The sequence below is a fragment of the Bibersteinia trehalosi USDA-ARS-USMARC-188 genome (assembly GCF_000521725.1).
Classification (GTDB): Bacteria; Pseudomonadota; Gammaproteobacteria; order Enterobacterales; family Pasteurellaceae; genus Bibersteinia; species Bibersteinia trehalosi.
In genome coordinates, this window is record NZ_CP006954.1 from 57672 (window position 1) to 173014 (window position 115343).

115 protein-coding genes, 3 tRNA genes and 3 pseudogenes (2 of these 121 cut by a window edge) are annotated in these 115343 nt (G+C 42.1%); 76 read left to right on the forward strand and 45 right to left on the reverse strand.

The features are described from left to right. The 26 genes and pseudogenes from rpoC to F542_RS00390 form a co-directional block, all read left to right on the forward strand. Positions 1 to 2495, forward strand: the 3' portion of a protein-coding gene (gene rpoC, locus F542_RS00270) for a DNA-directed RNA polymerase subunit beta' (RefSeq protein WP_015433607.1). Its footprint begins 1783 nt before the window's first position; 2495 of the gene's 4278 nt are visible here — the last part of the coding sequence; its start codon lies beyond the left edge, outside the window; it ends in the stop codon at positions 2493 to 2495. 258 nt (positions 2496 to 2753) lie between these two features. Next, the gene (locus F542_RS10990) at positions 2754 to 2924 is read left to right on the forward strand and encodes a hypothetical protein (protein ID WP_155800252.1); all 171 of its coding nucleotides are present in this window, start codon (positions 2754 to 2756) and stop codon (positions 2922 to 2924) included. Positions 2925 to 2927: 3 nt separating this feature from the next. After that, positions 2928 to 3659, forward strand: coding sequence for a ThiF family adenylyltransferase (locus F542_RS00275; RefSeq protein ID WP_015433606.1), 732 nt, complete (start codon positions 2928 to 2930; stop codon positions 3657 to 3659). Then, on the forward strand, positions 3659 to 4042 hold the full coding sequence (locus F542_RS00280) for a hypothetical protein (protein ID WP_025266662.1): 384 nt from the start codon (positions 3659 to 3661) through the stop codon (positions 4040 to 4042). Before F542_RS00275 ends, F542_RS00280 begins: the two co-directional genes overlap by 1 nt. A 61-nt stretch (positions 4043 to 4103) precedes the next feature. Then, on the forward strand, positions 4104 to 5195 hold the full coding sequence (locus F542_RS00285) for an MFS transporter (RefSeq protein WP_235118801.1): 1092 nt from the start codon (positions 4104 to 4106) through the stop codon (positions 5193 to 5195). 54 nt (positions 5196 to 5249) lie between these two features. Beyond that, positions 5250 to 5855: pseudogene (locus tag F542_RS00290) on the forward strand (hypothetical protein); the annotation flags it as partial. Between the two features lie 131 nt (positions 5856 to 5986). After that, a complete protein-coding gene (locus tag F542_RS00295) occupies positions 5987 to 6442 on the forward strand; it encodes a hypothetical protein (RefSeq protein ID WP_038445656.1) in 456 nt (151 codons plus the stop codon). Positions 6443 to 6450: 8 nt separating this feature from the next. After that, positions 6451 to 7668 carry a beta-ketoacyl-ACP synthase gene (locus tag F542_RS00300; protein WP_015433602.1) on the forward strand — a complete coding sequence of 406 codons (1218 nt, stop codon included), beginning with the start codon at positions 6451 to 6453 and terminating at the stop codon, positions 7666 to 7668. Further along, positions 7661 to 8104, forward strand: a complete 444-nt coding sequence (locus F542_RS00305) for an ApeP family dehydratase (protein ID WP_015433601.1) — start codon at positions 7661 to 7663, stop codon at positions 8102 to 8104. Before F542_RS00300 ends, F542_RS00305 begins: the two co-directional genes overlap by 8 nt. 11 nt (positions 8105 to 8115) lie before the next feature. Beyond that, complete coding sequence (fabG, locus tag F542_RS00310; RefSeq protein WP_006251925.1) at positions 8116 to 8844, forward strand: 3-oxoacyl-ACP reductase FabG; 729 nt, start codon at positions 8116 to 8118, stop codon at positions 8842 to 8844. 62 nt (positions 8845 to 8906) lie between these two features. After that, entirely contained in the window at positions 8907 to 10148 is a 1242-nt protein-coding gene (locus F542_RS00315; protein WP_015433600.1) for a beta-ketoacyl-ACP synthase, read from the forward strand. Between the two features lie 188 nt (positions 10149 to 10336). After that, a complete protein-coding gene (locus F542_RS00320; protein ID WP_015433599.1) occupies positions 10337 to 10840 on the forward strand; it encodes a DUF4410 domain-containing protein in 504 nt (167 codons plus the stop codon). Then, positions 10837 to 11589: a beta-ketoacyl synthase chain length factor gene (locus tag F542_RS00325; RefSeq protein ID WP_144084223.1), complete on the forward strand. Its 753-nt coding sequence runs from the start codon at positions 10837 to 10839 to the stop codon at positions 11587 to 11589. The genes F542_RS00320 and F542_RS00325 overlap by 4 nt, the downstream gene beginning before the upstream one ends. Further along, on the forward strand, positions 11574 to 12335 hold the full coding sequence (locus tag F542_RS00330) for a lysophospholipid acyltransferase family protein (RefSeq protein WP_015433597.1): 762 nt from the start codon (positions 11574 to 11576) through the stop codon (positions 12333 to 12335). The genes F542_RS00325 and F542_RS00330 overlap by 16 nt, the downstream gene beginning before the upstream one ends. Before the next feature lie 2 nt (positions 12336 to 12337). After that, positions 12338 to 12598, forward strand: a complete 261-nt coding sequence (locus F542_RS00335; RefSeq protein WP_015433596.1) for a phosphopantetheine-binding protein — start codon at positions 12338 to 12340, stop codon at positions 12596 to 12598. A gap of 1 nt (position 12599) precedes the next feature. After that, a complete protein-coding gene (locus F542_RS00340; RefSeq protein WP_015433595.1) occupies positions 12600 to 12845 on the forward strand; it encodes an acyl carrier protein in 246 nt (81 codons plus the stop codon). Positions 12846 to 13103: 258 nt separating this feature from the next. Continuing rightward, a complete protein-coding gene (locus F542_RS00345) occupies positions 13104 to 14603 on the forward strand; it encodes an ApeI family dehydratase (protein ID WP_025266666.1) in 1500 nt (499 codons plus the stop codon). 302 nt (positions 14604 to 14905) lie between these two features. Next, the gene (locus F542_RS00350) at positions 14906 to 15460 is read left to right on the forward strand and encodes a COG4648 family protein (protein WP_015433593.1); all 555 of its coding nucleotides are present in this window, start codon (positions 14906 to 14908) and stop codon (positions 15458 to 15460) included. Positions 15461 to 15464: 4 nt separating this feature from the next. Beyond that, positions 15465 to 16670 (forward strand): AMP-binding protein, encoded by a 1206-nt coding sequence (locus F542_RS00355; RefSeq protein WP_015433592.1) that lies wholly within the window; start codon positions 15465 to 15467, stop codon positions 16668 to 16670. Positions 16671 to 16752: 82 nt separating this feature from the next. After that, positions 16753 to 17475, forward strand: a complete 723-nt coding sequence (locus F542_RS00360) for a glycosyltransferase family 2 protein (RefSeq protein ID WP_025266667.1) — start codon at positions 16753 to 16755, stop codon at positions 17473 to 17475. After that, positions 17472 to 18398, forward strand: coding sequence for an LpxL/LpxP family acyltransferase (locus F542_RS00365; protein ID WP_015433590.1), 927 nt, complete (start codon positions 17472 to 17474; stop codon positions 18396 to 18398). Before F542_RS00360 ends, F542_RS00365 begins: the two co-directional genes overlap by 4 nt. Positions 18399 to 18410: 12 nt before the next feature. Beyond that, entirely contained in the window at positions 18411 to 18836 is a 426-nt protein-coding gene (locus F542_RS00370) for a hypothetical protein (protein ID WP_015433589.1), read from the forward strand. A gap of 84 nt (positions 18837 to 18920) precedes the next feature. After that, positions 18921 to 19361 (forward strand): acyl-CoA thioesterase, encoded by a 441-nt coding sequence (locus tag F542_RS00375; RefSeq protein WP_025266668.1) that lies wholly within the window; start codon positions 18921 to 18923, stop codon positions 19359 to 19361. A gap of 76 nt (positions 19362 to 19437) precedes the next feature. Next, a complete protein-coding gene (locus F542_RS00380; RefSeq protein ID WP_015433587.1) occupies positions 19438 to 20028 on the forward strand; it encodes a LolA family protein in 591 nt (196 codons plus the stop codon). After that, entirely contained in the window at positions 20028 to 22385 is a 2358-nt protein-coding gene (locus F542_RS00385) for an MMPL family transporter (protein WP_015433586.1), read from the forward strand. The genes F542_RS00380 and F542_RS00385 overlap by 1 nt, the downstream gene beginning before the upstream one ends. Positions 22386 to 22512: 127 nt before the next feature. Beyond that, positions 22513 to 23748, forward strand: coding sequence for an NAD(P)/FAD-dependent oxidoreductase (locus tag F542_RS00390; protein WP_015433585.1), 1236 nt, complete (start codon positions 22513 to 22515; stop codon positions 23746 to 23748). A 31-nt stretch (positions 23749 to 23779) separates the two neighbouring features. Here F542_RS00390 and F542_RS00395 read toward each other — a convergent pair whose 3' ends face one another. From F542_RS00395 to ppa, 12 genes and pseudogenes are all read right to left on the reverse strand, one after another. Beyond that, positions 23780 to 24109: an AzlD domain-containing protein gene (locus tag F542_RS00395; RefSeq protein WP_015433584.1), complete on the reverse strand. Its 330-nt coding sequence runs from the start codon at positions 24107 to 24109 to the stop codon at positions 23780 to 23782. After that, positions 24096 to 24797: an AzlC family ABC transporter permease gene (locus F542_RS00400; RefSeq protein ID WP_015433583.1), complete on the reverse strand. Its 702-nt coding sequence runs from the start codon at positions 24795 to 24797 to the stop codon at positions 24096 to 24098. Before F542_RS00400 ends, F542_RS00395 begins: the two co-directional genes overlap by 14 nt. A 194-nt stretch (positions 24798 to 24991) precedes the next feature. Beyond that, positions 24992 to 25241, reverse strand: a pseudogene (locus F542_RS10840) (IS1595 family transposase); the annotation flags it as partial. A gap of 130 nt (positions 25242 to 25371) precedes the next feature. Continuing rightward, complete coding sequence (locus F542_RS00405; protein ID WP_042365477.1) at positions 25372 to 26463, reverse strand: response regulator; 1092 nt, start codon at positions 26461 to 26463, stop codon at positions 25372 to 25374. After that, positions 26456 to 28624: a sensor histidine kinase gene (locus tag F542_RS00410; protein WP_015433581.1), complete on the reverse strand. Its 2169-nt coding sequence runs from the start codon at positions 28622 to 28624 to the stop codon at positions 26456 to 26458. Before F542_RS00410 ends, F542_RS00405 begins: the two co-directional genes overlap by 8 nt. Then, the gene (locus tag F542_RS00415; protein ID WP_015433580.1) at positions 28621 to 29883 is read right to left on the reverse strand and encodes a DNA cytosine methyltransferase; all 1263 of its coding nucleotides are present in this window, start codon (positions 29881 to 29883) and stop codon (positions 28621 to 28623) included. Before F542_RS00415 ends, F542_RS00410 begins: the two co-directional genes overlap by 4 nt. A gap of 379 nt (positions 29884 to 30262) precedes the next feature. Beyond that, positions 30263 to 30489, reverse strand: a pseudogene (locus F542_RS11085) (IS3 family transposase); the annotation flags it as partial. A gap of 126 nt (positions 30490 to 30615) precedes the next feature. Continuing rightward, complete coding sequence (qseC, locus tag F542_RS00420) at positions 30616 to 32046, reverse strand: quorum sensing histidine kinase QseC (RefSeq protein WP_025266670.1); 1431 nt, start codon at positions 32044 to 32046, stop codon at positions 30616 to 30618. Then, positions 32033 to 32707 carry a response regulator gene (locus F542_RS00425; protein WP_015433577.1) on the reverse strand — a complete coding sequence of 225 codons (675 nt, stop codon included), beginning with the start codon at positions 32705 to 32707 and terminating at the stop codon, positions 32033 to 32035. Before F542_RS00425 ends, qseC begins: the two co-directional genes overlap by 14 nt. A 75-nt stretch (positions 32708 to 32782) precedes the next feature. After that, complete coding sequence (locus F542_RS00430; protein WP_025266671.1) at positions 32783 to 33148, reverse strand: YgiW/YdeI family stress tolerance OB fold protein; 366 nt, start codon at positions 33146 to 33148, stop codon at positions 32783 to 32785. 219 nt (positions 33149 to 33367) lie between these two features. Beyond that, a complete protein-coding gene (locus tag F542_RS00435; protein WP_015433574.1) occupies positions 33368 to 34132 on the reverse strand; it encodes a M48 family metallopeptidase in 765 nt (254 codons plus the stop codon). Positions 34133 to 34192: 60 nt separating this feature from the next. After that, positions 34193 to 34720, reverse strand: coding sequence for an inorganic diphosphatase (gene ppa, locus F542_RS00440; RefSeq protein WP_015433573.1), 528 nt, complete (start codon positions 34718 to 34720; stop codon positions 34193 to 34195). A gap of 232 nt (positions 34721 to 34952) precedes the next feature. Here ppa and ilvC point away from each other — a divergent pair, with 232 nt between their 5' ends. From ilvC to F542_RS00455, 3 genes are all read left to right on the forward strand, one after another. Beyond that, positions 34953 to 36434, forward strand: a complete 1482-nt coding sequence (ilvC, locus tag F542_RS00445) for a ketol-acid reductoisomerase (protein WP_015433571.1) — start codon at positions 34953 to 34955, stop codon at positions 36432 to 36434. Between the two features lie 224 nt (positions 36435 to 36658). Continuing rightward, positions 36659 to 39418, forward strand: a complete 2760-nt coding sequence (locus tag F542_RS10730; RefSeq protein ID WP_025266672.1) for an autotransporter outer membrane beta-barrel domain-containing protein — start codon at positions 36659 to 36661, stop codon at positions 39416 to 39418. Between the two features lie 161 nt (positions 39419 to 39579). Beyond that, the gene (locus F542_RS00455; protein WP_015433568.1) at positions 39580 to 40209 is read left to right on the forward strand and encodes a glutathione S-transferase N-terminal domain-containing protein; all 630 of its coding nucleotides are present in this window, start codon (positions 39580 to 39582) and stop codon (positions 40207 to 40209) included. 199 nt (positions 40210 to 40408) lie between these two features. Here F542_RS00455 and gntR read toward each other — a convergent pair whose 3' ends face one another. Then, complete coding sequence (gene gntR / locus F542_RS00460) at positions 40409 to 41407, reverse strand: gluconate operon transcriptional repressor GntR (RefSeq protein WP_015433567.1); 999 nt, start codon at positions 41405 to 41407, stop codon at positions 40409 to 40411. A gap of 18 nt (positions 41408 to 41425) precedes the next feature. Further along, a tRNA-Sec gene (locus F542_RS10985) sits at positions 41426 to 41520 on the reverse strand. A gap of 66 nt (positions 41521 to 41586) precedes the next feature. Between F542_RS10985 and selA the strand changes: the two genes are divergently transcribed. Both selA and pdxH read left to right on the forward strand, forming a co-directional pair. Next, on the forward strand, positions 41587 to 42966 hold the full coding sequence (gene selA, locus F542_RS00465; protein ID WP_025266673.1) for an L-seryl-tRNA(Sec) selenium transferase: 1380 nt from the start codon (positions 41587 to 41589) through the stop codon (positions 42964 to 42966). A gap of 60 nt (positions 42967 to 43026) precedes the next feature. Continuing rightward, the gene (gene pdxH, locus F542_RS00470) at positions 43027 to 43659 is read left to right on the forward strand and encodes a pyridoxamine 5'-phosphate oxidase (protein WP_015433565.1); all 633 of its coding nucleotides are present in this window, start codon (positions 43027 to 43029) and stop codon (positions 43657 to 43659) included. A 49-nt stretch (positions 43660 to 43708) separates the two neighbouring features. Here the strand turns inward: pdxH and fumC are convergent, their stop codons facing one another. Further along, on the reverse strand, positions 43709 to 45103 hold the full coding sequence (gene fumC / locus F542_RS00475; protein WP_015433564.1) for a class II fumarate hydratase: 1395 nt from the start codon (positions 45101 to 45103) through the stop codon (positions 43709 to 43711). Positions 45104 to 45215: 112 nt separating this feature from the next. Then, the gene (gene dprA / locus F542_RS00480; RefSeq protein ID WP_025266674.1) at positions 45216 to 46331 is read right to left on the reverse strand and encodes a DNA-processing protein DprA; all 1116 of its coding nucleotides are present in this window, start codon (positions 46329 to 46331) and stop codon (positions 45216 to 45218) included. A 120-nt stretch (positions 46332 to 46451) separates the two neighbouring features. Here dprA and def point away from each other — a divergent pair, with 120 nt between their 5' ends. Then, positions 46452 to 46964: a peptide deformylase gene (gene def, locus F542_RS00485; RefSeq protein WP_025266675.1), complete on the forward strand. Its 513-nt coding sequence runs from the start codon at positions 46452 to 46454 to the stop codon at positions 46962 to 46964. 40 nt (positions 46965 to 47004) lie between these two features. Here the strand turns inward: def and crp are convergent, their stop codons facing one another. From crp to F542_RS00525, 8 genes are all read right to left on the reverse strand, one after another. After that, positions 47005 to 47679, reverse strand: coding sequence for a cAMP-activated global transcriptional regulator CRP (gene crp / locus F542_RS00490; protein WP_025266676.1), 675 nt, complete (start codon positions 47677 to 47679; stop codon positions 47005 to 47007). A gap of 85 nt (positions 47680 to 47764) precedes the next feature. Next, a complete protein-coding gene (ccmI, locus tag F542_RS00495) occupies positions 47765 to 48658 on the reverse strand; it encodes a c-type cytochrome biogenesis protein CcmI (protein ID WP_025266677.1) in 894 nt (297 codons plus the stop codon). 1 nt (position 48659) lies between these two features. Then, on the reverse strand, positions 48660 to 49121 hold the full coding sequence (locus F542_RS00500; protein WP_038443040.1) for a cytochrome c-type biogenesis protein: 462 nt from the start codon (positions 49119 to 49121) through the stop codon (positions 48660 to 48662). 1 nt (position 49122) lies between these two features. Then, entirely contained in the window at positions 49123 to 49668 is a 546-nt protein-coding gene (locus tag F542_RS00505) for a DsbE family thiol:disulfide interchange protein (RefSeq protein ID WP_025266679.1), read from the reverse strand. Between the two features lie 74 nt (positions 49669 to 49742). After that, the gene (locus tag F542_RS00510) at positions 49743 to 50048 is read right to left on the reverse strand and encodes a DUF5389 family protein (protein ID WP_407636809.1); all 306 of its coding nucleotides are present in this window, start codon (positions 50046 to 50048) and stop codon (positions 49743 to 49745) included. 2 nt (positions 50049 to 50050) lie between these two features. Further along, positions 50051 to 50944: a site-specific tyrosine recombinase XerD gene (gene xerD / locus F542_RS00515; RefSeq protein ID WP_015433555.1), complete on the reverse strand. Its 894-nt coding sequence runs from the start codon at positions 50942 to 50944 to the stop codon at positions 50051 to 50053. A 120-nt stretch (positions 50945 to 51064) separates the two neighbouring features. Then, positions 51065 to 51610 (reverse strand): NADPH-dependent FMN reductase, encoded by a 546-nt coding sequence (locus tag F542_RS00520; protein ID WP_015433554.1) that lies wholly within the window; start codon positions 51608 to 51610, stop codon positions 51065 to 51067. Between the two features lie 67 nt (positions 51611 to 51677). Further along, the gene (locus F542_RS00525; protein ID WP_025266681.1) at positions 51678 to 52367 is read right to left on the reverse strand and encodes a pirin family protein; all 690 of its coding nucleotides are present in this window, start codon (positions 52365 to 52367) and stop codon (positions 51678 to 51680) included. Between the two features lie 102 nt (positions 52368 to 52469). Here F542_RS00525 and F542_RS00530 point away from each other — a divergent pair, with 102 nt between their 5' ends. Next, positions 52470 to 53342, forward strand: a complete 873-nt coding sequence (locus F542_RS00530; protein WP_025266682.1) for a LysR family transcriptional regulator — start codon at positions 52470 to 52472, stop codon at positions 53340 to 53342. A 10-nt stretch (positions 53343 to 53352) separates the two neighbouring features. On the opposite strand, the gene murI is transcribed toward F542_RS00530, so the two are convergent. From murI to udp, 4 genes are all read right to left on the reverse strand, one after another. Beyond that, positions 53353 to 54141 carry a glutamate racemase gene (gene murI, locus F542_RS00535; RefSeq protein WP_015433551.1) on the reverse strand — a complete coding sequence of 263 codons (789 nt, stop codon included), beginning with the start codon at positions 54139 to 54141 and terminating at the stop codon, positions 53353 to 53355. Beyond that, entirely contained in the window at positions 54116 to 54616 is a 501-nt protein-coding gene (locus tag F542_RS00540) for a chorismate--pyruvate lyase family protein (protein ID WP_025266683.1), read from the reverse strand. The genes murI and F542_RS00540 overlap by 26 nt, the downstream gene beginning before the upstream one ends. Positions 54617 to 54619: 3 nt before the next feature. Further along, positions 54620 to 55213 (reverse strand): SGNH/GDSL hydrolase family protein, encoded by a 594-nt coding sequence (locus tag F542_RS00545; RefSeq protein ID WP_025266684.1) that lies wholly within the window; start codon positions 55211 to 55213, stop codon positions 54620 to 54622. A 113-nt stretch (positions 55214 to 55326) separates the two neighbouring features. Beyond that, on the reverse strand, positions 55327 to 56088 hold the full coding sequence (gene udp, locus F542_RS00550; protein WP_025266685.1) for a uridine phosphorylase: 762 nt from the start codon (positions 56086 to 56088) through the stop codon (positions 55327 to 55329). A 178-nt stretch (positions 56089 to 56266) separates the two neighbouring features. Here udp and F542_RS00555 point away from each other — a divergent pair, with 178 nt between their 5' ends. Further along, on the forward strand, positions 56267 to 58549 hold the full coding sequence (locus tag F542_RS00555; protein WP_025266686.1) for a TonB-dependent receptor domain-containing protein: 2283 nt from the start codon (positions 56267 to 56269) through the stop codon (positions 58547 to 58549). Positions 58550 to 58620: 71 nt separating this feature from the next. Here the strand turns inward: F542_RS00555 and F542_RS00560 are convergent, their stop codons facing one another. From F542_RS00560 to F542_RS00585, 6 genes are all read right to left on the reverse strand, one after another. Next, complete coding sequence (locus tag F542_RS00560) at positions 58621 to 59475, reverse strand: MBL fold metallo-hydrolase (RefSeq protein ID WP_025266687.1); 855 nt, start codon at positions 59473 to 59475, stop codon at positions 58621 to 58623. A 160-nt stretch (positions 59476 to 59635) separates the two neighbouring features. Continuing rightward, positions 59636 to 62584 carry a type I restriction endonuclease subunit R gene (locus F542_RS00565; RefSeq protein ID WP_025266688.1) on the reverse strand — a complete coding sequence of 983 codons (2949 nt, stop codon included), beginning with the start codon at positions 62582 to 62584 and terminating at the stop codon, positions 59636 to 59638. Positions 62585 to 62712: 128 nt separating this feature from the next. Then, positions 62713 to 64158, reverse strand: coding sequence for an RNA-binding domain-containing protein (locus tag F542_RS00570; RefSeq protein WP_038445888.1), 1446 nt, complete (start codon positions 64156 to 64158; stop codon positions 62713 to 62715). Positions 64159 to 64267: 109 nt separating this feature from the next. Next, positions 64268 to 65563 (reverse strand): restriction endonuclease subunit S, encoded by a 1296-nt coding sequence (locus tag F542_RS00575; protein ID WP_015433542.1) that lies wholly within the window; start codon positions 65561 to 65563, stop codon positions 64268 to 64270. 37 nt (positions 65564 to 65600) lie between these two features. Continuing rightward, positions 65601 to 66725 carry a Fic family protein gene (locus F542_RS00580; RefSeq protein WP_025266689.1) on the reverse strand — a complete coding sequence of 375 codons (1125 nt, stop codon included), beginning with the start codon at positions 66723 to 66725 and terminating at the stop codon, positions 65601 to 65603. A gap of 186 nt (positions 66726 to 66911) precedes the next feature. Continuing rightward, positions 66912 to 69242 carry a type I restriction-modification system subunit M gene (locus tag F542_RS00585; RefSeq protein WP_025266690.1) on the reverse strand — a complete coding sequence of 777 codons (2331 nt, stop codon included), beginning with the start codon at positions 69240 to 69242 and terminating at the stop codon, positions 66912 to 66914. Between the two features lie 70 nt (positions 69243 to 69312). On the opposite strand from F542_RS00585, the gene F542_RS00590 reads away from it, so the two are divergent. Both F542_RS00590 and F542_RS00595 read left to right on the forward strand, forming a co-directional pair. Next, positions 69313 to 70260 carry a GlxA family transcriptional regulator gene (locus F542_RS00590; RefSeq protein ID WP_025266691.1) on the forward strand — a complete coding sequence of 316 codons (948 nt, stop codon included), beginning with the start codon at positions 69313 to 69315 and terminating at the stop codon, positions 70258 to 70260. Positions 70261 to 70329: 69 nt separating this feature from the next. After that, on the forward strand, positions 70330 to 71367 hold the full coding sequence (locus F542_RS00595; protein ID WP_025266692.1) for an LLM class flavin-dependent oxidoreductase: 1038 nt from the start codon (positions 70330 to 70332) through the stop codon (positions 71365 to 71367). 97 nt (positions 71368 to 71464) lie between these two features. On the opposite strand, the gene menH is transcribed toward F542_RS00595, so the two are convergent. From menH to tpx, 7 genes are all read right to left on the reverse strand, one after another. Next, on the reverse strand, positions 71465 to 72223 hold the full coding sequence (menH, locus tag F542_RS00600) for a 2-succinyl-6-hydroxy-2,4-cyclohexadiene-1-carboxylate synthase (protein ID WP_015433536.1): 759 nt from the start codon (positions 72221 to 72223) through the stop codon (positions 71465 to 71467). Beyond that, a complete protein-coding gene (gene menD, locus F542_RS00605) occupies positions 72223 to 73932 on the reverse strand; it encodes a 2-succinyl-5-enolpyruvyl-6-hydroxy-3-cyclohexene-1-carboxylic-acid synthase (protein ID WP_015433535.1) in 1710 nt (569 codons plus the stop codon). The genes menH and menD overlap by 1 nt, the downstream gene beginning before the upstream one ends. A gap of 91 nt (positions 73933 to 74023) precedes the next feature. Further along, complete coding sequence (gene hemL, locus F542_RS00610; protein ID WP_015433534.1) at positions 74024 to 75307, reverse strand: glutamate-1-semialdehyde 2,1-aminomutase; 1284 nt, start codon at positions 75305 to 75307, stop codon at positions 74024 to 74026. Positions 75308 to 75391: 84 nt separating this feature from the next. After that, positions 75392 to 76186, reverse strand: coding sequence for a prolipoprotein diacylglyceryl transferase (gene lgt, locus F542_RS00615; protein ID WP_015433533.1), 795 nt, complete (start codon positions 76184 to 76186; stop codon positions 75392 to 75394). Between the two features lie 8 nt (positions 76187 to 76194). Then, positions 76195 to 76983 (reverse strand): sulfite exporter TauE/SafE family protein, encoded by a 789-nt coding sequence (locus F542_RS00620; RefSeq protein ID WP_015433532.1) that lies wholly within the window; start codon positions 76981 to 76983, stop codon positions 76195 to 76197. Then, the gene (gene rppH / locus F542_RS00625) at positions 76980 to 77573 is read right to left on the reverse strand and encodes an RNA pyrophosphohydrolase (protein ID WP_015433531.1); all 594 of its coding nucleotides are present in this window, start codon (positions 77571 to 77573) and stop codon (positions 76980 to 76982) included. The genes F542_RS00620 and rppH overlap by 4 nt, the downstream gene beginning before the upstream one ends. Before the next feature lie 533 nt (positions 77574 to 78106). Beyond that, positions 78107 to 78607, reverse strand: a complete 501-nt coding sequence (tpx, locus tag F542_RS00630) for a thiol peroxidase (protein WP_015433530.1) — start codon at positions 78605 to 78607, stop codon at positions 78107 to 78109. 199 nt (positions 78608 to 78806) lie between these two features. Here tpx and F542_RS00635 point away from each other — a divergent pair, with 199 nt between their 5' ends. From F542_RS00635 to F542_RS00680, 10 genes are all read left to right on the forward strand, one after another. Then, positions 78807 to 79529, forward strand: coding sequence for a 1-acylglycerol-3-phosphate O-acyltransferase (locus F542_RS00635; RefSeq protein WP_015433529.1), 723 nt, complete (start codon positions 78807 to 78809; stop codon positions 79527 to 79529). A gap of 1 nt (position 79530) precedes the next feature. Then, complete coding sequence (locus F542_RS00640) at positions 79531 to 80934, forward strand: multicopper oxidase domain-containing protein (protein ID WP_015433528.1); 1404 nt, start codon at positions 79531 to 79533, stop codon at positions 80932 to 80934. Between the two features lie 184 nt (positions 80935 to 81118). After that, positions 81119 to 82072 (forward strand): acetyl-CoA carboxylase carboxyl transferase subunit alpha, encoded by a 954-nt coding sequence (accA, locus tag F542_RS00645; RefSeq protein ID WP_015433527.1) that lies wholly within the window; start codon positions 81119 to 81121, stop codon positions 82070 to 82072. Positions 82073 to 82157: 85 nt separating this feature from the next. Beyond that, on the forward strand, positions 82158 to 82880 hold the full coding sequence (locus F542_RS00650) for a DUF4850 domain-containing protein (RefSeq protein ID WP_025266693.1): 723 nt from the start codon (positions 82158 to 82160) through the stop codon (positions 82878 to 82880). Positions 82881 to 82895: 15 nt separating this feature from the next. After that, entirely contained in the window at positions 82896 to 83759 is an 864-nt protein-coding gene (pdxY, locus tag F542_RS00655; protein ID WP_015433525.1) for a pyridoxal kinase PdxY, read from the forward strand. A gap of 155 nt (positions 83760 to 83914) precedes the next feature. Then, a complete protein-coding gene (mrcB, locus tag F542_RS00660) occupies positions 83915 to 86311 on the forward strand; it encodes a penicillin-binding protein 1B (protein WP_025266694.1) in 2397 nt (798 codons plus the stop codon). Positions 86312 to 86690: 379 nt separating this feature from the next. After that, on the forward strand, positions 86691 to 88466 hold the full coding sequence (locus F542_RS00665; RefSeq protein WP_025266695.1) for an AMP-dependent synthetase/ligase: 1776 nt from the start codon (positions 86691 to 86693) through the stop codon (positions 88464 to 88466). Between the two features lie 145 nt (positions 88467 to 88611). Beyond that, positions 88612 to 89328 (forward strand): amino acid ABC transporter permease, encoded by a 717-nt coding sequence (locus tag F542_RS00670; protein WP_015433522.1) that lies wholly within the window; start codon positions 88612 to 88614, stop codon positions 89326 to 89328. A gap of 75 nt (positions 89329 to 89403) precedes the next feature. Then, entirely contained in the window at positions 89404 to 90153 is a 750-nt protein-coding gene (locus F542_RS00675; protein ID WP_015433521.1) for an amino acid ABC transporter ATP-binding protein, read from the forward strand. A 13-nt stretch (positions 90154 to 90166) separates the two neighbouring features. After that, a complete protein-coding gene (locus tag F542_RS00680; RefSeq protein ID WP_025266696.1) occupies positions 90167 to 90736 on the forward strand; it encodes a DUF5358 domain-containing protein in 570 nt (189 codons plus the stop codon). A gap of 81 nt (positions 90737 to 90817) precedes the next feature. On the opposite strand, the gene mscL is transcribed toward F542_RS00680, so the two are convergent. Both mscL and hemG read right to left on the reverse strand, forming a co-directional pair. Next, the gene (mscL, locus tag F542_RS00685) at positions 90818 to 91216 is read right to left on the reverse strand and encodes a large-conductance mechanosensitive channel protein MscL (protein WP_015433519.1); all 399 of its coding nucleotides are present in this window, start codon (positions 91214 to 91216) and stop codon (positions 90818 to 90820) included. Between the two features lie 107 nt (positions 91217 to 91323). Next, positions 91324 to 91842: a menaquinone-dependent protoporphyrinogen IX dehydrogenase gene (gene hemG, locus F542_RS00690; protein ID WP_015433518.1), complete on the reverse strand. Its 519-nt coding sequence runs from the start codon at positions 91840 to 91842 to the stop codon at positions 91324 to 91326. 97 nt (positions 91843 to 91939) lie between these two features. Between hemG and ubiE the strand changes: the two genes are divergently transcribed. Genes ubiE through ubiB form a run of 3 tightly spaced genes read left to right on the forward strand, consistent with a single transcriptional unit; the run spans position 91940 to position 94928 of the window. Next, positions 91940 to 92692, forward strand: a complete 753-nt coding sequence (ubiE, locus tag F542_RS00695) for a bifunctional demethylmenaquinone methyltransferase/2-methoxy-6-polyprenyl-1,4-benzoquinol methylase UbiE (RefSeq protein ID WP_015433517.1) — start codon at positions 91940 to 91942, stop codon at positions 92690 to 92692. Next, positions 92692 to 93318 (forward strand): ubiquinone biosynthesis accessory factor UbiJ, encoded by a 627-nt coding sequence (locus tag F542_RS00700; RefSeq protein ID WP_015433516.1) that lies wholly within the window; start codon positions 92692 to 92694, stop codon positions 93316 to 93318. Before ubiE ends, F542_RS00700 begins: the two co-directional genes overlap by 1 nt. Continuing rightward, on the forward strand, positions 93318 to 94928 hold the full coding sequence (ubiB, locus tag F542_RS00705; protein ID WP_015433515.1) for a ubiquinone biosynthesis regulatory protein kinase UbiB: 1611 nt from the start codon (positions 93318 to 93320) through the stop codon (positions 94926 to 94928). Before F542_RS00700 ends, ubiB begins: the two co-directional genes overlap by 1 nt. A 33-nt stretch (positions 94929 to 94961) precedes the next feature. On the opposite strand, the gene F542_RS00710 is transcribed toward ubiB, so the two are convergent. Beyond that, a complete protein-coding gene (locus F542_RS00710) occupies positions 94962 to 95831 on the reverse strand; it encodes a hypothetical protein (RefSeq protein ID WP_015433514.1) in 870 nt (289 codons plus the stop codon). Between the two features lie 50 nt (positions 95832 to 95881). Then, positions 95882 to 96052, reverse strand: coding sequence for a hypothetical protein (locus F542_RS11035; protein WP_015433513.1), 171 nt, complete (start codon positions 96050 to 96052; stop codon positions 95882 to 95884). A gap of 132 nt (positions 96053 to 96184) precedes the next feature. Here F542_RS11035 and F542_RS00715 point away from each other — a divergent pair, with 132 nt between their 5' ends. The 27 genes from F542_RS00715 to mfd all read left to right on the forward strand — a co-directional run. After that, positions 96185 to 96553, forward strand: a complete 369-nt coding sequence (locus tag F542_RS00715) for a helix-turn-helix domain-containing protein (RefSeq protein WP_015433512.1) — start codon at positions 96185 to 96187, stop codon at positions 96551 to 96553. A gap of 134 nt (positions 96554 to 96687) precedes the next feature. Then, positions 96688 to 96912: a Sec-independent protein translocase subunit TatA gene (gene tatA / locus F542_RS00720; RefSeq protein WP_015433511.1), complete on the forward strand. Its 225-nt coding sequence runs from the start codon at positions 96688 to 96690 to the stop codon at positions 96910 to 96912. A gap of 3 nt (positions 96913 to 96915) precedes the next feature. Further along, positions 96916 to 97488: a Sec-independent protein translocase protein TatB gene (tatB, locus tag F542_RS00725; RefSeq protein WP_015433510.1), complete on the forward strand. Its 573-nt coding sequence runs from the start codon at positions 96916 to 96918 to the stop codon at positions 97486 to 97488. Further along, positions 97478 to 98221, forward strand: a complete 744-nt coding sequence (tatC, locus tag F542_RS00730; RefSeq protein WP_015433509.1) for a twin-arginine translocase subunit TatC — start codon at positions 97478 to 97480, stop codon at positions 98219 to 98221. Before tatB ends, tatC begins: the two co-directional genes overlap by 11 nt. Positions 98222 to 98265: 44 nt before the next feature. Beyond that, positions 98266 to 99234, forward strand: a complete 969-nt coding sequence (gene rfaC, locus F542_RS00735; RefSeq protein ID WP_015433508.1) for a lipopolysaccharide heptosyltransferase RfaC — start codon at positions 98266 to 98268, stop codon at positions 99232 to 99234. Positions 99235 to 99316: 82 nt separating this feature from the next. Then, positions 99317 to 99392 (forward strand) — tRNA-Gly (locus tag F542_RS00740). A 4-nt stretch (positions 99393 to 99396) separates the two neighbouring features. After that, a tRNA-Leu gene (locus F542_RS00745) sits at positions 99397 to 99483 on the forward strand. A gap of 148 nt (positions 99484 to 99631) precedes the next feature. Further along, positions 99632 to 99913: a DNA-directed RNA polymerase subunit omega gene (gene rpoZ, locus F542_RS00750; RefSeq protein ID WP_015433507.1), complete on the forward strand. Its 282-nt coding sequence runs from the start codon at positions 99632 to 99634 to the stop codon at positions 99911 to 99913. An 85-nt stretch (positions 99914 to 99998) separates the two neighbouring features. Continuing rightward, the gene (locus F542_RS00755; protein ID WP_015433506.1) at positions 99999 to 101885 is read left to right on the forward strand and encodes a RelA/SpoT family protein; all 1887 of its coding nucleotides are present in this window, start codon (positions 99999 to 100001) and stop codon (positions 101883 to 101885) included. A gap of 101 nt (positions 101886 to 101986) precedes the next feature. Then, a complete protein-coding gene (gene msrP / locus F542_RS00760) occupies positions 101987 to 102928 on the forward strand; it encodes a protein-methionine-sulfoxide reductase catalytic subunit MsrP (RefSeq protein WP_015433505.1) in 942 nt (313 codons plus the stop codon). Beyond that, a complete protein-coding gene (locus F542_RS00765) occupies positions 102928 to 103503 on the forward strand; it encodes a protein-methionine-sulfoxide reductase heme-binding subunit MsrQ (RefSeq protein WP_015433504.1) in 576 nt (191 codons plus the stop codon). The genes msrP and F542_RS00765 overlap by 1 nt, the downstream gene beginning before the upstream one ends. 152 nt (positions 103504 to 103655) lie before the next feature. Next, positions 103656 to 105737: an ATP-dependent DNA helicase RecG gene (gene recG, locus F542_RS00770; protein ID WP_015433503.1), complete on the forward strand. Its 2082-nt coding sequence runs from the start codon at positions 103656 to 103658 to the stop codon at positions 105735 to 105737. Positions 105738 to 106045: 308 nt separating this feature from the next. After that, positions 106046 to 106357 carry a 30S ribosomal protein S10 gene (gene rpsJ / locus F542_RS00775; protein WP_001181005.1) on the forward strand — a complete coding sequence of 104 codons (312 nt, stop codon included), beginning with the start codon at positions 106046 to 106048 and terminating at the stop codon, positions 106355 to 106357. A 16-nt stretch (positions 106358 to 106373) separates the two neighbouring features. Beyond that, a complete protein-coding gene (gene rplC, locus F542_RS00780; RefSeq protein ID WP_015433502.1) occupies positions 106374 to 107000 on the forward strand; it encodes a 50S ribosomal protein L3 in 627 nt (208 codons plus the stop codon). 15 nt (positions 107001 to 107015) lie between these two features. Next, complete coding sequence (gene rplD / locus F542_RS00785; protein ID WP_015433501.1) at positions 107016 to 107618, forward strand: 50S ribosomal protein L4; 603 nt, start codon at positions 107016 to 107018, stop codon at positions 107616 to 107618. After that, positions 107618 to 107920, forward strand: coding sequence for a 50S ribosomal protein L23 (gene rplW / locus F542_RS00790; RefSeq protein ID WP_172635305.1), 303 nt, complete (start codon positions 107618 to 107620; stop codon positions 107918 to 107920). Before rplD ends, rplW begins: the two co-directional genes overlap by 1 nt. A gap of 18 nt (positions 107921 to 107938) precedes the next feature. After that, positions 107939 to 108760, forward strand: coding sequence for a 50S ribosomal protein L2 (gene rplB / locus F542_RS00795; protein WP_006249360.1), 822 nt, complete (start codon positions 107939 to 107941; stop codon positions 108758 to 108760). Between the two features lie 30 nt (positions 108761 to 108790). Next, a complete protein-coding gene (gene rpsS, locus F542_RS00800) occupies positions 108791 to 109066 on the forward strand; it encodes a 30S ribosomal protein S19 (protein WP_005539416.1) in 276 nt (91 codons plus the stop codon). A gap of 10 nt (positions 109067 to 109076) precedes the next feature. Continuing rightward, positions 109077 to 109409: a 50S ribosomal protein L22 gene (gene rplV, locus F542_RS00805; protein ID WP_005599292.1), complete on the forward strand. Its 333-nt coding sequence runs from the start codon at positions 109077 to 109079 to the stop codon at positions 109407 to 109409. Positions 109410 to 109431: 22 nt separating this feature from the next. Continuing rightward, on the forward strand, positions 109432 to 110136 hold the full coding sequence (gene rpsC, locus F542_RS00810; protein ID WP_015433499.1) for a 30S ribosomal protein S3: 705 nt from the start codon (positions 109432 to 109434) through the stop codon (positions 110134 to 110136). Between the two features lie 13 nt (positions 110137 to 110149). Next, complete coding sequence (rplP, locus tag F542_RS00815; protein WP_015433498.1) at positions 110150 to 110560, forward strand: 50S ribosomal protein L16; 411 nt, start codon at positions 110150 to 110152, stop codon at positions 110558 to 110560. Next, entirely contained in the window at positions 110560 to 110751 is a 192-nt protein-coding gene (gene rpmC, locus F542_RS00820; protein WP_015433497.1) for a 50S ribosomal protein L29, read from the forward strand. The genes rplP and rpmC overlap by 1 nt, the downstream gene beginning before the upstream one ends. Then, on the forward strand, positions 110751 to 111005 hold the full coding sequence (gene rpsQ, locus F542_RS00825) for a 30S ribosomal protein S17 (protein WP_015433496.1): 255 nt from the start codon (positions 110751 to 110753) through the stop codon (positions 111003 to 111005). The genes rpmC and rpsQ overlap by 1 nt, the downstream gene beginning before the upstream one ends. A 156-nt stretch (positions 111006 to 111161) precedes the next feature. After that, entirely contained in the window at positions 111162 to 112514 is a 1353-nt protein-coding gene (gene dnaA, locus F542_RS00830; RefSeq protein ID WP_025266697.1) for a chromosomal replication initiator protein DnaA, read from the forward strand. 10 nt (positions 112515 to 112524) lie between these two features. Then, on the forward strand, positions 112525 to 113628 hold the full coding sequence (gene dnaN / locus F542_RS00835; RefSeq protein WP_015433494.1) for a DNA polymerase III subunit beta: 1104 nt from the start codon (positions 112525 to 112527) through the stop codon (positions 113626 to 113628). A 127-nt stretch (positions 113629 to 113755) separates the two neighbouring features. Then, positions 113756 to 114835: a DNA replication/repair protein RecF gene (recF, locus tag F542_RS00840; protein WP_025266698.1), complete on the forward strand. Its 1080-nt coding sequence runs from the start codon at positions 113756 to 113758 to the stop codon at positions 114833 to 114835. A gap of 63 nt (positions 114836 to 114898) precedes the next feature. Continuing rightward, positions 114899 to 115343: the 5' portion of a transcription-repair coupling factor gene (gene mfd, locus F542_RS00845; RefSeq protein WP_025266699.1), read on the forward strand. 3038 nt of this gene lie beyond the right edge of the window; 445 of the gene's 3483 nt are visible here — the first part of the coding sequence; the start codon lies at positions 114899 to 114901; its stop codon lies beyond the right edge, outside the window.

The window sequence follows — 115343 nt, forward strand, 5'->3', positions numbered from 1 at the left end:
AAACTTTAGGTAAAAAAGCGATCTCGAAACTGATCAACGAAAGCTATCGCCGTTTAGGTTTGAAAGAGTCAGTTGTTTTTGCAGACCAAATTATGTACACCGGTTTTGCTTATGCAGCCCGTTCTGGTTCATCGGTAGGTATTGATGATATGGTGATCCCAGAGCAAAAATACTCAATTATCGAAGCAGCAGAAGCAGAAGTTGCTGAAATTCAAGAACAGTTTAACGCAGGTCTTGTAACCGCAGGTGAGCGTTATAACAAAGTGATCGATATTTGGGCGGCTGCGAACGAACGTGTAGCAAAAGCGATGATGGAAAACCTTTCAACGGAAGAAGTAATCAACCGTGAAGGTAACCCTGAAAAACAAGCCTCATTTAACAGCATCTTTATGATGGCAGATTCTGGTGCGCGTGGTTCTGCGGCACAGATTCGTCAGCTTGCTGGTATGCGTGGTTTGATGGCACGTCCAGATGGTTCGATTATCGAAACGCCAATCACCGCGAACTTCCGTGAAGGCTTAAACGTATTACAGTACTTTATTTCAACCCATGGTGCGCGTAAAGGTCTTGCGGATACCGCATTAAAAACAGCGAACTCTGGTTACTTAACTCGTCGTCTAGTGGATGTAGCACAAGACTTGGTAATCGTTGAAGACGACTGTGGCACCGAGGAAGGTATCGTCATGACACCACATATTGAAGGTGGCGATGAGAAAGTACCATTACGTGAGCTTGTATTAGGTCGTGTGGTTGCAGAAGATGTATTAAAACCGGGTTCAGACGAAGTTTTAATTGCACGTAATACACTAATCGATGAAAAATTGTGTGATGTGATCGACCAAAACTCTGTCGATAGCATCAAAGTACGCTCAGTAGTAACCTGTAACACAGACTTTGGTGTGTGTGCGAAATGTTACGGTCGTGACTTAGCTCGTGGTCACTTGATTAACCAAGGTGAAGCGGTTGGTGTTATCGCAGCACAATCTATCGGTGAACCGGGTACACAGCTAACGATGCGTACGTTCCACATCGGTGGTGCGGCATCTGCAGCAGCTAAAGAATCTAGCGTTCAAGTGAAAAATGCGGGTACAATTAAATTAGCCAATGCGAAATTTGTAACTAACAAAGATGGCAAGATTGTGCTTACTTCACGTAATACTGAATTAACCGTGATCGACAGCTTTGGTCGTACCAAAGAGAACTATAAAGTGCCTTACGGTGCTGTATTAAGCAAAAACGATGGTGCAGAAGTTACCGCTGGTGAAGTGGTCGCAAACTGGGATCCACATACCATGCCGATCATCTCGGAAGTATCTGGTTTCATCAAATTTGCAGACATCGTGGACGGCTTAACTGTTACTCGTCAAACCGATGAATTAACAGGTTTATCTTCTATCGTGGTACAAGATGCGGGTGAGCGTCCAACCGCAGGTAAAGATTTACGTCCAGCGTTAAAATTAGTGGATGCACAAGGTAATGACATTCTGCACAACGATACTCCAGTACAATATATCCTTCCGGGTAAAGCGATTGTAAGCTTGAACGAAGGTGCGGAAGTGTCTGTGGGTGAAGCGTTAGCACGTATTCCACAAGAAAGTACAGGTACGAAAGATATTACCGGTGGTCTTCCACGCGTTGCAGACTTATTCGAAGCTCGCAAACCGAAAGAGCCAGCCATCTTGGCGGAAATCTCAGGTATCGTATCATTTGGTAAAGAAACCAAAGGAAAACGCCGCTTAGTGATTACCCCAGCAGAAGGCGAAGCACATGAAGAGATGATTCCAAAATGGCGTCAGCTCAACGTATTTGAAGGTGAGATGGTTCAACGTGGTGATGTGATCTCTGATGGTGCAGAGACACCACATGACATCTTACGTTTACGTGGCGTTCACGCTGTAACTGACTACATCGTAAACGAAGTGCAAGAAGTTTACCGCTTACAAGGGGTAAAAATTAACGACAAGCACATCGAAGTGATCGTCCGTCAAATGTTGCGTAAAGCGATCATCACTAATGCTTACGACTCTGAGTTCCTCGAAGGCGAACAAGTTGAAGTTGCACGAGTGAAAATCGTTAACCGCAAACGCGAAGCGGAAGGCAAACCGCTGGTAGAATTTGAACGTGAACTACTTGGTATTACCAAAGCATCACTTGCAACAGAAAGCTTTATTTCTGCGGCATCGTTCCAAGAGACTACTCGCGTGCTTACCGAAGCAGCAGTTGCAGGTAAACGTGATGAATTGCGTGGCTTAAAAGAGAACGTTATCGTTGGTCGCTTAATCCCAGCAGGTACAGGTTTTGCCTACCACAAGGAACGTGCAAAACGCCGTGCAGCGGGTGAAGAGTTCAGCTTGAATATCGAAGCAGCGACGCCAGTTTCTTCTTTTGCAAGTGCAGAAGACATTGAAGCGGAAACTCAAAGCTTTGTCGCTGATGATGCAACTAGCAGCCTCGCCGCATTGTTAAATGCAGGTATGGATGAAGTAGAAGAGTAGATAATTACTCATTAATAAGACTAGCCCTCTAGTAGACATACTAGAGGGCTATTTTTTTGTAATCAACAGTGAGTTGTACTTTCTCTTACATGCTTAGCTTGTAATTTTCATAGTTTTTCTTGATTCATTATGTTGTTTCATTTGAGTGCCCTCATAGTTAGTTTTTAATCTCTACCATTATTGCTAATGATAACCACTTGTGTTAAGTTGGCGTTGTGTCTGTACTATAGAATATATGTTATGTCAAGGAGATTTCCTATGGAGAATAGATATAAATTAAAATCTGATGCAATGGTACATCATTTAGATGGGGTAACTAAGATAACACTAGGTACTCTTTGTGTTGATATCGAAGATGAAAATATGCACTATTTTTTTATTTTAGAAAAGAGAATATGGTATAAGCATGATTTGGAAATCTCATTGTAGGATATGCTTGTTGAGTATAATTTAATTATTCGAGAATATAATAATTATTATATTGATACTAGATTTGAGAAGAATATTATTTTATTTGAGTCTTTGATGGAATTTAGTTATATAAAAACCCCTATTGATATTCAAGAGAATATTTTTAATAAAAGAATATTGTTATTGGGGGTTGGTGGTGTTGTTTTGGATAACTTATTGAGAATAGGGGGACGGAACTTTATAGTTTTGGATTGCGATTATGTTGATTGTACAAATCTTAATCGCCAATTATTTTTTTCAGAAGCTGATATTGGAATAAAAAAAGTTGATGTTGTTAAGTATAAAAATAAAGATGTTAATATTATACCTAGGGATGTGTATTTGAATACAATAGAGCAGTTAAATGATATATGTATGGAGTATAGACCTGATTTTATCGTGAATGCTTTAGATACTCCAGCGAATATAGAGGAAATAGTCTTTAATGTTTCAAGATTGTTTAATATACCTAGTATTAGCTGTGGAGTTGGTATTAATAGTGGTTTTTGGGGGCCTATTTATCCAAACTCAGAATTACATCATATAGGTCATAGAATTAGTAATGCTGTTGTATCTGGTTCGATATCAACTACAAATATGATTATAGCAAGTCTAATGTGTAATGATATATTGTTATATTGGGTGAACCCCAATAATAATCTCTTTAAAAGAAAGATAATTAATTTTCATAGTAATTATTGTGAGGTCATTTAATGAGTAATATTAATATTATTTTAGATTCTGAGTTTGCAGAGTGTTTTCCCTTTTTATGCAAGGATTTTTCATCAAGAGTTATACTTTCTACTATGTATGAACCATTATTTAATAAGGTGAATGGAGAATACAATAGTTATTATATTAAGAAGTATTCCTTGCGTGATGGATATCTTGAGCTAGTATTTTTTAATGATCTAAGATGGTCTAATAGTGATTATCTTACATCTACAGATGTATATAATACATTACTATATCAGATAAGAAATAAGATAATTTTTTCCTGTTACTTAGACTTTATATCTGGTGTTTCTGATTATTTGTATAACGATGGTGACGAGTCTTTAATAAATATTATAGATGTGAAAAATGAAAATAAGTAATCTTAAAAAGATAATGGTTTTTGGTTTTCTAGGAAATTTTTTCTTTGAAAGGAGTATTTGGATGATCTTTTTACAAGCAAAAGGATTGTCTATGTATGAAATTTCCATTTTACAGATGGCTCTAAATATCACTATGTTTTTGTTTGAAGTTCCTTCAGGGATTTTGTCAGATAAGTTTGGAAGAAAACCTCCTGCTTTTTTAGGTATATCTTTTTCGATCATATATCTTATTGGAATGTTGTATTTAAATGAGTTTTTTTATCTAGTTATCGTATTTATAGTATATGGTATAGGGATATCTTTGCTATCTGGAGTAGATCAATCTCTTATTTATGAGCAATTAGATTATTATGGTAAACAAGAAATATACCATAAAACAATAGGTTTTTATAATGCAATATCAATTGCTGCCCTAGCTGTGAGTGCATTAGTGGGAGGTTGGCTTGCTGAAAATAAATATTGGGAGCTTATTTTCTATTTTGGTGTGCTTTTCCAATTAATGTCATTACTATTTCTATATTTTATTAAGGATTTCTATAAACTACTACCCCATAATAATAAAGCGAAAAAGTCATTCTTTGGGATAGGTATTTTAAGAGTGGATGGGAAGGTGCTTTTTATTATCTGTATACTTGGTATATTTCAAGGGGTTTTTTCTTCTGTTGTCTTATATTATCAGAAAGTTTTAGATTATGCTGGAGTTTCAATTTTTTATATTTCTATTCTCTATTCATTATCTTTTGTTTTTAGCTCTTTTTCTTCAGTTATGTCTGGGTTTGTTTCAGAGAAGATAGGAGAGGTAAAAGCTGTTTTATTATTTTCACTTTTATTGTTGTTCTCTTTTTTTTTATCTCTATCTTTAAATATAGGTTTGCTTATTGTAACGTTTTTTGTTGTATTGATTTGCTATGAGATTATTGATACATCATTAGGTGTAATTCTAAATCATATGCTTACACCAGAGATAAGAGGAACATATCTTTCAATAACAAATTCATTATGTGCATTCGTAATGACAGCCTCATTTATGATTATTGGAATTTTATCTAGATATTTTGAATTTTCTAGTTTGATCTTTTCGTATGGTATTATTACTATATTGTTATACCTGTCAGTATTTTTTATCTATAAGAAGAAAATAGTGTTTTCTTAATAAAGATATTTTATAGAAAGTAAGCTACTTTGTGTTGTTGCTTTGTGAGGATGAAATTTCTTCGAAGCTCGTAAACCGAAAGAGCCAGCTATCTTAGCGGAAATCTCAGGTATCGTATCATTTGGTAAAGAAACCAAAGGAAAACGCCGCTTGGTGATCACTCCAGCAGAAGGCGAAGCACATGAAGAGATGATTCCAAAATGGCGTCAGCTCAACGTATTTGAAGGTGAGATGGTTCAACGTGGTGATGTGATCTCTGATGGTGCAGAGACACCACATGACATCTTACGTTTACGTGGCGTTCACGCTGTAACTGACTACATCGTAAACGAGGTGCAAGAAGTTTACCGCTTACAAGGGGTAAAAATTAACGACAAGCGCATCGAAGTGATCGTCCGTCAAATGTTGTGTGGCTTAAAAGAGAACGTCATCGTAGGTCGCTTAATCCCAGCAGGTACAGGCTTTGCCTACCACAAAGAGCGAGCAAAACGCCGTGCAGCGGGTGAAGAGTTCAGCTTGAATATCGAAGCAGCGACGCCAGTTTCTTCTTTTGCAAGTGCAGAAGACATTGAAGCGGAAACTCAAAGCTTTGTCGCTGATGATGCAACTAGCAGCCTAGCCGCATTGTTAAATGCAGGTATGGATGAAGTAGAAGAGTAATCATTGACTGACAAAATCTAGGGGCGTATGCCATACGCCCTAATAGAAAAGCCCTGAATGGTTTAGCTGTTCAGGGCTTTTTTCGCAATATCAAATTACGCTATACTAGCTTAAAAAATGTGGCGGTTAATATGATGCGGAGATATATCTTTTTGGCAATTTTTAGCGGTTTCTTGACCGCTTGTCTGACTTTACCAGAACCTGTACAACTTCCCTCGCAAGTTGAGTCTATAAAGTCATTTAAAATTGAGCAACAAACGCCAAAATATCAAACTTCCTTACTTATTGTGCAATTTGAATCACAACATTGGCGTTGGATACTGACCGATCCATTAGGTAGTCCATTAGCTCGGCTCATTTTAACCCCGAAAGGTTGGCAAAATGATGGATTTGTAATGCCAAATTCTCAAGCAAAAGCGTTGTTTACCGCACTCGCAGTTGCTCTTAATCCAAATACTCCCCCTTTTAAGCTAGATGAAAAATGGGCAATAGCAAAACCAGAAAAGAATGCATCGTATTTTTTGATCGGTTTGCCTGATAATACATGGTGGAAAGTGGAAGAGTTAAGTGAAACAGCAATAAATTAGGAAATGAAATGATGCTATATCTCTCTCTGCCAGCAATAACAACTTCGCTAGGTGATGGTATAAATGCACATATTGATATATTACTCAATAATGCAAGCTCGCCTTTATCATTAACAAATAATCCCTTTTCTGAGCATCAAATTTCAAGTGAAGCTAAAATGTTGGGCGAGATTCGCACGGTTTTACGCGAATTTCCAGCAGATTTATCAGCGGTACATCGCAGCCGTAATAACCAATTACTTTGGCATGCCCTTGCAGAAATTGAGCCGAAAATTACCGCTTGTATCGAGCAATTCGGGCGTGAGCGGATTGCGGTGATCATCGGCACGTCCACTACCGGCGCCGATGAAAATATTCCCGTTTTCAAAGCCGGTGTGCAGGGCGATTATGCCACCGAGCAGTTTAATCAACAGCAAATTCTCTTCTCTGCGCCGTCCGACTTTGTTGCCGAAGTGTATGGCTTAACGGGGCTGAGTTATGGCATTTCCACTGCTTGCACTTCTGGGGCAAGGGCGTTAATTTCTGCTGCCCGTTTACTGAAAGCCGGCTTGTGCGATGCGGTGATTTGCGGCGGTGTGGATACCCTTTCGCCTTTAACTATCAGCGGATTTAGCTCGCTGGAAGTGCTATCAAACCAACAAACCAACCCATTTTCCGCTAACCGTAACGGTATTAACATCGGCGAAGGCGCAGCGGTGTTTGTGATGAGCCGTGAACCGTTGGACGAACATCGCATTCAGTTACTGGGTTATGCTTCCAGCTCGGACGCTTACCATATGTCCTCGCCTCACCCCGAAGGGGAAGGGGCGATTTCCGCTTTCCAAAATGCTCTACACAATGCCAACTTAGACGCAGCCGACATCGGCTGGATCAACCTGCACGGCACAGGGACGCTTCACAACGATCAAATGGAAAGCCTCGCTGTTGCAAAAATCTTCGGTAATCAGACCGCTTGCACCACCACCAAACCCTACACAGGGCATACGCTCGGGGCTGCCGGTGCGGTGGAAGCGGCGATTTTGTGGGGAATGCTCAGTCGCCAACACAACCCGGCCGGCAAGCTCCCTGCGCAATTATGGGATAAACAAGCGGACGAAAACCTACCGAACCTTGCGATCACCGATGAACAGAGCCATTGGGCAGCAGGCAGACGGATTGGCGCAAGCAGCTCTTTTGCCTTTGGCGGCAACAACAGCGTGCTGATTTTGGGAGAAAGCGATGCATAAATTCACCTTCCCTATCGAACAAATTGCACCATTGGTTCCGCATAGTGGCAATATGATCCTACTCGACCGCATTACCGCATTCGGCGAGGATTTTCTGACCGCTGAAGCCAACATTCGCCCTGATAATCCGCTGATCAAACACGGCAAACTTGCCACCTACGCCGGCATTGAAATTATGGCTCAAGGCGTGGCTGCGTGGGCTGGGTGTATTGCCACACAAGCCGGCGAACCGGTTCGCTTAGGCTATCTGCTCGGTACTCGCAAACTGCACCTCCACCGCCAAGAAATCCCGATTGGCTCACAGCTACAAATTCAGATCAAAATGTCTATTCAAGATGCCACCGGCTTCGGCGTATTCGACTGCCAACTGATCGATTTAGCCGACAACCAAGTGCTTTTAGAAGGGGCGCTGAATGTGTTTAGTCCAAAAGAATAAGGAAACAAGAGATGAATAATACAGTTCTCATCACCGGCTCGAGCCGTGGTATCGGTAAAGCGATTGCTTTAACCCTTGCACAACAAGGGTTTGATATTGTGGTGCATTGCCGTTCTCGTGTGGAAGAGGCGGAAGCGGTGGCACAAGCGGTCAGAAATCTCGGAAAAAATGCCAGAGTGTTACAGTTTGATGTGGCGGATCGTGAAAAAGTGCGGTCGATTTTAGAGGCAGATGTGGAACAACACGGTGCCTATTACGGTGTGGTGCTAAATGCAGGGCTTACCCGTGATAACGCCTTTCCTGCTTTAACCGATGAGGATTGGGACAGCGTGTTGCGTACCAATTTAGACGGTTTTTATAACGTCCTGCACCCGATTATGATGCCGATGATCCGCCGCCGTAAAGCAGGCAGGATTGTCTGTATCACCTCGGTTTCCGGCTTGATCGGCAACCGTGGGCAGGTCAATTACAGCGCTTCAAAAGCCGGCATTATTGGTGCGGCAAAAGCACTCGCCATCGAGCTTGCCAAACGTAAAATCACGGTAAACTGCGTCGCGCCCGGCTTGATTGATACCGATATTCTGGACGAAAACGTCCCAATCGAAGAAATTCTCAAAATGATCCCCGCAGGACGAATGGGCGATCCTGATGAAGTGGCACACGCCGTTGCATTTTTAATGGATGAAAAAGCCGCTTACATCACACGCCAAGTCATCGCCGTTAATGGTGGGTTGTGTTAACTTTAGGATAATAATTCGTAGGGGCGGATCCAGTACCCGCCCGAAGCCAAAAAGAGATAAATATGAAACGAGTCGTCATCACTGGCATTGGTGCGGTTACCGCTTTTGGTAAAGAGTGGATGGAAGTGAAAGCAGCCTTCCAACGCAAGCAAAATGCCGTTCAACATAAAGCGGAGTGGGTTGAACGTTACCCAGAATTAGAGGCACAATTAGGGGCGGAAATTCACGGCTATCAACCGCCGAAACATTGGAACCGCAAGCAGCTGCGCAGCCTTGGGCGAGTGTCGCAATTTGTGGTGGAGGCCAGCGAGCGGGCTTTAGCACAGGCCGGTTTGCTGGACGAAAACGGCGTGATTTTCGACTGGCTAAAAGACGGGCGAATGGGTGTGGCGTGTGGCTCGTCCACTGGCTCTACCAATGATATCAAAGATGCTGCCGAATTACTGATGACCGGCAAATCAGACGGCTTCAATGCCAACACCTATGTGCGAATGATGCCTCACACCACCGCTGCCAATATTGGCATTTTCTTCGGGCTGACAGGGCGGATTATCCCTACCTCCAGCGCTTGCTCCTCGGGCAGCCAAGGTATCGGCTACGCTTACGAAGCCATTAAATACGGTATGATCCCGATGATGCTTGCCGGCGGTGGCGAAGAATTTTGTGCCTCCGAAGTCTATGTATTCGACAGCCTCTACGCGGCCAGCCGCCGCAACGACAACCCAAAAGGCACGCCACGCCCCTATGACAAAGACCGAGACGGCTTAGTGATCGGCGAGGGAGCGGGGATGTTTGTGTTAGAAGAGCTGGAACACGCGTTGGCACGAGGGGCAAACATTATCGCCGAAGTGGTGGGCTATGGTGCAAACAGTGACGGTTCCCACGTCACCCGCCCACAAGCCACCACAATGCAACGCTGTATGGAACTCGCCCTCAAAGATGCCGGTATTCCACCGAACCAAGTCGGCTATGTAAACGGACACGGCACGGCCACCGAGCAGGGCGACATTGCCGAAACTCAAGCCACCGCAGCGGTGTTCGGCAAAATTCCGCTCAGCTCGCAAAAAAGCTACTTAGGGCATACACTCGGTGCCTGTGGTGCGTTGGAAAGTTGGTTCAGCATTGAAATGATGCGAGACGGCTGGTTCGCCCCAACACTGAATTTAGAAAATGTCGATGAACGCTGTGGCGACTTGGACTACCTTCAAGGTGACGGACGGGAAATCCACACCGATTATGTGATGAACAACAATTTCGCCTTTGGTGGTGTGAATACCTCGCTGATTTTTAAACGGTGGAAATAGTAAGGGGCGTTTACTCGCTTCGCTCACACTTTGTGCCGTTGCTTTACAACGTTCAAATTACCGAGTTCAATATTTAAGTCAGTAAGTTGTCCCGCTTTTGGGGGATAGATCACTCTTCCCCAAATATTAGAAAAGCTTATCGCATTCGTGTAAAATAAGTTAAATTTTATCTATTCATTGGAACAACAATGAAAAAACTTTTATCACTCTTTATTTTAGGATTATCACTTATCTTAACAGGTTGTAGCTCTCTTAAGACCGAAAACAACTTAGAAAGAAACCCTGAAACTAAATATGCTTCATTTAAAGTGGTGAATACGACTTCGGAGCATTCTATTGATCCTAAAGTCGCTAACCTTTTTGGTGCAGAACTTCGCGCACAGTTGAGTAAATTTGGCTATAAAGAAGGCGATGATGTAACGATCAGTTATAGCGTTGATGCTTTTGATCAAGGTAACCGCGCGCTTCGAATGTTTGTTGGCTTTGGTGTAGGGAAAGGCACAATGGAGTTTTCTGCGGCATTAAAAGATAAATCGGGCAAATCGCTTGGCAATATTTCGACTGAATCTGCACTAAAAATGGGATTTTTTGGCGGAAGTTTGGATAATTTAATCCGTAAAAATGCTATTGCTGTTGCAACTCGTATTCATAAAGCAAAAATTTTTCAAAAAGCGGAACAAGCTAAAGAGTGATGAACCCAATCTGCACCTTCTCTTTCAATATTTCAGCATGGAACGTGGTTGCCAATAAAGCCTTGTCGGTTGAAGATTGGCAACAGGGCGAGGCGTTTTGGCAGGCAAATGCCGAGCGTTGGGAAACGGTTTCGCCGAAATTGGCATTTCTGCCGCCGCTCAAACGCCGCCGTTTAAGCGATGCGGCTCGCCTTTTCTTTGAAAGTGCGTGGGAATTAACGGCAGAGGGCGAAAATCTGCCGGTGGTGTATGCCTCACAAAACAGCGAAATCAATCGCAGTTTTGCCCTGTGGGAAAGCCTATTGAAAGAGGGCGATGTGTCGCCGACTTCATTTAGCCTGTCGGTGCATAATGCGCTGGTGGGGCAGTGGTCGGAAATGCGTCGGGTGAAAGCGGAGACCACTGCGATTGCCGCACAACAGGATAATTTGGAAACTGCCCTGCTGGAAGCCTATTTGTTGCTCAATGATGGGCATCAGAAAGTGCTGGTCGTGGTGGCGGAAGATCCGCTGGCGAAAGCGTATAACGCCGAGCCGGTTTATCGCCAACCCTTTGCTTATGCTTTGGCATTAGTGGTGGAGCAAGGCAGTCAGTATCAGCTTGAACTGCACTCACAAGCGGTCGAAAACAGCGAAAAAGTTACAAATGGGGATAATGCCCTGATCTTTGTGCAACAACAGCACTTGGGCAACCGAGCGTGGCAAACCTCGGCAAGCCGTGGAGGTGTGTGGCGATGGGTGAAAAACTAAACTGGCTGAAACGCTTTGTCGCCACGCTGTTTGGTTTTGTGATTTTCGGCGTGGTGGGGGTGCTGTTTATCCCGCTACTTTATCCTTACGCCAAAAATTACCCGCATAACCCGCTCGCCACCCAGCTTAAAGGGCGCAAAATCGTCAGCCGAACCTGGTACTATTTTGTGCGTTATCTGCAATGGAGTGGGGTGCTGGAAGTGCATTATCACGGCTTTGAAAAACTCGGCAGAGCAGGGCAATTGGTGCTTGCCAATCACCCTTCACTACTGGATGTGGTGCTGATTTTCAGCCAAGAACACCGTTTTAACTGCATTGTAAAGCAAGATTTAATGCAAAATCCGGCAATGGTTAGCCCGATTAAAGCCTGCGGTTTTGTGCCGAACACCGAAAGTGAAGAGCTACTTGAGATCAGCCACCAAATCTTACAAACCCAGCCGTTACTGCTGTTCCCCGAAGGCACGAGAACCAAAGATGATGGCGTGGTGCGATTGCACCGTGGGGCGGTCTCTATCGGGCTACGCAGTGCGAAAGTGATTACCCCGATTGTGATTCAACTGCAACATCGTGCCTTGAAAAAAGGGCAGCCGTGGTATGACATCGCCAAGCACAAAATGATTTACACGCTCAGGGTGGGCGAGGATATCGATCCGCAAACCTATTTGGCAGAAAAGACGTTGCCGATTGCCTCACGCCGCCTGAATGCAGATTTGGAAACCTATTTTAATACCTACTCGAAGGAATAAAAATGCAATTAGAACAACAACTTAAACAACTGATTATTGATAGTCTTGCCCTTGAAGATATTAGCATTGATGACATTGAAACCGATGCGCCGCTGTTTGGTGATGACGGCTTAGGTTTAGATTCTGTTGATGCGCTGGAACTTGGCTTGGCGGTGCAAAAAACCTTCGGCTTAAAGCTCGACAGCGAAAACCAAAATCTGCGTAGCCACTTTGAAAGCGTGGCAACACTGGCAGCCTTTATTCGTAGCCAACAGGGGGCATAAAATGACCGAACAAGAGATTCAGAAAATCTTAACCGAAGCGTTGGTGAATTTGTTTGAAATTGACGAGAGCAAAATCACGCCCGAAACGCATCTCTACCAAGATTTAGAAATCGACAGCATTGATGCGATTGACTTAATCGACCACATCAAACGCCAAACCGGTTACAAACTGCAAGCGGACGATTTCCGCAACGTACGCACCGTGGCTGATGTGATTGAGGCGGTGAAGAAAATTTCTGCACAGTAATATAGTAGGGTGCGTTTACCAACGCACCGCAATGAAAAATAGTGTGTGCCTAACGCACTATAATGAGCAGGGCAAGCGCATATGTTGTTTATTTAGTGTACGATCAAATTCCCCTCTTTTTCAAAGAGGGGAGTTTGTTCTTTATAAGACAAACATGATATAACTGATTGATTTTTAATGAAAACATATTTCGTAAAATACGATCTTGCCCTGCTATAACGAAAAATGGTGCTGTCGCAAACGCACCCTACAATGATGATGAAACTACCTTATTCCCCAACCGATTTAATTGCCACCCACCCCAACTGGGCGTTCGCCGATTTTGAACGCCACGCTCTGCAACTCTCGGCACACTTGCAAGTTGAACAAATTCGTTCGATTGCTCTTTGGTTTGAGGACGGTGCAAAACTGGCTTGTACCCTGCTTGCCTGTTGGCACGCCGGTGTCAAAACCCTGTTTCCGCCGAATGACGCGCCGGAAAGCCGTGAATGGGTGGAAGCCAATGCCGATATTTGGCTTACCGACACCACGCTTTCGCACCCGCAAGCGGTACAATTTGCCGATTTTTCTGCCAGAGCGATGTTGCAAAAAAATGTCGAAAATCGACCGCTTGTTTCTCGCCAAAATCAGACCGCACTTTTAATGAAAACCTCCGGCAGCAGTGGTGAGGCGAAAACCATCGAGAAAACCGCCGAAGAGCTGTGGCTCAGTGCCGAAGTGCTGGCAAATGCACTGCCTTTTGCGCAGGGAAATCAGATTACCGCCATCACCAGCGTCAGCGCCCAGCACATTTACGGCTTAACGGTGCAGATTATGATGTCGCTAGTGCAAGGCTGGATCATCGGGCGTAAACAGCAATTCTTTCCAGAAAATTTACAGGCGGAAAGCGCCGCAACCTGTCAAAGTGTGCTGATTAGCAGTCCGGCAATGTTGAGCCGAATGGCTTGGCAGCAGCTTGACTTTCCTCAATTGGTCGGCGTGATTTCCTCCGATGGTGCATTGGATACCCAGCTTTTCGAGCAGATCCGCTACTGCCTCAACAAGCCTGTGATGGAAGTTTACCCAAATGGTTTTGAACTACTTGGGCGGATTGACCGTATTGTCAAAATCGGCGACAAACGCACCTCATTGGTAGGGGTGGAAACGGCGTTAAATCAGCACCCTTGGCTGAACGATTGCTATATTGCCCAACACCCAAGCGAGCCTCGTCTGGCGGCGTGGGTGGAGCTGAATGACGAAGGCATTACCGCTTTTCGGGAACAAGGGCGCAAGGCGGTGATTGAGGCATTGCGGCGTTTCCTGAGTGCCAGCCAAGAAAGCTCGGCGGTTCCCTGTTTTTGGCGGTTTACCGACCATCTGCCACGCAACAGCCAATCGAAAATCAGCTGTGTGGAATTTGAGAAAATCTGTCTGCACTTTGCCACGGACCCGATTTGGCTCTTAGAAAGCGTGGAAGCGGATTGGCAGATTTTTCACGGCAAAGTCCCGCTTGATCTTGCCTATTTCGGCGGACATTTCGCTAATTTTCCGCTCGTTCCCGGCGTAGTGGAAATGCAGTGGGTGATGGATAAAATCCACAGCTACTTCGGCGAAGAGAAAGCCGTGGCACGCTTTGATAACCTCAAATTCCAAAAATTCCTCCGCCCGAACGACGAGCTGGAACTCCGCCTCAAATGGGAAGAAAGCAAAAACCGAATGGCATTCCAACTCAAAACCGGCGGCGAAATGTGCGGCAGCGGGTTAGTGGTGTTATTATAAAAAACAAAACCGCCGTGAAAGGCGGTTTATGTTATAATCACTGACGGTTGGTCGGGTGTTGTAGTTAACCCGACTGGTACTCGGGTTAGCCACATCTCCCAAATCTTACTGACTTAAGGAGGTGATGATGAATGCGATTTTGGAAAATTTTTACGATTATCCTAATCATTTCAATGCTAGCTGGTGATACCCCTATCGTTAGATAGCAACCCAACCAAGGGTAAGTCCGAAAGGGCTTGCCCTTTCTTGGATTCATTGTATGTTTTTTATATGTTTTTTGCAAGCCAATAAATTTAGGAAGAATGAAACGTCAATTCTCATTTCTGATTACTTCATTTCTTTTCATTACTAGCCTCGCCTACCCCCTAATTTGGCTGTGGCAGGGGCAGGATAGCCCGATATTAAGCTATCTGCCGTTTCTACTTGCGCTCTGTTGGGGGGCGAAAGCGGGGATGCAAGCGGTTGGTTTGCAGCGATTTTTTGCTATTTTTATGGCGCTTATTTTGCTGATGGTTGGGCTTAGTCGAAGTCTTGAAACAATGTATTGGTATCCGATTATCATCAACGGCATTATGCTGGCGATGTTTGGCGGCAGTTTGTGGCAAAATCAAACCATAATTGAACGTCTCGCCCGTTTGCAAGATCCGAATTTGCCTGAAGAAGGCGTGCGTTACACCCGAAAAGTCACCCAACTTTGGTGTGGCGTGTTTATGCTGAATATAGCGATTTCAACCCTGCTTATCGCTGCCGAACAATTTGCGTGGTGGGCGATTTACACCGGCGTGATTGCCTATGTCATTATGGGCGTGGTGATGGGGGGCGAATGGTTGTACCGAAAAATGGTGATACAACGATAACACGATGAAATTTTCCGATTATTTAACCGAACATAATATCCAATCCGTTGGGCTGTGGCTGGAAGACAGTCGCCGGTTCGCCCAAGTGTTGCTTCACTGTTTACACGCCAACGTGCGGTTGCTTTTGCCGCCGAATTTATTGGCGGAAAATCGGGCGTGGCTGGACGAAAACGCCGATCTGTTTATTTGTGATGATAATCTTGCCGAGGTTGGCGATTTGCAAGAAATCGAGCAAATCCTACCGCTTGTGGATAAACAGAGCGAAAGTGAGATTTGGCTGAAAACCTCGGGCAGTAGTGGTGAAGCAAAAATTATCCGCAAAACCGCGGCACAAATGTGGTGTGAGGCGACCGCACTTTCGCATGTGTTACCACTCGAAAAAGGTGAGGCGGTGCAACTGCTCGGCAGTGTCAGCACGCAGCACCTATACGGTTTAACCTTCCGCATCTTCTTGGCATTGGAAATGGGCTGGCAACTGAGCGGGGCAGCGTTGCAATACCCCGAATTTCTGATTGCCGAAACCCGCCGTCAAAAAGCAGTCTGGATCAGCAGTCCGGCACTGCTGATGAACCTCCATCTGGCTAACCCTGAATTTGCTACGCTCCCCCTTGCCGGTATTATCTCCTCCGGCGGGGCATTGCCGGCACAGACCGCTTCGGCACTGCGTCATACCCTTGCTTGCCCGATTATTGAAATCTATGGCAGCACCGAAACCGGTGTGATTGCGCACCGCACCCAAGCAGGCAATTGGCAGCCAATGCCACAAAGTCGGCTTGGCTTAAATGCAGACGGAGCCTTGTGGGTAGAAAGTCCGTGGTTGGCACAGCGTGAACAGACCGCCGACAGCGTGCAGTTTGCTGACGACGGTTTTGAACTGCTCGGGCGGATTGATCGCATCGTCAAATTGGGCGACAAGCGAGTGTCATTGGCAAAAATTGAGCAAGATTTACTGAAACACCCTTGGGTGAGCGATTGCTATCTCGGCTTACACCCCGAACATCAACGCCCTGTGGCATGGGTTGCCCTCAACTCAGCAGGGCTAGCAGCACAGCGGAAAAGTCTGATCGCCGTATTGAGAAAGCACTTGCTCCCAACCCAAGAAAAATTCTCCCTTCCCCGCTACTGGCGTTTTTGCGACAAACTGCCAAGAAACAGCCAATCGAAAATCAGCCGAGCGGATTTTGAGAGGGTATGTTTGGAAAAAGTATGATAAAACATAGAATGTGTATTTAACGATATAATACAAGAGAAGAGATTGAAAAATTAAAAGCACTATTTAGGAAACAAGAACAATGAACTTCACGCCCACCGCCGTCATTCCCCACTACAACCATTCCGCTACGATCGGCAAGGTGGTGGCAGAACTGCTTGCGCTTGATTTGCCGGTATTGATTGTCGATGACGGCTCATCAAGCGAGCATCAAGCGGTGCTGAAAACGCTGGAAAGTGACAAAGTGCGGTTGGTTTTTCGTGAGAAAAACGGTGGCAAAGGGGCGGCGGTGAAAACTGGTTTAACAAAAGCCTTTGAACTGGGATTTAGTCACGCTGTGCAGGTGGATGCAGACGGTCAGCACAACTTGGCAGACGTGGTTGAAATGCTTGCAAAATCTCGGGCAAATCCGACCGCTTGCATTTGCGGTAAACCGATTTATGGCGAGGACGCACCGCTTGCACGGCTTTATGGGCGGAAAATCACCAACTTTTGGCTGGTGGTAAACACTCACTCTACCCAAATTGTGGACGGAATGTGTGGTTTCCGCCTCTATCCGCTTGCCGAAGTCATGCCGATTTTACACAGCGAACCACTGGGCGACAGAATGGATTTCGACATTGAAATTCTCGTTCACTGCCACTGGCGTAAAATTCCACTGGTTTGGGTGGACACGCCGGTGAAATATGAAGCCGGCGGTGTTTCACACTTTCGAGGCTGGGCGGATAATTGGCTCATCAGCAAAATGCATGCACGGCTGTTTTTCGAGATGTTGAGGCGCTGGCTTATGGGGAAAATGCGATGAAATCAACCCACTGGGCAAAACAAGCAGAGCGTGGCTCGCCGTTTTTTCTGCGTTTAACCACCTTTATTGTGAAGCACTTTCCGCTGGGAGGCATTCGTTTTGTTACCTTTTGGGTGGTGCTTTATTTTTACCTTACCTCAAAAAAAGCCCGCACGCATATTGCCGAATATCACACTCATCTACAGGCGACTTTTCCTCATCTTAGACTTCCGAAACAGGCGGTTTTTCGTCAGTTTCTTGCCTTTGGTGAGGCAATAACCGACCGTTTTGCCGTGTGGCAACGTAAAATTTGCTATACAGATTTAGTGGTGGATGATGCAGATAATCTCCATGCAGAAATGGGCAATCCTAAAGGGAGAGGGCAGATTTTAGTTTGTTCCCATTTTGGCAATATGGAAATTTGCCGAGCATTGGTGGGCAGTGGTCATCTCCCGCATTTTAAGCTAAATGTGTTGGTGCATAGTCGTAATGCAGAGGTGTTTAATCAAGCCTTGACAAAAGCTGGTGCGAGTGAGCTTTCGCTGATTCAAGTGGACGAGTTGGACGCACAAAAAATGTTGGAATTAAGCGAACGGATTGAACGAGGCGAGTGGATTGCCTTGGCTGCCGACCGTGTTCCGCTACGGGGGGATAAAACCCAAGCGGTTAGATTTCTCGGAAAATCTGCAAACTTCCCCGAAGGGGCGTGGTTGCTGGCAAGTCTGCTAAAAGCGGAACTCAACACGGTTTTTTGCTTAAAAGAGAATGGAAAATACCGCTTGCAGTTGCGTAAATTCAGCCCACCGATTAGCGGACGAGGCACAGTTCGTCAGCAGAACATTCAACAAGCCATGCAAAACTATGCCAAACTGCTTGAAAAAGCGTGTGCGAAAAATCCGCTTTTGTGGTTTAATTTCTATGATTTTTGGCATCAACAATCTTAATAAGGAGAACTTATGAAATTTATTAGACTAGCTGCTATTGCGGCTGTAGTTGTGGCGATCTCTGCTTGTGCTCCTCGCAATGATACTCAATATTATTCTATTCAAGAAGTACTTAACTCGTCAAAAGCGAAAGAAGTTTTAGATCCAAATATCAAACTCTATTTTGGTACACCAGCACCAGGGGAGGTAGTTAGAGCTGGTGCAACCACTAGTCAGCGCACCAACGCTTTAAACAAAACAGATGCTGAAGCTTGTAACTGGGTCTTTTTATCTGCAGTAAAAAGAATGCAAGAAGGCGCTAGACGAGCTGGCGTTACTAAAGTTGGCAATATTGTGAGCAACTACAATCACAAAGAATTTAGTAGCACAACACAATTTGAATGCCATGCCGGCCGCACTATGGCAGGTGTTGCATTAAAAGGTGACATTACTAAATAATTCCTAAGGTGCATTTGTTAATGCACCTTATTCTTTCATTTTATTAAAACAGCGCATTGGTAAACATACCCTACTATTATGCGAATAAAAAAACACATTTACGCCCAACATAGCAGTGAATATGAAATCCCGTTTTTTGATGTGGATTCGATGGAAATTATGTGGCATGGGCATTATGTCAAATATCTGGAAATGGCTCGCTGTGCCTTTTTGGAGCAAATTCATTACACCTATGACGTGATGAAAGCTCACGGTTACGGCTATCCGATTGTGCAACTGAATTTAAAATATGTTCGCCCTGCGCTGTTTCGCCAAAAAATTCGGGTGGATGTGGCGTTGGTGGAATATGAAAGCTCTATTCGCTTTGATTACACCATTGTCGATCTAGCCACCGGTAAGAAATTAACCACCGGCAGCACCACGCAAGTAGCAGTGGAAATCGCCAGCCAAGAGATGCAGTTCCAAACCCCACCGTCTTGGCGAAGTGCGGTGGAAAATTATCAGGGTTTTGTGCCGTTAATTTAATCATCGTAGGGGTGGGTCTTGTACCCGCCCGAATTACCAATGAAGCAATGGGCGGAGACCCCGCCCCCGACAGAATATGAAAAAATTGATCTTTTTGCTGATTTTCAGCCTATTTTCACCGCTTGTTGTGGCATTTTCGCAACAAGATTTAGTTTTACAACTCCAAAAGCCAAGCAATTTGCAAGGGCAGTTTAGCCAGCAACGGTTTTTAAACGGGCTAACCAAGCCGATGACGACACAGGGTGATTTTGTGTTGCTGAAAAATCAGGGCTTACTGTGGCAGATGAAAAAGCCGTTTGAAAACCAACTGCGTGTGAAAGCAGATGGCATTAGCCAGTGGAACGGCAGCCAGTGGGTAAGCAGCCAGCAACTCGGGCAGTCGGAACAGATTAAGCTGTTTTTAGGGCTGTTATCGGGCGATGTGGCGGCACTTTCTTCACAATTTGATCTGCAACTGAACGGCACTGAAAAAGCGTGGCAACTCAGCCTTGTGCCGAACACTTTGCTGATGAAACAGATTTTTGACAATATTGAAATCCGAGGCGATCTGGTCGTGAAAAGCATCGAAATTCGGGAAAAACAGGGGGATCGCACCTTGATCCGTTTCGAGCAAATTCAGCAAGATCAGCCGTTATCAGCATTTGCCCAATCTGCGTTGCAAAAATAATGAAAAAACTGACCGCTTGCCGTTGGCTTTATGCCCTGTTTTTATTGGGCGTGTTGATTGTCTTTGGCGTACAGTTGCGCCAAGGCGGTTGGCTTCAAACCGAACTGCAAGCATTACTCCCCGAAAGCCATTGGTCGGCAGCACAACAACAAGCCGACCGTCACCAAGAGGCGCAACTTAACCGCCAATTCATCGCCCTTGTCGGGCATTCTGAGGCACAATCCGCTTTTCAACTTACCGCTGAATTAGGCGAAAAATGGCAAAAGAGCGGTCATTTTTCGGTGGTAAATTGGCGGATCGAGCCTAATCTGCCCAGCCTTCGCCTGCAATTACAGCAACTGCGTGTAGCAACCTTGCCGGAAACCGTGCGAGCAGAGCTACTCAACCAACCAACCCGCTATTTTCAAGCCTATGCCGAACAACTGGCGAACCCTTTCCAACAACAAAATCTGTTACCGCTGAACCAAGATTGGCTTGGCTTTGGGCGTTTTGCATTGAGCGCCGCACAGGGCTTGTCTTCGCTTAAATGGCATTCGGAAAACGGAATGCTTTATCAAGAAAGCGATGCGCCAAACGAAAAAATGACGTGGGTTGCCATTCACGCCGAATTAGCTCAGGCGGATTTGATTAGCCCCTCGCTGGCGTTGTTAAATCTGGTTGAAGAGAGCAAGCAACAAATTCAAGCTCAACACGGCAAATTGCTCGCCACCGGCACTTCACTGTTTGCGGCTCACGCCAAACAGCAAGCGGAAACGGAAAGTGTGCTGATGAGCAGTCTTGGCGTTGGCTTTACTTTGCTGCTCCTGCTGGGTGTTTTCCGCTCGTTGCGAGTGCTATGGCTGTTCTTGCCGATTGCGGTGGGAATGTTGTGTGGCGTAACGGCAACGGTGCTGGGCTTTGGGCATATTCATATTTTAACCTTGGTTATCGGCACCAGCCTGATTGGGGTGTTAATCGATTTTCCGCTCCACTGGCTGAGTGGCGCACTTTCCAACCCAAATTGGCAGCCACAACAGGCAATGAACCGCCTGCGGTTTAGCTTTTTGATTAGCCTGCTGGTGACGTTGCTGGGCTATCTGCTGTTGGGTTTCACGCCCTTAACGGTGCTAAAACAGACCGCACTTTTCTCTGCGGTGGCGTTGGTGACGGCAATGTTGGCAACAGTGTTGTTTTTGCCGATGTTATTTCAACGGCATAAACAGGCTCAGGTTCTAAATGTAGGGGCGTACTGCGTACGCTCGTTCAAAACATTATTGACGTTCATCGGTTGGAATAAACATTGTGACGGGCGTACGCAGTACGCCCCTACATTCTCTCGTTGGTCTGCATTAGGCTATGTGATATTGGGCATATTCACCATAAGTGGCTTAGCCCAAACCCACTGGCAAGACGATATTCGCCATTGGGTTGCGTTGCCGGAAAATTTGCTTGCCGATGCACAACAAATCAGCCGTATCACCCAAACCGATCTCGGTAGTCAGTATTTTTTAGTAACCGCCGAAAATGATGATAATTTGCTCAATAAAGAGCGAAATTTGACACAACAACTGCTTTTATTACAGCAACAAGGCAAAATTCACTCGTTTCAGGCATTGAGCCAGTGGATAATGTCACCACAACAACAAAAGGCGTTTACGCAACAACTGGTAAGGCAAATTCAGCCTGAGGATTATGCGGTTTTAAGCGAAATCGGCATTGAGCCGGCTCATATTCAACAGGCGATTGAAGCATTTGCCCAAGAAAAACCGATTTCCTTGAAAAGTGCGTTGCAGACCGAACTCGGACAGGCTTGGCGTTCGCTCTATTTGGGCGAGTTGGCACAGGGGCAAGTGGCGAGCGTGGTGAAAATCAGCGGTTTGCAAAATGTTGCGGAGATGACACCGCTTGCAAACGGCATTGATATTTTTTGGCAAGACAAACGTGCCTACCTCAACCAAGCCTTTGAACAGAGCCGCAACCAAGCGGCGTGGCTGAAAGTGGTCTCTTTCGGGCTGGCTGGCTTGCTGCTAGGCTATTTCTTTGGGCTACGCCACACTGCTCGAATGTTGCTTGTGCCGTTCGGGGCGATTTTGGCAACCATGGCACTGTTCGGCTGGCTGGGGCTGTCGATTAGCCTGTTTGCGATGTTTGGCTTGTTGCTGGTTTCGGCAATCAGCATTGATTACACCGCCTATATGCAAACTGCCGAAGAGCCTCTGGCGGTAAAACGGATTGCGGTATTGCTTGCCGCCACTACCACGCTGATTTCATTTTTGCTGCTCAGCCAGAGCCATACACCAGCAGTGGCAAGTTTCGGTTTAAGTGTTAGCCTCGGTATCGTATTTAGTGTGATCTTTACCTTTAAAATTTTTAATTAGGGTCGTTTACTCGCTTGGCTGGCACTTCGTACCTGCGCTCAAATACAATCATTTGTGCTAACGCACCATCAAATAAAATGGATTATGTTTAGCGGTGCTTTAAAACGCACCCAACGGAGAAAAGAGTATGCAACAATTTGATGTCGTGATTATTGGCGCCGGCCCATCAGGTTCGGTGTCTGCCTCGCTGTTGAAAAAACAGGGCTTTTCAGTGTGCGTGTTGGAAAAACAGCATTTCCCACGTTTTGTGATTGGTGAGAGCCTGCTACCACACTGTATGGAAATTTTAGAGGATGCGGGGTTGGTCGAGGCGGTTCACGCTGAACCGAGTTTCCAATTCAAAAACGGGGCGGCTTTCACTTGGGGGAATCGTTACACCTATTTTGATTTTACCGATAAATTTACCGCCGGGCCGGGAACGACTTATCAAGTCCGCCGTGGGATTTTCGATAAAATTTTGATCGATGAAACCGCCAAAAAAGGCGTGGAAGTGCGGTTCGGGCATGAGGTGTTAGCCTTGGATAATTCGGGTGATCTGGCGGTGATTTCGGCTCGTACCGAAGCCGGTGAAGCCTATCAAATTCAAGCCAAATTTGTGTTAGATGCCAGTGGTTACGGGCGTGTATTGCCTCGCTTAATGCAGTTGGATACACCGTCTCACCTGCCGGCACGTTTGGCACATTTTACCCATATTGACGACAACATTACCGCCGAAGACTTCGACCGTAATAAAATTCTGATTACCACGCACCCAAGCCATCGAGATGTGTGGCTATGGTTAATTCCATTTGCGGACAACCGTTGTTCTATCGGCGTGGTCGGCTTGCCTGATGTGCTGGAAGGCGACAGCGAAACCGTGTTGAAAAAATTTGCCCTCGAATGTCCAATGCTCAACCGCATTCTTGCCAATGCCAATTGGAACAACGAATTTCCGTTCCGTAACATTCAAGGCTACTCGGCAAATGTAAAATCCCTGCACGGTAAACATTTTGCCCTGCTGGGCAATGCCGCCGAGTTTTTAGATCCGGTGTTCTCCTCCGGTGTGACGATTGCGCTACACTCGGCACAACTTGCTGCCCGTCTTGTTACTCAACAGCTCAACGGACAAGCGGTCGATTGGGAGCAGGAATTTACCAAACCGCTGATGGTGGGGGTAAACGCCTTCCGTACCTATGTAAACGGCTGGTATGACTGCGCATTCCAAGATGTGATCTACGCCCGCAATCCGCAACCGGAAATCCGCCAAATGATTTCCTCAATCCTTGCAGGTTATGCTTGGGACGAAAACAACCCGTTTGTGGCGAAATCTGAATCTCGTTTAGCCGCACTTGCTGAAATTTGTGGTTTGGCAACGCAGGATTAATTTTCCAGCCGCTTAGTGCTACGTATATTGCTTATGCCCCGAATACCCACAGTATGCCATTTAAACTTGCAATGCCTAGTGCGACACTGAGCAGGGTGTTTTTAAACCATTTGTAGCTGAGTATTACGCAAATAAGCGCGAGTAGTTGGGCGTAGAGAAGGGGCATGTCGCTGTTATTGTGAGGGATAGTTAAACTTGTCAGTACCAGCAGCAACATGATCACAAGCGGTAAGGTTTTATTTAATTTCTGCAAAATTGGGTGAGCAAGTACCTTTTTCGGTAGAAATTCGGGGATAAAACGGCAGAGTTGAGTGCCAAGAATGAGTGCCGCAAACATGGCAAGAATATCAGTGGTCGGCATTGTTTTTCTCTTTATGATTTAATGATTGTGGCAATAAGGAGACGATAATAATTGCGAGCAAAATCGCGACGAGTAAGACACTGGTGTCGGTAATTTGGCGAGCAAGTAGAAAGCCAATAAGTGCAATGGCAATCGGTTTCCACTGCTTTTGGCTGTTGTATTGTTCAAAAGCGAGAATGGTAAATAGGCAGGGGAGAGCGAAGTCTAAATTTGGAATGTAATTCGCCACGCTGTCTCCAAGCACAACCCCAACGATGGTGGCAAAGGTCCAGTACGACATGCCTAAAATGCTGGTTTTGAACATCAAGGCTTGGCGTTTTTCTGCCGAGAATGTTGAGAGTAGCGCAAAGTTTTCATCAGTAAGATAACTTAATGTGAAAATCCGTTTGAGTTTTTCTTTAGGCAATGCATCATGCATATTTAGCGTATAGAAAATAAAACGTAGGCTCATGAGTAATGTGCTGAGAAAAACCGAGAGTACACCCGCACCAGAAGCAAAAAAAGGAATGGCAGCATATTGAGCTGTACCGGAGAAAACGGTAAAGCACATTGCGATAGTAAACCATGCCGGCATACCGGCATTGGTGGCGAGCATACCGTAAGCTACTCCGGCAGCAAAGTAGCCCATGAAAATTGGGCTGGTTAGCCGGAAGGCATTTTTCCAACTATTTTCAGTATTTAAAGACATTGGCAAATAAAGTCAGGAAAAAGCGGTATTATCCGCTTTTTTCAGAAAATTGCGAGTGTGGCAAGCAGTAAATTTTGTACTAAATTTTACAAAATTTATTGCTGTTCTTTATAGATATAACAGTAGTTGGTAATGAATATATTTATGTATTCTTACCAATTTTTTTATTTAAAAAAACAAGAGGCTGTATTAGATTAGCCCCAAATATCACACCATTTACGACATATTTTTTAACAGCTCTTTGATTGTGTCAAAATTAAACTGAAATTCATGTTCTTTCAAGAATAACGGAAAGTTTTTTCGGTTAATTCCATTGTATTTCCGGAGCGTTTGTTTAGCTTAACTTCAAAAGGTTTTAATGCAGTTAATATGATTTTGTTTTACTTCAAACAATCCAGAATGATTGATTCGTTCGTGATGAAATTTGCTCACTTCAAGTGCATCTAGAAATGCCACTTTAATTACTCATTTTCTACTAGAATCTCTCAATAGCACTCCATTGGATATTGCCAATAATTCCTCTTAATTCTGGACATATTGAAAGATCGCTGTTCCGGAGAATGGACATCCATATTCAGTTTCCTGTAACTGTTGTTATATCAATATCCGGCTGTCCCTGTCTGGCATAGTAGGATGAAGATCTTGAAATCATATCTTTCAAAAACGGGGATGAAATTTGTATTTGGGGGGATTCAAACAAATTATCAACATCTGCTTCTGTGTATGTAGAAACTCTACGGAAGTTAATTACTCCGCCAGGGTAAAAGTCAGTTTCAGGTAACCAGTGATAATATAGTGATTTATTATTTCTATAAATTTTTTCTAAGTCTTTTCTATTACTCTTAGAAAGACTACTCCAATCGAAATCCGGATAAATATCTCTTATAGATTGTATTTCAACTAAAAGAGCGTGATCCGTATTGCAGCCACCATTACTTCGTTCCGCCAAATCACAGGCCGGATTCATTACGATGTAATACTGATCCGACCCCTTTTTCTTAAGAATGCAACCGGTATTAATTCGATCATTTATTGGAGGTAATATGTACATTTCTTCCGGATAGCACTGGCTGACATCATTATCCAAATACTGAAGCAGGTGATTTATCGCATATCTTAACAGTGCTTTTTCTGTCCTAGCCGGATCAGACTCAGCATATTTAATCCAGCCTCTCTGTTCAGAAAGACTATTAGTCAAAGCTGGCAGGAGATTATTAGTGAATATAGTCGTAAGTGTTTGTTCAATTACGCCTCTTCCCCCCATAATTCTGGTTAGTCCAGTATGATAAATATTCCGGAATTTTTCTATAATTTGACAGTATTGAATATCCCCTTTATTGCATATAGCAATTAGTGGAAAATCATTACGCTCAGCAACACTCGGAGTTCCAGTCATAATTACAACAGGGATACGATTAAAATTTTCCTTGATTTTACGGATAACCTGATTACCTTCATCTGTTCCTGTGTCAGTAAGCTTCATATCAATAATTACACCGTCAAAGTCTGATGTTTTCAATTGTTTTTCAGCTTCCTCAACTGTCCCGCAAATTTTAAGGATAATCTTAAATTCGCTATTGTCTTCATTAAAATCATCTACTGCATTTTTGCATACTTGCTGATCATCTTTATTATCTTCAACTAAAAGTAATTTCATATCATCCATTATCTATATCCTTGTTCTGTAATCTGAAATAAGCCCCAGTATCCGACTGTAACGCACTCAGTTTCAGACCATTACGTTCTGCTGCTTCCCCCGCAATAGCTAATCCAATGCCGGTTCCCGATGGTTTGGTGCTGAATTGCGGTTCAAAAATCACTTCGTCTTCAATAAAAACAGGATCAATTCCGGGGCCGGTATCGCGAAAATCAATATAAAGCAGTCTGTTATTATCCGATTCTATATTTACTGTGATTTTCCGGTTATTCGGAGGAGATTTTTCTTTCAGCCAGAATACACTGTTATCAATCAAATTAGTGAAAATAGCCTGAATATCCTGTTGCCAAGTCAAAAAGGTTAAGTCATCGTTCCCGTTTACTTCAACCTGAATTTGATTATCCTTTATATCCTGACGGAAAATATCAAAACATTGTTGAACTTCCTGTCTGATTTTTAATTCTTTGGGTGAAGCCTTTCTGCCCGAAGCTAAAGGATCCAGCCTTTTGAACAGTTCGGAAAAAGCAGCGGCATTTGATTCAACTCCTTTGGCAATAGCTGCTATCTCATCAATATTCTTTTTATCTCCGGTTTCCAGTAATTTTTTCTGAAATCTGCCGATACGGGGTACCTCATTACGGAAGTAATTCAGTGGTCTTCGGCCTTCATGCACAACAACAGTGATAATTTTACCTAATGTAGCCTGCCCTTGATAAGTTGCGACTGCTCGACGTATTTCTTCGGCTGTTTTTTCCTTATTTTTTTCTTCGTAGGTGATTAATGCAATAACTTCATTTGCTGCCTGCTCTTTCATTCCCTGATTAATCAGTTGGTTCCGTATTTCTTTTTTCAGACTGTCCATGGAAAAGAGTTTTTCCAGTTCCTTTTCCACTTTAAGTGCAGGTTTACTCAAGCCTGTCTTTCTTCTGTAACTGAAACGGCGTTCTTCCAGCCTGTTTATCACTTCTTTTGTAATTTCTTTTAATTGTTCATAAGCTGAATTTTCCTGCAGACCATCACGGGCACTTTTTTCAATCAGGTTAGACTGTTCTTCAGACTGAATCAACACATAGCCAATAACCTGATTACTGCCGATCCGCATGGAAGGATTTTGGACACGCTGTTCATTGAGCTTGAGCCAGTCAAACTCAGGATCGCCAAGAGGACGTATTCTGAAACCGTTACGGTAAACACCTATACCGTTGGAAGCGTCAAGTAATTTACGAGCTTGGAGCTTGCCGACATAATTACCGGATTCATCTTTTAATCCTCTCTGAATTAAAGTTTCGATTGAGGCTGGTTCACGATCATAAACCCTTATATCAAAAAACAAATCTCCGCATCCGGTGGCTTTTCCAAGACTGACAGAAATATCTTCCTCTATAGTGTTTTTAGCTTTTTGAGTGGAATATACCAGTTTACCTTTCCCGTCAGATGTAATTTTTCCTGAAATTTTATAGTCGAACAGTTCAAAAATCGGGTAAGGTTCAACAATTTCATTGATATTAATTTCATCCGAGAAACCAGATATATTCAACTTGATCTCAAATGTTTTATTTTTCTCGTTAACAATATTCTCAGAAGGGACTGGAGTAATCAGTTTTTTTAATTCAAACCGGAGTTTATCAAATTGTTTTTTATTCCATTCTTCGTAATTTGACTGGGCTCCGGTTATGGTAAGCATTGTCCCCGGAGGCTCATCTGAATACTGATTTTCCACTAGAATTTCAACATCATCCAGATATTCTGAATTTTCAAAATTGTCCCATTGCACAAAAACGGTTGTTTTCACACCGCATACATCAACTGTTTCAAGCAAAAGATCTACCCCCAGTACCGAGGCAGCATAACGTCCAATACCTTTTCTTCCCTGCATAATTCGTCCGCCGGGACTTGTTTTTCGTTCCAGCTTATCTTTAGTAGAAGGAACCATCCATTTATTTATAACAGTATCATGAGACATGCCATGACCATGATCTTTTATGGTGATAACATATCCTTTGAGATCAGTTTTAGCAGTGAAATTTATTTCCACATCAGGAGAATCTGCGTCATACGCATTTTTTACCAACTCCACAACTGCGGCATAATTGTCCTGTATGAGATCTCGGCCAATGGTCAGCAGATGGCGACCTGCCGGTCTTATTTTATATATTCCGTTGTTATTCATATCCATTTTTCCCTAAGTTTTTCAGCAATTTTTCTAGCTAATAATACAGGAACAGCATTGCCTATCTGCCGAAAGGCTGCGGCACGGCTGTTTTTTTCGGTGACACCTTCAAAATAATAGTCGTCAGGAAAAGTTTGTAATCGAGCCGCTTCTCTTGGTGTAATTGAGCGGTTTTGTTGTAAATCTGGATGAATATAATAATGGCCGTCTTTCGATAAATGTGCTAATACAGTATGGGCTGCAGGCAAATCGGAGGCAACCACTTTAAACCGGTCAACAAATGCGGTACGGTTATTATGAGTCTTTAAATATTCCGGAAGATCATTGTATTCCAAACGCTTTTTTTCTTTCTGCCAGAGTTCAACCACTCTTCGGTAGATTTCCAGATCCCGTGTATTATTCGGGCGAGCTGCGTGCCAGGTTACTGGTAGCCGGTTATTTTTAATCCCTGCCTCATACAGCCACTTTCCCAGATATTCTTTTACTTCACATCCGCGGACACTTCCTTCTCCGGCCTGAAGAGCCGGCAAATCGGTAAATATTTCACTGACCAGTATTTCAGGATTCCAATAGTCCGGTTCCGGATAAAAATTACTTTCAGAATCTCTGGAACCAACCAGAATAATTCTTTTTCTGGACTGCAACACTCCATAATCACTGGCATTCAATACTCGGTATTCGACAGCATACCCTGCCTCCTTAAACAGTCTGCACATTTCAGTAAAATATAATCTACCACTGCTGTCTTTTGCAGAAAGAAGACCGGTTACATTTTCAAAAATAAAGAATCTGGGTTGGTAACGTTTAAGGAACTCAACATAAAAAACATAAAGATAATTTCGTTTGTCGCCAACCATTTTATTCGCATCGCACGCTCTTCCGACTAAAGAATAAGCCTGACAAGGAGGGCCTCCGACAATCAAATCAAGTGTTTGTTCTCCCAGTAAATTATCAATAGTTAAGAAAATATCAGCTAAGGATTCTTCGGATATTTCCCTGTTAATTACCGAGTTCATAATTTTATCCGGTACAGTTGCATACAGATTATCCCTGTCTATTTTTCCTGTCAGATAATCTTCGTAGATATTTTCCTGTTTATTTGAATTTAACCAATGATATGCAGCTCGGGTGCGAAGAGTAAAACAAGCTGCTTTATCAGATTCTATATGGGCAACAGCCTCAAAACCAGCCTGAATAAACCCTTCTGATAAGCCCCCGGCTCCTGCAAATAAATCAAGAAAGAGTAATTTTTTTGACATAAAAACCTATTCTTTATTCTTAGTATTGTCGGTAGAACAACAATTTTCATTTAAGTAATAATATTTTGCATTAACAAGTTAAAGGCTTGTATAAGAGCTTTCAAAGAAAATATTATAAATAACTCCCTCGATTATACTAGCAATATAGCCGAATATACATATTTTAATTGTTGCGTCCATCCGCTACGATTCATACTTTCTTTATTTAGTAGTTCTGCTATTCCTTAGAGCATCCTAGGTTAAACAGAATATGATTTAACCAACTGTTTTATATTTCAAGTATACTATCTAGATACTAAGTCACTATGTTAGTGAAAGAGGGTTTATCAGCAGTCTGAACCTTACCTATTGGCAAGGTGTTTGTATTTTATTCAGTAAATTTAACCGCTTGTATCACGGATAAGTTGAATTCAGGAGAGTAACTCCGTTTTTTGCCTAAGACAGCTAACCCATTGATGCCATTGTGATTATATTGCTTAACCTAACCTTCTAACGTCGTTTAGCAAGTTCGCAAACTAAAAATGCCGACGGGTCAGAGAGCTGTTTTACCGTGTTGAAGATAAATTTGATGGCTTGTTGTTTGAAAGATGGGCTATATTTAGTCATAAAAAATCTGCACCTTAATCAGTTGGTTATTTAGTCCAACTTTTAGGGTGCAGATCAAAAGTAGTTTTTAATTTTTCAAAAAGGTAGCTTAACGCCCTGTAATATAAGGTTTTAAACCACTTTTTATTAACTATTTTTCCTATATGCCTCTTTATAGCAGACGGTTACTTTTAACCCTTTTTTACCTTTGAGCTCGAAGCCATTGCTGAGCATAATTTTGTAGTGATGTAACTCCGCTATACGGTATGCAATGGAAAGCCCTAAACCACTACCTTTTTCATTCTGTCCTGCTGGGCGATAAAAACGTTGCCCTAGTTTCATAAGATCACTTTCTTCTACTCCGCCACCATTATCTTCAATAATGATGCAATCGTTATCAAGTGTGACGCGAATTTGTGAGCCTTCAGAACAATATTTTATCGCGTTTTCCAGCAAATTACGTAACATTAAAGAAAGTAACAATGGTTGTCCTTGCCGTACAAGCGGTGCAGTTTTGGTGAAAAATTGCAAATCAATATGGCGTTTTTCTGCTTGGAAGTAGAGTTCAGCAATGAGTGATGGGATAAGTTTTTCCCAGTCAATTGGCTCTAAATCTTCAAGTTGTTGTAAGTTATCTAAGCGCGAAAGTGTCAGCAGCTGTTCCACAAGTTGTGTTGCGCGATCAATACTTTTTGTGAGGTTATTTAATGCTTTTTCGCGTAATTCATGATCTTCACCGGCAATTTGTGCAATTTCTGTTTGAATTTTAAGTGCAGCAAGCGGGCTACGCAGTTCATGAGCTGCATCGGAGGTAAAACGCCGCTCTCTTAATAACATAGCGGAAGTACGATCGAAAAATTGGTTTAAGCTATTTACTAATGGTGCAATTTCTTGTGGTACTTCCGTAGTAATTGGCTGACTATTTTCAGGCGTTCGGCGGCGTACTTCATCGCTTACTTGTCGCAAGCTTTTGAGTTCATAGTTAATTACCCATACGATTAAAATCAGTAGAAGTGGCAGGCTGACAAACCACACCCACATTTGTCCAATGACCATATCTTCGATTAAGTCATCGCGATAGTCGATTTCTTGACCAACCGCAATCATTAGATTGCCATCTACAACAGGCAGCCAGAAGATTTGCCATGGATCATCATCACCGTCTGTGAGATAGTCGCGTGAGAAGTTGTTGGGTTTGGGTGCAAAGGGGAAAAATTCGCCATTGCTGCCATCGTGCAATAACATTTCACCGTGGCGATTAAAGACGGCGAAAGCGAGGGCATCGTCATCAAAGCCCACTTTTTTGAAATGTCTTTTTAAGAATCCTCTGCCGGCAATTTCTTTACGAAATTCACGGCGCAGCTCCTTTGGCGGGCGGCGTTCGATAAGTAGTGAATGTAGATTGGAAGAGGCGAGTCGCTGTGCAAATAAAATTTGTTGGGTATCAAACATTTTATCCACTTCTTTGCGTACCTGAAACCAAGCAACGGTGGTAGAGAGTAGCCAAATAAATAATGAGGCAACACAGATAACTAAGATGAGTCGAAAGCGTAAGCTCCGGTTTTTAAACAGGCTCATGTTTGGTTTTCCCCAGCGTGTAACCAACACCGTGTACCGTACGGATAAATTGTTTGCCCAGTTTTTGGCGTAGGTTATGAATATGGACTTCTAATGCATTAGAACTGACTTCATCATCCCAAGTATAGAGTTTTTCTTCAATAGCTGAGCGGGTTAAAACTCGTTCTTTATTGCGCATAAACAACTCAAGCAAATTATATTCTCGGGTAGTTAGCGCAATTTCATTTTCGTTTAAAAAGACTTTACGCTGATTTGGGTCAAATTTAACGGCTTCATGTTGCAATATAGGGTTGCTTTGCCCATAACGACGGCGAATAAGTGCTTGTAAGCGAGCCACAACTTCGGCAAGCGCAAAAGGTTTACAGAGATAATCGTCTGCGCCGCGTTGTAAGCCGGCAATGCGTTCATCCAGTGTGTCGCGTGCGGTTAAAATTAATACAGGGACATCGTTATTTGCTTTACGCCATAAATTAAGGATTGCTAGTCCATCCATTTGTGGTAGGGTGAGATCTAAAACTACCGCATCATAAGCTGTTGTATTAACAGCTTGCGCACCTGTTTTGCCATCCTGAAACCAATCGACACTAAAGCCAGATTTAGTTAAACCCAGTTTTAAACCTTCACCAATCAGGTTGTCATCCTCAATTAATAAAATTCGCATAAGCTTATCCCTTTATTAAGCAAGCGGTTGAATTTGGCGGAAATTTTACAAAATTCAACCGCTTGCAATATAAGATTAATGTTTTTGGATACGGTAAACATCAACCGTATTGGTTTTAAAGCTCTCTTTATCTATTTTACCAAAGATAGTAATAGTATCATTTGGTGTGATATTTTGACCTTGCCATGCTTCATCTTCTACTTCAATTTTGATTTCTCCTGTTGCATCGCGGAAGATAAACTCATCGCCATCTACTTGGCGGATAATTTTTCCAGTTAATTGAATTGGCATATCATCTTGATTAGCTTTAAGTGCTTGTGCAACAGTTGCTGAGTTGCCTGTGCCAGCATTAAAACCGCCTGTTTGATGACCCGCATCAAAACCGGCAAAAGCAACCGAAGAGAGTGTGAGGAGTGTTGCGAGTGAAAGTAATTTTCTCATTGAGTCCATTCCTTTTTTAAGTCAATAAAAGTGTAAAAATAACATTGCTAGGGTCTGTCAATAATGCAAAGGCTTCCTTGCCTGCGCTATTTTTGGATGATAACGCTGTTTACTTTGAATTATCAACAGCCCTAAAATTATTAAAGCATTGAAAGCTTAAGAGAAACTTAATCAGAATATCTCTCTCTCTTGATATTTATATTCTCTCAAGGCAATAAGCTATTTTTTATTCGCTTGATATACTTTCATTGCTTCAGGCACTAGGCGTGCTAAATTTGCTTGACGCGCTTCATTCGATGGGTGAGTTGAGAAAATGGAACTACCTCCACCGGTTGCTTGGCTCATTTTTTTCCATAAATTTGGTGCATATTCTGGGTTATAGCCTGCTTTTGCCATTAAGGTTAAGCCAACTTCATCTGCTTCCGTTTCTTGGCTGCGGGAGAAGGGCTTATTTACACCAAGATCGGCGATGGTACCAACTAAATCAATGCCACCATAATTGGTTTGAATACCCATTGCTTGTAATCCGATACTGCCAACGGTTGCGGCAATACCTGTTACCGCACTTACGGTACGGTCTGACTTACCATGTTCTTGTAGTGCATGAGCCATTTCATGCCCCATTACAACAGCAATTTCATCATTATTTAAATTCAGTTTTTCCACCAATCCTGTGTAAAACGCCATTTTACCGCCTGGCATTGCCCATGCATTTAATTCACTCGATTTTAAAACGGTAATTTCCCAATTAAAGGGTACACCGGTTTTATTTTCGCGCTCTGCATGAGGTTTCATCGTATTAAATACGGAATAAATGCGTTTCGCAGTTTGTGAGCTGGTATCAATCACACCTTGGGCAGCGGCTTGTTGTTTTACTCGTGCATAGCTACTGGCGGCCTCTTGATTAATGCCTTCTGTGGTTACACAGGCACTTAAAGCACCCGTGACAAACAGAGTACTGGCAACTTTAGTCCATTTTTTCATTATCTACTCCATAGAAAAAATGCCAAAGTAAACTTTGGCATTTGACAAAATTAAATAGGATTATTTTTTGGCACGTTCGAAAGATTCTAAGATCTCTTGACGTGCTGCGGCAACATCTTCCCAGCCTAATACTTTTACCCATTTACCCGCTTCTAACGCTTTATAGCTTTCGAAGAAGTGCTGGATTTGTGCTTTTAATAGTGCTGGTACATCGTTTACGTCCTGAATGTGGTCGTACTCTTTGCTTAATTTAGTATGTGGTACGGCAATCACTTTCGCATCTACGCCAGACTCATCTTCCATTTTTAATACGCCAACTGGACGACAACGAATAACCGAACCAGGTTGTAATGGGTATGGTGTCGGCACTAATACGTCCACAGGGTCACCATCTAAAGATAAAGTGTGGTTTACATAACCGTAGTTTGCTGGGTAGAACATTGCTGTTGCCATGAAGCGATCAACGAATAATGCACCACTCTCTTTGTCCACTTCGTATTTGATTGGATCTGAGTTTGCAGGAATTTCGATTACAACATAAATATCATCTGGTAGCTCTTTACCAGCAGGTACGTTTTCTAAGCCCATTTTGGTTTCCTTCTAAAATAGTGGAGTGAAAATTCGCTTGATTATAGCGGATATTGTAAAAAGCGAAAAGCAAGCGGTAGATTTTAAGCAGAAATTTGCAAATAATGTTGCTCAAAATGCAATTATATATTCTGATAATATCATTTTACGCAACAAAAAAAGCTCAGTATACTGCTTCTCATTAAATGGGCGAATGTGATTCGCCCCTACATTTCATAATGAGGAAAACACAATGTCTAACTATTTCAATACCTTAAATCTTCGTCAGCAGCTAGATCAATTAGGTCGTTGCCGTTTTATGGATCGTAACGAATTTGCAGATGGTTGCAATTTCTTAAAAGGCAAAAAAATCGTGATTGTGGGCTGTGGTGCACAGGGCTTAAACCAAGGCTTAAATATGCGTGATTCTGGTTTAGATATCTCTTACGCATTACGCCAAGCGGCGATTGATGAAAAACGTGCTTCTTTTGTGCGTGCAACGGAAAATGGCTTTAAAGTTGGTACTTATGAAGAGTTAATCCCAAATGCAGATTTAGTGGTGAACTTAACCCCTGATAAACAACACAGCAAAGTGGTTGCAGACGTTATGCCGTTAATGAAACAAGGTGCGGCATTAGGTTATTCTCATGGTTTAAACATCGTAGAACAAGGCGAACAAATCCGTAAAGACATTACTGTGGTAATGGTTGCACCAAAATGTCCGGGTACAGAAGTGCGTGAAGAGTACAAACGTGGTTTTGGTGTGCCAACCTTAATCGCTGTTCACCCAGAAAACGATCCGAAAGGCGAAGGCTTAGCGATTGCGAAAGCGTGGGCGAGTGCCACAGGTGGCGACCGTGCGGGCGTATTAGAATCTTCTTTTGTTGCCGAAGTAAAATCGGACTTAATGGGCGAGCAAACTATTCTTTGCGGTATGCTTCAAGCAGGTTCTATCGTGTGCTATGAAAAATTAGTGGCGGACGGCAAAGACCCAGCATACGCTGCGAAATTGATCCAATACGGTTGGGAAACTATCACCGAAGCGTTAAAACAAGGTGGTATCACCTTAATGATGGACAGACTTTCAAACGCAGCGAAACTCCGTGCCTTTGAACTTTCTGAGCAAATCAAAGAAGAATTAACTTTCTTATTCCACAAACATATGGACGACATCATCAGTGGCGAATTTTCATCAACTATGATGGCAGACTGGGCAAACGGCGATGCAAACCTATTAAAATGGCGTGAAGAGACCGGTAAAACCGCTTTTGAAAACGCACCAAAAGGCGACAATATCAAAATTTCTGAACAAGAATACTTTGATAACGGTGTCATTATGGTCGCAATGGTAAAAGCAGGTGTGGAATTAGCCTTTGATACAATGGTAGCAAGCGGTATCTATGAAGAGTCTGCATACTATGAATCACTCCACGAATTACCGTTAATTGCGAACACTATCGCTCGCAAACGCTTATACGAAATGAACGTGGTCATTTCAGACACCGCAGAATACGGTAACTACCTATTCGCAAACGTGGCGACCCCAATCCTACGTGAAAAAGTGATCCCAACTTTACAACGTGGTGATTTAGGTGAACCAACCCCAGCGACTGAAATTGACAACGTAACATTGCGTGATGTAAACGATGCAATCCGTAACCACCCGATTGAATACATCGGTCAAGAACTGCGTGGTTATATGACCGATATGAAACGTATTTCTTCGCAAGGTTAATGAGTAATATTGAAAGGGGCTTTTGCCCCTTTTTTACTATTTGAAACAAGCGGTAAATTTTGGCTGAAATTTTGCAAAAATTTGTTAGAATTTGACCGCTTGTTTTTATTTAACGAGTGAGTAGAAATGAATCGTTGCTGGTGCATTTGAGGAACGAAACCGTATTAAACGAGATAGTGCCTCTAAGGGATTATTGTATTTATTCTTAAATTGAAGGAAATGCTATGAAAAGGTCATTAAAATTAACGCCTATTGCGATGTTGTTAGTCTATGCAGGCTTTTCTAATTTGGCGAGCGCAGAAACCTGCGAGCATACTGTGACAGAAGGTTTTTTATTAAAAGATCAGACTGTTTTACGTAATTATTGTACATATGATTTATCGGGCACAAATACGGAAGATCCCGAAATTGAGTTAAGAAATACGAATGCAACCTTTAATCACGTGACTATTTTGGGTGATGGGGAGAAAAGATCTAAGAGGTATTGGCGATTTGGTGGAAATATAGATCTCTTTTCGGCAAGTGAAAATTCTTCAGTGATTTTTAATAATGCAACTTTAGAATTAAATACATTATCTAATAATCTAAATAACCTTTTAAATGTAGATAATTCAACATTAACACTGAATAATAGTAATGTCACACATACTTCTTCGAAACATGCAAAAATTTTATATGCGGATAATGCTGCAACAGTTAATATTAATGATAGTATTTTAAAATCATCTATCACGGATGAAGAAAGTTCGAATTTCTATTCGAATGTTGTTCAAATTAATGGACTTAATCGCTCTACCATCAATATTTCTAATTCAACATTATCATCAAATAATGATGCAGGCTTCATTTATTTGAATGGTTCTGAATTAAATGTTGTTTCATCTAATCTTTCCCATGTTAAAAATATTGCCAGTACATCTTCTTTTTTTACGAGTTTAGTGAGTTTAATAAACTCAACAATGTTATTAAAAGACAGCCAATTAATAAGTGAGAAGGGCGATGCTTTATTTTCTATGACGAATGCGACTATTTCTGTAGATAATTCAACTTTATCTGTTAGTAATAGAACTAATTCTATTCTTTTTGGTGAAGGTGATGGTCAGAATAATATTACTATTAGAAATAGCCATTTAAGTGCAGATACTGCAATTTCTTCGTTTGATGGGCGATTTAATACAGGGTTAAATGTTCAAATTGAAAACAGTACTGTAAATACTAAAGCTTTTAGAAAGGAAGGGTTTTGGAATAATGCAGAAGAAAATCAATTAATCGCCAGAAATTCGACATTAATTGGTTATATTCATGACAGAAAAATGGCGGTAACATTAAACGATTCTACATGGAAGTATTCTTCAGATTATTCTGGAAAAGTTAAAGATTTATCTGGGGCAAATTCTACTGTAGAAGTAGATAAAGCAAGTTATTTTTCAACTTTAACTATTGATGGAAATCTGAGTGGGAATTTGCATTTTGGGCTAAATACAGATATTGCTTCACAGCGAGGTGATAAAATTGTTGTTAATGGCTCATCGAGTGGTGAACATACTTTAACAGTGAAAGATTCGGGTAATGAGCCAAAAACATCTGGTGGAAAAGTTACTTTGGTTGAAACTAAAGACGGTATCGCAAATTTTGCTTTAAAAGATAGAGAATTTGTTGATGCGGGTGCTTATCGGTATTTTCTGAATAAAGATGGGACTAATTGGGTACTTTCTAATAGAATTGAGCCAATATCTGAAGTTCAGCCAGAACCTGAGGTGGTCATTACCGAGCCAGAAGTTCAACCAGAACCAGAAGTAGTTATTACCGAGCCAGAAGTTCAGCCAGAACCTGAAGTAGTTATTACCGAGCCAGAAGTTCAGCCAGAGCCTGAAGTAGTTATTACCGAGCCAGAAGTTAAGCCAGAACCTGAAGTAGTTATTACCGAGCCAGAAGTTCAGCCAGAACTTGAGGTGGTCATTACTGAGCCAGAAGTTCAGCTAGAGCCACAGATCGAGCAGCCAATTCCTGAAACATCTGCAGAAGAAACGGTTTCGCCAGTAGTAGTGGTTACTCCTGTTGTGCCTGCAATTGTAGAAATAGCGACTGACAACGTGCCAACCGAACAGCCAGCAATGAAAGCATTAAGTGAAAAATCGAATGCACTGGTTTCCCTACGTCAAGCACAAGGTTTATTGATTAGCCAAAATTTACAAGGTGTTCATCAGCGTTTAGGTGAACTAAAAAATGAGCAAGCTAATAGTGTTTGGGTGAAAAATATCAATGGTCGCCATAAAGCGAAATCACAAGCCGTTTCGGCTGATAGCCGTTCATCGGGCTTTGAAATGGATTATCACAATTTGCAAATTGGTGCAGATCGTGCGGTATCCGAGAATGTTCGCTTAGGTGGATTTGTTGGTTCAAGTCGTGCTGATGTGGATTTCAATGGTGAATATGGCAAAGGCAAATTGCGTTCGCAAGCAGTCGGTTTATACGCTACTTTTGCAAATGCTGATGGCTGGTATGTGGACAATGTTGTGAAGTATGAGCGTTTAACTTCTCAAGCAAGTGAAAAACGCAAATATCACGCAGTTAGCTTATCTAATGAAATTGGTAAACGTATGATCTTTGGGCAGAACTGGACACTGACGCCACAAGCTCAACTGTCTTATCACACCATTGCAGGCAAAGATGATGAAAAACGTTTAAATCTGTTTACGGCTCGAACTGGTTTTCGTTTAGCAAAAGGCTTTGAATTTGCCAATGGCTGGGTGGTACAACCTTATGCGGAAGTGAATGGTATTGCTGAAAGAAGTAATAATGCAAAAGTGCGTGTGAATCAGTATCTGTTTGATGTGCCAGAAAGCAAGGGCAGATTGCAAGCGGCTCTGGGGCTGAATGCTGGTAACGGATCGCATCGTATTGGTATCGAAGTAGTGCAAACCTATGGTAATCAGGTTCGTCAGCTATTGGCGGCGATAGTGAACTATCGTTATCAGTGGTAGGTTTAATAAAAAGTAGCTTTAGCCTATTAAGATAACTCGGCGTTACTCCAAAAAAGAAGTGTAAAGATGTGATGTTCGTTGATCTGCACCTTTTTGTTTTATAGCAATAAAATGCCCGATTTACACCGCTTAGAAATTTTCTCACTTCTGAGGTAATAACTATGAAACTCTGGTACTCCACCACTAGCCCGTTTGTGCGTAAAGTGCGGGCGGTGGCATATTTTCACGGCTTAGAGAATCAAATTGAATTACTGCAAACCACCAAAGCATTTGCGTTGGATTCTGGGCAGAATGCGGTTAATCCGTTAGGGAAAATCCCAGCACTGCAACGAGATAATGGCAAATGGCTGTTTGATAGTTCGCTGATTGCGGAATACTTGGACGATTTAGGTGTGCAAAATGGCAGCCAATCTCTGTTTCCACAGGGTGAAGATCGTTGGGATTGGCTGAATCTGTATAAACTCGCAGAGGGTATTTTGGAAAATGCTACTGCCTTGATGTTGCCAGAAAAAATGTTTCGCCCTGAGAATGAGTGGTGGACAGCACGCCACAAGCAGGTGGTAGAGCGTAATGAACGTTCGTTAAATATGGTATGGGCAGCGGTGCAAGCGGTTGGTTTTGAGCTGAATATTGCCACGCTTTATGTGGTTTGTTTAGTGGATTTTTTGAATTTCCGCTTTGAAGCTTGTGGTTCGGCAAATTATTCTGCCTTAGCGAAATTATCCGACTGGGCGATAGAGATGAATAGTCGTTATTCGTGTTTAGCACAAACCAAGCCGTATATGGCGTGATTTATGACAAGCGGTTAAATTTTTATGAAAGGGGATGTAGATAACGACTAAAACCTCTATTTAGGTTAAGATAACCCAATGAGAAAAAGTCGACTAAGTCAGTACAAACCAAATATACTCATCGAGCTGTTTCTTGGGTAAATTTAACCGCTTGTATTGAGCAATAGGTTTTATCAAAGATTTTGAGGCATGCCGTTTCCTAGATGCTCTCCCCTAAATGAATTTGATAACCCAGATTGATAATGGCACTTTGCTGTGGGATACCATGAATACGATCTAATAATTCTTGAGCCGCAGTTCTACCAATTGCCAAACGAGGAGTAATCACACTGGCTAGTTGTGGCGTAAGCGATTGCCCTACATCGTGCCCGTGAAAGCCCGCAATCTTTATCTGTGTTGGCACGGCAATGCCTAAGCGTTGGCACTCAAATAATGCCCCGATTGCCAAATCGTCATTGGTGCAAAAAATGCCATCTATTTGCGGAAATTGTTGTAACGCTTGTTTAAGTTGAGCTGCCCCCAGCGTGAAAGAAGAGTGCTGTTCTGTGGTAATGCTATTAGGGGTTAAGCCGTGTTTTCGCATCGCTTGCTCATACCCTTGCATTTTCAGTTTAGAACGTTTATCCATTCTCGCCCCGAAATAGACCACCTGCCGACAACCACGACTGATCATCGTCTCTACCATTGCTTGTGCAGCAGAAATGTTGTCAAAACCTACCGCTTGTTGAATACCGCCTTCACCGCTTTCCATAATTTCAATCACAGGAATGTTTGCCACTTCCAACATTTTCAGTGTACGAGGCGTATGATGGTTTTCCGACAAAATAATCCCGTCAATGTTGTAAGAAAGCAGTGATTCAATCCGCTGTTCTTCCTTCTCTTCACTATACCCATAGTGAGCAAGCATCGTCTGATAACCTGCTTTATCGGTAATTTGCTCAATCCCTTTAATCACATCAGCAAAAACTTGGTTAGTCAGCGAAGGCACTAACACCCCAATAGCACGGCTTTTGGCATTAGAGAGAATATCTGGCGCACGGTTTGGGATATAACCAAATTGCTCAATGGCGGTAGCGATTTTTTCACCGGTTTCTTTAGCAACTGTGTTGGGATTACGTAGATAGCGGCTCACCGTCATTTTGGTAATGCCGAGATGTGTCGCAATATCTTGTAGCGTTGGGCGTTTTGGTTTATTCATGAGAATGGATTATTTGATTGGCGGAAGGCAATGGGAGTTGAACCCACCCAAGAACGCTGGCGTCCTTAACAGGATTTGAAGTCCTGCCGCATCACCGGATACGACTACCTTCCGAAAAAGTGGCGATATTGTAGCGAATTGATTAGAATTAGCCAAATTTTTCTTAAGTAAAATCACCCATGAATACGCTTTTCCGCCAACTGCCTTCCATTGATAAACTGCTTAATAGCGAACAAGCCAAACAGCTTATTGCTCAATTTGGACATACTGCTTTTGTTCATCAAGCTCGCACATTGTTAGAACAAGCCAGAACCTATATCCAGCAAACGCAAACCCTGCCAGATTGGCTGGAACAAGCGGTGTTTTTTGGCAAAATTTCTGCAAATTTAGACCGCTTGCAATCGGTGCAGATGAAGAAAGTATTCAATCTCACAGGGACAGTATTGCATACCAACTTAGGACGTGGGTTATGGTCGGAAAAGGCGATACAGGCAGCAACTAACGCAATGCGAAATAATGTGGCATTGGAATTTGATATTGAAGCAGGCAAACGCTCGCACCGAGACAACTACATTTCCGAGTTGTTGCAAATACTTACCGGAGCGGAAGCCGCTTGCATTGTGAATAATAATGCGGCGGCAGTGTTGTTGATGTTAGCAACCTTCGCACAAGGCAAGGAAGTCATCGTTTCCCGTGGTGAGCTGGTGGAAATTGGCGGGGCATTTCGCATTCCGGATATTATGGCTCAAGCTGGTTGCAAATTGGTGGAAGTTGGTACGACTAATCGCACTCATTTAAAGGATTATCGCAACGCGATCACCGAAAATACCGCCTTTTTAATGAAAGTTCACACCAGCAACTACCACATTCAAGGTTTTACCAGTTCGGTGTCGGAAGAGGAGTTGGTGGCTCTCGGCAAAGAATTTAATCTGCCGGTGATTACCGACTTAGGTAGCGGTTCGCTGACCGATATGCAAGCCCTTAATTTGCCTGCTGAGCCAATGGTTCAGCAAAAGGTGGCAGCAGGGGTAGATTTGGTTTCCTTCTCGGGCGATAAATTATTAGGCGGGCCGCAAGCCGGCATTATTGTCGGTAGCCAAGCGATGATTAGCCAACTGCAACAACACCCGCTGAAACGGGTGCTACGTTGTGATAAAGTGATTTTATCGGCACTTGAGGCAACGCTACGCCACTACTTATTTCCGGAGCAATTAACCGATAACTTGCCGACTCTTCATTTACTCACTCAACCGCTTGAAACCTTGCAACACAAAGCAGAGCGATTAAAACAGGCACTACACAAGCGGTTAAATTCTGCTTATATTTTGCAAATTGAGCCAAGCTTCGCCCAAATTGGCAGTGGTGCGTTACCCACAGAAACCTTACCTTCGGTGGCAGTGACTATTTCCGCTGAAAAACAGAGTGATTTAATTGCATTGGAACAACAATTTAAAACCTACCCAAACCCGATTATCGGGCGTTTCGCTCAGCAGAAATTTTGGTTGGATTTACGCTCGGTCGCGGAGTTTGATAAATTGATTGAGATGTTGGGATATTAATTTTGGTAGGAACAGACGCTGTGCCTGTCCGATTATTTAGAATAAGATAAAGGAATCCTTATGGATCTACACCACATTCGAGAAGACTACACCAAAAAAGTGCTTTCAATCCAAGATTGTCACCCAAACCCAATTACCCAATTTGAACAATGGTTGAGTGAGGCAATCAATGCCAAAATGAATGAGCCGACAGCAATGAATATTGCTACTGTTGCAGCAAACGGGCGACCAAGTAGCCGAATGGTGCTGTTGAAAGAGGTAAATTCACAAGGCTTTGTGTTCTTTACCAATTATCAAAGCCGTAAAGGGCGGGAAATTGCCGATAATCCGTTTGGCTGTTTAACCTTCTTTTGGGCGGAATTACAACGCCAAGTGCGGATTGAAGGGAAAATAGCAAAAATTCCGGCAGTAGAATCCGATGCCTATTTTGACTCACGTCCTTACACCAGCCGTTTGGGAGCTTGGGCGAGCGAGCAGAGTCAGCCTATCGAAAACTATAAGGCTTTGTTGCTAAAATCAGCCCAACTTGCGCTGAAATATCCGCTTTCAGTGCCTCGTCCACCACATTGGGGTGGTTATATTCTGATTCCAGACAGCATTGAATTTTGGCAAGGCAGAAGTAGCCGGCTACACGACCGTATTCATTATTGGTTGGAAAATAATGAGTGGAAAAAAGAGCGGTTATCGCCATAGTGATAAAATGCCCTATCAGCTGATAGGGCATTACAATTTTTTGGGGGAATTATTTTAAGCTACCCACCATATCTTCTGGGCGTACCCATTCATCGAATTGTTCTGCAGTTAATAGACCTAAATTAATCGCTTCTTCTTTTAGGGTTGTACCATTTTTATGTGCAGTTTTCGCAATTTTTGCGGCGTTTTCGTAGCCAATATGCGTATTTAACGCGGTAACCAGCATTAATGATTGCTCTAATTGCTGTTTAATGCGAGGGTGATTTGGTTCTATACCAATCGCACAGTGTTCATCAAATGAGATACACGCATCGGCTAAAAGCTGTGCAGATTGTAAGAAGTTAAACGCCATCACAGGTTTATACACGTTTAATTGGAAATGACCTTGTGTGCCAGCAAAAGAAATAGTGACATCGTTTCCTAACACTTGCGCACAGACCATAGTCATTGCTTCACACTGTGTTGGGTTTACTTTGCCAGGCATAATTGATGAGCCAGGTTCGTTTTCAGGGATTAAAATCTCACCAATACCAGAGCGCGGTCCCGATGCTAATAAGCGCACATCGTTGGCAATTTTGTAGAGTGAAACGGCAAGCTGTTTTAATGCGCCGTGGGTTTCTACTACTGCATCGTGAGTCGCCAAGGCTTCAAATTTATTTTGTGCAGTAACAAATGGTAAGCCAGTAAATTTGGCAATATAGTCTGCTACTTTGACATCATAGCCTTTTGGCGTGTTTAAACCTGTACCTACAGCTGTGCCGCCTAATGCTAATTCTGCCAAATGCGGTAGTGTGTTTTCTAAGGCCTTAATCCCAAAGGATAATTGTGCAGCATAAGCAGAGAATTCTTGCCCAAGTGTTAATGGTGTTGCATCCATTAAGTGGGTACGTCCAATTTTGACTACATCTTTAAAGGCTTCTGCTTTCTCACTTAAGGTTTTTTGTAAGCGTTTTACTGCTGGAAGGGTATGCTCAACCACTTTTTTATAAGCAGCAATATGCATTGCGGTTGGGTAGGTATCGTTAGAAGATTGGGATTTATTCACATCATCATTCGGATGGATAATTGATTTTTCGCCTAATTTACCGCCATTAAGTACGTGAGCGCGGTTAGAAACAACTTCGTTCACATTCATATTAGATTGCGTGCCTGAACCTGTTTGCCAAATAACGAGAGGGAATTGGTCATCTAATTGATTCGCCAAAATTTCGTCACAGGCTTGCGCAATAAGATCGCGTTTTTCTTGGCTTAATACGCCTAAATCATGGTTAGCATAAGCGGCGGCTTTTTTTAAGTATCCAAAGGCTTCAATAATCTCTTTTGGCATTGAAGCCTCAGGACCGATTTTGAAGTTGTTACGAGAACGTTCAGTTTGTGCTGCCCAGTATTTATCCGCAGGGACTTGCACTTCACCCATGGTGTCTTTTTCGATACGGAATGCCATTGTTTACTCCTCAATTAACAAAAATAATTGCCCAAATAGTAGCACTGCCAAAGATTGAAAGAAATGTTAAAGCGCTTTTATTGAGGGCTTTTTTCTATTTTTGTGATATGGATCATATTCTCGTATAGCCTCCAGTGGTTTGTTTAATAATGCCGAGCAATTCTAAATTAAGTAATTCCACCAAAACGCTCGCAATGTCCAATTCTACCGCTTTGGCTAAATCATCAGCGCTAATTGGGTTGAGTGTTATTTGGGCAAAAATAGCGGCTTGGCAAGCGGTCAATTCGGGGATATTTTTTGCAAAATTTTGTGGTTTTTGTAGCGCTTGTTTGGTTTCTAGTTCAAATAATTCGCCTTGTTGTGGTTGGTATTGCCAAGCGATCGCTTCTAAAATATCTTGTATGTTATCGACAAGTATTGCACCGTCTTTAATCAATTTATGGCAACCTGCGGCATAGGGGTTTTGGAGGGTATTGGGAATGGCGAAGACCTCTCGCCCTTGTTCGAGTGCATAGCGTGCAGTGATAAGTGAGCCACTATTTAAAGCTGCTTCTACTACTAATGTACCGAGCGATAAGCCACTGATAATACGGTTGCGGCGCGGAAAGTTTTCAGCAAGTGGCGGCTGTTTTGGAAAAAACTCTGAAACTAGCGCTCCGCCTGTTTCAACAATTTTTTCAGCAAGCTTGCGATGACGTGCAGGGTATAGGCAATTTAAACCAGAACCTAATACCGCGATGGTTATGCCGCCTTCATCAATTGTTCGTTGATGGCAGAAGCCATCAATCCCAATAGCTAAGCCGCTGGTTATTGCAAAATGATGTTTGACTAATTCCGCAGAAAAATGCTCAGCCCAATATTCGCCGTAATGTGAGTAATTACGGCTGCCAACAATGGCAATTTGTGGCAAAGAGAGGCTTTCAATGTTACCGTGTACGAATAAGATGGGTGGTGCAGTTGCAATCTGTTTTAGTAAGAAAGGATAATTTTCATCAAATAACGTTAAAATATGGCAATCGGCATGTTCTGCCCAGCGTAATGCATCTTCCTGCCAACGTTGTTCTGGGTGAAACCAGCGTTGGATTTGTTTTTCATTCCAGCCTATTTGGCGCAGTTGCGTTTTATCAAATTGGCAGAAGGTGGCAAAATCGATTTCCGTGAGTAAGCGATTGATTTTTTGCGCGCCAAGCTGGGGGATTTGTAATAACGTTAAAAGTTTTTCGAGCATGTTTCCTCCAGAAAGCTATCAATAAACCTTAAGAAAAGTCAGGTATTTTTTCCATAATCATAAGAAAACCGTTAGAATAGCCAAACCTTAAATTGTAAATTTGGGAGAAAGATCACAAAAATGGCAGTTTTAGACGTATTAATTTACCCTGAAGCGAATCTGGCAAAAGTCTGCGAGCCAGTTGAAATAGTGGATGCAGCGTTAAATCAATTTATCGATGATATGTTCAATACTATGTACGATCACGAAGGCATTGGACTTGCCGCACCGCAAGTGAATGTCTTAAAACGAGTGATTACGATTGATATTGAAGGCGATAAAACCAATCAAATCGTGCTCATTAACCCTGAGATTTTAGAATCAAGTGGTGAAACGGGCATTGAAGAGGGGTGCTTATCTATTCCTGGTTGCAGAGCTTTAGTACCACGTAAAGAAAAGGTGAAGGTAAAGGCATTAAACCGTCAAGGTGAGGAATTTGTGTTAGATGCGGATGGGTTGTTAGCAATCTGCATTCAGCATGAAATTGATCATTTAAACGGTGTGTTGTTTGTCGATCATATTTCAACGTTGAAGCGCCAGCGGGTAAAAGAGAAAATGTTGAAGCTGAAAAAGCAAATTGCGCGAGCAAAATAATAAATAAGGCTAAATAGGACGTGCTATTTAGCCTTATCTTTTAACGTGTGCCATACACTACAATAGTTTTACCATGAGCAGAAATTAAGCCTTCGTCTTCTAATAGTTTCAACACTCGACCAACCGTTTCGCGTGAGCATCCTACCATTTGTCCAATTTCTTGTCGGGTAATTTTAATTTGCATTCCTTGTGGATGTGTCATTGCATCAGGCAATTTCGCTAAATTCAGTAGCGTTTGTGCAATTCTACCCGTAACATCAAGGAAGGCTAAATTGCTCACTTGGCGAGAAGTCATACGTAAGCGCCGTGCCATTTGAGCAGAGAGATACATCAAAATATCTGGATTTAAATGCACCAGCTGTTTGAATTTTTTATAAGAAATTTCAGCAATTTCGCAATCACATTTAGTGCGTACCCAAGCGGTGCGTTGTTGAGCTTTTTCTTCAAACAAGAGTAGCTCACCCACAAACTCGCCTTGTCCTAAGTTTGTCAGTAGCATTTCTTTGCCGTCATCATCTTTTACAAAAACGGAAACGGCACCTTTCACAATATAGAATAGAGATTCTGCTGAATCCCCAGCGTTAATCAATGTGTGTTTAGTTTGATAACGGTGAATGTGACAATGACTCAAAAACCACTCGACAGCCGGATCGTGGATGGAAGGAGGAGGAGTGAGATTTTCGAGTTGTGCTGTCGAGATTGAAACATCTTTCATAACATTTTGTTTGGGTATGTAAATATAAGGAAATTCTAACATATACGCTGGAATTGCTAAAGCAAGGCCAGCGTTTCTTATGGCTTTATTTTTCAGCGTCTTGCGATTCTTTTAGCATTGATAAGGCAGATTTCATGCTTCGCTCTAACGTTTGTTTACGAGGATCATCATCTGAAACAAATTTCAGCATCATTCCCCATGTCATCGCGGCCATTTTGTAGTCTTCTTGCTCAAAATAGTAGAAGGCAATCATACTTAAAGCATCTAGATTTGTATGATCAGTGCGTAAGATTTTTTTCAGCACTTCCATGCCTTGCTCTTTGTCTTTTGGATCGGCAGAGAACATCAATACCTGTGCATAGCTTAAGTTGTATTGCATATTTTCAGGTTGTAAGTTTACCGCTTTAGCAAAGCTATCTAATGCTAATTGCCCATTTTCCGTTGCCATACCCAGTTGTCCAAGCATAAACCAGTTAGCATGGTCGCTTGGATTTTTCTGTAATTCTACGCGTAACGCCGTAGCAAATTGGTTCATTTCAGCCTCAGAAAGTGGATTGGCTTCTTCTTGCTTAATACGCTCAAAAAAGTAGTTTAATTTTTGATGGCTCATATCTAACATGTTGCCGCTAAACCATGAACCAACGCTTAAATAAGAGCCAATACTCGCTGTAGTGACTAATAATATCAGTGCGATAAACCAGCCTTTACCAAAGCGGTTGTGTGCCACCAAGGTTGGTTCTGCTGTTTCAGGAATATCATCAAGCAAACTTTGTTGTAGTTCTTGCTTGGTGCGCTCAGGATCATCAATGACACCTTCGTTTGCTTCCTGTTCGACTTCTTTTAAGCGATCAAAATAAAATGCTTTGTTTAAACTATCCCGCTTATTATCCTTGCGAGCAACGTGTTTGGTTAGCAAAGGGTAAAAAGCGATAGTACTTACTATCAGTGTAACCAACGCAATTAAAATCCAAAAACTCATACTATTGTTTCTCTTTTAAAATTTCTGCTAAGCGTGCTTGATCAAGCGTTTTTGCATTTTTTTCTGCAATTTCACCCGCTTGTTGAGCTGTTTTGCGGCGGCGGAACAAGACAGCAAAGCCCAATAAGATAAGCGCGAGAGGCATCACCCATAAGAAAATTGTTGCAGGGGTTAATGGCGGATCGTAGGTAACGAAGTTGCCATAACGTTCAATCATGTAATCAACCACTTCATTTTTGCTTTTACCTTGTTTAAGTAACTCCAAGGTTTTATTGCGCATATCGGTCGCGATGGTTGCATTAGAATCGGCAATATTATTATTCTGGCACTGTGGGCAGCGCAATTCTTGAATTAATGCGCGATAATCCGATTCTTGCTGTGGCGTATCAAATTGTTGAACCTCAATTGGGGCTGCAAAAACCGCAGGAGCCAATCCACAAAGTAAAATTAATGTTTTTTTCATCTTATTGTGTCTGTAATTTCTGATAAATTGGTTGTAGAACCTCTTGCCACACTTTTTCATTCACATCACCGGCATGGCGGTAGTGAATGATACCATTGCCATCAATAACAAAGGTTTCTGGCGCGCCATAAACACCTAAATCTAGGCCTAATGCGCCCTTTGGATCGTAAATAATCGCTTTATACGGATCACCATAGCTGGCAAGGAATTTGAGTGCTTTGGTGCGTTCATCTTTATAATCGACACCAACAATTTCTACGCCTTGTTTTGCCAACACGGTTAAATACTGATGCTCTGCGTAGCAGGTTGGACACCAAGTTGCCCACACGTTGAGTAATCTGGGTTTACCTGTTTTTACTACATCGGCAGTGAGTATTTGTTTTTCATCTAGCACACTTTCAAGCTGGAAATTTGGCATGCTTTTGCCAACCAATGCGGATTCTAGCGCTTTAGGATCGTGTCCATTTGCATTCCAATTTAATTGCACGACAAAAGCAACGACTAAAGTAAGAAACGCAATTAATGGGAGAAAAAGTTTTTTATTCATTATGGCTCCGAAAAAAGATAACAAATTCTAGCATATTCCATCTGCCGATAAATCGACGCGGATCAAGCCAATGATTAAAAATAGCTAACAATGTGCCAGAGTAAAGCGTAAAAAGTGAGAAAACCGAGTGCAAGTAACAGCTTTGCGAGAGCAGGTTGTACGCGGTGTAACTTAAATAAAAGAGCCGCAATGAACAGCAGAGCAAGCGGATAGATCCAAAACACGATGGAGAAAAAATTAATTTGCTCAGCACTTAAATCTGGGTGGTGCGAAAAATGTGGTGATAAAAACCATGCGAGTGGAAATAGTGCCGATGGCAGGCAAAACAGCGCTAAAGCCCAGCTAAATTTAGAAAAGCCTTTTTGCATTTCTGATTGCATTTTTAACCCCTTGGATGAAATTGTTGATGAATAGATTTTAAACGCGCTTTGGCGACATGGGTATAAATTTGTGTAGTGGAAAGATCGCTATGCCCTAGCAACATTTGCACCACACGCAAATCCGCACCATGATTGACCAAATGGGTCGCGAAGGCGTGGCGTAAAACGTGGGGAGAGAGTTTATCAGAGTCAATCCCAGCTAGCACGGCATAATGTTTAATTCTGTGCCAAAAGGTTTGGCGAGTCATCTCCACACCACGTTTACTTGGAAACACTACATCAGATTGTTTGTGATTAAGCAATAATGGGCGCGCGTAATTGAAAAATTCTGTAATCCAATACACCGCTTCTTCTCCCATTGGTACCAACCGTTCTTTATCGCCTTTCCCGATTACGCGTACCACACCTTGCCTTAGGCTTAGATTTTCTAGCGTTAGTGAGGTCAGCTCGGTAACTCGCAGCCCCGTTGCATAGAGTAATTCCAGCATGGCTTTATCACGCAGCTCAATTGGGTCGAGAGTGTTTGGTGTATCCAGCAAATCTTGCACCTGATCTTCACTCAAAGATTTTGGTAAACGCGCGGCTTTCTTGGGGGATGAAAGTAGCGCGGCAGGATCATCTGAACGGTAGTTTTCTAAATAAAGAAAACGAAAAAACTTGCGTAAACAACTTAGCATCCGCGCTGAGCTACTTGCTTTATAGCCCTGCATTAAGCGTTCGCCTAAAAAGGTTTGTAAATCTACCTTATCCAGCGTTAAAAATGCACGAGGCTCGGATAGCCATTGACTAAAACTCTCCAAGTCTAAACGGTAGGAAGCCACAGTATTGTCTGACAAACCGTGTTCCTGCCACAGGGTATCAAGGAATTGTTCAATAATTGGATCAAGCGGTTTCATACAAGCGGTGCAAATTTAAGAAAATTTTGCAAATTCTAGCATTGATTGCCCAAAAGCAAACGGCTGAATTTGCAAATTTTTTCGCAAATTCAGCCGCTTACTTGGTGACACTATAGCGTATTAAAATTTCGCAACAAATTCCGCATAGGCATTGATAAAGCCTTCAAGCGTTGCTTTTGCCGGTTCAGAAACCAGTTCGCCTTGTTCATTAAACGCACCAGCAAAAATACCACCAATATTGGCAGCAAATGGCAGGACTGGCATATTAATATAAGCGCCAGCTGCAATAGTGCGAAGTGCGTCGGTCACTCGTGGGCTGCCGCTGGCACTTACGCTCATTAAGGCTAGTGGTTTGCCAATCCATTGGCTTTGTCCAGCTGGACGAGAAATCACATCAATGGCATTTTTTAGCATGGCAGAATAACCGCCATTATGTTCAGGGCTAACCCACATAACACCATCGGCATGTTTTATCGCTTCACGTACGCGGTTATAGGCGGGAATATCTTGGCTTTCTAAATCACGGTCATAAAGGGGTAAATCACCGATTTCTACAATGTTTAATTGCAGTGAAGTTGGCGCGATTTTTTGTAAATGTTTCACCGCGAGATGATTAAATGAAGTTTGGCTTGCAGAGCCGATAAGTACAGCGATTTGTTTACTCATGTTAATGTCCTTTTAAAAAGAAATGTGAGGGGATATATAGCATGCCCCTACGGAAAAGTTAATGTATTTATACCAAGTCAAATAATAGAAATTCTACAGTTTCACTATTTTCAATTGATAATGTTGCTTGTTGGCTAATACCCACGGCATCTCCTGCAAAAAGCAGATGGTCTTCCACTAAAAGAGAGCCTTTCACGACTTGTAGCCAGTAACGGCGGGTTGGATCAAGCGCTAGATTTTCGCCATTTTTTTGCAAAAATTGATAACGCCATAACTTCATATCTTGGTAAACCTTAAACGAGCCTTGCTCTGCATTTGGTGACAAAATTAAAGTCGCGCCTTGTTTTTCGGCAAAGCTGCCTTGGCTATACCTCGGTGTAATCCCTTTGGTATGAGGCATAATCCAGATTTGGTAAAGATGTAGTGTTTCTTGCGCATCGGGGTTAAATTCAGAATGGTAGATGCCTGTACCTGCCGACATAATCTGAAATTCGCCCGCTTTTACTTCAGTTTGATTCCCCATGCTGTCTTTATGTGCCACACGTCCATTTAATACATAGGTTAAAATTTCCATATCTTTGTGTGGGTGCATGCCAAAGCCCATGCTTGGCGCGATGTAGTCATCATTAATCACTCTGAGATGAGAAAAGTGCATATGCTTTGGGTCGTAATAATCAGCGAATGAAAAGGTGTGCCAGCTTTCTAGCCAACCATGATTTGCATATCCTCGTTCATTGGCTTTTCTTATTTGTAACATCATACTATTCCTGTTTTGTTTGAATATTTGCATTGTAATTGAAAACAAAAATGCAACAAGATACAATTTTTCAAACATATTTTGCAGAAATAGAAAGATAAGATGGAAAACATTAGTCTTGATGATATGCGGCTGTTTGTTGCGGTGGTACAGGCTGGGAGCTTAAGTCATGCTCAAGAGCTGACCAATGTGCCTGTCTCCAAACTAAGCCGTCGTTTAACCCGCTTGGAACTCGCTTTAGGCACAAAATTAATGAGTCGAGGTAAGAAAGGTATTACTTTAAATGAAGTGGGTGAACGCTTTTTTCTGCAGGCACAAACCATGTTACAACAGGCGCAATTTGCCATAGAAAGTGTGCAAAATAGCCTGCAAAATCCGCAAGGATTGCTGAGAATTTCTGTGGCGGCGGATATTTTTCATCGTCTTATTGAGCCCCATTTAAGTACCTTTTTAGCGCGCTATCCTGATGTAAATTTGGAGCTTAATTTAAGCCAGCAGAAAATAAACATGATTCAAGATGGCATTGATTTAGCCGTGCGAGCGGGGACGATTGATAATGATAATGTGGTCGCAAAAGCATGGCTGACAATGCAGTTTGGTTTATTTGCTAGTGAGGAATATTTGGCCTGCCATGGCATGCCAGAAAGCCCGAATGAACTTTATCGGCATCAAATTATTAGCCAGATGCATACGTTGCCATGGCGTTTTAGCCAAGAGAATCGAACGGTAGAAATTGCTCCAGTGAGCCGCGTGAGTTGTAATGATTTTGAGTTGGTTGCATGCCAAATTCGGCAAGGTAATGGGCTCGGCATTTTGCCAATGCCTCGCCTTGATGAGCATTCGGATTTGGTACGCTTATTGCCAGACTGGCAATTGCCAAGCGTGCCAATTTCGTTAATCTATTATAAAAATCGAGGCGCTGTACCAACAATTCGCTGTTTTGTGGAGTTTTTGCAGGAGATTTTGTTTGATTAATGCAGAGGTATTAATCTAAAACCTGCAATTTAGCGAAGCCCCATGTTTGCATAATCTGGTTTTGGCTTAAGAAATCTGCATCATGTGCAGTGCAAAACGCAACATTTTGCAAATTTTCTTTATTTTCAAACCGCTTGCCTTGCAAGAGTGCTTGCACGCGATGGGCAATACCGTTATTGGGATCGACAAAGAATGGCACTTTGGGTAGCAGCTGTTGCAACTCATTTTTGACTAACGGAAAGTGAGTACAGCCTAAAATGACGGTATCCAGTGTCGGATGGTGTTGCCATGCTTGCACCACGGTTTGCAAACGTGCCATATCCACTTTACCCGTGCGTTGCTTTTCTTCCACAATCTCTACTAAATCGGTCGTTCCAATTTTTTCAACTCGGCAGTCGGCTGCATATTTAGCGATGAGCTCATCCACATAGGGGCGAGAGACAGTGCCTTTTGTTGCGAGTAAGCCGATCGTTTTGGTTTGTGAAATTTGTGCAGCCGGTTTAATTGCCGGCACGGTGCCTACTATGGGAAGATCAAACGTTTGCCGTAAGGCAGGTAATACTACGGTACTGGCGGTATTACACGCGACAACGACCAGATCAAGCGGGTATTTTTGCGCAATTTTTTGCACAATCTCGACTGCACGAGCAATCAGCACCTTTTCTGGTTTTTCTGAATAAGGGAAATAAGCATTATCAAAGCAATAGAGATAATGTGCGCTTGGTAGCACCTGGCGGAGTGCGTCATAGATGGTCAGCCCGCCCATACCTGAATCATACAGCAGAATGGTTGGTTTCATAGGTAAATGGAAAATCTTTTAAGAAAAGTTCTTTAATTTCAATTGGATAGCCCTTTAAAAGAAGCTCTGAACGACGGGCATACAAGCTGTTTTTACGCTGCCATTCGAGACTAATCCGTTTAGGATTTTGTGGAAATAGCCATAAACCAATAGCTTTCTCTCCCAGCGTTAATACTGGCTGAGCAACATTATCAATGGTTGCTTGCGGCAAAATAGTTTGAGCAAAGATCCACTCGGTTGTACCGCATTTTAGCACAACCTCCCGCACCCAGCAGAGTCCCCGTTGTGCAATGTGTTGCCAGCCTTCCTGCAGCACTTCTACCTGAAAACAGTGGCAAATGCCTTGTAGTTTTTCGGTAAGTGAACTGGTATGCAGCAACCATTTCGCCACCTCTACAGGCAGATTATTCTTGTGCTGTTGCCATGCAGGGCACGATAGTAGCGAACGATATAGGCGTAAATCTTGTGGTGACATAGATTATAAATACTGGCTTAAGATAGCAGCAAGTTTTTCATAGCCTTGCTCAGTAAAGTGTAAACCATCATGGCAGAGCGCAAGATCAAGTTTGCCTTCTGCATTACTAAATTGTGCCCAAGTATGGATATAACCAATGTCTGGCGGGCAGTGTTCGGCAAAATAGTGATTTAGTTGCAAAATAGCGGGGTTGTCCGTTGTGGCAATATTGTTCACAGGCGTTGCTTCAAGCAGAAAATAGCGAGAATGGGGGGCGATTTGGCGTAAATTTGCCACGATCTCTTCAATCCAAGCCAATACTTGTTTAGGCGAATAATCCGGCTCTTTGACAATATCGTTCACCCCTAAAAAGATAAATACGGTTTTACCCAGCGAGCGAATGCGCTGAGGTTTGATAATTACATCAAGATATTGGCGGGTACTTGTGCCGGAAAGCCCCAGATTTGCTACCGATTGCCCGTTTAAAGGTGGTGTACCGGCTGGCATATCGCTCCACATATCAAATAGCGAATGCCCAATAAGGGAAACCTCTGCCTGTTTTTCAAATTCAGCTTGTTTACTTTGATAACGCTGGAAAATAGCTTGATCGGTGAGCATAGTTGCACCTTGTAATGGAAATGAACATTCAGATCATAACAAACAAGCGGTCAATTTTGCAGAAAAAATTGCAAAATTGACCGCTTGTTTGCTTTTTTTATTTTAGCTTGAGATTATTCGCTTGCCAATTTTCCTGCCGCTTCAACGACAACAGTGACAGCTTTGTCTTCTGTATCTTTCATCGTTTCTTCATTCGGGATTTCTTGTTGTGTACGATTAACGATCACACCTGCAACCATACCCGCTTTTAAGCCTAGGGCAGAACACATAGTAAATAAGGTGGCAGATTCCATTTCAAAGTTCATTACACCCAACTCTTGCCACTGTTTGAGTGAGCCTTGGAAACGGCGGGTAACGCGACCCGTATAAGTGTCGTAACGTTCTTGACCAGGGTAGAAAGTGTCACTTGAGGCGGTAATGCCCACATAAGGTTTGACACCGTGTTTTTGTGCCGCATCAAACAGCGTTGTAGTGCAGTGGAAATCAGCTACCGCAGGGAATTCTAACGGAGCAAAGTGTTGGCTCGCGCCGTCAAGCCGCACCGCACCAGTGGTAATGAGAATATCGCCAACATTAATATGCTCTTGGATTGCGCCTGTAGTGCCGATACGTAAGAAGGTGCGAATACCCAATTGCGCAAGCTCTTCAACGCAGATAGAAACTGATGGACCACCGATACCTGTTGAACAGACCACAATCGGCTTGCCATTAACATAACCTAGCCATGAGGTAAATTCACGGGTAGAGACTAAAAATTCTGGATTATCCATCTTAGCGGCGATACGTTCGCTTCTTGCAGGATCACCTGGGACGATGGCAACAGTAGCGCCTTTTAACATCGCTTTAGTTAGGCCTAAGTGAAATACTTCTGACATTTTTAACTCCTTAATTGAGTGATGACTTGCGTTGAGATTGTCGCAATACAAGCGGTGAATAAGCAATGATTTTTTGCAAAGAATTTCGGATTTTGTGAAGTTGATCAAAAGGAAACGGTTGCGGTTTCAGGCTTATTTTTGTTAGATTAATAGAAATCGTTATCAATAAGGAAAGGTTATGATGCAATTACATACTCATTTTATGCCAAGTAAAGCGGCAATGTTAGTGGTGCTAGCTTGTGCACCGGCTTGGGCACAGCAGGTTCAAAACGTGGCAGTGCTGGATGAGGTCAATGTTATCGCTTTAGAGATCAGCGATACGCTTGTCAATACTACTGTTAAGCAGAAGGAGCTCCAACAAAAACAGGCACATGATATTAAAACGTTATTTAAAAACAAAATGGATGTATATGGTACGCAGGCGCAGATGACGCGTGCCAGTGAAGGCGTCAATATTCGTGGCTTGCAAGGTAATCGAGTGACCACGACAGTCGATGATATTCCATTACCAGAAACGCAAGAAGCTAAACATTTTATGGCGTATGGCTCAGAATTTGGGCGTGGTGATTATATTGAAGTGACGGGGTTACGCGGTACAGCAGTGCAATACGCCGGCTCAGCAAATAGTTTATCGGGCAGTGTAAACTTTGCCACACTCAACCCTGCCGATTTACTCAAGGGTAAGACGTACGGTGGCTTTGCAGGTACGGGCTACAACAGTGTAGATAATTCTGTATATGGTACGCTTGGTGGAGCCGTTGCGCTGGGCGATTATCAAGGAATGTTGATGACAACGTTACGCGATGGCGATCAGACCATTAACCAAGGTAAAGATCGTGGAATCGGTGATAGCCGTACCGAGCCTAACCCTGCTGAATCAAAAAGCCAGTATGTGCTAACAAAACACCATTATAAATTTAATGATCAGCACACATTGCGTTTGGCTTTTGAACATTTGCATAAGAAAGTCGATACCAATTTGTTAGCGCAGACAGGGACAAGCATTGACTCTGGCAGTGGCACTCAACTGTATGGTATGAGCAATGATAAAGTTACCCGTAATCGAATTTCGTTAGGGCACGATTATAGTAATGATGAGGGCTGGTTGCAGACTGCGACTAACCAAATTTATTATCAGTCAGCGCATACGGAAAATGAACGTTTCCGCCAAGGTAGCAGAAATTATCGTCAAGAACATACCAAATCAGGGCATAAAACCTTTGGTTTTAATAGTGATTTAATGAGCTACATTGATGGCAACGTGCCGCAGGTATTACGTTATGGCGTGAGCTACAACCATACCCAAGCAACGAACCACTTGCGTTATGAGCGTCCCGCTTATATGAGTTTAACAACAGGTAATGCTTATTTTGACGGCAGACCAACTGCGGATACGAGCCAAGATAAGTTCACAGCATATCTTGAAGACGAAATTGGGTTTGGTACTTTATTTGTGACACCACAAATTGGTTTTGTACATTATCGTATTCGCCCAAAAGCCGCTGATCAATCTCAGGTTGAAGAATTTATCCCAAGCAAACAGCGTGCCTCGAAATTTACCCCAAAAATCAGCTTAGAATGGCGAGCTAGCCCTGAGTTTAATCCGTATTTACAATATTCACGTGGTGTTCGTACACCATCGCCACAACAGCTTACCTCATATTTCTTTGAAAACCCAACTTACAGCTATTATATGCCAGCATTAGGCAGAATGGTAACAGGCTCTAGGACGGTGGCGGTTATTGGAAATCCAAATTTAAAAGCGGAAACGGCGGATAATTTCGAAATTGGTGTGAAGGGGAAATCGGCTGATCTGGAATATTTGCTGACGGGCTACTATAACCATTATAAAAACTTTATTGATTGGCAAGCTGATAGCTCGCTAGGTTGTATGAGTGGTTGTAAATATACTAGCTTTGTACAATATCAAAACCTCGATAAAGCCAAGGTGTACGGCATTACCTTTGATGCAAAATGGCAATTCTATGCGGATTATTACCTGATTGGTGGACTTGCCTATATGCGTGGTAAAGCCGAGAACCATGGAGAAAAGACACCAATTAACAGCGTACAGCCACTGAAAACAAAACTGGGGCTTAGCTATGAAAGTGAGACATTTGGTGCCAATGTACTCTGGAGCTATTCTCGTGGTAAGGCTGATAAGGATATTGAACAGTCCTCAAGCTATCTTTATAACCCAAGCGGTAGCTACAGTTTGGTGGATATTGGCGCTTATATTCGCCCAGTGAAAAATTTAACTATCAGTGCAAACTTAAATAATGTGTTTAATAAGAAATATTGGAATTGGAATGATATTTCCTATCTTGCACTATTAAGCAAAGCCAGTGTAGATCAAGGACGTGGCACAAATGGGATTCCGCTTGCTATCACAGCAAGTAATGCCGATCGTTATAGTGCGCCAGGACGAAACTTTAATGTGGGCATCCGCTACGAGTTTTAATTAATAGCTGAGACAAGCGGTGGATTTTGCATATTTTTCTGCAAAATCCACCGCTTGTTTGTTGAATAATATTAGTATTTCAACACTTCACTCTCATTTGGCACAGCAACACGGCTTTCAAACGCTTTACCTTTGATAAATTCACGCATATCTGCTTTGCTAACAGTGCCATGATTAACGGTATCCATATGTACAGTGATGATGCTTGCTTTTGGCATAGTTTCAGCCATTTTTGCCACATCGTTGGTATCCATAATAATGCCAGCAGGCTCAAAATTCTCTAATTCTGCTCCGCCAGTATTCATGACTACAACTTCTGGATTATATTGCTTTAATGCTGCTTCCACTTCGCCATTCCAAACGGTATCGCCCACGATATAAAGCGTTTTTTCATTCTCAGTTTGTAACACCACGCCCATCGCTTCGCCTAAGAGCTCCGCTAACATTGGGTTAGCATACATTTCATCGGTGCCGTGCTGACCGCCAGTTTTAGATAATTTCACATTTTTAAATGGCGTGTTTTTGCCGACGACTCGCACATCTTTAAAGCCTTGTGCACGAATGATTTTAGCGTCATTGGCATCTTGTACAAAAATTGGCAACTCTTTGCTAATTAGCTCTTGTGCGGCTTTATCCCAGTGATCATCGTGGGTGTGGGTAACAATTACCGCATCCACGCCTTTCAATACACTTTCCACAGGCTCGGCAAGCGCAATTAACGGATTGCGTAACTGACTATTTGGTGTACCTGCAAAGCCTTCATATGCCCCTTTTTCGGCTAAATAAGGATCAACTAAGAAAGTCGCATCACCATATTGAATTTTAGCCGTCGCATTGCGGATATGCTGATAGCTGATCTCGGCATTTGCCGTTGCAGAAATGATTGAGCCTAAGGTTAAAGCGGTAATCAGTGCCTTTAATTTCATTGAAAATTCCTTTGTAAAAAATTGAGAAAAATAGATCGCTTGTGACGATGTGTACATTATTTCAAACAATAACAAACAAAAAAATTGACTTTAAAGGCAATAAACGAAAGAATTGGGTCAAAAAAATCCCTTGTGTAACATAGCAAGGGATTGAAAGGATTTAGCGTATATTGACAGCTCTTTGCAAATTGGCAATCAAAGATTTTTGAAATGAATCGTCTCGCATAAACTGTCGGTAAATTTCCATTTCCTGTTCTCGGCGGTTTCGCATCACCTCTTTTACTATGTCGCTGAAAATCACTTGGCGAAGCGCAGGGTCTTGAATGGCAAGATATTTACTCTCAAAATCTTTATGTTGCTGAATTTTCTCCACCACCGCCACAAAGCGGATTCTGCGTTCTTCGGGGGTATCGCCCCAGCCGTCAAACCAGCGTTCGTTAAAGGTTTTGATGATATTGTCCAATTCATCACGCTCTTCATCATCTTCGTGTATGCCGTGAACGGTACTGTTGCTTGGCGTGAATGTGCCCGTTTCATCAGAAAGGGTAATAGCGTGTTCTTTTTCGCTAATCGCTAACGCATAAGAGCTTAAATTGACTTTTTCCAGCAAATCATCAATCACCTTTTCATCATCGGCAACGTTTAATTTCGGAATGAGCAATTTTAAGAACCAGTAACGCTTTTCCCATTCTCGGTTTTCAAAAGCGATAATGCTTGCCATTTGGTTATAGACTTTCACAAACTGTTTGGCTTTGATTTTAAAATCCACCTTTTGCTCTCGTTCCCAGCCCAAACCGTGATTAAAACGGTTAGCACACACCTGATTGAGCGTTTGTAGCTCCGCCATATCCGCCCCTGCAAACAGACGTTCTACAAAACGGCTGACTTCGTCTAATTCATAGATGCCAGCCTCGTCCAGTTCATTTTGTAGATCGTAGAGAATGTTAATATCGGTTTCGCCCTCTAATTCCGTTTCGGTATAAAATGGCTCAAAAGCTGCCTGAATATCTTCGGTTTTATTGAAGAAGTCCAAAATAAACAGATCGTCGGCACTTTTGCCATATTTTGGGCTGCTGCGATTAAGCCGAGATAACGCCTGCACGCAAAGCACGCCGGCAAGCGGTTTATCCACATACATCGCACACAGTTTCGGTTGGTCAAAGCCGGTGAGATATTTATTCGCCACGACTAAAATACGGTAGTCGTCCGTATCAAACATCGCTTTGGTTTTATTCTCATCAAAACCGTTTAGTTGGCTTTCGGTATAAACCACGCCATCTACGTTTTTTTCGCCTGAAAACGCCACTACCGCTTTAAACGGATTGCCTTTTTCATCAAGCCATTGGCAAATTGCCAGATAGTAGCGAATCGCCGTTTCAATGTTTTGCGTAATCACCATCGCTTTGGCTTTGCCTTTCAGCCGTTTGGTTTTCACCACTCTATCTAAAAAATGGCTCAACATAATATCCGCTTTCACCGCAATGCTTTCGGGCGTTCTTTCCACAAAAGCTTTTAAACGCTGTTGGGCTTTTTTCACATCAAATTCAGGGTTATCTTCTACCGCTTTTTGCACTTCATAATAACTTTGGTAAGTGGTGTAATTTTTCAGCACATCTAAAATAAAGCCTTCTTCAATCGCCTGTTTCATAGAATAGAGATGAAACGGTTTAAAAATGGGCTTGCCATCTGCATTGCAAGCGGTCTGTTTTTCGCCGAATTTTTCCAGCGTGCTGTTTTTGGGCGTGGCGGTAAAGGCAAAATAGGAAGCGTTGTGACGCATTTTGCGAGCCTGCATTGCCGATAAAATCAAATCTTGGGCATCGCTTTCTTCTACTGCTCCCATCGCTCGGTTCATATTATCGTGTGCCGTTCCTGATTGCGAGCTGTGCGCCTCATCAATAATCACCGCAAATTTTTTATCCGCCATATCGGCAATGCCGTCCACAATGAACGGGAATTTTTGAATGGTGGTGATAATAATCCGCTTGCCGTTTTCCATCGCATTTTTCAAATCGGTGGCACGATCTGCGTGGGCAATGATGTTTTTCACCGAAGAAAACGCCCGAATGTTATCGCTGATCTGCTTATCCAGCACTTTTCTATCGGTAACTACAATCACCGAATCAAAAATCGGCTTTTCCCTTGCCTTGCCGTAAATTTCAATCAAATGAAACGCTAGCCACGTGATGGAATTGGATTTGCCCGAGCCTGCCGAATGCTGAATGAGATAGCGTTTACCCACGCCGTTTTGTGCCACATCAGCCACCAACTTCCGCACCACATCAAGCTGATGATAACGAGGAAAATAGAGCGTTGCTTTGCTCAAATCCTTTTTGCGTTCATCGTCAAATTCTAGGCGGGCAAAATGCAAAATAATCCCTGCAATGCTCTGTTTTTGGAAAACTTCTTGCCACAGATAAGCGGTGTTAAACCCGTTGGGGTTCGGCGGATTGCCCTTGCCGTGATGGTTACCCTGATTAAACGGCAAAAAGAAAGTGTTATTGCCACAAATTTTGGTGGTCATATAGGCTTCTTGGCTGTCTATGGCGAAATGCACCAGCGTGCGGGCAGGCTGAAAAAGGGCTTGGGTGTTATCTCTGTGGCGATATTGTTGTTTGGCGTGATAAGTGCTTTGCCCCGTCCATTCGTTTTTAAGCTCCATCGTGGCAAAAGGCAAGCCGTTAATAAACACCGCCATATCCACGGTTTCCGAGCTTTGGGCAGAATAGGGCACTTGACGCATCACGCTAAACCGATTTTGAACAAACAGCTCGGCAACTCTCTGCGGACTGTTGGCAAGCGGCGGCACAAAAAACAGATCTAAATGCACATTGTCCACATCCAACCCTTTTTTAAACAGGTGCAAAATCCCTTCCCGCTTCCACACATTATCCAACCTTGCCAAAATTTTCGCTTGCCAATCATTCGGATTTAGCCGTTTGAAATCCGCCAGTTTATCCGCTTGGCTTTCACTTAAAAACGCCCAAAAGTTCGCCTCATCAAGGGCAAAACGGGCATTAAAGCCGCTAGGACTTGCTTGGATAAAACCTTGATTGAGCAAATCCTGCTCAATCGCCGTTTCAAAATGGATTTCTTTGGTGTGGTGCATAACGTTTCCCTTTACCTTGCTTAAACAGAGCCAAACCTTGCTTATTTTGCCCCATTTCTTGCTTATTTATAAAAAGTATTTATTTTTCAAAGAGTTATAAAACGACATTAACCTTGCTTAGCAGGGTGCTAATCTTGCTTAAAAACATATTTGGCGTTGATATCCCGTTTTTTTGTGCTTTGGCGTACCAATATTTCATCAATAACAAAGCCGTTCAAATAGCTACGTACGGTATTTTCATTTACCTTAGTAAATTCAGACAATCCCTTAACCGTTGCCGAGCCTTGTGTAAACAAAAACAGCAGAATGTTTTTTTGAGTATCGTTAAATCTATCCCACATCTGTTCTACTTTTTTCATCAGTTCTACGGAAACGGCTTTGCTATGAACGCTGATTTTATTGCGTAACAACAAATAAACATTGTGGTTTTTTACTAGATATTCAGGCGTGCTGAGCATGGATTTTTCCATAATTTCATAAATCCGTTTTACGCCTTCATTAAGCTGACGCACATAGCCGAAATCTTCCAATACCCTTGCAATGCGTGGGTTTCTGGCAAAACGTTCGGTTTTTATGTTTTCAACGGTTACCTGTGCTGGTAAAGGTCCGCTGTTACTGATTTCAAGACGGTCATCATAATGTTTAATATAAACCGAACTGCCTTGACGGTTATAAGAACGGTGGCATAAAGCATTCACGATACCTTCAAGCCAAGCTTCTTCAGGGTATTCCGGTACTTTTAAAAATCTGCCTGTTTCTAGATCCAAAAAATAGTATTCGTTCAAACTTATTTTCAAAAATTGGCGGATTTCTTGGATTAAATTGGGAATATTGTTTTCAAAGCGGACATCTTTCACCACATTATGCGACACGCCCGTTTTATCTTCCACACCTTGATAACGAATATAACGCACAGAAGCCGTCGGAATATATTTTTCAGGATTTTTAGAAAACAATAATACTGCCGATTTTTTAAATTGATATTCACCGTTTTTTGAGGTCAGCAAATGACGGGTTTTAAGTAAATCCAATTCACTGCCTTGATAACCTAATTTTTCTTGATAGGTTTTAAGCAAGTCTTTATCAAGATCTTCCATTTCAAAATCTGCAACCGTTTCATCTTCAAACTGGCGGATATTTTTATCGTATTCCAATTTTTTTATCTGCTCTAAATCTAATTTACGATTACTATCTGCAATGCGTAAAAAATAATCTCCCGAATTTTTATGACAGAAAACCCGTTCTAATTCTTGCTCAACGTGAAATAAAAAAATCAGGTTTCCATCAATATCAATCTCTTCCAACGTGATATTGCAAGGCGGTGTAATAAAATCAAAAATAAGTTTGCGGTAATCATCAAGATTATCCAACGTGTTTAAATCTTGAAACTCTCCTGTATCAGATACGCCAAAAGCTAAGATACCGCCATCGGCATTAAGCATACCGATCAGCTCTTCGGCAATTTTGCTGGGTTTTATCAGCTCTTTCCCCAACCCCTTTCGTTCAAAATATTGGTTTTCAGGCTGGGTTTGAAGATATTCTTTTGTAATCAATGGATTATATTTTGATAACATATCGCACCTTTTTTTACCTTGCTTAAACAGAGCGAAACCTTGCTTATTTTGCCCCATTTCTTGCTTATTTATAAAGAATCTTTGTTTTTCAATGAGTTACAAAGAAGTATTAACCTTGCTTAGCAAGGGGATAATCTTGCTTAATCCATATTTTCCCCGTTACCACATCATTCACCAAACTTTGCTGGTACTCTTTTAAGCGTTCAATTTGGTTTTGGTGGTGAGCAATGGCTTTATCTATTTGGGCGGTTTTCTTATCCAAAAACTCGGCAATGGCGAGCTGTTCGGGGAGCGGGGAGATAGGAAAAGGCAAACGTCTAAAATCCAAAAAACTTAAATTTTGACGTAATCCACTTCCCAAGCCATAGATCATTTTTGTAATATCCAAAGTGTGCAAATAATAATGAATAAATTTGGCATAATAACCTTGTTTTACGCCCAAATTGAGATATGCACTTGTAATAATCCCTTTGTTTTTTGCCAATCCCGTTCTTAAACTGGTTTTATCATTTTGCAAATCGGTGCAGCGGATAATAATATCGTTAGGCTCAACAATTTGGTAAGTTTCAAAACTTTCAGGAACAAGTCCAAATAATTTACTTTCATCTTTTACAATAATTTCACCATAGCTTAATGACAAGATCGTATTTTCTTTCATGCCTTTGTTACTACGTTTGTTTTCTTTTAAAATCATCATGCCAATGCCGATTTCCCAATGACTCGGCACTTCTCTCAACCATTCCACACCGCTGTTTTTCATTGGCGTATTGGCGTTTAAGCCTTTGGTAACAGTTTGATTAATCAAGGCTTGGCGGTATTCTTTAAGTTTGGCGATTTGCTCGTTTTTTATCCCGATAGCCGTCTGAATTTGGGTGGTTTTTTCGTCCAAAAATTCGGCAATGGCGGTTTGTTCGGGGAGTGGGGGGAGTGGAAAAGGCAAACGTCTAAAATCTAAAAAACTCAAATTTTGACGCAATCCACTTCCTAAGCCATAAATTACTTTTGTAATATCCAAAGTGTGTAAATAATAGTAAATAAATTTGGCACAATAACCTTGTTTTACACCTAAATTTAAGTAAGCACTCGTAATAATCCCCTTATTTTTAGCCAATCCCGTTCTTAAACTGGTTTTATCATTTTGCAAATCGGTGCAACGGATAATAATATCGTTAGGCTCAACAATTTGGTAAGTTTCAAAACTTTCAGGAACAAGTCCAAATAATTTACTTTCATCTTTTACAATAATTTCACCATAGCTTAATGACAAGACCGTATTTTCTTTCATGCCTTTGTTGCTACGTTTGTTTTCTTTTAAAATCATCATGCCAATGCCGATTTCCCAATGACTCGGCACTTGCCCCAGCCAATCAATCCCGCTGTTTTTATACTGTTCGTAAGGTTTCATTTGCAAATTTTCCCTTTATTTTGACCGCTTGTGATTGCTATACCCGTACTAAATTCATCAAATGCTCAAAGGTATAACGTGCGGATTTCCTGCCGGAGGCTTCTTCGGCTAAGGTGAGAATGCCTTTTTCTTGCAACGCTTTGGTAAAACGGTTGGCTGTGGCGGTGGAAATGCCCGTTTCTTTGGATAAGGTGCTGTTGCGAAAAACTGGATAGGTAAACACAAAATCCAAGACCGCAAGAGAATGTTTGCTGGATAAAATCTCGCTAAACTCGGTTTTCATTTCTTCGTATAAGGCACGAATGTTTTCTGCAATATTCAGATTGCGTTCCGATTGATGTTCTATCGCGTTCAAAAAGAACACCGCCCATTCATTCCAATCACCAGTTTGGGAGACATTCCGCATTAAATCAATATAGCGGTTTTTGTTTTCTTCTAAATAACCACTGATATAAAAATGGGGGGCGGAAAGCGTGTGTGCATTCCACAGCATCAGGGTGATGAGCATTCGCCCAATTCTGCCGTTTCCGTCTTGAAAAGGGTGCAGCGCTTCAAACTCCAAATGCGTGACGGCGGTTTTTAATAACACAGGGTCGGTATTTTGGTGGATATAGTCAAATAAACGGTCTAAACCGCTTTCTAATTTTTCAGGGCTAATCGGCACAAACAAAATTTTGCGACTGAGCGTATCGGCAATATAGTTTTGCTCTTTTTTAAATTCCCCCGGGGATTTATTTGCTCCCCGTCCAAAAGAAAGCAGTTGCTGGTGCATGGTTTTCAGTAGCGATTTACTGAGCGGATAGCCCTCTTCCATCGCTTTTTGGGCATTTTTAAGTGTACGCTGATAAAGCACAGTTTCAATAATATCCGAGCGGACATCTGCACTGTATTCATCTTCGGGGTAGTCTGCTTCGTATTGCAAAATTTCGTCCATGGTGCTGACAGTGCCTTCCATGCGTGAGGAAATCACCGCTTCTTGGTTTCTTAGCGGTGCAAGCAAAATTTCACTATTGTGCATATTTTTCAGCATTTGGTCATAACGGGCGATGGCATTGGTTGCCCCGAGTAATGCTGACAAAATTTGAGTTAAGTCTATCTTTTCCGGAGGGAATACGCTTTCAGGATAATATACGGCTTCGGAAAAATTGAGGTTTATTGACATTTTGTTTCTCACATTTTGGTAATTTTGATTCACAAGATGAATTGTCGCTCATTGATGAGCGACAAGCAAGTTTGTCGCTCATTTTTTTATAAATTTGATAAACAAACTTATTTGTTGATCATTTGTGATAAACAAATGCTTTTGTTTCTCACATATGGCTATTTTTGATAAACAAAACGAGTGGCTTCAACCCAAAATCTCCCCAATCAACCCCTCTGCCTGCTGTTCTAACGCCAAAATATCGGCTTTGATTTCGGAAAGTAGGCGTAAGGCTTTGTGCTGGTAGAAATATTTGTTAAAGCTGATTTCATAGCCGATTTTGATGCTGTTTATGTCAATCCACGTTTCATCAATATGCGGTTTGACTTCGGCAACAAAATAGCTGTGAATATCTTGATTTAAAGGAATATTTTCACTGTCGGACAGCTCGCTGTTGGTTTCATAATAGACAAATTCGCCTTGTTTGCCCGTTGGGTAGTAGCCAAAGTCGGGCAAATGTTTTTCATCGGTTTTGAGTTTGCCTAATAATTTTGCCAATTCGTTCTCTGTAAAAGTGTGGATTTTGCTCACGACTTTTTCTGCTGTTTCATCATAACTGCTTACTGCTTGATAAATGGCTTTTTTATCTGCGCTAGAGAGTTTGATTTTTTCGGCTTTGAGAACATTATCCGCTTGCTTCACAAAAGCGTTGAAGTCCATAAAAATTTGCTCGCCAAAATGCGAGTGCAATTTTTCTGCCGCCTTAAAGCGGATGTTGGCTTTACTCCACGTCTCGGTATTTAGTACTTTATTTTTGTTTTTGGTATTCAATGCATAGCCGTTTTGCTCTGCCCAAGCGGTGAGTTCTTCGACAAAATTGGCAAGATTTTCGGCAAAATAGACCGCTTGTCCGTGCCGTTCAAATAAAAATTGCATTGGTTCAATGAGCGATTTATCAAAACGCAGTGGAGCAATCGCCGCTTGGGTAAATTGCACTTTACGGCGATCAGGGCGGTTGATTGCCACTTTGTAATAACCAAAATCACGATTATCAAACACTTTTGCTGCCAAGCCATCGGTGCGATTGAGATTTTCACAAGCCAAATAGCTTTGCATAATGCGTTGGATGTGTTCTGCCGTTAATTCGCAATTCTTTTCGCCTAAATTTTTACGCAGTTTGCTGTAAAGTTCATTAGCATCAATCAGTTGCACTTTACCTTTTCTCTGTTTAGGCTTGTTGTTATTGAGTAGCCAAATATAGGTGGTGATGCCCGTGTTATAAAACAGATTGTTTGGCAGTTGGATAATCGCTTCCAATAAGTCGTTTTCAATCAGATAACGGCGTATATTACTTTCACCACCGCCGGCATCACCGGTAAACAGTGATGAGCCGTTATGTACGCTTGCCACACGAGAACCAATACCATTCATCGCAACAGGTTTCATTTTATTCGCCATTTCCATCAGAAAAAGCAACTGTCCATCTGAGGTGCGTGGCGTGGCATCGTATTCTGCAAGATTGCCCCAGTAGTCGGCAAGCTCTACTTTAAAACGGCTGTCTATCACGGTTTTGCCGTCTTTGATGTAGCTTTCGTCCGATGACCAACTTTTGCCATAAGGCGGATTGGAAAGCATAAAATCAAAGTATTGCCCGCCAAACTCATCACTGGCAAGGGTTGAACCGACTTTAATATGCTCAGGGTTGTTACCCTTAATCATCATATCGGACTTGCAAATCGCATAGGTTTCGTCATTGATTTCTTTACCATACAGATAAATGGTGCGATCGGTGTTGGCAAGCGGGTATTTCTCTTCAATAAAGTTTTGCGATTCGGTCAGCATGCCGCCACTGCCACAAGCAGGATCATACACGCTGATTACAGGCGGAATTTGGCTTGCAATAGGGTCAAACACAAGGTGGGTCATCAACTCAATCACTTCACGCGGCGTAAAATGTTCGCCTGCTTCTTCGTTATTTTCTTCGTTGAATTTGCGGATCAGCTCTTCAAACACATAGCCCATGCCTAGATTGGTTAAGGCAGGCAGTTTATTGCCTTCGGGGTCTTGTTTTTCAAAAGGCGTGAGGTTGATATAAGGTGAAACGAATTTTTCCAATACTGCCAGCAAAACGCCTTTGTTTGACATATGGGCAATTTGGCTACGCAGGTTGAAGCGGTTGATGATTTCTTGCACATTAGGTGAAAAGCCGTTTAAGTATTCATCAAAATTATGCAATAGGTATTGGGCGTTGTTGTTGGCGTTGTCTTTGAGCTGTAAAAGCGTCCATTTGGACGTGTTGTAGAACACATAACCGCTGGCTTTTTGTAGCTCTTCTTCGGGGGCGACTTCATCGCCCCAAAAAGTGATTTCTTCTAATACGGCTTGTTTAGTCGGTTCAAGCAAGCTGTCTAAACGGCGAAGTACCGTCATCGGCAAAATCACATCACGATATTTGCCCCGTACATAAACATCTCGCAGGCAATCATCAGCGATTGACCAAATAAACGAAACAAGGCGGTTGTGGGCTGAGTGGTTCATAAATTTTTCCAAAAAAGAAATAATGGGCGGTATTATAAGTGAAATGATTGAGAAAATTTGAGAATCTTTTATGCCATTACCCAAAATCGCCCTAGTCCTTTACCCCGAGTTTAATCCGTTGGTTTTTATTCCGCCGCAAATGATTTTTACGATGGAATTAGAGGGTGAACCATTGTTTGAGTGTAAAACTGTGGCAGAAAATCGCTCGCAAGCGGTGGGAATGGGCGGAAAAATTGCCATTTGTGCAGATGCTGAACTCAGTTGGGCGGAAGAGGCGGATTTAATTGTGATCGCTGGTTGGACAGATTTGGATACGCCGCCTTCGGCTGCGTTAAAAAAATTACTGCAACAACGCTATCAACAAGGGGCGATGATTGTCGGATTGTGTTACGGTACTTACGCCCTTGCTTATGCTGGGTTGTTAGACGGTAAAACCGCATCAACCCATTGGCTTGCCGAGCCTGATTTTGCCCAGCGTTTTCCGCAAATTCAGTTAGATATGAATGCATTGTATGTGGAACAAGATAATATCATCACCTCCGCAGGTTCTATGGCTGGGGTGGATTGTTGTTTGGCGATTGTGCGGAAATTTTATGGGGTAAAAGTCAGTAATCGCTTGGCTCGTTTGCTGGTTTCTGCCCCTCATCGTGAAGGTGGACAAGCACAGTTTATTGAGCAACCTATTGCTCAACGCACCAATAATCAGAATATCAATGAATTATTGGCGTATTTACGGGAAAACTTAGCACGCCCCCACAACATTGATGAACTGGCTGATAAATTAGCAATGAGCCGCAGCACTTTTACTCGCCATTTTCGCAAAGCAACGGGTATGGCGGTAGGGCAATGGTTGATTGAAGCTCGCCTACAACGAGGGCGAGAGTTGTTAGAAAGCAGTGATTTGAGCATTGAACAAATTTCAGCGGAAATCGGTTTCCAGACGGCGGTGTCATTTCGGCAACATTTTAAGGCCAAACATTGCGTCAGCCCGAATCAGTGGCGGAATAGTTTTGCTTAAGCAGAATAGATTCACAAATCTAAATTTATAGATATAATCCGGTGGTTTTTAATTTAATGAGGAAAGCATATGAAACTCTCGTTACTTAATCTTGTGCCAGTGCGAGAAGGTCAAGATTATCATGCCGCTATAGCATCAATGGTGCGTCTTGCGCAACATGCAGAAAAATTAGGGTTAGAGCGTTATTGGATTGCAGAGCATCATAATATGAAAAATCTTGCTAGCTCTGCGACTGCGTTGTTAATTCAACATACTCTTGCCAATACTCAGACCTTAAAAGTCGGCTCTGGTGGTGTGATGCTGCCTAATCATAGCCCTTACATTGTGGCTGAACAGTATGGTACGTTGGCTACACTCTACCCAAATCGTGTGCAAGTTGGTTTAGGGCGAGCGCCGGGAACGGATATGCAAACGGCTTTTGCATTACGCAAAAATCGTCAGCATGCGGATTTTGCGACAGAAATCGCAGAACTCAAAGGCTATTTTGAAAATACCAATGAGGTTTCAGCTTACCCTGCTGCGGGAATGGATTTACCTTTTTATATTTTAGGCTCAAGCACGGAAAGTGCCTTTTTAGCTGCTGAATTAGGTCTTCCATATGCTTTTGCTTCACACTTTGCACCACGTATGCTTGAGATGGCCGTTGAGATTTATCGTTCGCATTTCAAACCGTCAGCAGTGTTAGCTCAGCCATATGTGATTATCGGCGTAAATGCCATTATTGGCGAAAGTGATAAAGAAGCTGAGCAGCTTGCCACAACGCAAACGCAATTTTTTATGAACGTGGTAACCAACGGGCAGCAACCATTACAACCTCCGTTGGAAAATGATAATGCTGTTTGGCAGCAAAAATATGCTGGGCGTAATACGCATTTTGGCCCGTTAGAATTAGCTACAATCCCAGCTTACTATGAAGGACGTGCTGTAGTGGAGCAGATGACAGCATGTTCTCTGATTGGTAGCAAAGAAAGTGTTGCACAGCAATTAAAAGCACTTAAAGCGCGGGTAAATTTTGATGAAATTATGGCGGTAAGCTATATTTTTGACGAAGAAAAACAATTCCGTAGCTATAGCTGGCTAACAGAAATTGTTGAGCAGGCAGAGTAATTGCACTATTTGAAACATCAACACGCCCTAATATTAAGCGCTCTATTTTCGCGGTTTGTAAAAAATCGTTGAAAATGGGGCGCTTGCTTGTTTCTGCTTATGGCGTTTGTACAAACTGAATTAACATTTGTGCGAACGCATGCGGATTTGCTTGATGAGTGTTGTGCCCAGCCTGTTCAATCAGCTGATAATGTAGCTGATATTGTATTGCCATCTGGCGGAATTTTTGATCTTTTTCACCAATCACAAAACAATATTTTACTTGTGCAGGTGGTAGCAGTAGTGGCTGTTTAGCTAGGCTGGTAGCGCGTAGCATCTGCGCAATGAGTTTGCCGTCATTCTTTTGCCGCTTTTGTAGAAATTCTGCCCGCTTGCGGGCATCGAGATCGGCAAAGACAGCTTGCTGATACCAATCTTTTAGCACCTGCTCTATCGGCTCATATTGAAAGCGTTTTGCCCAGTCATTGTCATTTTGCCAGCGGCGTTGGCGTGCTTGTTGGCTGGCTAAGCCGACATTTGCCCCTTCTAGCAATGCGCCTTGTAAATGAGGATTATGCATATGGCAGAGGTAATCCAGCGCCAGTCGTCCACCGAGAGAGTAGCCCACAAGGTAGAAAGGCTGATTGCCAAGGCAATATTGTAGTGTTTGATGCAGTTGCTGACGAACCTCAGCAAAGCTACGGCATGCAATGTTTGCACTGTGGTGGTGAAACGGCAGATCAATGGCAAGCGGGCGAATTTCAGAGATATTTTGCAAAACGGAAAAAACCTCAGCCCAGTCTTCACGAGAACCGAGTAGACCGTGTAAAAAAACCACTGGCGTGCCATGCGCCGCCAACCATTGATACGCAAGCATTAGTCTATGGACGCTCGAGAAATTTGTTCAAGTAAGGATTTATATAGACTGCTTCCTTCTTGATCGTTTACTTTTACCTCCACAATCGTCACCCCTTTACGTGCATATGCTTGTTTTAATTTTGTGCCTAAATCTGCCCAAGTGTAGGGACGCAGATATTCTAAACCAAACATGGTTGCAATTTGAGAAAACTCTAAATTATGCGAGAGACGATAGAATTTATCTTTGGCGCTTGGTTCTACTGGCAGCATATCAAAAATCGCCCCGCCGTTGTTGTTGATAACAAACAGAATAGTCGGTTGGCTGATTTGACGTAATAGAGCCACAGAGTTGAGATCATGCAGCGCTGAAACATCGCCAATCACGGCAATGGTTGGTAAGCCGTTACCTTTTGCAATCCCTGCTATAGTTGCAATTAAGCCATCAATACCACTTGCGCCGCGGTTGGTATAAATAGCTTGCCCTTCGGGTAATTTGCATAAAGCATCAACTAAGCGTACGAATAAGCTGTTACCTAAGAATAAATTGCTATTTGGTGGTAAGACTCGCTCAATATGGTGTGCAAGTGAAGCTTCATTCAAATTGCCTCCAACCTGTTGCTCAATAAAGGTTTCACAGAAGTTAGATAATGCCAATGGCTCAAGCAACCAAGGTTTCTGGCGTAATGGTGGGTGTACACGCGTAAAATGGTGTGCTTTAGCAATAAAACGGGTTTGATGATGAGCAAATTGATTGAGGTAATCTTGGCTTTCATCCACCAACCAAAATTCGCCTTTAAAGTGTTCTAGAAATTGATTGACACGTTTGCTGACAATTTGTGAGCCAAATTGGATTACAATATCAGCCTGTAGTAAACGTTGCTCAACAGTTTTATTTGAAAGCCAAATATCCGCATAAGGTAGAGTGGCTTCAATACCGGATTGAACATCACTAATTAAGCACCAACCAAGGGTTTCTGCCCATTTTGCCAATCCCATTCCTTGCTCTAATGGCAGTTTACCTACAACGACAACACCACGTTTTGTGCGCCAGTAGTCCCAATTTTCATGCATAAGCACATCTTGTTGGGTGGGTTGATGATCGAGCCATTTTGCCTGAGGTTGGCTAAGCCAACGTGTAATTGGCGCAAGCCATGCATCACTGCCAATCACTTCTTCATTGGCGTTATACAATGGTTCTGCAAATGGTACATTAATATGCACAACCCCTTTTTGATTGGCTTGTTGGCCACAAACTTGTTCTACGCTTGCAACTAACCAATTTGCACTAAACACTTGGCTCGGTTTAGGTAAATTTAGGCTGGCAACTGGGTATTTTGCAAAAATATGCTGTTGCTCAATCGCTTGATTAGCTCCGCAACCAATTAATTCTGGCGGACGGTCTGCGGTTAGAACGATCAGGTTATGATGCGTGATTGATGCTTCTATTACCGCTGGCAATAAATTGGCTACAGCAGTGCCAGAGGTGACAATAATGGCAACGGGATCTTGCGTTGCTTTTGCCAAACCGAGTGCGAAAAAGCCGAGCCCACGTTCATCAAAATGGCTGTGGCATTCAGCAATACCTTGCTTTTGTAAATACAAGGCTTCTAAAGTTAATGGGGTAGAACGTGAACCGGGAGCGATACAGAAATGCTTAACACCATAACGGGTTACTGCATTTAAAATTACTCTTGCCCAAGTTCGGTTAAAAGTTGCTGTGTTATTCATTGTTGCTCTCTATTTCAGATAAACTGCTCAATCGGCAGTGACAAGCGGTATGATTTTGCAAAAAAATAAGCAAATTAGACCGCTTGGTTAATTATTTCATCTGTGCAAAAGCACGATCAGCCGCGACAAGCGTTTGTTCAATATCACTATCTGTGTGAGCCAAACTCATAAAGCCGGCTTCAAATGCCGAAGGGGCAAGATAAACGCCTTGTTCAAGCATTTTGTGGAAGAAGGTGTTAAATGCTTGTACATCGCATTTTGTTACGTCGGCATAGCTTGTCACGTTTTCTTGATCGGTAAAGAAAATGCCGAACATACCGCCGACATACTGCACACAAAGTGGAATGCCGTGTTTGCTTGCCGCTGCTTTAAAGCCTTTGGCTAAGCGTTCGGTCTTTGCTACAAGTTGTTGTTCATTGCCATCTTTACTTAACTCAGTTAAACAGGCTAGCCCTGCAGCCATTGCAATTGGATTGCCTGAAAGTGTGCCTGCTTGGTAAACCGGGCCAGTTGGTGCAATAAATTCCATAATCTCTTTTTTACCACCAAATGCCCCCACAGGCATACCGCCACCAATGATTTTGCCGAGCGTGGTTAAATCAGGGGTTACGCCGTAGTAAGATTGTGCGCCACCGAGTGCGACACGGAAACCTGTCATCACCTCGTCAATAATAAATACTGTGCCATACTGCGTGCAAAGTTCACGTAAACCTTGCAAAAATCCCTCTTTTGGTGGAATGCAGTTCATATTTCCAGCCACTGGCTCAATGATTAAACAAGCAATTTCATTTGGATATTGTTCAAAAGCGGCTTTGACGGAATCTAAATTATTGTATTCACAAGTTAGTGTATGTTTGGCAAAATCTTCTGGTACACCCGGTGAACTTGGTTGCCCGAGTGTTAAAGCACCGGAACCTGCTTTAACGAGTAAGCTATCCGAATGCCCGTGGTAACAGCCTTCAAATTTAATGATTTTATCTCGCCCAGTGTAACCACGCGCTAAACGGATTGCTGACATTGTTGCTTCTGTACCACTGCTTACCATACGTACCATCTCAATACTTGGCACGAGCTTACAAACGAGTTCTGCTAATTCAATCTCTTTTGCCGTTGGTGCACCAAAGCTTAATCCGTGTGGCACGGCCTCTAATACCGCATCGATAATTGCAGGGTGGTTATGCCCTAAAACCATTGGGCCCCAAGAGCCAACATAATCAATATATTTTTTGCCGTCAGTGTCAGTAATGTATGCCCCTTTGGCAGAATCAATAAACACAGGCGTACCGCCTACACCTTTAAAAGCACGTACAGGTGAATTTACCCCACCTGGGATAACTTTTTGCGCTTGTTCGAATAGGGTTTGAGATATGGTCATATTTTATCCTTTTTTGAATTTTATTTTTAAGAGCGGCACGATGTATCCGCCCCTACGGTTATTTTGTAAATTATTGCCGTAAAACTACCGCTTTTTATACGCCCAAACCATTATCGCTACGCCACCAATAATCATCGGTAATGAGAGCATTTGCCCACGGGTGATTAAATCTGCTGTGGTATTTACGGTTGGATCGATTTCTCGTACATATTCCACCACAAAGCGGAACACGCCATAGCCTATTAAGAATAGCCCTGCGACCGAGCCTGTTGGACGAGGTTTACGGATAAAGCAGTTTAGAATAACAAACAATACTAAACCTTCTAAAAAGGCTTCGTATAACTGTGATGGATGGCGAGGCGGGCTAAATGAACCGTCCGCATATTGTTCTACCATTGCCCAAGGTACATTGGTGACCCGTCCCCATAATTCGCTGTTGATAAAGTTACCTATACGCCCTAAGCCTAATCCAAAAGGAATTAGTGGTGCGATGAAATCGGCGGTTTGCCAGAAACTGCGGTGCTGGCGATAGCTTGTCCAAATCATGGAGACGATAACCCCAATTAAGCCACCATGGAATGACATTCCACCTTCCCAGATGCGGAAAAGGAACAGCGGATCAGCAAGGAGTTGCTCAAAGTTGTAAAACAGTACATCGCCGATACGTCCGCCCAGTACTACACCGAAAAAACCGTTATACAGCAGTTGATCAACTTGTTCAACACTCCATACACCGTTAGAGGTTTTGGCACGCTTGGTGCCAAGCCAGTAAGCAAAAGCAAAACCAAGCAGATACATCACGCCATACCAACGTAATGCGATTGGACCGATTTCAAAGATAATGGGATCGATTTTAGGGAAAACGAAAAACTGGTTCATGCGATTCCTTATTTCAAAAACATATTTAATGCAATTAACATGAGCATAATGGCAAAGGCTTTTTTCAGTGTCGCAACCGGTAATTTATTTGCCATGCTAGCGCCGATTTTTGAAGTAAAAATTGAGGTGGCGGCAATGCCAAATAGTGCAGGCAAATAAACATAGCCAAGTGAATATTCCGGCAGATTTGGATTTTTCCAGCCACTGATTATAAAGCTAATTGTTGCCGCAGCGCCTAACAAACAGCCACAGAAAGAAGATGTGCCAATCGCTCGTTTTAATTCCACGCCACGGCTATTTAAAAACGGCACAATAAAAGCACCACCTGCAATGCCGGCAAAGCTTGATAGCACACCTATTATTCCTCCGCCAATAAGCATAGATTGTGTTGTCATTGGTTTGGTTTCGGTTTGCTTTGGTTTCAGTGCCAAGAACATTTTGATTGCCATATAGAGCACCAAGGTGCCAAAGATCTTGGTCATTATTTCTTTTGGTAAGTCGCTAACCAGCAAACCAGAGATAAATACTGCTGTCATCAATGCAGGCACAAAAAATTTTGCGACAGACCATTCAACATTGCCTAATTTATTATGGCGTTGTGCTGCGGAGAAAGTCGTGAATACGATAGTGGCAAAAGAGGTACCGAGTGCAATCGACATCAGTAATTCATTTGCCACACCCATTTGGGGTAATAACCAAACCAATGTTGGTACGATAATCATACCGCCGCCAATACCAAATAGCCCTGCTAAAAAGCCCGCGACTGCGCCAAGAATTAAAAAGCTGATAAAGATCATTTTTTCCCCTTATGAAAACGGGCTTTTTGTCCGTCATATTTTTCATTGCGAAAAGGCCGTTTTTCACCACGTTCTTCCCGCCCTCTCTCTAGTTCGGCGCGTTTGCTTTCATTCATTAGCACTTGAGCAAACTCTTTCATGACTTTGCGATAGACATCTCGTTTAAATGAAACCACTTGGCGTACAGGATACCAAAAACTCACCCAGCGCCAGCCATCAAATTCTGGTGTTTTGGTTGTGCCGAGATTAATTTCGCTCTCTTTGCCTGTCAGCTGTAGCAGAAACCAACGCTGTTTTTGCCCGATACAGACCGGCTGCCCACTAGGGGCGTCATGACGAATTAAGCGTTTTGGCAATTTGTATTTTAGCCAATACTTCGATGCCCAAAGTAAGCGCACATCTTTTTTAGATAAACCAACTTCTTCATAAAGCTCACGGTACATTGCAGATTCAATGTTTTCACCTTCGTGAATTCCTCCTTGTGGAAATTGCCACGAATTTTGTCCAAACCGTTTTGCCCAGAGAACTTGCCCTTGTTTATTACAGATGACGATACCAACATTTGGGCGGTAACCATCGAAATCGATCAATTTAGACCGCCTTATTTTTTTAAATTCAAAATGGCGTTGATTGTTTCATAATTCGCCCTTTAGAACAAGGCGGAAGCCCAAAACAAGCGGTTAATTTTGCTTAAAAATTTACCAAAGTGGATAAATCTGTGGATAAGTTGAGTATTCTCAGAAATTGGTTTGTGGATAACGGTGGTAACTAATTGATCTTGAAAAGGATCTTTTTGTGGTATAACGCTCTAGACAAGCTCGTCAGACTCTGGATAAATCACCAGAAAAGTGGTAAAAAACAGCGGAAAAGCTGGCAAAAAGATCAAAGTAGATGCATTAATCATTTAAATGAGCGATCAGCGCAGGATCTTATCCCCATTGGCTGGGGATAAAATTGTGATAATTGTTGAAAGAAATCGTGTATAACTCAGAATAACTATTGAAATAAATAATAAAATTCAATAAAAACAAATGGTTATGTGTTTGTGGAAAAAGAAGGATAAGTATGGTTGTTTTTTGTCCAACATAATTTCTTCCCCAAGATAGGGGAAGAAGGTGAGGGATCAAGCAAGAGCGGCTAACGCTGCTGCGTAATTTGGTTCTTGCTTAATTTCAGGTACAAGCTCGCTGTGTAATACTTTGTTATTTTCATCTAATACAATCACAGAACGTGCGGTTAAACCTGCTAATGGGCCTGTCACTATTGCTACACCAAGGTTTTTTGCGAAGGTATTTGCTCGGAAACAGGACAACGTTTTAGCGTTTTCTATGCCTTCTGCGCCACAAAAACGAGCTTGTGCAAAAGGTAAATCGGCAGAAATGCAGAGTACCACCGTATTATTCAAATTAGCCGCTTGCTGGTTGAATACGCGCACAGAAGTTGCGCAAATACCAGTATCAATGCTTGGGAAAATGTTTAGTACCTTACGTTTGCCAGCAAAATTGGCTAGTGAGACATCGCTTAAATCGTTTGCGACTAAGGTGAAATCAGCCAGTTGGCTATCTTTGGTAGGGAAAGTGCCTGCAATTTCAATAGGTGTGCCTGCGAGAGTAATTGTTGTCATAGGAATGTTCCTTTTGGTGAAGTTAAAATATGAGGAGCTGTTTCGTATTCAAATTTATTTATTTGACGAATAACAGCCTTGCTACTATAGCGTTTTTTCGTCATGCTGAAAACGAGGACATATTAATTTAAGCAATAGGCATTTTAAGGGATCTCAGCTATACTTAACCCCATTTTTTCCGTTTATTCAGGAGCAGGCTATGTTAAAGGTTTTGCGTGTAATTGCTGTGGTATTCGCAGCAATATTTATTTGTCTTTTCGGGACAATCTATGCTTTATTACGTGGGCGTCATCCAAGTAGTGTTGGCGTGGTTGCACGCCTATTTGGGGCATTGCACCCATTAGTTGGCTTAAAGGTGATTACTCGCAAAAAACCAGAATTTAATCAACCAGCGATCTATATTGGCAATCACCAAAACAACTACGATATGCTTACCATTGCGGCTATGGTGCCGGAGCGCACGGTGAGTGTCGGTAAAAAAAGCCTGATTTGGATTCCATTTTTTGGCTTGGTATATTGGGCAACAGGCAATATTTTTATTCACCGTGAAAAGCGTAGCAGTGCAATCAGCACCATGAATAGAGTGGGCGAAATCATTCGTGAAAAGCAGGTTTCTATTTGGATGTTCCCTGAGGGCACACGCAGTCGCGGGCGGGGGCTATTACCATTTAAAACAGGGGCATTTCATACTGCTATCGCTGCAGGTGTGCCGATAGTACCAGTTGTGTGTTCGAGTTTACATAATAAGGTAGATCTTAATCGTAAAGATAATGGTATTGTGATCTGCGAACAGCTTGATCCGATTTCAACAGAAGGTTACAACCGAGAGAATTTAAAAGAGTTGATTGAGCGCTGCCACAGCGTGATGGCAGCTAAAATTGCACAGTTGGATCAAGAAGTAGCGAGATTAGAACAAAAGTAGTATGAAACTTTCCCGTCGTCAATTTTTACATCGTGCCACCTTAGGTAGCGCTTTCACTTTGTTACCTCCACCTTTATTAGCGAAGGAACGCCCGAATTTAAGTATTCCGCCATTAATAGAAGTCGGGAGAGGGCGCCCTGTGCGTTTAGATTTTCATCCTGCGCAAACCCAATTTGAAGCAGGGAAATGGGCAGATGTTTGGGGCGCGAATGGGCAATATCTTGCGCCAACGGTGAAAGTGAAATCAGGAGATTTTGTTAAGCTAACCTATGCAAACAGCTTGCCACAAGTTTTATCAATTAACATCCAAGGCCTACTAGCTCCAACAGCGATGATTGGGTCGAATCACCGTCAGCTTAAGCCAAATAGTAGTTGGTCGCCTATTGTCAATATTCAGCAAGCGGCTTGTACCTGCTGGTATCATGCTGATACGATGCTCAATTCTGCACCTCAACTTTATCGAGGCATTGCTGGACTGTGGATTATTGATGATGAAGCAAGTAAACAGGCAAAATTACCGAATAAATACGGGATTAATGATATTCCGTTGATTTTACAAGATCAGTTATTGGATAAAAATGGCAAGCCGGTGTTTAGTGCGAATGCTCCGTTCTTGGCTAAACGGCTATTTGTTAATGGGAAAGAGAACCCTAAAGTCACGCTTCCCCGCGGCTGGGTGCGCTTGCGTTTAGTGAATGCTTCGGTGTCTCGTCACTATGCTTTGCAGCTGGATAATGGTAAGCCGTTGTATGTTATTGCAACCGGTATCGGTATGCTTGCTGAGCCACTTGAAATGTCTGTCGTTATGTTAGCGCCGAGTGAACGGGTTGAATTATTAGTGGATCTCAATGAGGGAGAACGCGTAGCACTTTTGACAGGTGAAAAGCGTTCAATTTTGCACACCGTGGGACAATTTTTTCAAGACAACCATGAATTGGTTGATAATGTGGTACTTGAGATGCAGCCAGAGGGCTTACCTTCGGCGCTAAATATGGAACCACAACTGCCAGAATTTGATTTAAGCGCATTTAATTTAAAGATTGCGCAAGAACGAAAATTTGAACTGCGTGTACAAGATGCATTAATTAATCGCCAACGTTTTGATCCGAAACGAATTGATGCCGAAGTGAAACTTGGTAGTGTAGAGCGTTGGTATATTTTGGCTACGGAAACTATAGGTTTTACCCTACAAGGGGCTAAATTTGTATTGGAAACACGCAACCGTAAACCACAGCCACATAAACAGCTGGCATGGCGAGATACCGTACGTATTGAAAAAGATGAGGAGGTAACATTGCTAGTCAAATTTGAAAAAATGGCGGAAGCACATTTACCATTTACTTTTGGCGCAAGCGATTTTAGCTTACGTGATAAAGGTTTGATGGGGCAATTTATTGTCAAATAATATACAAGCGGTCGGATCTGTACATTTTTTTACGAAAAAAAATGTAAATCTTGCGATTATACTGTCATTCACTGTTAGAATAACCCGAGTTTATTTCAGGCAATAATAGGGCAAGTCCCTATTTTTATGTTTTGAGCGCAGCACTAAACGGAAAATAGAGATTTGTACTGATATAGGAAACATTATGACTACTGAATATTTAGATTTTGAACTGCCGATTGCAGAACTGGAAGCCAAGATTGAAGCGTTGCGTTCGGCAAGTAGTGGCGATGCAGAAATTAATCTTGATGATGAGATTGCTCGCCTTAAGAAGAAAAGCGAAGAATTAACCAAAAAAACTTTTGCTAATTTGGATGCATGGCAAATTTCACGAATGGCACGTCATCCAAGCCGTCCTTATACATTAGATTATATAGAACGTATTTTCACTGAATTTGATGAATTGGCAGGTGATCGTGCATTTGCTGACGATAAGGCAATTGTAGGGGGTATCGCGCGCCTTGATGGCAGACCAGTGATGGTTATCGGTCATCAAAAAGGACGCTCTGTGAAAGACAAAGTCAAACGTAATTTTGGTATGCCGGCACCAGAAGGATATCGTAAAGCATTGCGTTTAATGCAGATGGCCGAACGTTTTAATATGCCGATTATCACTTTTATTGATACTCCGGGGGCATATCCTGGCGTGGGAGCGGAGGAGCGAGGACAATCTGAAGCGATTGCCCGTAACCTGCGAGAAATGTCGTTACTCAAAGTGCCTGTGATTTGTACGGTGATTGGCGAAGGTGGTTCAGGCGGAGCACTCGCGATTGGTGTGGGTGATAAGGTCAATATGTTGCAATACAGTACCTATTCAGTTATTTCGCCAGAGGGTTGTGCATCCATTTTATGGAAAAGTGCTGAAAAAGCTTCAAGTGCAGCAGAAGTGATGGGATTAACCGCTACGCGTCTAAAAGAATTAGAACTGATTGACAATATCGTGCCAGAACCTCTAGGTGGAGCACATCGTGATTTTGATCAGATGGCAGCAAGTTTGAAGCAGCGAATTCTTGCGGATTTAGAAGATCTCTCACCATTGGATACCGAGAATCTGCTGGATCGTCGATATGAACGCTTGATGACTTACGGTTATGTTTAATGGCAAGCGGTCGTTTTTGTCTAAAAAATTGCAAAGCAAATTTTTTGTACAAATCGACCGCTTGTATTGCCATGAAAGGAATAGAATGAGAAAGTTGGGTCGATTATTCGGTTTATTAGGCAGTCTGCTGATAATAAGTAGCACACTGTCTGCCGAAGTGTACCATTTTAAGTTCAACCATCAAGATCGTTCGCAAGACCTCACCGAGTATAAGCCTATCGTGCAAGATGGTGGTACTGTGGCGGTAAATGGCGTGAAGATGAAAGGCTTTAATACCATTTTTAAAGACCCTCGCAATGCAGGGCCTAAGACTAACTATGCCAAACAAATCAACGCGAAGATTAAAGCCGAGTATTTAAAGCATTTTGAGCTGTATGCTATGCCAAATGGTGTGGTGTTTGTCCCAAAGAATTGGAAACTGGTTTACGGGGGTATTTCTAGTACCGGCGGCATTTTTTATACCTTTGTCCCTCCGCATGGTGATGATGGTTATCTCACGTTTTATCACAACGGCAGTTGCTTAAGTTGTGCCATGGAAAATGGTTCGCTATTTTTTAGTGAAGCAGCAAAGCATGCAAAAGATCACGATTTTAATACCTTTGAAAGTAATTTACCGCTGAATGTAGTGAAGATTAAGCAAGATTTGGTTTCTTATTATGCAGAATCAGGTTACTTACGTTTAGATGGTATCGCCTTTTATGATCCCTTTGCAAAAATTCCCTTTTGGAAAGCCGAAGTGAGTCTGCCGCCTATGCAACGCCATTTGGTGAATCCATTACTTAACCAATTTATTACCAAATACAATTAGCTTCAGGAAGTTTTTATGAAAAATGTTCTCTCTATCCAATCTCATGTGGTGTATGGCTACGCGGGAAATAAGGCTGCTGTTTTTCCAATGCAATTACTCGGTGTAGATACTTGGGCATTGAATACGGTACAGTTTTCTAATCACACCCAATATGGCAAATGGAAAGGAATGGTGATACCAAAAGAGCAGATTGGGGAGATAGCCCAAGGTATTGCGGAAATTGAGGCACTACACGAGTGTGATGCCATTCTTTCTGGCTACATTGGTGCGGCAGAACAAGGGGCAGAAATTTTAGCGGCGGTAGCGAAAATTAAAGCGTTAAATCCCAATGCGATCTATTTTTGTGACCCAGTTATGGGACACCCAGATAAAGGGTGTATTGTTGCTCCTGGGGTTGCCGAGTTCTTACGTGATGAAGCTATGGCAAAAGCCGATATTATTGCACCAAATTTAGTCGAACTAAGAGAGCTAACGGGTTTACCAGTCTTGGATTTTGACGGAGCAATTGAAGCTATTCGAACAATTCTGGGCAAAGGTGTAAAAAAGGTGCTAGTTAAACATTTAAGTCGAGTGGGCAAAGATCCAAGCCAATTCGAGATGCTACTTGCGACTCAAGAGGGGATTTGGCATATCAGCCGTCCATTGCATGAATTTAAGGCAAAAGATCCTGTTGGCGTGGGTGATTTAACCAGTGGTATCTTTCTAGCCAACTTACTCAATGGTAAATCTGATGTGGAAGCTTTTGAACATACTGCCAATGCGGTTAATGATGTGATGAGCGTTACCCAGCAAAGTGGCAAATATGAGTTACAAATTATTCAAGCCCGCGAGTTGATTGTTCATCCGCAAAGCCGCTATCAAGCGGTAAAAATTGGCTAAATTTTTGCAAAATTTGTGTAAAAATGCACCGCTTGTAAACCATGGTAAAGAAAATGTCGAACAACCACGAAACCGAAAAATCAACCACTTTTGTTGCAGAGCCGGTTCTTCCTCGGCACACAGACGATTTGGAAAATGCCTCTGACGAAGAAGAAATGGCGGAAGAATTTGTTGAAAACGAAGTTGAAGAAAAGCCAAAGAAAAAGGCGTATTGGATTCCGACGTTGTTAAAATTATCCCTGCTTGGTGCTTGTTGCATCGGTATTTATGGTATTTATCTTGATGGCAAAATTCGAGCTACAATGGACGGCCAAATTTGGCAGTTGCCTGCGGAAGTATATAGCCGAATTGAAAGTATTCGAATTGAAGATAACCTCACCACTGACCAAGTGCGCCAAATGCTGATTGATTACGGCTATCGCGAGGTGAATAACATTATTACGCCTGGGGATTTTAAATTTGATGAGAAAAACCGCTTAGTGGTGTTGCGTCGAGGCTTTCAATTTCCTGAAAATCCAGAAACCCAGCGAGTGTTGCGTTTAACTTTTCTCAATGGGTATTTAGCACGCATTGAAGATTTAAACTTACTGCGTGAAATTGAAGAGTTCCGCCTTGATCCGAAATTAATTTCTATGATCCATTCGGATAATGATGAAGAGCGTCAAGCCCTACGTTTGCATCAATATCCGCAATTATTAATTGATGCTCTGTTATTAACAGAAGATAAACGGTTCTTCCAACATGACGGGATCAGTTTAATCGGTATTGCACGTGCTTTAAAAGCAAACTACGAAGCTGGCGAACGCGTGCAAGGTGCGAGTACTTTAACACAGCAATTAGTGAAGAATCTGTTTCTCACTCGTGAGAAATCCTTCGAGCGTAAGATCAATGAAATTCTGATGTCGTTGATTTTAGATTTCCGCTACGACAAAAATACCATTTTGGAAACTTATCTAAACGAAGTCTATTTAGGGCAAAATCATCAATATCAAGTGCATGGATTTGGTTTGGCGAGTCAATTCTATTTTGGGCGACCGATTAATGAAATCACGCTAAATCAAATGGCGTTATTGGTGGGTATGGTGAAAGCACCATCTAACTATAACCCATGGCGTTTCCCCGAGGCCGCCAAAGCACGACGCAATGTGGTGCTTTACGTCATGAAGGAAAATGGCAGAATTACCCAAGCAGAGTACGACTTTTTATCGCAGCAACCTTTAGCGGTGATCGATAAAGGGGGTTTTTATGTGCCGCAGCCAGCCTTTATGCAAGCCTTGAATATGGAGCTTAAACAGCAATTAGGTGAAAACCGAACAGCGTTATTGTCGAAAGGGGCAAAGATTTTTACCACGCTTGATCGCAAATTACAGCGTTCTGCTGAGCTTGCGGTTATTCAAGGATTGGAAGATTTAGAAAATTCCAGTAAGAAAATTAAAGATTTACAAAGTGCTATTGTGGTGGCGGAGTATCGCACAGGTAAAGTGCGCGCCATGGTTGGTGACAGAAATACTCAATTTGCGGGCTTTAATCGTGCTACGCAGACTAAGCGCCAAATTGGTTCAACGGTAAAACCATCTATTTATGCCATTGCACTCTCTGATCCGAAAAATTTCCGCTTAAATACCCCAATTGAGAACAAAACCCGCTCAATTAAAGTGGGAAGTACATGGTGGACACCAAAAAACTATGATGGACGCACAGGTGGTTCGGTAATGTTAATGGACTCTTTAGTGCGTTCATTAAATATTCCAACCGTCAATATTGGGATGAAAGTCGGTCTGAAAAATGTGATTGCCAAACAAAAAGAGATGGGCTGGGACAGCGTTGATATTCCGCCTTACCCATCAACCTTACTGGGTTCTTACTCGATTTCGCCGTATGATCTTACCAAATCTTATCAAACCATTGCCAATGAAGGAGTGCGCATTCCTTTAACGACGGTGGAATCGATTATTGCACCAAATGGCGAGGTAATTTATCAGCCAAACCCTGTGCAAAGTGCGAAACAGGTATTGCCAGCGGAAGCAGCCATTCAAACCATGTATGCTATGCAACAAGTTGTTGAGCGTGGTACAGCACGTAGCCTACAGAATGAATTTGCCCGCTTACGCTTAGCCGGAAAAACAGGGACAACTAATGGCGCAAAAGATACGTGGTATGTTGGCGTAGATGGTGAGCATATTGCGACCGTTTGGCTTGGAAAAGACAATAATACCAACACGCATTTAACCGGCTCAAGTGGCGCATTACAGGTTTACAAAGAGTATTTGAAGCGCTCGCAGCCAACCGCATATCGCTTACCCGCAAATTCAAATTTACAGTGGGTTGGTATCAGTAGTTTTGGTTCTTGGGATTGCAGCAGTGCGAGAAAAATTCCTGTATGGCGTGATAAAGGACAGCGTTATTGTATAGGAGGTCAAACTGTTCAAGTGGGCAAACCAAGTGTATGGGATGCATTGTCGCTGACTAAAGATAGCATGAATAGTAACACCAAAGCAGAAGTCTCCGAGGATATGGCGGTTCCGGCAGAAGAAATTGCGCCAAGTGAGTAATTTATCCCTATTGATATAAGAAGCAAGCATAGTAAATATGCTTGCTTTTTTGTTTGCAAATGAAATGTGATGCTGAATTAACAGCGTAATTAGCTCAGAATATTTGGTTATTATTTATTTTATTGCTTTGCACTTTAGTGATTCATCTTATTTACAGCGCATTAATGAATAAAATGACAATACTGTTTCATCGGTATAATCAACAATTTAATGTAGGTGTAGGCATTATTTTCTCGGTTTAGCGTTATATATGTTGTATGGGACGATGCTAAGTCACTAGAATTTCAGCGTACATCTGTTTATTTTTCTGGCTTTTTTGAGTCGAAAAGATTATATTAGCGAACAATTGTTCGCTGAATATAATCAGGTTTAAATGGCTATGTCATCTCTCGATTTTCATTTTATCAATCGTTTTCGTCACCAAGCAGAAAAGTTGGCTCAACGCCCTGCATTGCGTTTTATGCAAGATCAGCAATGGGTAGATATGAGTTGGGCTGAGTTACAAAATCAGGTTAATCAACTCTCTTATGCTTTGCTTGCCAACGGTATTGGTGTACAAGATAAAATTGCAATTTTTGCCCATAATATGCCACGTTGGACGATCACAGATATTGGTGCGATGCAAATTCGCGCTGTAGCTGTGCCGATTTATGCAACGAATACGGCAAAGCAAGTGGAATATGTACTCAATGATGGTGATATTAAAATTCTGTTTGTTGGTGATCAGGAGCAGTTTGACCATGCGCTTGAAATAGCGCACAACTGTCCACAATTACAAAAAATTGTTGCGATGAAAGCAAATATTGAATTGCATCACTCTCCCCTTGCACAACATTGGGCTGATTTTATACAAGTGGAAGCTGATGAATCGTGTTTGCAACAGCGTCTAGCAGAAAAGCGTTTAGATGATCTTTTCACGCTTATTTACACTTCAGGCACAACGGGTGAGCCAAAAGGAGTTATGCTTGATTACGCCAACTTAGGGCACCAATTACAAGCACATGATAAAGCACTGCCAACTGTCGATGAAAATGACATATCGCTCTCTTTTCTACCGTTTTCACATATTTTTGAACGCGCTTGGATCTCTTATGTATTGCACCGTGGAGCGGTGAACTGCTATTTAGAAGATCCTCATCAAGTGCGGGAAGCGATGGCAACGGTTCGTCCAACGTTAATGTGTGCAGTGCCTCGTTTTTATGAAAAAATTTATACTGCGGTGTGGGATAAAGTAAACCATGCACCGGTGCACCGCCGCGCTTTATTTAACTGGGCGATTCGCACTGCAGAAAATGAATTTCTTGGTAAAAAAAATGTGATTTTTCACCGCTTGCAATATCGTCTCGCGGATAAATTGGTGCTCTCTAAGTTACGCCATTTATTAGGCGGTCGAATTCGTATGATGCCGTGCGGTGGGGCAAAACTTGATCATTCAATTGGGCTATTTTTCCAAAGTATAGGTGTCAATGTGAAATTAGGCTACGGCATGACAGAAACGACAGCCACGGTCTCATGCTGGCAAGAAAAAGGCTTTAATCCAAATTCAATCGGAGTTTTAATGCCCGATATGGAAGTGAAAATTGGAGAAGAAAATGAAATTCTAGTGCGTGGCGGTTCGGTAATGCGTGGCTACTATAAAAAACCAGAAGAGACAGCAAAAGCCTTTACTGCAGATGGTTTTTTAAAAACAGGTGATGCAGGGGAATTAGATGCAGAAGGCAACCTTTATATTACAGACCGCATCAAAGAACTGATGAAAACCTCAAATGGCAAATATATTGCGCCACAATATATTGAAGGTAAAATTGGCAAGGATAAATTTATTGAGCAGATTGCGATTATTGCGGATGCAAAAAAATATGTTTCAGCGCTTATTGTTCCGTGTTTTGACAGCCTAGAAGAATATGCTAAAAAGCTCAATATTACGTATCAAGATCGCATGGAGCTGATTAAAAATTCTGAAGTCGTTAAAATGTTTGAACAGCGTATTAACGAGTTACAAAAGGATTTGGCAAGTTTTGAGCAAGTGAAAAAATTTACCTTACTTTCGCAAGCATTTAGTACGAAAATGGAAGAAATCACGCCAACACTGAAATTGCGCCGCAAAGTGATTTTAGAACGCTATAAAGCGCAGATTGAGAAAATGTATAAGTAGGGTTTCGGAATTTGCATTATTAATAAACCTAAATAAAATCGCCGCCAGCTTTAACAGCTTGGCGGTTTTGATTTTAGATTAAAGCTGATATAGTTAGCTAAATTTATCTAGGAGGCAAAGCCTCCTTCATTTTTAAGGATTATTCGTGTTAAACGATCTATTACTTTCTATTCCTTTTATGACTCAAGCGCGTGTCGATTTGGTGATAAATGGCTTTTTTCCAATGGTTAAAGCGGCATTTTTGGTTTCTATTCCGTTAGCCATTGCTTCTTTTGTTATCGGAATGGTGATAGCGGTTGCTGTTGCGCTGGTGCGAGTGACACCAGTAAATAGCTGGCTACATCGTATTTTTCTTTGGTTTGTCAAAGGCTATATTTCGATTATTCGTGGCACGCCGATGTTGGTACAAATTTGTATCGTATTTTACGGCCTACCTGCGGTTGGCGTGTATATCGATCCTATACCTGCCGCAATTATCGGGTTTTCTTTGAATATCGGAGCCTACGGTTCAGAAACGATTCGAGCCGCTATTCTTTCTGTGCCAAAAGGGCAGTGGGAGGCGGGTTATACTATTGGCATGAGCTATATCCAGACTTTCCGCCGTATTATTGCACCGCAAGCATTTCGTGTCGCAGTGCCACCACTGAGTAATACGTTTATCGGTTTATTTAAAGATACCTCGTTAGCCTCGGTTGTGACAGTGACGGAAATGTTTCGTGTCGCACAGCAAGTGGCGAATATGTCGTACGATTTCTTGCCCGTTTATATTGAGGCTGGTTTGATTTACTGGTGCTTTTGCTGGGTGTTATTCTTCATTCAAGCCAGATTAGAAAAACGCTTTGACAGATATGTCGCGAAATAAACAGTCAGAGGCAATTTGCTGTGTCTCTGGTCATAAATAGTGGTGTAAGCAGCACCTTACAATAAAGTAATTGTTATGATAAAAATCCGCAATATTCACAAAACCTTCGGTGATAACGCCATTTTACAAGGGATTGATTTAGATATTCAAAAAGGGCAAGTTGTTGTGATTCTTGGGCCTTCAGGCTCTGGTAAAACAACATTTCTACGCTGTTTAAATGCGTTAGAAATGCCTGAACAGGGCTCCATTGAATTTGAAGGGGCTGAGCCGTTAATGGTAGATTTTTCTGCAAAACCAAGCAAAAAGACTATTTTAAATTTGCGCCGAAAATCAGGCATGGTGTTTCAAAATTACAATTTATTTCCGCATAAAACAGCATTAGAGAATGTGATGGAAGGCCCTGTTTTTGTACAGCAGCAAGCGGTCGAAATCGCACAAAAAAATGCAAAAGCATTGCTGGCTAAAGTGGGATTAGCGGATAAAGTCGATCTCTACCCATTTCAGCTTTCAGGTGGTCAGCAACAGCGAGTAGGGATTGCACGTGCATTGGCAATTCAGCCAGAATTAATGCTGTTTGATGAACCAACTTCAGCGCTTGATCCCGAGTTAGTGCAAGATGTGTTGAATACAATGAAATCACTGGCAAATGAAGGTTGGACAATGGTTGTGGTTACTCACGAAATAAAATTTGCACTAGATGTAGCTGATATTGTGATTGTGATGGATGGCGGCAAAATTGTGGAACAAGGCTCAGCTAAATCACTGTTTGAGAACCCGCAGCATGAGCGGACTAAGCGCTTTTTACAGCAACTTAGATTGGAATAATTGAGATTAAATGATGTTAAAGAAAGTATTGTTAATAAGTTTGACTATCGTTGAGGTCGGATGCAGTATTTTGCAATCGCCAACCCAACATAGTGTTGCTTTTCCTGGTGAATTTGCAAATGCAGATTATGTATTATCTGATGATGATGCCCGCCGTTGGGTTGTATTAAGTGAACAAACTGCTCAATGTGTTTACCCCAATTTAACTCGTATCCAACAGGCTCATTTTTCTAAGGAAGATGCTTATATTTATTCGCAATATGTGTTTTTCTACCCGCTAGAAAGAGTGATTGGTGAGCAGTATGTGAAATTTATTCAAAATGATGAAAAATCAATGGGTTATGCACAATATCAATTTAAGCGATTTAAACAGAACCCTGAATCAATTCCTAAGCTTACGGATAAACAATGTGCTACATTAAGGCTCAATGCAAAAGATGATTTGGCAGTTGTAAAAGGGCAATATAAGAGTGGAATGGTGGATGATATCCCAAACGACAGCAAAAATGGCGATGGGGTTGCGACCAATGATAACAAATTTTTCTTTGATATTATCAAATGGGGCGCCGCTTTGCTGTTATAGTTTGCAAGCAGTCGGTTTTCGCTAAGATTTTGCAAAAGAAAAGGCATAAGATTTTAAACTTATGCCTTCTTTTATTCAGCATTATTTTTTCAATAAATCACGAATTTCAGTTAATAATTTCTCTTCAGCGCTTGGCTCAGCTGGTTTTTCTGGTTCTGGCTCTGGTGCTTTTTTCAAGCTGTTAATTGCTTTTACCATACCAAATACTGCAATGGCGATGATTAAGAAATCAAAAATATTTTGAATAAATGCACCGTATTTTAAGGTAACAGCTTCTGCTTCGCCTTGTGCTTCTTGTAACACAATGGCTAAATCTTTGAAATCTACGCCACCGATTAACATACCGATTGGTGGCATAACAACATCGCTAACTAAAGACGAAACGATTTTACCGAATGCACCACCAATGATCACACCGACAGCCATATCAACAACATTGCCTTTTACCGCAAACTCGCGGAACTCTTTTAAAATACTCATGGAAATATCCTTAAAATGAAACAAAAAATAGGGCTGAAATGCCAGCCCTACCGAGAAAAAGAGTCCTGATTATAATTTAATCGTGACATTTGTATAGCAAATTTAACTTAATTTACGAAACGCTTAACAAAGAGATCTACTTTTTGCCAATCCGTATATTCATATTCTCGCGAAATATCGGTATCACCCTTGGTAATTCGCATAATAAAGCGAATCATCGTACGATCAAACCAATTATAGCGAGGATAAAATAACGCACCGGCAAACACTTCCACCAAACTAGGTTGCCAAGCAATACGAGCCAGCAGTTTTCGAGTATAAACATTCGTTTGTGGGGTGTTGCGATTTGCTTTACGTGCGGTGAGATTTACGCTGAAAAATGCTGATTTTTTCGTATTGAGCAAAGCATAATGCTGAGCAATAAATTTTTCCAGTAAAGGGTCAAAATGTCCATAGCGGATAGATGCACCAATAATAATCTGGTCGAAATTAGCAAAATTTGTTGCAGAAACGACCGCTTGATCACGCAGAGAAATTAGCTGGCAGTCAGGAATTTGCGATGCCATACGTTCAGCAATTTTTTTCGTTTGCCCATCACGGGTTAAATAGAGAATAGCGGTTTTCATTATACTTCCAAAAACGATTTCAAATAGTTGCAAAATTTTAAGGCAAATTGACCGCTTTTTGCTATGATACGCACAATTTTTTTGACGGAATCTAACCATGAGCGAACAAAAAGAAACCACCCATTTTGGCTTTAAAACCGTTGCCAAAGCAGAAAAGCAGCAACTGGTTGCCAATGTTTTCCATTCTGTGGCAGGTAAATATGATTTAATGAACGACCTGCTCTCTTTTGGTATCCACCGTATTTGGAAACGCTTTACGATTGACTGCTCGGGTGTGCGCCGCGGGCAAAAAGTGCTTGATCTAGCAGGTGGCACAGGCGATTTTACTGCAAAATTCTCTCGCATTGTGGGCGAAACAGGCGAAGTGGTATTGGCGGATATTAATAGCTCTATGTTGCAAGTTGGGCGTGAAAAATTGCGTAATCTTGGCGTGGTAGGAAATGTGAGTTATGTGCAAGCGAATGCAGAATGTTTACCGTTTGCCGATAACACATTCGACTGCATTGTAATTAGTTTTGGGCTGCGTAATGTGACTGATAAAGATAAAGCACTACGTTCAATGTTCCGTGTATTAAAACCCGGTGGTCGTTTGCTGGTGTTGGAATTTTCTAAGCCAATTATTGACCCGATTAGCCAAGTCTATAACTTCTATTCATTTAACATTTTGCCCAAAGTGGGCGAAGTGGTGGTCAATGATGGCGACAGCTATCGCTATCTTGCCGAATCTATCCGAATGCACCCTAAACAGGACGAACTCAAAGCAATGATGGAAAATGCTGGCTTTGAAAGTGTGAGCTATTACAATTTGAGTGCAGGGATTGTGGCTTTACATCGTGGATATAAATTCTAATGTTACATCAACTCAAGCAACAGCTTATGCTGCCACAATTTGCCATTGCTGGGCTAGAAACCGCATTAAATGGCTTAATAAAACGCTCTCCGCATATTTTGCCGATCTTACGCAAATTAGCAGGGAAAAACCTGCAAATTTGCCTGAAACAGCCAGATTTAACGCTCTTTGCATTTTTTAGTGAGCAACGTATAGATTGGCTTGGCTGTTATGAAGGTGAGATAGACTGCCAAGTGAATCTTGCTGCCAATGCGCTACCAAAACTTGCGGATAAAAGCCGTTTAACGGAACTCATTAACAATCAAACTTTAGTGCTACACGGCGATTTGCAGGTATTGCAACATTTTACTGTACTGCTTGATGGTTTAGAAAAAAATCCTGCTGAGTTGCTTTCGCCTTTGCTCGGTGATGTGGTGGCTCAAGCCAGCACAGATTTTGCCAAAGGGTTATTGGCTAAATTGAAAACTCAAATTCAAACGAACAGCGCAAATATTGTGGATAACTTGATGGTGGAGCGCCCAGTTTTAGTCCATCGTTTGCAAGTTGTTGATTTTTGCGATCAAGTACGAGAATTAGCAAAACAAGCGGTCGAATTAGAGCAAAAAATGGCAAATTTATCAAAATAATGAATATCAAAAATCTCAAACGCTTTTACCAAATCACTCAAACCTTTCTACGTTATGGAATCGATGAAATTGTCCCAGACATTCCTAAAACGCGTATGGTTCGGGCTATTCGTCGATCGTTATTTTGGGTGAAAAACCAATATCCCAATGAGCAATTTGGCGCACGTTTACGTCTTGCTTTACAAGAGCTCGGGCCGGTTTGGATTAAACTTGGGCAGATGCTTTCTACCCGCCGAGATCTCTTCGAACCAGAACTTGCTGATCAACTAGCACTGCTACAAGATAAAGTTGAACCATTTGATGGCAAAATAGCTCGCCAACTGATTGAGCAAGCCCTAGGAGGCAGCCTTGAACAGTGGTTTACAGATTTTGATGAGCAAGCGCTTGCCTCCGCTTCTATTGCACAAGTGCATACCGCTAAGCTCAAAAAAAATGGACAAGAAGTGGTGTTGAAAGTCATTCGCCCCGATATTGAGCCCATGATTAAAGCCGACCTAGCGTTAATGTATCAGCTTGCGGATTTGGTGCCGAAGCTTGCACCAGAAGGCAAACGCCTACGAGCGAGAGAAGTAGTGCGTGAATATGAAAAAACGGTGTTAGATGAACTTGATCTGCGAAAAGAGATGCAAAATGCGATTCGTTTGCGTGCTAATTTTGAGCAGGATGAGAAACTTTATGTGCCGTTAATGTATCCTGAATTTGCTCACAAGAATGTGATTGTGCAGGAACGGATTTACGGCATTCCAGTTTCCAATGTTGCCGAGCTAGAAGCTAATGGCACGAATATGCAGCTGCTTGCCGAACGTGGTGTACAGGTATTTTTTACCCAAGTCTTTCGAGATAGTTTTTTCCATGCGGATATGCACCCGGGAAATATCTTTGTCAATCCTAATCACCCTGAAAATCCGCAATATATTGGGATTGATTGTGGCATCATTGGGCAGCTGAATAACAATGATAAACGCTATCTTGCTGAGAGTTTCTTAGCTTTTTTCAATCGGGATTATCGTCGAGTAGCCTTGATGCACGTTGAGTCGGGCTGGACGCCAGCGGATACCGATATTGATGCTTTTGAGCAAGCCTTCCGTGAAGTATGTGAGCCGATCTTTGCTAAGCCGTTGGCGGAAATTTCGTTCGGACATTTCTTGCTCAATTTGTTTAATGTAGCTCGTCAATTTAATATGGAAGTGCAACCGCAACTCGTGCTATTGCAGAAAACCCTGCTCTATATCGAAGGCTTAGGCAGACAGCTTTATCCACAGCTAGATTTGTGGGCAACCGCCAAGCCATTCTTACAAGAGTGGCTTGATGAACAAGTTGGCGTAAAAGCAATGTTCCGCCAAGTGAAACAACGCTTACCCCAATTCCGTGAGCATTTTGCCGAATTTCCTGAAGTAGTATTTCAAGCACTACAGCAACAAAAGCAGATTAATTTTCGTTTGTCTGAAATAAACCAAAGCTTACAAGCGGGTAAAACACAGGGAAATTTTGCAAAATTTGTGGTGCTAGGCATAGCAATAGCAGGAACGTTTTGGCAGTTGGCGAATATACCGCTGTGGGTGGGGGTGCCGTTATTGTTGATTGAGTTGGTTTTATTGATGAGATTATGATAATAGGGCGGAGCAGTATCCGCCTTTTTATCATTATAAACTTTTGATGAGTTCCGTGACGATTTTAGAACGATAAGCTCTAAATGTATTATCAGGGATTGCACAGCCATTTCCTGTATGACTCCAGCATAAATTATCATATTGAGCATTGCTATGTTTCACACCATAGCGACAACTAGGCCAGTCTGTTGTGGGCAAATTGAAACCACGACGTTCTACATAATCGTAATATTTGTATTTTGAATAATTATAGAGTGTAGCTGGATTACTATTATAAGAATTCTCAATATTTGTCATTTTGTAAGTAAATGATGTGAGAACTTCCCCTGTACTATTATTGAGTAAAATTGCATCTATATTTGCAACCAATGGGTAAACTCTCGCATAGCTATCACAACCAGCTGCTTTCGCATAAGCGATACTATTTCCATAACCGATATAAGCATCTCTAATCAATAGCGTGTATGGAGCATTAACAGATTTGCCAAGAGAAGTCACTCTGTCAAGCATTATGCGGCTATCCATATAGAGTTTGTCATTGTTGATTAAATTGGCAAAGGTTGGTTTAAAACCATTTTCTATCATTTTTCTTTCAACATCGCCTTGAAATGCTTGATAAGTTAAGTGAGATTTAGAACAGCCTTGGCAGCTAGAGCCAATGTAAACACTACCATTATTCACAACTACTCGAGATGTTACCGAAACGTGATTATTTGAACGATTTTCTTGAGCATAAACGATAAAAATCTTGCTCCCTTGTGGAACATTACTTGATGTCGCTTTTTCAGGCTCACCATATTTTAAAATAGGAATTTGTACTTCCAATAATTGCTTTTGTTTATCTAATGGTGCACAAGCGGTTACTATTCCTGATATTAGAAGTGTTACGTAAAATTTTTTCATTGCATTTTCCTATCTAAGAAAAAGGCAATCATTAGATTGCCTTTGAATAATTAGTATTTAGAACCAGTGACTTTACCAACAGCTTCTGATGCTTTCATACTTGCTTCCATTTGAGCACGCATAACCGCTCCGTCCTTAGCACTTTTCCCAATTCCTTGCAATTCAGCACAACCTGTTAAAGCTACCACAGAGACCAAAAGTGTAAAAATTGATTTTTTCATAATGGGTTCCTTTTTGAATAAGATAAGATCTGAATGTTTTAAACTAGATTAAACTGATTTAAAACCATATTAGTTTAATATAAAACTAATATGGTTTACAGAAAATTTTTCATCAGGCTAATAATTTGCCTTATGAAAATACTGACAGACAAAGAAAAATTCAGCGAGCGGCTGAAATTTGCGTTGAGAAACGCACAACCAATGCTAACTAAAACCAGTGATATTGCATTGCGTTTCAATCTTCGGCACCCGAATGAGCCCGTGACTCAGCAGGCGGTATATAAATGGCTAAATGGGTTGGCTATTCCCTCTCAAGATAAGATAGAGACTCTTTCTGAATGGTTATCAGTTAAACCAGAATGGTTAAGATATGGTATTTCTGATGATGAGCCAAACTATTCTCCCCTTGATGAGATGTTAATTGAGCTGATTTATAAACTCTCTGAACAGCAGAAAGCAGCATTGTTGAGCTTTATTACCGTATTTAAAGATAAAGTGTAAAATGAATAGAAGATTGGTAAACAGTGGAATAATTATGTATTTTGCGAAATAGATCAAAAAATTCTATGCAAATTCAATAACAAAGTGCGTATAATCGCATTTAACTTTTTATTTTTAACTTAAGAGGACATTACATGGGTGGTATCAGTATTTGGCAGCTTCTGATCGTGGTTGCAATCATTGTTTTATTATTTGGTACTAAGAAATTGCGTACTTTAGGTGCAGATTTAGGTGAGTCGGTAAAAGGCTTTAAAAAAGCGATGAATGATGATAAGCCAAAAGATGCTGAATTTGAAAAAGTGGAACAAAAAGCCGCAGAAAAAGTAGAACAAACCGCAAAAGATAAAGAGCAGGCATAATCCGTGTTTGATATTGGTTTCTCTGAATTAGTGCTAATTTTTTTGGTGGGCTTAGTGGTGCTAGGTCCCCAACGTATGCCAGTGGCAATCCGCACCGTAATGGGGTGGGTACGTACTATTCGTGGTTTGGCACATAATGTCCAAACTGAACTTGCTCAAGAGCTTAAACTGCAAGAGTTGCAAGAGAGCATTAAAAAAGCAGAGGCATTGAATATTAGCAATCTTTCTCCAGAGTTGAGCAAAACGGTGGAAGAGCTAAAACAGTCGGCACAAAAAATGCAGGAAACGCTCAATTCTGCCAAAGGTGAAATTCAAGGCTTAAGTGATCAGCAAGTGGCGGATATTCAAAATCGCATTGAGCAGGAGCATCAAACACTATCAAGTGAACAAGTTGCTGAATTGCACCAAGCTGAGGGTAAAACACCTGAAGAATTAGTCGAGTTGGCAGAATTGCACGAGGGTGAAGAGCATCCCGATATGGATACCGAAAGTTTGCATGCGTATTATCCACCAGATGAGCCATTAGATACGGCTGAAAATCCGACACTAGAGCAGGAAAAATCGAATGTCAGTTGAAGAATCCCAACCGCTTATTTCCCATTTAGTCGAATTGCGTAACCGCTTACTTAAAGCGGTTATTTGCGTTTTGATTGTTTTTGTTTTACTCGTTTATTGGGCGAATGACATCTATTCATTACTCGCAAGCCCTTTAACTGAGCGTTTGCCTGAAGGGGCAACGATGATTGCAACCAATGTTGCAACCCCATTTTTTACCCCAATCAAATTAACCTTGATTGCTTCGGTATTTTTATCCGTTCCTTATATTTTGTACCAAATCTGGGCGTTTGTTGCGCCTGCGCTTTATAAGCAAGAGAAGCGCTTAGTCTATCCACTGCTCATTTCAAGTACTTTATTGTTCTATATTGGTGTTGCCTTTGCTTACTATGTGGTATTTCCGCTCGTCTTTGGTTTTTTAACGAGTACCGCCCCTGATGGTGTGATGATGGCAACGGATATCAGCAGTTATTTAGATTTTGTGCTGACTATTTTCTTAGCCTTTGGCATCTGTTTTGAAGTACCTGTTGCGATTATTTTACTTTGTTGGTCAGGGGTAACCACTCCAACTGATCTAACGGCGAAACGCCCATACATTATTGTGGCTGCCTTTGTGATCGGTATGTTCCTAACCCCACCAGATATTTTTTCGCAAACGTTGCTTGCGATTCCAATGGTCTTGCTATTTGAGGTGGGAGTACTTGTTGCACGTTTTTATGTGCCGAAAGATGAGAATACCACTGAAATGGAATAATCTCGACCCGCACAAGCGGGTCTTTTTTTAGAAAAAAATGCAAAATGAAAGTTTGTGTAATTAAAACCTCATCAATGGGCGATGTAATTCATACATTGCCCGCATTAACCGATGCACAACGAGCAATACCTAATTTGCAAGTGGATTGGGTGGTTGAGAAAGCATTTAGTGAAATTCCAAATTGGCATAGTGCGGTAAATCGTGTTATTCCACTTGAAATTCGCCGTTGGCGGAAAAATCTTTGCCAAGCAAAAACGTGGCAGGAGTGGCAAGCTTATAAAGCTGCTTTGAAAGCAGCGCAGTATGATACCATTATTGATGCACAAGGGCTGCTCAAAAGTGCACTATTGGCTACTCGTCTTGCTCAAGGCAAAAAATATGGCTATGACTGCCGTTCAGCTCGAGAAGGCTTAAGCAGTCTATTTTACGATCAGACTTTTAATATTCCTTATCAGCAACATGCAGTAGAGCGAATTCGCCAGCTTTTTGCCCGTGCACTAGGTTATCAATTAACGCAAGAAATAGGCGATTATGGTATCGCATGTCATTTTGTAAAAAATAGAGAAAAAAAGACCGCTTGTTTGCCTTATATTATTGCTGTTCATGCCACAACTCGTGATGATAAGCATTGGGGGGAAGATTATTGGACGGAATTATTTGCTTTATGCGATCAGCATCATCTTGAAGTGCGTCTGCCTTGGGGTAACGAGCGGGAGAAAGCGCGTGCTGAGCGGTTAGCGGCACAGGGTGAGCATATCCGAGTGTTACCGAAAATGAGTTTAACCGAATTAGCAGCAGAATTGGCAAATGCTAAAGCTGTGGTGTCGGTGGATACAGGTTTGAGCCATTTAGCGGCTGCTTTAGATACCCCAAATATTATTTTATACGGCGCAACAAACCCGAAATTAATAGGGGCTTATGGTAAAAATCAGCATTACTTGCAGGCAAACCGTATGCAAAATATTCAAGTTTCGCAAGTTTGGCAGGCCTTAGAGCAGATTTTAACCGCTTGAAATAAAAATAAAAAAATCTGTTTGACAAGCAAAATGTCATCTATATAATACGCACCTGTTTTCGCTGCTAAGCGATAACAATGCGGGAATAGCTCAGTTGGTAGAGCACGACCTTGCCAAGGTCGGGGTCGCGAGTTCGAGCCTCGTTTCCCGCTCCATTTTGCCCGAGTGGCGGAATCGGTAGACGCAAGGGATTTAAAATCCCTCGCCTTTCGGGGCGTGCCAGTTCAAGTCTGGCCTCGGGCACCATTTTAATTCCGCAAGATCTTAAAGATAGCACCACGAGGTGCTTTTTTTATACCTGAAATTTGGCTTCCCCATTGCCAGCTTTTGGCAAATTCTGTATAATTCGCAACCTTTTTTAAGTTTGAATTTTTGCAATATTCGGAGAATATAAATGGCTCGTGTAACCGTACAAGATGCAGTAGAGAAAATCGGCAACCGTTTTGATTTAATTTTAACTGCGGCACGTCGTGCAAGACAATTACAACTTCATACCCGTGAGCCATTAGTGGCAGAAGAAGATGATAAACCAACAGTGATTGCGTTACGTGAAATTGAAGAAGGTTTAATCAATAACCAAATTATGGATCAGCAAGAGAACTTTGAAGCAATGCAACAAGAGGTTGCTGAGAAAGAAGCCATTTCTTTCTTGGCAGATGTGCAAGCAAACTCTTAATACAATAGATTATTGAGAATGGGCAAGGAATAGTGATATTCTTTGCCCATTTCTATTTGGTAACTTGAAATGCGTGGGGTGCGATATGGAATTGTTTGAGCCTTTAGAACGAGTTATTCGTCACTATTTACCGGAAGATAAGATTGAGATCATCAAACGCGCTTTTTTGATGGCAAAAGATGGGCATACTGGGCAATTTCGTTCCAGCGGTGAGCCCTACATTACGCATCCTGTTGCCGTTGCTTGCATTATTGCAGAGATGGAACTTGATCATGAAGCGGTAATGGCTGCATTGCTGCATGATGTGATTGAAGATACGCCTTATACTGAAGAGCAAATCGCTGCTGAATTTGGTACTAATGTGGCCGAGATTGTACAGGGGGTATCTAAATTAGATAAATTAAAATTCCGTACTCGCCAAGAAGCACAGGTTGAAAACTTTCGTAAAATGATTTTGGCAATGACCAAAGATATTCGTGTAGTGCTAATTAAGCTTGCTGACCGCACACATAATATGCGTACACTGGGTTCGCTTCGCCCAGATAAACGTCGTCGTATTGCGAAAGAGACGCTTGAAATCTACACGCCACTCGCTCACCGTTTAGGGATTGAACATATTAAAAATGAATTGGAAGATCTCTGTTTTGAGGCAATGTTTCCACACCGCTATCGTGTCATGAAAATGGCGATAGAGATGGCGCGTAGCAATAAACAAGAGTTAATTGAGCGTATTTCTAATGAGATCCAAGCTAAGCTTAATAGTGCAGGCATTGCTTGTCGCATTTATGGTAGAGAACGCCCCCTATACTATCTCTATCAAAAAATGCAGGCAAAAGAACAGCATTTTTATTCTATTCTGGATATTTATTCTTTCCGAGTGGTAGTGGATAACGTTGATACTTGCTATCGAGTGCTAGGGCAGATGCACGCACTCTATAAGCCACGCCCCTTCCAAGTAAAAGACTATATTGCCGTGCCGAAAACGAATGGCTACCAGTCGTTGCATACAGCGATGATTGGGCATAAAGGTGTACCGATTGATGTGCTAATTCGCACCGAAGAGATGGATCAAGCGGCACGTTTTGGTGTGGCTGCGCACTGGGGGTATAAAGATCACGAAACGAGTGTGCAAGTACGCGCACAACAATGGCTAAAAAGCATTGTTGAAATGCAGCAGAGTGCAGAAAACTCAGCAGAATTTATCGAAAATGTAAAATCAGATCTGTTCTCCAGCGATATTTATGTTTTCACGCCAAAAGGCAGAATTGTGCAGTTACCAGCCAATGCAACAGCAGTGGATTTTGCTTATGCGGTGCATACCGATATTGGTGATCGCTGTATTGGCGCTGTTGTTGATCATCAACCATATCCACTTTCTCAGCCGCTACAATCTGGGCAAACCATTGAAATTCAAACGGCAGATAGTGTGCGTCTTAATGCATTATGGTTAAATTCTGTGGTGACTGCTAAGGCTCGCTCTAGCATTCGTAGTATCCTTAAACGCCAACAATATGGCGAAGCGGTTTCGCTTGGGCGTCGCCAGTTGCTGCTTGCGCTCAATTTGCAATATTTTGAAGATATTGACCCGCTTGCACTGGAAACAGCACTTGTTGAACTGAAAATTGACACTGTTGATGAGTTACTTGCACAAATTGGCTTAGGGCATCTGTTGAGCTCAGCAGTTGCAGAGCGATTACGGGGCAAAATGCAGACAAACACAGTGGTAAATCAAGCCGAATTTGAAAGTGTGATTTTAGTGGATTTGCACGATCAACAAGGCATTTTAGCTGAAATTATTACGACCATTTCCACCTTAAATAGCAATATCAACGATATTCAAAGCCAGCCGATTGAAGGTGGCTACCAGCTACGCTTGCGTATTACGGCGACTAGCCAAAGCCATTTAGAAATGTTATTGGCAAAAATAAATAGTCTTTCAGCGGTAATACAAGCGGTGCAAATTGCAGAATAATTTACAAAAAAGTGCCTTAGCGGCACTTTTTTTGTGAGAAAAAGAAAACGGTGTCGTCTAATTAGAATATGTCTCTGTTTTAGTTTAAAGGGGAACAGTTTATGAGCTTTACTCGCTTTGATGTCACACCTGAGCATCTATTCCGTCAACGCCGCCAAATTATTAAAGCGCTGGGTATTGGTTCTGCGGCAGCATTATTGCCAAATATTTCGTTAGCAAGCACACAAAAAGCTCTGGATTTTCATAAAGCAAATGAAACCCAGTTGATGCTCACGCCTGAAAATAAGGTCACTGGTTATAATAATTTTTATGAATTTGGTACAGAGAAAAGTGCACCCGCAAAATTTGCACAAGATCTAAAACTTGAGCCATGGTACGTAGAAATTGGTGGTGAGGTCGAAAATCCGTTTACACTCAATTACGCGGAACTATTTAGCACTTTTCCGTTAAGTGAGAAGATTTACCGTTTTCGTTGTGTTGAGGCGTGGTCGATGGTCATTCCTTGGGTTGGTTTTGAACTTGCGCGTTTAGTTGAAAGAGCCAAACCAACTACAAAAGCAAAATATGTGGTATTCCATACGCTTTATGATCCAAAACAAATGCCAGGACAAAAAAATCGCTTATTTGGTGGTGGTATTGAGTATCCATATGTGGAAGCATTGCGTCTGGATGAAGCGTTAAACTCTCTTTCATTGCTTGCTGTCGGCTTATATGGCAAGAGCCTCCCCCCACAAAATGGTGCGCCGATTCGCTTGGTTGTGCCATGGAAATATGGTTTTAAAAGCATTAAATCGATTGTCAAAATTACCTTTTCAGAAACGCGCCCAACCACTACATGGGAAAGCCTTGCCCCACATGAGTATGGGTTTTACGCTAATGTGAATCCAGAAGTTGATCATCCTCGTTGGTCACAAGCCTCTGAGCGGGTTATTGGTAGTGGAGGCTTGTTATCAGTAAAACGCCAGCCAACCTTAATGTTTAATGGCTATGAAAAAGAGGTTGCTCATCTTTATAAAGATTTGGATTTGAGAGTAAATTTCTAATGTTAGGATTATTTCGAACACTTATTCACCTTGGTTGTAGCTTGCCGTTAATGTGGCTGACTTGGGTGCTGGTTTCTGGCGATGAAAGCGCTTTTGGTGCTGATCCTAGTAAAGAACTGATTCATTTCTTAGGCTACAACGCTATTGTTATTTTCTGCGCAATGTTTTTACTTGGCATTTTTTTGCAATGGCGTCAGCTTAACCAGTATCAGATTTTGCGCCGCGCATTAGGGCTTTGGGTATTTAGCTACGCGGTGCTCCATGTAAGTGCATTTTTATGGTTGGAACTCGCACTGGATGTACGTTTATTTGGACAAGAGCTAATCAAACGCCCTTATCTGATTTTAGGTTCGGTGGCGTTTTTGATTTTAGCCATGATGGCGATAACCTCGTTACCCAGCTTAAAACAGAAATTAGGCAAACGCTGGTTTAGTTTACATCAATGGAGCTATATCGCACTGGCGGCAGCGGCAATACACTATTATTGGTCAGTGAAAAGCCTCACTATTGCTCCTATTGTAGTAGGCTGCGTTGTCCTATTTATTTTGGCAGTACGCCTTATCAAAAACAAATAGAAAACTATTCTCTTACTAGGGATGTTGATGTTTCAAATGGCGTGTTGTTATCGCTAAACATCAACACACCCTAGATTGCGCTAAATTAAAAGTGCAAGCTTTCTCCCTTTTTTGTACAATCAAGCGGTCTTTATTTCCAAATTTTTTGCAAAATGGCCCAACAATTGTTAGATGGTGTACCGCTCACCGCACTTTCTGGTGTGGGGGCTGCAGTCTCGGCAAAACTGACTAAAATCGGTATCAATAATGTACAGGATCTGCTGTTTCATTTACCGTATCGTTATGAAGATCGCACACGGATTACGCCAATGATTGATCTACGTCCCGATAGTTACGCGACTATTGAGGGCGTAGTACAGCTGACAGAGGTACAGTTCGGCAAACGTCCAATTTTATCGACCACACTCTCTGATGGCACAAGTAAGATTACGCTCAAATTCTTTAACTTCAATGCTGGAATGAAAAACAGCCTGCACCAAGGCGCACGGGTAAAAGCGTTTGGTGAGATTAAGCGTGGGCGCTATATGGCGGAAATTCACCACCCAGAATACCAAATTATCCGAGATAACCAACCGCTGGTGCTGGCTGAAACATTAACGCCAATTTATTCCACTACTGAAGGGCTAAAACAAGCCTCTTTGCGTAAACTGACCGATCAAGCACTTGCGTTATTGGATAAGGTTCAAGTCGCTGAGCTGCTACCCGATGAGTTCAACCCGCACCAATATAGCCTGAAAGAGGCATTGAAATTGTTGCACCGTCCGCCACCGTCTATTTCACTTGAACAGTTAGAAAATGGCGAACATCCTGCGCAAAAGCGGCTGATTTTTGAAGAGTTGCTGGCACATAATTTGGCGATGCAGAAAGTGCGTATGGGGGCTCAACGGCAAGTAGCGCAGGTATTGCGTTATCAAACAGATATCAAAAGCAGATTTCTTGCTGGTTTGCCTTTTCAGCCGACCAATGCTCAAAGCCGAGTCACAGCGGATATTGAACGAGATCTTGCACAACCACACCCCATGATGCGTTTAGTACAAGGCGATGTCGGGTCAGGAAAAACCTTAGTGGCAGCTTTGGCTGCATTGTTGGCAATAGATAATGCGAAACAAGTTGCACTAATGGCACCTACCGAAATTCTTGCTGAACAGCATGCGAATAACTTTGCAAATTGGCTACAGCCGTTTGGGATAGAGGTTGGCTGGTTGGCTGGCAAAGTAAAAGGAAAAGCAAGAGTCGCACAGCTTGAAGCTATTAAAAACGGTGATGTGCAGATGATTATTGGTACACACGCTTTGTTCCAAGAAAGCGTAGAATTTCATGATTTAGCATTAGTCATTATTGATGAGCAACACCGCTTTGGTGTACATCAACGGCTCACTTTGCGAGAAAAAGGGGCGAAAGAAAATGTGTATCCCCATCAGTTAATTATGACCGCAACGCCAATTCCAAGAACATTGGCGATGACAGTGTATGCTGATCTAGATACGTCAATTATTGATGAATTACCTCCAGGACGAACCCCAATTAAAACGGTAGCGATTTCAGAAGATCGCCGTCATGAGATTGTGCAACGCGTTTATCAAGCCTGTAAAAATGAAGGACGACAAGCCTATTGGGTTTGTACTTTAATTGATGAAAGCGAGGTGTTAGAAGCACAAGCAGCGGCAGCTATTGCCGAAGATTTGCAACGAGCCTTACCTGATTTGCGTATTGGCTTAGTGCATGGACGAATGAAACCGCAAGAAAAACAAGCAATTATGGCGGAATTTAAGGCGGCAAATATTGATTTGCTGGTTGCCACTACTGTGATTGAAGTTGGCGTAGATGTGCCAAATGCCAGCTTGATGATTATTGAAAATTCCGAGCGTTTAGGTTTAGCACAACTTCACCAGTTACGTGGGCGAGTGGGACGGGGAGCAACGGCATCGCATTGTGTTTTGCTCTACAAACCACCGCTGGGTAAAATTTCGTCTAAGCGTTTGCAAGTGATGAGAGATAGTCAAGATGGTTTCTATATAGCGGAAAAAGATTTAGAAATTCGAGGCACAGGAGAGATCCTTGGCACTAAACAGACCGGTATGGCGGAGTTTAAGGTGGCGGATTTGATGCGTGACCGAAAAATGATCCCGCTCGTGCAAAACTACGCACGGCAGATTATTAGCAGTAATTTATTATTGGCAGATTTGCTAATTAAACGCTGGTTGGAAGAGAAAACAGAGTATTCAAATGCTTAGAAGCCAAATTAGCGGTAAGTTTGCAAATTTTTCTGCCAATTTTACCGCTTGCTATTGATATGAGCATTCATCTTTTTTGCTAAATTTGCTTGCAATATGTACGTGATTAAGGTAGAATCCCTGCGCTTTTACGATATGTAAGAGTCGCTTAGTGTAATCATTTACTAAGTGGGCTGCCGATTTGGCAGCTGTAAAATGTTCCCGATTTGGGAGCTATAACAAGGTATGGCTGAGCCCCCTAATTTCAAAAGAATTAGTGGTGGTTTGGTTTTTTATTAGCTAATTTTTGTTAATGGAGCTCTGGTCTAATGCAGAACCAAAGAATCCGTATCCGCTTAAAAGCTTTTGATCATCGTTTAATTGATCAATCTACTGCGGAGATCGTAGAAACAGCTAAACGTACTGGTGCACAAGTTCGTGGTCCAATTCCTTTACCAACTCGTAAAGAGCGTTTCACCGTGTTGATTTCTCCACACGTAAACAAAGACGCACGTGACCAATACGAAATTCGTACTCACAAACGTTTAGTAGATATCGTAGAGCCAACAGAAAAAACTGTTGATGCATTAATGCGTTTAGATTTGGCTGCCGGCGTTGACGTGCAGATCAGCCTAGGTTAATTAAGAGGTTATTACAATGATTGGTTTAGTCGGTCGTAAAGTTGGTATGACCCGTATCTTCAATGAAGACGGTGTTTCTGTACCAGTTACCGTTATCGAAATCGAAGCCAACCGTGTGACTCAAGTGAAAACCCTTGAAAACGATGGCTATTCTGCAGTTCAAGTTACTACTGGCTCTAAAAAAGCAAGTCGTGTAACTAAGCCAGAAGCAGGTCATTTCGTGAAAGCAGGTGTTGAAGCTGGTCGCGGTTTATGGGAATTCCGTACTGAAGGTGAAGAGTTCACTTTAGGTCAGGAAATCAATGTTGACATCTTTGCAGATGTTAAAAAAGTAGATGTTACTGGTACTTCTAAAGGTAAAGGTTTCCAAGGTGGTGTTAAACGTTGGAACTTCCGTACCCAAGATGCTACTCACGGTAACTCTTTATCACACCGTGTACTTGGTTCTATTGGTCAAAACCAAACTCCAGGTCGTGTGTTTAAAGGTAAAAAAATGGCAGGTCACTTAGGTGCTGAGCGTGTAACCGTTCAATCACTTGAAGTGGTTCGTGTAGATGCTGAGCGTAAATTATTATTAGTTAAAGGTTCTGTACCAGGTGCAACTAATAGTGATGTTATCGTTAAACCAGCAGTTAAAGCATAAGTCTAGGAGATAGAGATGGAATTACAAGTTGTAGGTGCAAACGCACTAACTGTTTCTGAAACTACCTTCGGACGTGAGTTTAATGAAGCATTAATCCACCAAGTAGTTGTTGCTTATGCAGCAGGTGCTCGTCAAGGATCTCGTGCGCAAAAAACTCGTGCAGAAGTGTCTGGTTCAGGTAAAAAACCTTGGCGTCAAAAAGGTACAGGTCGTGCTCGTTCAGGTGATATCAAATCACCAATCTGGCGTTCTGGTGGTGTAACTTTCGCAGCAAAACCACAAGATCACAGCCAAAAAGTGAACAAGAAGATGTACCGTGGTGCAATTAAAAGCATTCTTTCAGAGCTTGTTCGTCAAGAACGTTTAGTGGTAGTTGAAAAATTTGAAGTAGATGCACCAAAAACTAAAGCTCTCGTTCAAAAATTAAAAGATATGGCGTTAACAGACGCGCTTATCATCACTGCAGAAGTGAACGATAACTTATATTTAGCTGCACGTAACTTACACAAAGTGGACGTTCGTGATGTTCAAGGTATCGATCCAGTAAGCTTAATCGCTTTTGATAAAGTGGTTATCACTGTTGATGCAGTTAAACAAATTGAGGAGATGTTCGCATGATGCAAGAAGAACGTTTGCTAAAAGTGCTTAAAGCACCGCATATCTCTGAAAAAGCGACAAACAACGCAGAAAAAGGCAACACTATCGTATTTAAAGTTGCATTAGATGCAAACAAAGTTGAAATTGCTAACGCAGTTGAACAACTTTTTGAAGTGAAAGTTGATTCTGTTCGTACTGTGGTTGTTAAAGGTAAAACTAAACGCCGTGGTGTGAAAGTTGGTCGTCGTAGTGACTGGAAAAAAGCTTATGTAACTCTTCAAGAAGGTCAATCACTTGACTTCGTTGAAGGTGCGGCAGAGTAATCAGAGGAGATAAAATAAATGGCTATCGTTAAATGTAAGCCGACCTCCGCTGGTCGTCGTCACGTAGTTAAAGTTGTAAACGCTGAGCTACATAAAGGTAAACCTTTTGCAGCGCTTTTAGATACTAAATCTAAAACTGGCGGTCGTAACAACTTAGGTCGTATCACAACTCGTCACATTGGTGGCGGTCACAAACAGCACTACCGTTTAATTGATTTCAAACGTAATAAATTAGACATTCCAGGTGTTGTTGAGCGTTTAGAATACGATCCAAACCGTTCTGCGAATATCGCATTAGTACTTTATAAAGATGGTGAACGCCGCTACATTTTAGCACCAAAAGGTTTAACTGCTGGTGATCAAATTCAAGCGGGTGCTTCAGCGCCAATTAAAGTAGGTAACGCATTACCAATGCGTAATATTCCTGTTGGTACAACTGTACACAACGTAGAATTGAAACCTGGTAAAGGTGGTCAAATCGCACGTTCAGCAGGTGCTTACGTTCAAATTATTGCCCGTGAAGGTAACTATGTAACTTTACGTCTTCGTTCAGGCGAAATGCGTAAAGTATTAGCTGAGTGTACTGCAACTATCGGTGAAGTAGGTAACTCAGAACATATGCTTCGCGTTCTTGGTAAAGCAGGTGCAAACCGTTGGAGAGGTATTCGTCCAACAGTTCGTGGTACTGCGATGAACCCAGTAGACCACCCACACGGTGGTGGTGAAGGTCGTAACTTCGGTAAACACCCTGTTACTCCTTGGGGCGTTCAAACCAAAGGTAAGAAAACTCGTCACAACAAACGTACTGATAAATTCATCGTACGTCGTCGTGGCAAATAATTTAATTCATTAACTAAAAGGTAAACACCAATGCCACGTTCCCTCAAGAAAGGTCCTTTCCTTGACCTACACTTGTTGAAGAAGGTAGAGAAGGCGGTGGAAAGCGGGGATAAAAAACCAATCAAAACTTGGTCCCGTCGTTCAATGATCATTCCATCAATGATTGGTTTGACCATCGCAGTCCATAATGGTCGTCAGCACGTTCCAGTTTATGTTTCCGACGAAATGATCGGTCATAAATTAGGTGAATTTGCACCGACTCGTACATACCGCGGTCACGCCGCAGATAAGAAAGCTAAGAAATAAGAGGTAAAAGATGGAAACTATTGCTAAACATCGTTACGCTCGTACTTCTGCCCAAAAAGCTCGCTTAGTTGCTGATTTAATTCGCGGTAAAAAAGTTGCGCAAGCACTAGAAATCTTAACTTTCACTAACAAAAAAGCAGCAGCGCTTGTTAAGAAAGTATTAGAATCAGCTATTGCAAACGCAGAGCACAATGACGGTGCAGATGTCGATGATCTTAAAGTTGCTAAAATCTTCGTTGATGAAGGTCCAAGCATGAAACGTGTAATGCCACGTGCTAAAGGTCGTGCAGATCGTATTTTAAAACGTACTAGCCACATCACTGTGGTAGTATCGGATCGTTAATTAAGTAGAGGAATAACAGAAAATGGGTCAAAAAGTCCATCCACATGGTATTCGCCTAGGTATTGTTAAGCCTTGGAGCTCTACTTGGTTTGCGAATACACAAGATTTCGCTGATAATTTAGAAGGCGATTTCAAAGTACGTCAATTTTTAAACAAAGAGTTAGCGAACGCTTCTGTATCTCGTATCACTATCGAGCGTCCAGCAAAAAGCATTCGTGTAACTATTCACACAGCTCGTCCTGGTATCGTTATCGGTAAAAAAGGCGAAGATGTTGAGAAATTACGTAACGCAGTTGCGAAAATCGCAGGCGTTCCAGCACAAATCAACATTGCTGAAGTGAAAAAACCTGAGCTTGATGCAAAATTAGTTGCGGATAGCATCGCTTCTCAACTTGAACGCCGTGTAATGTTCCGTCGTGCGATGAAAAAAGCAGTACAGAACGCAATGCGTTTAGGTGCTAAAGGTATCAAAGTTGAAGTTAGCGGTCGTTTAGGTGGTGCAGAAATCGCACGTTCAGAATGGTATCGTGAAGGTCGTGTGCCTCTACATACTTTACGTGCGGACATCGATTACAACACTGCTGAAGCACACACTACATACGGTGTAATCGGTATCAAAGTGTGGATCTTCAAAGGTGAAATCCTCGGTGGTATGGCTGCAGTGATTGAATCTGAAAAAGAACCAGCGGCACAGCCTAAAAAGCCAGCTCGCAAAGGTCGTAAATAAGGAGAATCACTGAATGTTACAACCAAAACGTACAAAATTCCGTAAAGTACACAAAGGCCGTAACCGTGGTATCGCGGGCGGTACTGAAGTGAGCTTCGGTACATTCGGTTTAAAAGCGATTGGTCGTGGTCGTTTAACTGCTCGTCAAATCGAAGCAGCACGTCGTGCGATGACTCGTGCGGTAAAACGTCAAGGTAAAATCTGGATCCGTGTGTTCCCAGACAAACCAATTACTGAAAAACCATTAGAAGTCCGTATGGGTAAAGGTAAAGGTAACGTTGAGTACTGGGTAGCCTTAATCCAACCGGGTAAAGTATTATATGAAATGGATGGTGTATCTGAAGAAGTTGCACGTAATGCATTTGCATTAGCAGCAGCTAAACTTCCGTTCAAAACCACATTTGTAACTAAGACGGTGATGTAATGAAAGCTCAAGAACTACGTAATAAATCTGTTGAAGAGCTGAATGCTGAGTTAGTGAACCTTTTAGGTGAGCAATTCAAATTGCGTATGCAAGCAGCCACCGGTCAGCTTCAACAAACCCATCAGTTAAAACAAGTGCGTCGTAGCATTGCACAAGTGAAAACTGTATTAACCGAAAAGGCGGGTGAATAATGACTGATAAAATTCGTACAGTACAAGGTAAAGTGGTTAGCGACAAAATGGATAAATCATTTGTAGTTGCTATCGAACGTACAGTTAAACACCCAATCTATGGTAAGTTTATCCGTCGTACTACTAAACTTCACGTACACGATGAAAACAACGAAGCTAAATTAGGCGATGTAGTTGAAATCAAAGAGTGTCGTCCACTCTCTAAAACTAAATCACATACTTTAGTTCGTGTTGTTGAGAAAGCTCAAGCTTAATCGGCAAAATAAAGAAGAAAAACCCCCGCTTGTCGGGGGTTTTTTGTTGTTGGTGAAGCGATCATTGGATAAAGATCCACAAAAAATTCACAAGCTTTTCCATACTTTTTCAGGTATTATTAACAACCCTTTTTTTCTATAATTTTGGAGTAGATTGTGTCTTCCCTTTGGTCTGATTGTTTAAGTCATTTGCAGTCAAAAGTATCACCATCAGATTATAGTGCTTGCCTACGTCCGCTAAAGGCAACAGTGAATAAGGGAGAACTCATCCTCTATGCTCAGAATCCGATTGTGGCTAATTGGGTAAAAGAATCTTTTCTTGGAGAGATCCAAGATCTTGCTCGTTATCTTTCACAAGATCCAACTTTGAGCGTGATAGTAAAAGATCGTTTTGATGTTGAAGAAAAGCCAGCAGTGGTTAGCGCTAGAGCGCCACAGGAGCCAGAAGTAAGTCAGATCCGCACTAATCTTAATTCAACATTAACTTTTGACAACTTTGTACAGGGTAACTCAAACCAGTTGGCAAAAGCGATTGCCCAGCAAGTTGCGAATAATCCAGGAAGAAATACCTATAACCCCTTTTCACTTTATGGAAGCACGGGTTTAGGAAAAACCCATCTGCTACATGCAATTGGAAATGAAATTCTGAAACAGAACCCATCGGCAAAAGTACTTTATATTCAAGCCGAAAGTTTTACCCGTGCGATGGTGAGTGCATTACAAAGCAATAAAATGGAGAATTTTAAGAAATTCTACCGTTCAATTGATGTATTAATGGTGGACGACATTCAGTTTTTCGCTAAAAAAGAGGGTTCACAAGAAGAATTCTTCCATACTTTTAATTCTCTTTTAGAGCAGGATAAACAGATTATTGTGGCCTCTGATGTTTTCCCGAAAAATATCGAAAATATTGAAGAACGGATGCGTTCTCGCTTAAGTTGGGGAATCAGTGCCGCGATTGAACCGCCAGAATTAGAAACCCGAGTGGCAATTTTGATGAAAAAGGTTGAAAACCAAGCAGCAGAATTTTTGGCTACTTATGGTTTCCCTTTAGAATTGCGAGAAGATGCGGCATTTTTCCTTGCGCAGAAAATGCGGACTAACGTACGTGAATTAGAAGGTGCATTAAATAGTGTTATTGCAACTTCAGGGTTTACTCGCCGCCCAATTACGGTCGATTTTGTGCGAGAAGCATTAAAGGATCGTTTTGCGGCCTATGATTCTTTGATCACGATCGAAAATATTCAGCGAACAGTGGCAGAATATTACAATATCAAAGTAGCTGATCTTAAATCAAAAAGTCGTTCACGTTCTGTGGCGCGACCAAGACAAATGGCTATGGCTCTTGCTAAAGAACTCACTACACACAGCTTGCCTGAAATTGGGCGAGAATTTGGGCGAGATCACACAACGGTAATTCACGCCTGTAAAACAATCAATGAATTATGTGCTGAAGATAGCAGCATTCAAGAAGATTATACCAATTTAACCCGCAAACTATCGTCATAAGGACTTGTTTATGCAATTTACCATTACCCGAGAACAGTTGCTCAAACCATTGCAACAGGTTTGTGGCGTATTGAGCAGTCGTCCAACCCTGCCAATAATCAACAATATTTTGCTAGAAACGAATGGCAAACAGCTATCACTGACGGCAACCGACCTTGAAGTTGAGCTAACTACGCAGGCGGAGCTGTTTGAAGCGGTCAAAAAAGCAGAAAAATTTACCATTCCCGCGAAAAAGTTTTTAGATATTTGTCGTAGTTTGCCAGAAGATAGTGTTATTTCGATCCAGTTCGAGGAAGATCGTGCCTTAATTCGTGCAGATCGAAGCAAATTTAATTTAGCGACATTACCGGCTAGCGAATATCCAAATTTAATGGATTGGAGCCCAGAAGTTGATTTTACGATCGATCAATCTACACTTGCGCGCCTGATTGATGCAACACAATTTTCAATGGCAAAAGATGATGCCCGCTATTTCTTAAACGGTATGAAGTTTGAAACTGAAGGTAATTTGTTACGCACAGTTGCAACGGATGGACACCGTTTAGCTGTTTGTACTATGCCGCTTAGCCAAGAGCTATCAACGCATTCTGTTATTGTGCCTCGTAAAGCAGTGGTAGAGTTAGCCCGCTTAATTAGCGGGGGGGAAGATGCTGTGCGTTTAGAAATTGGCACCAATAATTTACGTGTTTCAATGAACGGTATCGTTTTTACCTCAAAATTGATTGATGGCCGTTTCCCTGACTATCGCCGGGTCTTCCCGCGTAACCCAGAGCGAATTTTAGAAGCCGATGCGGAAAGCCTAAAACGCTCACTGGTTCGTGCTGCAATTCTTTCAAACGAGCGTTTGCGCGGAGTGCGCTTAGCGCTAAGCGATAATCTGCTTAAAATTACTGCAAACAACCCAGAACAAGAGGAAGTGGAAGAAATCCTTGATGTGGCTTATCAAAGCACACCAATGGAAGTGGGCTTTAATGTGAGCTACTTACTTGATGTGTTGAATACCTTGAAATGCCAACGAGTACGCATGAGTTTAGTTGATGTGGGTTCTAGTTGCTTGATTGAAGATTGTGATAACAGCACGGCAGAATATGTTGTGATGCCAATGCGACTTTAATTATTGCGATAATCATTGCTAGGGCGGGGTTATCCCCGTCCGGCATGCAATTTCTACTTTAGGATAAAGCTTTTTCCTAGCATGTACCCTCCATTTTGTATTTTGACTTTAATTTTTTACCGCTTGTATGTCCCTTTCCCGCCTAATCATTAACAACTTTCGAAATTTAACCGCAGTGGATCTGGATTTAAGCCATGGCTTTAATTTTTTAGTGGGAGCAAATGGAAGTGGTAAAACCAGCTTGCTGGAGGGGATTTTCTATCTCGGGCATGGGCGCTCATTTAAAAGTCATATTAGCAATCGCATTATTCATTACGATCATGATGAGTTCACGCTCTTTGGCAAAATTGAAGAAGACAAGCATGAATGGTCGGTTGGCTTGCAGAAAAATCGCCAAGGTGATACCAAATTGAAAATTAACGGCGAAGATGCCAAAAAAATTGCTGATCTTGCTCATTTACTCCCAATGCAAGTGATTACCCCAGAAGGGCTCACTCTACTAAATGGTGGACCAACTTATCGACGTGCTTTTTTAGACTGGGGGCTTTTTCATCAATATACCGAATTTCATCGACTATGGTCTGATCTCAAACGCCTGTTAAAGCAGCGCAATGCTGCGCTTAATCAAGTGCGCGACTATACAGAACTGAAATTTTGGGATATAGAGCTAGCAAAACTCGCCCATAGTGTGAGCGAGATGCGCGCGATGTATGCTGAAGCATTGCGCCCTGAAATTGAAAAGACTTGTCGTTTTTTCTTGCCTGAGTTGGAAATTAGTGTGAGTTTTCATCAAGGCTGGGAAAAAGGGGCAGATTATCTGGAAATTCTTGCTCAAGGATTTGAGCGTGATAAAAATCTTGGTTACACGATGATTGGCCCGCAAAAAGCAGATTTTCGTTTCCGTGCGAATGGTTTACCTGTAGAAGATGTACTTTCTCGTGGGCAGCTTAAATTGCTAATGTGTGCTTTACGTCTCGCCCAGGGCGAATATCTTGTAGCACAAAAAGCACGTCAATGTCTATTTTTGATTGATGATTTTGCTTCAGAACTTGATCCTGTTAAACGAGAGTTACTCGCTCACCGCTTACGCCAAAGTGGTTCACAAGTTTTCGTTACTGCAGTTACCCACGATCAGCTCAAACAAATGGAGTGGTTAGAGCAGGGGAGTGATCGCACATTTTCTGTCACAAGCGGTCGAATTTCCTGATTTTTCCACAAAATGTTAAACTACCCCCATTTTGCAAAAAATCATCAATTTTAAACCGCTTGTATGTCATCGCTCATTCAATTCAACCTGCCGCAACTAGGCGGTAAATTTCAAGATCATCAAACACTTGGAAACCTCATCGGGCATGCTGATGTTCTTGCTATCAGCCAAGCTGCCCGAGAGTTTAACGGCTTAACCATCGTGGTTACCCCCGATACTCGCACAGCATTGCGATTAGAAAAATCTCTACCGCAATTTGCCCAACTGCCTGTACAACTTTTCCCCGATTGGGAAACCTTGCCTTATGATAATTTTTCGCCTCATCAAGATATTATCTCTGCACGGCTTTCTGCACTGTTTCAACTGCAACAAGGTCAGAAGCAAATTATCTTGCTCCCTGTGGCAACCCTATTACAAAAAGTCTGTCCGCCCAATTATCTGAGCAATAACGTTTTTTTAATTAAAAAAGGCGACCGTTTTTCCATTCAAAAACTACGTTTACAACTAG

Coding starts and splice junctions, on each gene's coding strand:
- F542_RS10990 (WP_155800252.1), top strand. CDS start 2,754: ATGGAGAATAGATATAAATTAAAATCTGATGCAATGGTACATCATTTA.
- F542_RS00275 (WP_015433606.1), top strand. CDS start 2,928: ATGCTTGTTGAGTATAATTTAATTATTCGAGAATATAATAATTATTAT.
- F542_RS00280 (WP_025266662.1), top strand. CDS start 3,659: ATGAGTAATATTAATATTATTTTAGATTCTGAGTTTGCAGAGTGTTTT.
- F542_RS00285 (WP_235118801.1), top strand. CDS start 4,104: ATGATCTTTTTACAAGCAAAAGGATTGTCTATGTATGAAATTTCCATT.
- F542_RS00295 (WP_038445656.1), top strand. CDS start 5,987: ATGATGCGGAGATATATCTTTTTGGCAATTTTTAGCGGTTTCTTGACC.
- F542_RS00300 (WP_015433602.1), top strand. CDS start 6,451: ATGATGCTATATCTCTCTCTGCCAGCAATAACAACTTCGCTAGGTGAT.
- F542_RS00305 (WP_015433601.1), top strand. CDS start 7,661: ATGCATAAATTCACCTTCCCTATCGAACAAATTGCACCATTGGTTCCG.
- fabG (WP_006251925.1), top strand. CDS start 8,116: ATGAATAATACAGTTCTCATCACCGGCTCGAGCCGTGGTATCGGTAAA.
- F542_RS00315 (WP_015433600.1), top strand. CDS start 8,907: ATGAAACGAGTCGTCATCACTGGCATTGGTGCGGTTACCGCTTTTGGT.
- F542_RS00320 (WP_015433599.1), top strand. CDS start 10,337: ATGAAAAAACTTTTATCACTCTTTATTTTAGGATTATCACTTATCTTA.
- F542_RS00330 (WP_015433597.1), top strand. CDS start 11,574: ATGGGTGAAAAACTAAACTGGCTGAAACGCTTTGTCGCCACGCTGTTT.
- F542_RS00335 (WP_015433596.1), top strand. CDS start 12,338: ATGCAATTAGAACAACAACTTAAACAACTGATTATTGATAGTCTTGCC.
- F542_RS00340 (WP_015433595.1), top strand. CDS start 12,600: ATGACCGAACAAGAGATTCAGAAAATCTTAACCGAAGCGTTGGTGAAT.
- F542_RS00345 (WP_025266666.1), top strand. CDS start 13,104: ATGAAACTACCTTATTCCCCAACCGATTTAATTGCCACCCACCCCAAC.
- F542_RS00350 (WP_015433593.1), top strand. CDS start 14,906: ATGAAACGTCAATTCTCATTTCTGATTACTTCATTTCTTTTCATTACT.
- F542_RS00355 (WP_015433592.1), top strand. CDS start 15,465: ATGAAATTTTCCGATTATTTAACCGAACATAATATCCAATCCGTTGGG.
- F542_RS00360 (WP_025266667.1), top strand. CDS start 16,753: ATGAACTTCACGCCCACCGCCGTCATTCCCCACTACAACCATTCCGCT.
- F542_RS00365 (WP_015433590.1), top strand. CDS start 17,472: ATGAAATCAACCCACTGGGCAAAACAAGCAGAGCGTGGCTCGCCGTTT.
- F542_RS00370 (WP_015433589.1), top strand. CDS start 18,411: ATGAAATTTATTAGACTAGCTGCTATTGCGGCTGTAGTTGTGGCGATC.
- F542_RS00380 (WP_015433587.1), top strand. CDS start 19,438: ATGAAAAAATTGATCTTTTTGCTGATTTTCAGCCTATTTTCACCGCTT.
- F542_RS00385 (WP_015433586.1), top strand. CDS start 20,028: ATGAAAAAACTGACCGCTTGCCGTTGGCTTTATGCCCTGTTTTTATTG.
- F542_RS00390 (WP_015433585.1), top strand. CDS start 22,513: ATGCAACAATTTGATGTCGTGATTATTGGCGCCGGCCCATCAGGTTCG.
- F542_RS00395 (WP_015433584.1), bottom strand. CDS start 24,109: ATGCCGACCACTGATATTCTTGCCATGTTTGCGGCACTCATTCTTGGC.
- F542_RS00400 (WP_015433583.1), bottom strand. CDS start 24,797: ATGTCTTTAAATACTGAAAATAGTTGGAAAAATGCCTTCCGGCTAACC.
- F542_RS00405 (WP_042365477.1), bottom strand. CDS start 26,463: ATGGATGATATGAAATTACTTTTAGTTGAAGATAATAAAGATGATCAG.
- F542_RS00410 (WP_015433581.1), bottom strand. CDS start 28,624: ATGAATAACAACGGAATATATAAAATAAGACCGGCAGGTCGCCATCTG.
- F542_RS00415 (WP_015433580.1), bottom strand. CDS start 29,883: ATGTCAAAAAAATTACTCTTTCTTGATTTATTTGCAGGAGCCGGGGGC.
- qseC (WP_025266670.1), bottom strand. CDS start 32,046: ATGAGCCTGTTTAAAAACCGGAGCTTACGCTTTCGACTCATCTTAGTT.
- F542_RS00425 (WP_015433577.1), bottom strand. CDS start 32,707: ATGCGAATTTTATTAATTGAGGATGACAACCTGATTGGTGAAGGTTTA.
- F542_RS00430 (WP_025266671.1), bottom strand. CDS start 33,148: ATGAGAAAATTACTTTCACTCGCAACACTCCTCACACTCTCTTCGGTT.
- F542_RS00435 (WP_015433574.1), bottom strand. CDS start 34,132: ATGAAAAAATGGACTAAAGTTGCCAGTACTCTGTTTGTCACGGGTGCT.
- ppa (WP_015433573.1), bottom strand. CDS start 34,720: ATGGGCTTAGAAAACGTACCTGCTGGTAAAGAGCTACCAGATGATATT.
- ilvC (WP_015433571.1), top strand. CDS start 34,953: ATGTCTAACTATTTCAATACCTTAAATCTTCGTCAGCAGCTAGATCAA.
- F542_RS10730 (WP_025266672.1), top strand. CDS start 36,659: ATGAAAAGGTCATTAAAATTAACGCCTATTGCGATGTTGTTAGTCTAT.
- F542_RS00455 (WP_015433568.1), top strand. CDS start 39,580: ATGAAACTCTGGTACTCCACCACTAGCCCGTTTGTGCGTAAAGTGCGG.
- gntR (WP_015433567.1), bottom strand. CDS start 41,407: ATGAATAAACCAAAACGCCCAACGCTACAAGATATTGCGACACATCTC.
- selA (WP_025266673.1), top strand. CDS start 41,587: ATGAATACGCTTTTCCGCCAACTGCCTTCCATTGATAAACTGCTTAAT.
- pdxH (WP_015433565.1), top strand. CDS start 43,027: ATGGATCTACACCACATTCGAGAAGACTACACCAAAAAAGTGCTTTCA.
- fumC (WP_015433564.1), bottom strand. CDS start 45,103: ATGGCATTCCGTATCGAAAAAGACACCATGGGTGAAGTGCAAGTCCCT.
- dprA (WP_025266674.1), bottom strand. CDS start 46,331: ATGCTCGAAAAACTTTTAACGTTATTACAAATCCCCCAGCTTGGCGCG.
- def (WP_025266675.1), top strand. CDS start 46,452: ATGGCAGTTTTAGACGTATTAATTTACCCTGAAGCGAATCTGGCAAAA.
- crp (WP_025266676.1), bottom strand. CDS start 47,679: ATGAAAGATGTTTCAATCTCGACAGCACAACTCGAAAATCTCACTCCT.
- ccmI (WP_025266677.1), bottom strand. CDS start 48,658: ATGAGTTTTTGGATTTTAATTGCGTTGGTTACACTGATAGTAAGTACT.
- F542_RS00500 (WP_038443040.1), bottom strand. CDS start 49,121: ATGAAAAAAACATTAATTTTACTTTGTGGATTGGCTCCTGCGGTTTTT.
- F542_RS00505 (WP_025266679.1), bottom strand. CDS start 49,668: ATGAATAAAAAACTTTTTCTCCCATTAATTGCGTTTCTTACTTTAGTC.
- F542_RS00510 (WP_407636809.1), bottom strand. CDS start 50,048: ATGCAATCAGAAATGCAAAAAGGCTTTTCTAAATTTAGCTGGGCTTTA.
- xerD (WP_015433555.1), bottom strand. CDS start 50,944: ATGAAACCGCTTGATCCAATTATTGAACAATTCCTTGATACCCTGTGG.
- F542_RS00520 (WP_015433554.1), bottom strand. CDS start 51,610: ATGAGTAAACAAATCGCTGTACTTATCGGCTCTGCAAGCCAAACTTCA.
- F542_RS00525 (WP_025266681.1), bottom strand. CDS start 52,367: ATGTTACAAATAAGAAAAGCCAATGAACGAGGATATGCAAATCATGGT.
- F542_RS00530 (WP_025266682.1), top strand. CDS start 52,470: ATGGAAAACATTAGTCTTGATGATATGCGGCTGTTTGTTGCGGTGGTA.
- murI (WP_015433551.1), bottom strand. CDS start 54,141: ATGAAACCAACCATTCTGCTGTATGATTCAGGTATGGGCGGGCTGACC.
- F542_RS00540 (WP_025266683.1), bottom strand. CDS start 54,616: ATGTCACCACAAGATTTACGCCTATATCGTTCGCTACTATCGTGCCCT.
- F542_RS00545 (WP_025266684.1), bottom strand. CDS start 55,213: ATGCTCACCGATCAAGCTATTTTCCAGCGTTATCAAAGTAAACAAGCT.
- udp (WP_025266685.1), bottom strand. CDS start 56,088: ATGTCAGAAGTATTTCACTTAGGCCTAACTAAAGCGATGTTAAAAGGC.
- F542_RS00555 (WP_025266686.1), top strand. CDS start 56,267: ATGATGCAATTACATACTCATTTTATGCCAAGTAAAGCGGCAATGTTA.
- F542_RS00560 (WP_025266687.1), bottom strand. CDS start 59,475: ATGAAATTAAAGGCACTGATTACCGCTTTAACCTTAGGCTCAATCATT.
- F542_RS00565 (WP_025266688.1), bottom strand. CDS start 62,584: ATGCACCACACCAAAGAAATCCATTTTGAAACGGCGATTGAGCAGGAT.
- F542_RS00570 (WP_038445888.1), bottom strand. CDS start 64,158: ATGTTATCAAAATATAATCCATTGATTACAAAAGAATATCTTCAAACC.
- F542_RS00575 (WP_015433542.1), bottom strand. CDS start 65,563: ATGAAACCTTACGAACAGTATAAAAACAGCGGGATTGATTGGCTGGGG.
- F542_RS00580 (WP_025266689.1), bottom strand. CDS start 66,725: ATGTCAATAAACCTCAATTTTTCCGAAGCCGTATATTATCCTGAAAGC.
- F542_RS00585 (WP_025266690.1), bottom strand. CDS start 69,242: ATGAACCACTCAGCCCACAACCGCCTTGTTTCGTTTATTTGGTCAATC.
- F542_RS00590 (WP_025266691.1), top strand. CDS start 69,313: ATGCCATTACCCAAAATCGCCCTAGTCCTTTACCCCGAGTTTAATCCG.
- F542_RS00595 (WP_025266692.1), top strand. CDS start 70,330: ATGAAACTCTCGTTACTTAATCTTGTGCCAGTGCGAGAAGGTCAAGAT.
- menH (WP_015433536.1), bottom strand. CDS start 72,223: ATGCTTGCGTATCAATGGTTGGCGGCGCATGGCACGCCAGTGGTTTTT.
- menD (WP_015433535.1), bottom strand. CDS start 73,932: ATGAATAACACAGCAACTTTTAACCGAACTTGGGCAAGAGTAATTTTA.
- hemL (WP_015433534.1), bottom strand. CDS start 75,307: ATGACCATATCTCAAACCCTATTCGAACAAGCGCAAAAAGTTATCCCA.
- lgt (WP_015433533.1), bottom strand. CDS start 76,186: ATGAACCAGTTTTTCGTTTTCCCTAAAATCGATCCCATTATCTTTGAA.
- F542_RS00620 (WP_015433532.1), bottom strand. CDS start 76,983: ATGATCTTTATCAGCTTTTTAATTCTTGGCGCAGTCGCGGGCTTTTTA.
- tpx (WP_015433530.1), bottom strand. CDS start 78,607: ATGACAACAATTACTCTCGCAGGCACACCTATTGAAATTGCAGGCACT.
- F542_RS00635 (WP_015433529.1), top strand. CDS start 78,807: ATGTTAAAGGTTTTGCGTGTAATTGCTGTGGTATTCGCAGCAATATTT.
- F542_RS00640 (WP_015433528.1), top strand. CDS start 79,531: ATGAAACTTTCCCGTCGTCAATTTTTACATCGTGCCACCTTAGGTAGC.
- accA (WP_015433527.1), top strand. CDS start 81,119: ATGACTACTGAATATTTAGATTTTGAACTGCCGATTGCAGAACTGGAA.
- F542_RS00650 (WP_025266693.1), top strand. CDS start 82,158: ATGAGAAAGTTGGGTCGATTATTCGGTTTATTAGGCAGTCTGCTGATA.
- pdxY (WP_015433525.1), top strand. CDS start 82,896: ATGAAAAATGTTCTCTCTATCCAATCTCATGTGGTGTATGGCTACGCG.
- mrcB (WP_025266694.1), top strand. CDS start 83,915: ATGGCGGAAGAATTTGTTGAAAACGAAGTTGAAGAAAAGCCAAAGAAA.
- F542_RS00665 (WP_025266695.1), top strand. CDS start 86,691: ATGTCATCTCTCGATTTTCATTTTATCAATCGTTTTCGTCACCAAGCA.
- F542_RS00675 (WP_015433521.1), top strand. CDS start 89,404: ATGATAAAAATCCGCAATATTCACAAAACCTTCGGTGATAACGCCATT.
- F542_RS00680 (WP_025266696.1), top strand. CDS start 90,167: ATGTTAAAGAAAGTATTGTTAATAAGTTTGACTATCGTTGAGGTCGGA.
- mscL (WP_015433519.1), bottom strand. CDS start 91,216: ATGAGTATTTTAAAAGAGTTCCGCGAGTTTGCGGTAAAAGGCAATGTT.
- hemG (WP_015433518.1), bottom strand. CDS start 91,842: ATGAAAACCGCTATTCTCTATTTAACCCGTGATGGGCAAACGAAAAAA.
- ubiE (WP_015433517.1), top strand. CDS start 91,940: ATGAGCGAACAAAAAGAAACCACCCATTTTGGCTTTAAAACCGTTGCC.
- F542_RS00700 (WP_015433516.1), top strand. CDS start 92,692: ATGTTACATCAACTCAAGCAACAGCTTATGCTGCCACAATTTGCCATT.
- ubiB (WP_015433515.1), top strand. CDS start 93,318: ATGAATATCAAAAATCTCAAACGCTTTTACCAAATCACTCAAACCTTT.
- F542_RS00710 (WP_015433514.1), bottom strand. CDS start 95,831: ATGAAAAAATTTTACGTAACACTTCTAATATCAGGAATAGTAACCGCT.
- F542_RS11035 (WP_015433513.1), bottom strand. CDS start 96,052: ATGAAAAAATCAATTTTTACACTTTTGGTCTCTGTGGTAGCTTTAACA.
- F542_RS00715 (WP_015433512.1), top strand. CDS start 96,185: ATGAAAATACTGACAGACAAAGAAAAATTCAGCGAGCGGCTGAAATTT.
- tatA (WP_015433511.1), top strand. CDS start 96,688: ATGGGTGGTATCAGTATTTGGCAGCTTCTGATCGTGGTTGCAATCATT.
- tatC (WP_015433509.1), top strand. CDS start 97,478: ATGTCAGTTGAAGAATCCCAACCGCTTATTTCCCATTTAGTCGAATTG.
- rfaC (WP_015433508.1), top strand. CDS start 98,266: ATGAAAGTTTGTGTAATTAAAACCTCATCAATGGGCGATGTAATTCAT.
- rpoZ (WP_015433507.1), top strand. CDS start 99,632: ATGGCTCGTGTAACCGTACAAGATGCAGTAGAGAAAATCGGCAACCGT.
- F542_RS00755 (WP_015433506.1), top strand. CDS start 99,999: ATGGAATTGTTTGAGCCTTTAGAACGAGTTATTCGTCACTATTTACCG.
- msrP (WP_015433505.1), top strand. CDS start 101,987: ATGAGCTTTACTCGCTTTGATGTCACACCTGAGCATCTATTCCGTCAA.
- F542_RS00765 (WP_015433504.1), top strand. CDS start 102,928: ATGTTAGGATTATTTCGAACACTTATTCACCTTGGTTGTAGCTTGCCG.
- recG (WP_015433503.1), top strand. CDS start 103,656: ATGGCCCAACAATTGTTAGATGGTGTACCGCTCACCGCACTTTCTGGT.
- rpsJ (WP_001181005.1), top strand. CDS start 106,046: ATGCAGAACCAAAGAATCCGTATCCGCTTAAAAGCTTTTGATCATCGT.
- rplC (WP_015433502.1), top strand. CDS start 106,374: ATGATTGGTTTAGTCGGTCGTAAAGTTGGTATGACCCGTATCTTCAAT.
- rplD (WP_015433501.1), top strand. CDS start 107,016: ATGGAATTACAAGTTGTAGGTGCAAACGCACTAACTGTTTCTGAAACT.
- rplW (WP_172635305.1), top strand. CDS start 107,618: ATGCAAGAAGAACGTTTGCTAAAAGTGCTTAAAGCACCGCATATCTCT.
- rplB (WP_006249360.1), top strand. CDS start 107,939: ATGGCTATCGTTAAATGTAAGCCGACCTCCGCTGGTCGTCGTCACGTA.
- rpsS (WP_005539416.1), top strand. CDS start 108,791: ATGCCACGTTCCCTCAAGAAAGGTCCTTTCCTTGACCTACACTTGTTG.
- rplV (WP_005599292.1), top strand. CDS start 109,077: ATGGAAACTATTGCTAAACATCGTTACGCTCGTACTTCTGCCCAAAAA.
- rpsC (WP_015433499.1), top strand. CDS start 109,432: ATGGGTCAAAAAGTCCATCCACATGGTATTCGCCTAGGTATTGTTAAG.
- rplP (WP_015433498.1), top strand. CDS start 110,150: ATGTTACAACCAAAACGTACAAAATTCCGTAAAGTACACAAAGGCCGT.
- rpmC (WP_015433497.1), top strand. CDS start 110,560: ATGAAAGCTCAAGAACTACGTAATAAATCTGTTGAAGAGCTGAATGCT.
- rpsQ (WP_015433496.1), top strand. CDS start 110,751: ATGACTGATAAAATTCGTACAGTACAAGGTAAAGTGGTTAGCGACAAA.
- dnaN (WP_015433494.1), top strand. CDS start 112,525: ATGCAATTTACCATTACCCGAGAACAGTTGCTCAAACCATTGCAACAG.
- recF (WP_025266698.1), top strand. CDS start 113,756: ATGTCCCTTTCCCGCCTAATCATTAACAACTTTCGAAATTTAACCGCA.